This is a genomic window from Desulfosporosinus sp. Sb-LF (assembly GCF_004766055.1).
Classification (GTDB): Bacteria; Bacillota; Desulfitobacteriia; order Desulfitobacteriales; family Desulfitobacteriaceae; genus Desulfosporosinus.
Map to the genome: position 1 here is coordinate 1 of NZ_SPQR01000006.1, position 115343 is coordinate 115343.

Annotated in this window: 117 protein-coding genes, 3 tRNA genes, 1 other RNA gene and 1 other annotated feature; of the genes, 104 read left to right on the top strand and 17 right to left on the bottom strand. The window is 45.2% G+C overall.

What is annotated here, in order from left to right; genetic code table 11:
- Positions 1 to 140: 140 nt before the first annotated feature.
- The 10 genes from E4K68_RS09910 (at position 141) to E4K68_RS09955 (ending at position 10888) form a co-directional block, all read left to right on the top strand.
- Positions 141 to 2147, top strand: coding sequence for a hydantoinase/oxoprolinase family protein (locus E4K68_RS09910; protein WP_135378779.1), 2007 nt, complete (start codon positions 141 to 143; stop codon positions 2145 to 2147).
- Positions 2148 to 2186: 39 nt separating this feature from the next.
- Complete coding sequence (locus tag E4K68_RS09915) at positions 2187 to 2870, top strand: vitamin B12 dependent-methionine synthase activation domain-containing protein (protein ID WP_135378780.1); 684 nt, start codon at positions 2187 to 2189, stop codon at positions 2868 to 2870.
- Positions 2871 to 3197: 327 nt separating this feature from the next.
- Positions 3198 to 3848, top strand: coding sequence for a nicotinate-nucleotide adenylyltransferase (gene nadD, locus E4K68_RS09920; RefSeq protein ID WP_135378781.1), 651 nt, complete (start codon positions 3198 to 3200; stop codon positions 3846 to 3848).
- 100 nt (positions 3849 to 3948) lie between these two features.
- A complete protein-coding gene (locus E4K68_RS09925) occupies positions 3949 to 4200 on the top strand; it encodes an RNA-binding protein (protein ID WP_135378782.1) in 252 nt (83 codons plus the stop codon).
- Positions 4201 to 4955: 755 nt separating this feature from the next.
- On the top strand, positions 4956 to 5537 hold the full coding sequence (gene yqeK, locus E4K68_RS09930; RefSeq protein WP_199241738.1) for a bis(5'-nucleosyl)-tetraphosphatase (symmetrical) YqeK: 582 nt from the start codon (positions 4956 to 4958) through the stop codon (positions 5535 to 5537).
- A complete protein-coding gene (gene rsfS, locus E4K68_RS09935; protein WP_243450325.1) occupies positions 5527 to 5886 on the top strand; it encodes a ribosome silencing factor in 360 nt (119 codons plus the stop codon). The genes yqeK and rsfS overlap by 11 nt, the downstream gene beginning before the upstream one ends.
- A gap of 42 nt (positions 5887 to 5928) precedes the next feature.
- Positions 5929 to 6127, top strand: a binding site (T-box leader).
- 199 nt (positions 6128 to 6326) lie between these two features.
- Positions 6327 to 8831, top strand: a complete 2505-nt coding sequence (leuS, locus tag E4K68_RS09940) for a leucine--tRNA ligase (protein ID WP_135378783.1) — start codon at positions 6327 to 6329, stop codon at positions 8829 to 8831.
- A 204-nt stretch (positions 8832 to 9035) separates the two neighbouring features.
- Positions 9036 to 10361 carry a PhoH family protein gene (locus E4K68_RS09945; RefSeq protein ID WP_135378784.1) on the top strand — a complete coding sequence of 442 codons (1326 nt, stop codon included), beginning with the start codon at positions 9036 to 9038 and terminating at the stop codon, positions 10359 to 10361.
- Between the two features lie 24 nt (positions 10362 to 10385).
- Positions 10386 to 10709: a hypothetical protein gene (locus E4K68_RS09950; protein WP_135378785.1), complete on the top strand. Its 324-nt coding sequence runs from the start codon at positions 10386 to 10388 to the stop codon at positions 10707 to 10709.
- Positions 10706 to 10888 (top strand): hypothetical protein, encoded by a 183-nt coding sequence (locus E4K68_RS09955; RefSeq protein ID WP_135378786.1) that lies wholly within the window; start codon positions 10706 to 10708, stop codon positions 10886 to 10888. Before E4K68_RS09950 ends, E4K68_RS09955 begins: the two co-directional genes overlap by 4 nt.
- Before the next feature lie 180 nt (positions 10889 to 11068).
- Here E4K68_RS09955 and E4K68_RS09960 read toward each other — a convergent pair whose 3' ends face one another.
- Positions 11069 to 11941, bottom strand: coding sequence for a hypothetical protein (locus tag E4K68_RS09960; protein WP_135378787.1), 873 nt, complete (start codon positions 11939 to 11941; stop codon positions 11069 to 11071).
- A 356-nt stretch (positions 11942 to 12297) separates the two neighbouring features.
- On the opposite strand from E4K68_RS09960, the gene E4K68_RS09965 reads away from it, so the two are divergent.
- The 3 genes from E4K68_RS09965 (at position 12298) to holA (ending at position 16726) form a co-directional block, all read left to right on the top strand.
- Positions 12298 to 12942, top strand: coding sequence for a helix-hairpin-helix domain-containing protein (locus E4K68_RS09965; RefSeq protein WP_135378788.1), 645 nt, complete (start codon positions 12298 to 12300; stop codon positions 12940 to 12942).
- Complete coding sequence (locus E4K68_RS09970) at positions 12939 to 15449, top strand: DNA internalization-related competence protein ComEC/Rec2 (protein WP_135378789.1); 2511 nt, start codon at positions 12939 to 12941, stop codon at positions 15447 to 15449. The genes E4K68_RS09965 and E4K68_RS09970 overlap by 4 nt, the downstream gene beginning before the upstream one ends.
- Positions 15450 to 15706: 257 nt before the next feature.
- Positions 15707 to 16726, top strand: a complete 1020-nt coding sequence (gene holA / locus E4K68_RS09975; RefSeq protein WP_135378790.1) for a DNA polymerase III subunit delta — start codon at positions 15707 to 15709, stop codon at positions 16724 to 16726.
- A gap of 256 nt (positions 16727 to 16982) precedes the next feature.
- Here holA and rpsT read toward each other — a convergent pair whose 3' ends face one another.
- Entirely contained in the window at positions 16983 to 17255 is a 273-nt protein-coding gene (gene rpsT / locus E4K68_RS09980) for a 30S ribosomal protein S20 (protein ID WP_135378791.1), read from the bottom strand.
- Between the two features lie 196 nt (positions 17256 to 17451).
- Between rpsT and E4K68_RS09985 the strand changes: the two genes are divergently transcribed.
- Positions 17452 to 17781, top strand: coding sequence for a phage holin family protein (locus E4K68_RS09985; protein ID WP_135378792.1), 330 nt, complete (start codon positions 17452 to 17454; stop codon positions 17779 to 17781).
- A gap of 114 nt (positions 17782 to 17895) precedes the next feature.
- Positions 17896 to 18978 (top strand): stage II sporulation protein P, encoded by a 1083-nt coding sequence (locus E4K68_RS09990; RefSeq protein ID WP_135378793.1) that lies wholly within the window; start codon positions 17896 to 17898, stop codon positions 18976 to 18978.
- Between the two features lie 39 nt (positions 18979 to 19017).
- Here the strand turns inward: E4K68_RS09990 and E4K68_RS20805 are convergent, their stop codons facing one another.
- The gene (locus E4K68_RS20805; RefSeq protein ID WP_206751204.1) at positions 19018 to 19161 is read right to left on the bottom strand and encodes a hypothetical protein; all 144 of its coding nucleotides are present in this window, start codon (positions 19159 to 19161) and stop codon (positions 19018 to 19020) included.
- A gap of 400 nt (positions 19162 to 19561) precedes the next feature.
- Here E4K68_RS20805 and murJ point away from each other — a divergent pair, with 400 nt between their 5' ends.
- The 53 genes from murJ (at position 19562) to E4K68_RS10245 (ending at position 67368) form a co-directional block, all read left to right on the top strand.
- A complete protein-coding gene (murJ, locus tag E4K68_RS09995; protein ID WP_135378794.1) occupies positions 19562 to 21133 on the top strand; it encodes a murein biosynthesis integral membrane protein MurJ in 1572 nt (523 codons plus the stop codon).
- Positions 21134 to 21417: 284 nt separating this feature from the next.
- Positions 21418 to 21861, top strand: coding sequence for a HutP family protein (locus E4K68_RS10000; RefSeq protein ID WP_135378795.1), 444 nt, complete (start codon positions 21418 to 21420; stop codon positions 21859 to 21861).
- 237 nt (positions 21862 to 22098) lie between these two features.
- A complete protein-coding gene (locus tag E4K68_RS10005; RefSeq protein ID WP_135378796.1) occupies positions 22099 to 22302 on the top strand; it encodes a hypothetical protein in 204 nt (67 codons plus the stop codon).
- Complete coding sequence (locus E4K68_RS10010; protein ID WP_135378797.1) at positions 22289 to 22606, top strand: P-II family nitrogen regulator; 318 nt, start codon at positions 22289 to 22291, stop codon at positions 22604 to 22606. The genes E4K68_RS10005 and E4K68_RS10010 overlap by 14 nt, the downstream gene beginning before the upstream one ends.
- Positions 22607 to 22608: 2 nt before the next feature.
- Positions 22609 to 22992, top strand: coding sequence for a P-II family nitrogen regulator (locus E4K68_RS10015; protein ID WP_135378798.1), 384 nt, complete (start codon positions 22609 to 22611; stop codon positions 22990 to 22992).
- Between the two features lie 99 nt (positions 22993 to 23091).
- Positions 23092 to 23919 carry a nitrogenase iron protein gene (gene nifH / locus E4K68_RS10020; protein WP_135378799.1) on the top strand — a complete coding sequence of 276 codons (828 nt, stop codon included), beginning with the start codon at positions 23092 to 23094 and terminating at the stop codon, positions 23917 to 23919.
- A 38-nt stretch (positions 23920 to 23957) separates the two neighbouring features.
- Entirely contained in the window at positions 23958 to 25391 is a 1434-nt protein-coding gene (nifD, locus tag E4K68_RS10025) for a nitrogenase molybdenum-iron protein alpha chain (RefSeq protein WP_199241739.1), read from the top strand.
- 14 nt (positions 25392 to 25405) lie between these two features.
- Positions 25406 to 26833, top strand: coding sequence for a nitrogenase molybdenum-iron protein subunit beta (nifK, locus tag E4K68_RS10030; protein WP_135378801.1), 1428 nt, complete (start codon positions 25406 to 25408; stop codon positions 26831 to 26833).
- A 175-nt stretch (positions 26834 to 27008) separates the two neighbouring features.
- Complete coding sequence (gene nifE, locus E4K68_RS10035) at positions 27009 to 28376, top strand: nitrogenase iron-molybdenum cofactor biosynthesis protein NifE (RefSeq protein WP_135378802.1); 1368 nt, start codon at positions 27009 to 27011, stop codon at positions 28374 to 28376.
- A complete protein-coding gene (gene nifN / locus E4K68_RS10040) occupies positions 28369 to 29682 on the top strand; it encodes a nitrogenase iron-molybdenum cofactor biosynthesis protein NifN (protein ID WP_135378803.1) in 1314 nt (437 codons plus the stop codon). Before nifE ends, nifN begins: the two co-directional genes overlap by 8 nt.
- A gap of 49 nt (positions 29683 to 29731) precedes the next feature.
- Entirely contained in the window at positions 29732 to 30106 is a 375-nt protein-coding gene (locus E4K68_RS10045; RefSeq protein WP_135378804.1) for a NifB/NifX family molybdenum-iron cluster-binding protein, read from the top strand.
- 92 nt (positions 30107 to 30198) lie between these two features.
- Positions 30199 to 30468 (top strand): ferredoxin, encoded by a 270-nt coding sequence (locus tag E4K68_RS10050; RefSeq protein WP_135378805.1) that lies wholly within the window; start codon positions 30199 to 30201, stop codon positions 30466 to 30468.
- Positions 30469 to 30542: 74 nt separating this feature from the next.
- Positions 30543 to 31379, top strand: a complete 837-nt coding sequence (locus tag E4K68_RS10055; protein WP_135378806.1) for a radical SAM protein — start codon at positions 30543 to 30545, stop codon at positions 31377 to 31379.
- A gap of 23 nt (positions 31380 to 31402) precedes the next feature.
- The gene (locus E4K68_RS10060; RefSeq protein ID WP_135378807.1) at positions 31403 to 32518 is read left to right on the top strand and encodes a citramalate synthase; all 1116 of its coding nucleotides are present in this window, start codon (positions 31403 to 31405) and stop codon (positions 32516 to 32518) included.
- Between the two features lie 133 nt (positions 32519 to 32651).
- Positions 32652 to 33098 carry a GNAT family N-acetyltransferase gene (locus E4K68_RS10065; protein ID WP_135379078.1) on the top strand — a complete coding sequence of 149 codons (447 nt, stop codon included), beginning with the start codon at positions 32652 to 32654 and terminating at the stop codon, positions 33096 to 33098.
- Positions 33095 to 33430 (top strand): hypothetical protein, encoded by a 336-nt coding sequence (locus E4K68_RS10070; protein WP_135378808.1) that lies wholly within the window; start codon positions 33095 to 33097, stop codon positions 33428 to 33430. Before E4K68_RS10065 ends, E4K68_RS10070 begins: the two co-directional genes overlap by 4 nt.
- A gap of 118 nt (positions 33431 to 33548) precedes the next feature.
- Positions 33549 to 35354, top strand: coding sequence for a translation elongation factor 4 (gene lepA, locus E4K68_RS10075; protein WP_135378809.1), 1806 nt, complete (start codon positions 33549 to 33551; stop codon positions 35352 to 35354).
- 64 nt (positions 35355 to 35418) lie between these two features.
- A complete protein-coding gene (gene hemW, locus E4K68_RS10080; RefSeq protein ID WP_135378810.1) occupies positions 35419 to 36567 on the top strand; it encodes a radical SAM family heme chaperone HemW in 1149 nt (382 codons plus the stop codon).
- Positions 36568 to 36646: 79 nt separating this feature from the next.
- Positions 36647 to 36916 (top strand): hypothetical protein, encoded by a 270-nt coding sequence (locus E4K68_RS10085; protein ID WP_135378811.1) that lies wholly within the window; start codon positions 36647 to 36649, stop codon positions 36914 to 36916.
- A 100-nt stretch (positions 36917 to 37016) separates the two neighbouring features.
- Positions 37017 to 37436 carry a hypothetical protein gene (locus tag E4K68_RS10090; RefSeq protein ID WP_158291402.1) on the top strand — a complete coding sequence of 140 codons (420 nt, stop codon included), beginning with the start codon at positions 37017 to 37019 and terminating at the stop codon, positions 37434 to 37436.
- Positions 37437 to 37531: 95 nt separating this feature from the next.
- Positions 37532 to 38563, top strand: a complete 1032-nt coding sequence (gene hrcA / locus E4K68_RS10095; protein WP_135378813.1) for a heat-inducible transcriptional repressor HrcA — start codon at positions 37532 to 37534, stop codon at positions 38561 to 38563.
- Positions 38564 to 38719: 156 nt separating this feature from the next.
- Entirely contained in the window at positions 38720 to 39328 is a 609-nt protein-coding gene (gene grpE, locus E4K68_RS10100) for a nucleotide exchange factor GrpE (RefSeq protein ID WP_135378814.1), read from the top strand.
- 19 nt (positions 39329 to 39347) lie between these two features.
- Complete coding sequence (dnaK, locus tag E4K68_RS10105) at positions 39348 to 41183, top strand: molecular chaperone DnaK (RefSeq protein WP_135378815.1); 1836 nt, start codon at positions 39348 to 39350, stop codon at positions 41181 to 41183.
- Positions 41184 to 41681: 498 nt separating this feature from the next.
- Positions 41682 to 42797 (top strand): molecular chaperone DnaJ, encoded by a 1116-nt coding sequence (gene dnaJ, locus E4K68_RS10110; protein ID WP_135378816.1) that lies wholly within the window; start codon positions 41682 to 41684, stop codon positions 42795 to 42797.
- 15 nt (positions 42798 to 42812) lie between these two features.
- Positions 42813 to 43754 (top strand): 50S ribosomal protein L11 methyltransferase, encoded by a 942-nt coding sequence (gene prmA, locus E4K68_RS10115; protein ID WP_135378817.1) that lies wholly within the window; start codon positions 42813 to 42815, stop codon positions 43752 to 43754.
- A complete protein-coding gene (locus tag E4K68_RS10120; RefSeq protein WP_135378818.1) occupies positions 43741 to 44478 on the top strand; it encodes a 16S rRNA (uracil(1498)-N(3))-methyltransferase in 738 nt (245 codons plus the stop codon). Before prmA ends, E4K68_RS10120 begins: the two co-directional genes overlap by 14 nt.
- A 26-nt stretch (positions 44479 to 44504) precedes the next feature.
- Positions 44505 to 44846 carry a hypothetical protein gene (locus E4K68_RS10125; RefSeq protein ID WP_135378819.1) on the top strand — a complete coding sequence of 114 codons (342 nt, stop codon included), beginning with the start codon at positions 44505 to 44507 and terminating at the stop codon, positions 44844 to 44846.
- Positions 44847 to 44932: 86 nt separating this feature from the next.
- Positions 44933 to 45145, top strand: a complete 213-nt coding sequence (locus E4K68_RS10130) for a hypothetical protein (RefSeq protein ID WP_135378820.1) — start codon at positions 44933 to 44935, stop codon at positions 45143 to 45145.
- A 68-nt stretch (positions 45146 to 45213) separates the two neighbouring features.
- Positions 45214 to 46539, top strand: a complete 1326-nt coding sequence (gene mtaB / locus E4K68_RS10135) for a tRNA (N(6)-L-threonylcarbamoyladenosine(37)-C(2))-methylthiotransferase MtaB (protein WP_135378821.1) — start codon at positions 45214 to 45216, stop codon at positions 46537 to 46539.
- A gap of 75 nt (positions 46540 to 46614) precedes the next feature.
- Positions 46615 to 46959, top strand: coding sequence for a histidine triad nucleotide-binding protein (locus tag E4K68_RS10140; RefSeq protein WP_135378822.1), 345 nt, complete (start codon positions 46615 to 46617; stop codon positions 46957 to 46959).
- A 114-nt stretch (positions 46960 to 47073) separates the two neighbouring features.
- Complete coding sequence (gene rpsU, locus E4K68_RS10145) at positions 47074 to 47250, top strand: 30S ribosomal protein S21 (protein WP_106798030.1); 177 nt, start codon at positions 47074 to 47076, stop codon at positions 47248 to 47250.
- A gap of 13 nt (positions 47251 to 47263) precedes the next feature.
- A complete protein-coding gene (locus E4K68_RS10150) occupies positions 47264 to 47716 on the top strand; it encodes a GatB/YqeY domain-containing protein (RefSeq protein ID WP_135378823.1) in 453 nt (150 codons plus the stop codon).
- Positions 47717 to 47875: 159 nt separating this feature from the next.
- Complete coding sequence (locus tag E4K68_RS10155; RefSeq protein ID WP_135378824.1) at positions 47876 to 48157, top strand: YabP/YqfC family sporulation protein; 282 nt, start codon at positions 47876 to 47878, stop codon at positions 48155 to 48157.
- Complete coding sequence (locus E4K68_RS10160) at positions 48157 to 49374, top strand: sporulation protein YqfD (protein ID WP_135378825.1); 1218 nt, start codon at positions 48157 to 48159, stop codon at positions 49372 to 49374. Before E4K68_RS10155 ends, E4K68_RS10160 begins: the two co-directional genes overlap by 1 nt.
- Before the next feature lie 63 nt (positions 49375 to 49437).
- Positions 49438 to 51702 carry an HDIG domain-containing metalloprotein gene (locus E4K68_RS10165; protein ID WP_135378826.1) on the top strand — a complete coding sequence of 755 codons (2265 nt, stop codon included), beginning with the start codon at positions 49438 to 49440 and terminating at the stop codon, positions 51700 to 51702.
- 103 nt (positions 51703 to 51805) lie between these two features.
- Positions 51806 to 52279 (top strand): rRNA maturation RNase YbeY, encoded by a 474-nt coding sequence (gene ybeY, locus E4K68_RS10170; RefSeq protein ID WP_135379079.1) that lies wholly within the window; start codon positions 51806 to 51808, stop codon positions 52277 to 52279.
- A gap of 39 nt (positions 52280 to 52318) precedes the next feature.
- Positions 52319 to 52702, top strand: coding sequence for a diacylglycerol kinase family protein (locus tag E4K68_RS10175; RefSeq protein WP_135378827.1), 384 nt, complete (start codon positions 52319 to 52321; stop codon positions 52700 to 52702).
- 54 nt (positions 52703 to 52756) lie between these two features.
- The gene (locus E4K68_RS10180; RefSeq protein ID WP_135379080.1) at positions 52757 to 53176 is read left to right on the top strand and encodes a cytidine deaminase; all 420 of its coding nucleotides are present in this window, start codon (positions 52757 to 52759) and stop codon (positions 53174 to 53176) included.
- Entirely contained in the window at positions 53173 to 53403 is a 231-nt protein-coding gene (locus tag E4K68_RS10185) for a hypothetical protein (protein WP_135378828.1), read from the top strand. Before E4K68_RS10180 ends, E4K68_RS10185 begins: the two co-directional genes overlap by 4 nt.
- A 49-nt stretch (positions 53404 to 53452) precedes the next feature.
- Complete coding sequence (locus tag E4K68_RS20350; RefSeq protein ID WP_158291403.1) at positions 53453 to 53647, top strand: hypothetical protein; 195 nt, start codon at positions 53453 to 53455, stop codon at positions 53645 to 53647.
- Positions 53617 to 53811, top strand: coding sequence for a hypothetical protein (locus E4K68_RS10190; protein ID WP_206751205.1), 195 nt, complete (start codon positions 53617 to 53619; stop codon positions 53809 to 53811). Before E4K68_RS20350 ends, E4K68_RS10190 begins: the two co-directional genes overlap by 31 nt.
- Before the next feature lie 110 nt (positions 53812 to 53921).
- Positions 53922 to 54830: a GTPase Era gene (gene era, locus E4K68_RS10195; RefSeq protein WP_135379081.1), complete on the top strand. Its 909-nt coding sequence runs from the start codon at positions 53922 to 53924 to the stop codon at positions 54828 to 54830.
- Positions 54831 to 54833: 3 nt separating this feature from the next.
- Positions 54834 to 55472 (top strand): deoxyribose-phosphate aldolase, encoded by a 639-nt coding sequence (gene deoC / locus E4K68_RS10200; RefSeq protein ID WP_199241741.1) that lies wholly within the window; start codon positions 54834 to 54836, stop codon positions 55470 to 55472.
- Positions 55465 to 55590 (top strand): hypothetical protein, encoded by a 126-nt coding sequence (locus tag E4K68_RS21415; protein ID WP_282432979.1) that lies wholly within the window; start codon positions 55465 to 55467, stop codon positions 55588 to 55590. The genes deoC and E4K68_RS21415 overlap by 8 nt, the downstream gene beginning before the upstream one ends.
- A gap of 298 nt (positions 55591 to 55888) precedes the next feature.
- On the top strand, positions 55889 to 56638 hold the full coding sequence (gene recO, locus E4K68_RS10205) for a DNA repair protein RecO (RefSeq protein WP_135378830.1): 750 nt from the start codon (positions 55889 to 55891) through the stop codon (positions 56636 to 56638).
- A gap of 22 nt (positions 56639 to 56660) precedes the next feature.
- Complete coding sequence (locus tag E4K68_RS10210; RefSeq protein WP_348982855.1) at positions 56661 to 57131, top strand: DUF4342 domain-containing protein; 471 nt, start codon at positions 56661 to 56663, stop codon at positions 57129 to 57131.
- Between the two features lie 542 nt (positions 57132 to 57673).
- Positions 57674 to 58564: a glycine--tRNA ligase subunit alpha gene (gene glyQ / locus E4K68_RS10215; protein ID WP_135378832.1), complete on the top strand. Its 891-nt coding sequence runs from the start codon at positions 57674 to 57676 to the stop codon at positions 58562 to 58564.
- A gap of 1 nt (position 58565) precedes the next feature.
- The gene (gene glyS / locus E4K68_RS10220; protein ID WP_135378833.1) at positions 58566 to 60641 is read left to right on the top strand and encodes a glycine--tRNA ligase subunit beta; all 2076 of its coding nucleotides are present in this window, start codon (positions 58566 to 58568) and stop codon (positions 60639 to 60641) included.
- Positions 60642 to 60789: 148 nt separating this feature from the next.
- The gene (locus E4K68_RS10225) at positions 60790 to 61431 is read left to right on the top strand and encodes a helix-turn-helix transcriptional regulator (protein WP_135378834.1); all 642 of its coding nucleotides are present in this window, start codon (positions 60790 to 60792) and stop codon (positions 61429 to 61431) included.
- A gap of 45 nt (positions 61432 to 61476) precedes the next feature.
- Complete coding sequence (locus E4K68_RS10230) at positions 61477 to 62298, top strand: pyruvate, water dikinase regulatory protein (protein WP_135379083.1); 822 nt, start codon at positions 61477 to 61479, stop codon at positions 62296 to 62298.
- Positions 62291 to 64945, top strand: a complete 2655-nt coding sequence (ppdK, locus tag E4K68_RS10235; RefSeq protein ID WP_135378835.1) for a pyruvate, phosphate dikinase — start codon at positions 62291 to 62293, stop codon at positions 64943 to 64945. Before E4K68_RS10230 ends, ppdK begins: the two co-directional genes overlap by 8 nt.
- A gap of 402 nt (positions 64946 to 65347) precedes the next feature.
- The gene (locus tag E4K68_RS10240) at positions 65348 to 66085 is read left to right on the top strand and encodes a LytTR family DNA-binding domain-containing protein (RefSeq protein WP_135378836.1); all 738 of its coding nucleotides are present in this window, start codon (positions 65348 to 65350) and stop codon (positions 66083 to 66085) included.
- Positions 66082 to 67368 carry a GHKL domain-containing protein gene (locus tag E4K68_RS10245; RefSeq protein ID WP_135378837.1) on the top strand — a complete coding sequence of 429 codons (1287 nt, stop codon included), beginning with the start codon at positions 66082 to 66084 and terminating at the stop codon, positions 67366 to 67368. Before E4K68_RS10240 ends, E4K68_RS10245 begins: the two co-directional genes overlap by 4 nt.
- 359 nt (positions 67369 to 67727) lie before the next feature.
- Here E4K68_RS10245 and E4K68_RS21045 read toward each other — a convergent pair whose 3' ends face one another.
- The 5 genes from E4K68_RS21045 to E4K68_RS21060 all read right to left on the bottom strand — a co-directional run bounded on the left by E4K68_RS21045 (position 67728) and on the right by E4K68_RS21060 (position 70217).
- Positions 67728 to 67868 (bottom strand): hypothetical protein, encoded by a 141-nt coding sequence (locus tag E4K68_RS21045; protein ID WP_243450327.1) that lies wholly within the window; start codon positions 67866 to 67868, stop codon positions 67728 to 67730.
- 1241 nt (positions 67869 to 69109) lie between these two features.
- Positions 69110 to 69358 (bottom strand): hypothetical protein, encoded by a 249-nt coding sequence (locus tag E4K68_RS21050; RefSeq protein WP_243450328.1) that lies wholly within the window; start codon positions 69356 to 69358, stop codon positions 69110 to 69112.
- Between the two features lie 159 nt (positions 69359 to 69517).
- Entirely contained in the window at positions 69518 to 69652 is a 135-nt protein-coding gene (locus tag E4K68_RS21420) for a hypothetical protein (protein WP_282432980.1), read from the bottom strand.
- 48 nt (positions 69653 to 69700) lie between these two features.
- Positions 69701 to 69886, bottom strand: a complete 186-nt coding sequence (locus E4K68_RS21055; protein ID WP_243450329.1) for a hypothetical protein — start codon at positions 69884 to 69886, stop codon at positions 69701 to 69703.
- The gene (locus tag E4K68_RS21060; protein WP_243450330.1) at positions 69879 to 70217 is read right to left on the bottom strand and encodes a hypothetical protein; all 339 of its coding nucleotides are present in this window, start codon (positions 70215 to 70217) and stop codon (positions 69879 to 69881) included. Before E4K68_RS21060 ends, E4K68_RS21055 begins: the two co-directional genes overlap by 8 nt.
- Here E4K68_RS21060 and E4K68_RS21065 point away from each other — a divergent pair.
- From E4K68_RS21065 to E4K68_RS10270, 4 genes are all read left to right on the top strand, one after another.
- Positions 70176 to 75833, top strand: a complete 5658-nt coding sequence (locus E4K68_RS21065; protein ID WP_348982858.1) for a cell wall-binding repeat-containing protein — start codon at positions 70176 to 70178, stop codon at positions 75831 to 75833. The genes E4K68_RS21060 and E4K68_RS21065 overlap by 42 nt on opposite strands.
- Positions 75834 to 76298: 465 nt before the next feature.
- On the top strand, positions 76299 to 76706 hold the full coding sequence (locus E4K68_RS10260) for a nucleotidyltransferase domain-containing protein (protein ID WP_135378840.1): 408 nt from the start codon (positions 76299 to 76301) through the stop codon (positions 76704 to 76706).
- Complete coding sequence (locus E4K68_RS10265) at positions 76707 to 77129, top strand: DUF86 domain-containing protein (protein ID WP_135378841.1); 423 nt, start codon at positions 76707 to 76709, stop codon at positions 77127 to 77129.
- A gap of 130 nt (positions 77130 to 77259) precedes the next feature.
- Positions 77260 to 78258, top strand: coding sequence for a deoxyguanosinetriphosphate triphosphohydrolase (locus E4K68_RS10270; protein WP_135378842.1), 999 nt, complete (start codon positions 77260 to 77262; stop codon positions 78256 to 78258).
- Between the two features lie 152 nt (positions 78259 to 78410).
- On the opposite strand, the gene E4K68_RS10275 is transcribed toward E4K68_RS10270, so the two are convergent.
- Positions 78411 to 79025 (bottom strand): GerMN domain-containing protein, encoded by a 615-nt coding sequence (locus E4K68_RS10275; protein WP_135378843.1) that lies wholly within the window; start codon positions 79023 to 79025, stop codon positions 78411 to 78413.
- Positions 79026 to 79415: 390 nt separating this feature from the next.
- Here E4K68_RS10275 and dnaG point away from each other — a divergent pair, with 390 nt between their 5' ends.
- From dnaG to E4K68_RS10300, 5 genes are all read left to right on the top strand, one after another.
- Positions 79416 to 81266: a DNA primase gene (gene dnaG / locus E4K68_RS10280; RefSeq protein WP_135378844.1), complete on the top strand. Its 1851-nt coding sequence runs from the start codon at positions 79416 to 79418 to the stop codon at positions 81264 to 81266.
- 49 nt (positions 81267 to 81315) lie between these two features.
- Positions 81316 to 82440 carry an RNA polymerase sigma factor RpoD gene (gene rpoD / locus E4K68_RS10285; RefSeq protein ID WP_199241742.1) on the top strand — a complete coding sequence of 375 codons (1125 nt, stop codon included), beginning with the start codon at positions 81316 to 81318 and terminating at the stop codon, positions 82438 to 82440.
- Between the two features lie 102 nt (positions 82441 to 82542).
- A tRNA-Asn gene (locus E4K68_RS10290) sits at positions 82543 to 82617 on the top strand.
- A 22-nt stretch (positions 82618 to 82639) separates the two neighbouring features.
- A tRNA-Ile gene (locus E4K68_RS10295) sits at positions 82640 to 82714 on the top strand.
- 115 nt (positions 82715 to 82829) lie between these two features.
- A tRNA-Val gene (locus E4K68_RS10300) sits at positions 82830 to 82904 on the top strand.
- 246 nt (positions 82905 to 83150) lie between these two features.
- Here E4K68_RS10300 and E4K68_RS20810 read toward each other — a convergent pair.
- Positions 83151 to 83360, bottom strand: a complete 210-nt coding sequence (locus tag E4K68_RS20810) for a hypothetical protein (RefSeq protein WP_135378846.1) — start codon at positions 83358 to 83360, stop codon at positions 83151 to 83153.
- Positions 83361 to 83546: 186 nt separating this feature from the next.
- Between E4K68_RS20810 and E4K68_RS10310 the strand changes: the two genes are divergently transcribed.
- Both E4K68_RS10310 and ytaF read left to right on the top strand, forming a co-directional pair.
- Positions 83547 to 84251 (top strand): biosynthetic peptidoglycan transglycosylase, encoded by a 705-nt coding sequence (locus E4K68_RS10310; protein WP_243450332.1) that lies wholly within the window; start codon positions 83547 to 83549, stop codon positions 84249 to 84251.
- A 264-nt stretch (positions 84252 to 84515) separates the two neighbouring features.
- Positions 84516 to 85148, top strand: coding sequence for a sporulation membrane protein YtaF (gene ytaF, locus E4K68_RS10315; protein ID WP_158291405.1), 633 nt, complete (start codon positions 84516 to 84518; stop codon positions 85146 to 85148).
- 197 nt (positions 85149 to 85345) lie between these two features.
- On the opposite strand, the gene E4K68_RS10320 is transcribed toward ytaF, so the two are convergent.
- Complete coding sequence (locus tag E4K68_RS10320; RefSeq protein ID WP_135378849.1) at positions 85346 to 85867, bottom strand: DUF3862 domain-containing protein; 522 nt, start codon at positions 85865 to 85867, stop codon at positions 85346 to 85348.
- Positions 85868 to 86501: 634 nt separating this feature from the next.
- On the opposite strand from E4K68_RS10320, the gene E4K68_RS10325 reads away from it, so the two are divergent.
- The 5 genes from E4K68_RS10325 to rnpB all read left to right on the top strand — a co-directional run bounded on the left by E4K68_RS10325 (position 86502) and on the right by rnpB (position 90113).
- Positions 86502 to 87227 carry a polysaccharide deacetylase family protein gene (locus E4K68_RS10325; RefSeq protein ID WP_135378850.1) on the top strand — a complete coding sequence of 242 codons (726 nt, stop codon included), beginning with the start codon at positions 86502 to 86504 and terminating at the stop codon, positions 87225 to 87227.
- A gap of 317 nt (positions 87228 to 87544) precedes the next feature.
- On the top strand, positions 87545 to 88354 hold the full coding sequence (locus E4K68_RS10330; protein ID WP_135378851.1) for a class I SAM-dependent methyltransferase: 810 nt from the start codon (positions 87545 to 87547) through the stop codon (positions 88352 to 88354).
- Positions 88345 to 89163: a Nif3-like dinuclear metal center hexameric protein gene (locus E4K68_RS10335; protein ID WP_135378852.1), complete on the top strand. Its 819-nt coding sequence runs from the start codon at positions 88345 to 88347 to the stop codon at positions 89161 to 89163. The genes E4K68_RS10330 and E4K68_RS10335 overlap by 10 nt, the downstream gene beginning before the upstream one ends.
- 367 nt (positions 89164 to 89530) lie before the next feature.
- The gene (locus E4K68_RS20355; RefSeq protein ID WP_158291406.1) at positions 89531 to 89689 is read left to right on the top strand and encodes a hypothetical protein; all 159 of its coding nucleotides are present in this window, start codon (positions 89531 to 89533) and stop codon (positions 89687 to 89689) included.
- A 51-nt stretch (positions 89690 to 89740) separates the two neighbouring features.
- An RNA gene (gene rnpB, locus E4K68_RS10340) (RNase P RNA component class A) lies at positions 89741 to 90113 on the top strand.
- A gap of 53 nt (positions 90114 to 90166) precedes the next feature.
- Here rnpB and E4K68_RS21645 read toward each other — a convergent pair.
- Positions 90167 to 90424, bottom strand: coding sequence for a hypothetical protein (locus E4K68_RS21645; protein ID WP_243450333.1), 258 nt, complete (start codon positions 90422 to 90424; stop codon positions 90167 to 90169).
- Positions 90425 to 90767: 343 nt separating this feature from the next.
- Complete coding sequence (locus E4K68_RS10350; RefSeq protein WP_135378853.1) at positions 90768 to 90971, bottom strand: hypothetical protein; 204 nt, start codon at positions 90969 to 90971, stop codon at positions 90768 to 90770.
- Positions 90972 to 91394: 423 nt separating this feature from the next.
- On the opposite strand from E4K68_RS10350, the gene E4K68_RS10355 reads away from it, so the two are divergent.
- The 7 genes from E4K68_RS10355 to E4K68_RS10385 all read left to right on the top strand — a co-directional run bounded on the left by E4K68_RS10355 (position 91395) and on the right by E4K68_RS10385 (position 99579).
- Complete coding sequence (locus E4K68_RS10355; protein ID WP_135378854.1) at positions 91395 to 92720, top strand: AarF/UbiB family protein; 1326 nt, start codon at positions 91395 to 91397, stop codon at positions 92718 to 92720.
- 208 nt (positions 92721 to 92928) lie between these two features.
- Entirely contained in the window at positions 92929 to 93801 is an 873-nt protein-coding gene (locus E4K68_RS10360) for an ABC transporter ATP-binding protein (RefSeq protein WP_135378855.1), read from the top strand.
- 50 nt (positions 93802 to 93851) lie between these two features.
- Positions 93852 to 94658 (top strand): ABC transporter permease subunit, encoded by an 807-nt coding sequence (locus E4K68_RS10365; RefSeq protein WP_135378856.1) that lies wholly within the window; start codon positions 93852 to 93854, stop codon positions 94656 to 94658.
- Between the two features lie 365 nt (positions 94659 to 95023).
- On the top strand, positions 95024 to 95815 hold the full coding sequence (locus E4K68_RS10370; RefSeq protein ID WP_135378857.1) for an epoxyqueuosine reductase: 792 nt from the start codon (positions 95024 to 95026) through the stop codon (positions 95813 to 95815).
- Between the two features lie 912 nt (positions 95816 to 96727).
- Positions 96728 to 98656: a methyl-accepting chemotaxis protein gene (locus tag E4K68_RS10375; protein WP_158291407.1), complete on the top strand. Its 1929-nt coding sequence runs from the start codon at positions 96728 to 96730 to the stop codon at positions 98654 to 98656.
- A gap of 120 nt (positions 98657 to 98776) precedes the next feature.
- Positions 98777 to 99160, top strand: a complete 384-nt coding sequence (locus E4K68_RS10380) for an EamA family transporter (protein ID WP_135378859.1) — start codon at positions 98777 to 98779, stop codon at positions 99158 to 99160.
- Positions 99161 to 99384: 224 nt separating this feature from the next.
- Complete coding sequence (locus E4K68_RS10385; protein ID WP_135378860.1) at positions 99385 to 99579, top strand: hypothetical protein; 195 nt, start codon at positions 99385 to 99387, stop codon at positions 99577 to 99579.
- 91 nt (positions 99580 to 99670) lie between these two features.
- Here E4K68_RS10385 and E4K68_RS10390 read toward each other — a convergent pair whose 3' ends face one another.
- Both E4K68_RS10390 and E4K68_RS10395 read right to left on the bottom strand, forming a co-directional pair.
- Positions 99671 to 100444, bottom strand: a complete 774-nt coding sequence (locus E4K68_RS10390; protein ID WP_135379084.1) for a protein-glutamate O-methyltransferase CheR — start codon at positions 100442 to 100444, stop codon at positions 99671 to 99673.
- Between the two features lie 65 nt (positions 100445 to 100509).
- On the bottom strand, positions 100510 to 100947 hold the full coding sequence (locus E4K68_RS10395; protein ID WP_135378861.1) for a YaaR family protein: 438 nt from the start codon (positions 100945 to 100947) through the stop codon (positions 100510 to 100512).
- A gap of 29 nt (positions 100948 to 100976) precedes the next feature.
- On the opposite strand from E4K68_RS10395, the gene E4K68_RS10400 reads away from it, so the two are divergent.
- Entirely contained in the window at positions 100977 to 102011 is a 1035-nt protein-coding gene (locus E4K68_RS10400) for a M20/M25/M40 family metallo-hydrolase (RefSeq protein ID WP_135378862.1), read from the top strand.
- A gap of 6 nt (positions 102012 to 102017) precedes the next feature.
- Here the strand turns inward: E4K68_RS10400 and E4K68_RS10405 are convergent, their stop codons facing one another.
- Together E4K68_RS10405 and E4K68_RS10410 are read right to left on the bottom strand one after the other, a co-directional pair.
- Entirely contained in the window at positions 102018 to 102899 is an 882-nt protein-coding gene (locus E4K68_RS10405; protein ID WP_135378863.1) for a flagellar motor protein MotB, read from the bottom strand.
- Positions 102896 to 103711 carry a flagellar motor protein gene (locus tag E4K68_RS10410; protein WP_135378864.1) on the bottom strand — a complete coding sequence of 272 codons (816 nt, stop codon included), beginning with the start codon at positions 103709 to 103711 and terminating at the stop codon, positions 102896 to 102898. Before E4K68_RS10410 ends, E4K68_RS10405 begins: the two co-directional genes overlap by 4 nt.
- A gap of 362 nt (positions 103712 to 104073) precedes the next feature.
- Here E4K68_RS10410 and flgM point away from each other — a divergent pair, with 362 nt between their 5' ends.
- The 12 genes from flgM (at position 104074) to E4K68_RS10470 (ending at position 115299) form a co-directional block, all read left to right on the top strand.
- A complete protein-coding gene (flgM, locus tag E4K68_RS10415; RefSeq protein ID WP_135378865.1) occupies positions 104074 to 104346 on the top strand; it encodes a flagellar biosynthesis anti-sigma factor FlgM in 273 nt (90 codons plus the stop codon).
- A gap of 31 nt (positions 104347 to 104377) precedes the next feature.
- Positions 104378 to 104860: a flagellar protein FlgN gene (locus E4K68_RS10420; RefSeq protein WP_135378866.1), complete on the top strand. Its 483-nt coding sequence runs from the start codon at positions 104378 to 104380 to the stop codon at positions 104858 to 104860.
- 4 nt (positions 104861 to 104864) lie between these two features.
- Positions 104865 to 106391 carry a flagellar hook-associated protein FlgK gene (flgK, locus tag E4K68_RS10425; protein WP_135378867.1) on the top strand — a complete coding sequence of 509 codons (1527 nt, stop codon included), beginning with the start codon at positions 104865 to 104867 and terminating at the stop codon, positions 106389 to 106391.
- Between the two features lie 12 nt (positions 106392 to 106403).
- The gene (gene flgL / locus E4K68_RS10430) at positions 106404 to 107303 is read left to right on the top strand and encodes a flagellar hook-associated protein FlgL (RefSeq protein WP_135378868.1); all 900 of its coding nucleotides are present in this window, start codon (positions 106404 to 106406) and stop codon (positions 107301 to 107303) included.
- Between the two features lie 392 nt (positions 107304 to 107695).
- The gene (locus tag E4K68_RS10435; protein WP_158291408.1) at positions 107696 to 108130 is read left to right on the top strand and encodes a flagellar assembly protein FliW; all 435 of its coding nucleotides are present in this window, start codon (positions 107696 to 107698) and stop codon (positions 108128 to 108130) included.
- A complete protein-coding gene (csrA, locus tag E4K68_RS10440) occupies positions 108131 to 108367 on the top strand; it encodes a carbon storage regulator CsrA (RefSeq protein WP_135378870.1) in 237 nt (78 codons plus the stop codon). It begins immediately after the preceding gene.
- 30 nt (positions 108368 to 108397) lie between these two features.
- Entirely contained in the window at positions 108398 to 108946 is a 549-nt protein-coding gene (locus E4K68_RS10445) for a DUF6470 family protein (protein ID WP_135378871.1), read from the top strand.
- A gap of 311 nt (positions 108947 to 109257) precedes the next feature.
- Positions 109258 to 111138, top strand: a complete 1881-nt coding sequence (locus E4K68_RS21430) for a flagellin (protein ID WP_282432981.1) — start codon at positions 109258 to 109260, stop codon at positions 111136 to 111138.
- Between the two features lie 450 nt (positions 111139 to 111588).
- The gene (locus E4K68_RS10455) at positions 111589 to 111786 is read left to right on the top strand and encodes a YjfB family protein (protein ID WP_135378873.1); all 198 of its coding nucleotides are present in this window, start codon (positions 111589 to 111591) and stop codon (positions 111784 to 111786) included.
- Between the two features lie 181 nt (positions 111787 to 111967).
- Entirely contained in the window at positions 111968 to 113890 is a 1923-nt protein-coding gene (locus tag E4K68_RS10460; protein WP_243450334.1) for a histidine kinase, read from the top strand.
- Positions 113887 to 114759, top strand: a complete 873-nt coding sequence (locus E4K68_RS10465; protein ID WP_243450335.1) for a response regulator — start codon at positions 113887 to 113889, stop codon at positions 114757 to 114759. The genes E4K68_RS10460 and E4K68_RS10465 overlap by 4 nt, the downstream gene beginning before the upstream one ends.
- Positions 114760 to 115098: 339 nt before the next feature.
- Positions 115099 to 115299 carry a carbon storage regulator gene (locus E4K68_RS10470; protein ID WP_135378875.1) on the top strand — a complete coding sequence of 67 codons (201 nt, stop codon included), beginning with the start codon at positions 115099 to 115101 and terminating at the stop codon, positions 115297 to 115299.
- The last annotated feature ends 44 nt before the right edge of the window (positions 115300 to 115343 follow it).

Genomic DNA, 115343 nt, shown 5'->3' on the forward strand with positions numbered 1-115343 from the left:
TCTACCGAAGGATATCGCCGGAAAGATCAGAGAAATTGTAGAAAACGCTGTCGGACATATGCCAGGCGAAGACGAGTAACCAAGATTATTGGGCTACCTGCTTTTGCAGGTAGCCACTAGTTATGTAAGGAGGGAGAGAAATGTCACTAGTATTAGGAATCGATACTGGAGGAACATATACTGATGGTGTGGTCGTGGAGCTCAGGAGCAAACAGATATTGAAGAAGGCCAAAGCATTAACTACTCGTGAGGATCTATCGATTGGCATTCGAAATTGCATCTCTAATTTAGACTTTGAAGATTTTAAGAATATCAGTGCGGTTTCACTATCAACCACATTGGCAACCAATGCAATCGTAGAAGGTCGCGGGTGTGAGGTAGGGCTTTTGATGATTGGCTATAAACCCATAGAGTCATTGCCAGTGAAACATTACCACGTTCTGCAAGGTGGACACAATATTAAAGGGTATCCCAACGCAGAACTAGATCTAGAAAAGACCCGCCAAGCTATTTACGAACTTAAAGGAAAAGTAGATGCTATAGCTATTTCGGGATATCTTAGCGTAAGGAATCCAGAACATGAAATTGCTGTCATGGGTATGGTCAATGAAATCCTGGATCTTCCAGTGGTGTGTGCTCACCAGTTAACGACTTCTTTAGGATTCCATGAAAGAACAGTTACGGCAGTCCTCAATGCGCGCTTAATTCCGATTATTACTGACTTAATTGAGTCTGTTAAAAAAGTACTTGATGAAAAAGGAATACAAGCTCCCATCATGGTTGTTAAAGGTGACGGATGTATGATGGGCGAAGCTTTAGCCCGCGAAAAACCAATCGAAACTATTCTCTCGGGTCCCGCTTCCAGTATCATAGGAGGGACTTTTCTTACTAAGACTTCTGAGGCCCTTGTACTCGATATGGGAGGAACTACGACTGATATCGCAATTCTCAAAAACGGAGTGCCCAGGATCAACCAAGAAGGAGCAACAGTCGGTGGCTGGCTTACACGTGTCCAGGCTGCACAAATCTATACGTACGGTCTAGGGGGCGATAGCTATATCCAAATCCACAAAGACGGCGAAATTCAGGTAGGCCCCCAAAGGGTATGGCCTTTGTCCGTGGTTGCGTACCAATATCCTTATTTGGTCGATGAATTGAAGATGAACTTTGAAAAGACCTACGATCTTATGTTTGCCCAAGCAACGGATTGTTTCATGTTCCTAAAACAAGCTACATTTGAAGTGTTAAATGACCTAGAAAAAAGAGTCGTCGAAATTCTTCAAACTGGTCCAAGAAGTTTATATTATCTGACACAAAGAATGAATCTTGATCCTAATCTTCTAAATTTGCAACATCTCGTTAATTTGGGGGTATTAGCCAGAATATCGCTCACACCCACGGACATTCTGCATGCCAAAGGGACTTATAACCAATGGAACCGGGAAGCAGCGGAAATAGGAGTAAAAATCTTAGCAAGTCGGATGAGAAAAAGCCCAGATGAGTTCATTCAACTTACATCAGAAAAGATAATCAATGACCTTTGCATTACCTGCCTTCAGAGCCTTGTGGGCTGCGATGAGCAAAGCATTAGGATAAAAAACACACCCGAAGTTATGTATTTCATAAAAAAGGCCTTATCACCCAAACAAGGTCAAGAGTTTGACTGTTCCTTTAAAATGAATATGCCAATTGTTGGCATCGGGGCTCCGGTTCGGGCTTGGTTGCCAGATGTGGCTGAGAAAATGAATACCTGTTTGATTATTCCGGAGCATGCTGAAGTGGCCAACGCTATTGGGGCTGCCACCGGCAAGATCATGGAAACTGTAAAGGTATTGATTAAGCCTGGCGAAAAAGATGGAACCTATTTGATGCATGCCCCCTGGGAACGCAAGATGTTCGAGAACCTAGGAGATGCAGTAGCCTATGCATTGGACGAAGCGAAGATAAGGGCAGAACTTGCAGCAAGAAAAGCAGGAGCAAAAGAATATGAGTTAGTAGTGAACCATGAGGATAGATATGCGCAAGTCGGTATGATAGAAAACGATATCTATATGGAATCACTCATTGAAATAACCGCCGTAGAACGTCCGGAGTGGGAACGGGAAGAGATAAAAGAGAAATTCTTTTTGGATACTGTGGGATTCTAGTGTTTTTCAAATGACTTTTATAAAGGAAGGAGATGCCTGATGAATAAGGTTGTTCTGGACAATATTCCCTGTGAAATTGATTTTAAAGAGCTTCAAGAAAAGTTACGTATTAATGAAGAAAGTGATTGTTTAGTTGAAATAAAAATGATGGCTGCTGAAGCTCAGTTACTCGCAAGACCTAAAGTAGTCTATAAAAACGCAAAGATTGAAGCGAAAGGAGATAACTTTGTTGTTATCGATGGAATCAAGTTTACCAGTCGTGTTCTACGGGTTAACCTGGAGGAGGCTTTAGAGGTCTTTCCATATGTTGTTACCTGCGGGACTGAGTTGGAAGACTGGTCTAAACAATTTGAGGATGTTTTTACAATCTTTTGTGCTGATACGATTAAGGAAATGGTACTGCGTTTAGCTTTTCAAACGTTTGAAGCACATCTAGATAAAGAGTTTGGATTGGGGCATGCTGTCGAAATGAATCCGGGTTCATTGTCTGATTGGCCAATCAATGAGCAAATACATCTATTTGAACTATTAGGTAATGTAAAAGAGTTAATCGGGGTTCAACTGACTGACAGTTACCTTATGCTTCCGATTAAGAGTATTTCAGGGATTCGTTTTCCAAAAGAAGGTACATTTGAAAACTGCCAATTGTGTCCTCGAGAGAAGTGCCCTAGCAGAAAAGCACTCTTTGATAAGGAATACGCAGAGAGTTATAAAATCCATTAATGGAAATCAAATACTATATCAAAGAAGGTTATGGAGATAGCCGCTTCTTCCGCTATGGAAGGGGCGGCTTAATTTAATCCCGCGTATTATGCGCCAATGCACGGCTAGAAAAAATAGCGACACCCTATTCTTGGGTATACACTGCTGGTATACTATGGCATAATACATATGAACAAATATCATTTTAATATCCAACTTTTTATATAATCTTACGCGTTGTAGTTCTCTTTAGAGATTTTATGAGATTAAGAAAATCCAATAAAAACTATAAGCTATTAAATGATTAACGACGAAGTTGAGTGGCTGTAGACTATGGAGAAGAAAATAATGAATAATGTTTTAGAAGGCAAAATGGGTAGGTTGGGGATTATGGGCGGAACTTTTGACCCAATTCATTACGGGCATCTGGTTGCCGCAGAAATGGCGCGAGTTGAATTTCATCTAGACAAAGTGTTATTTATTCCGACTGGAAATCCGCCCCATAAAATTGGAAGAGACGTCTCAGCTGCAGAGTTACGTTATGAGATGGTTGAGCGCGCTATTCAGGATAATCCTGCTTTTGAGCTATCTGCTCTTGAAATTAAGAGAAACGGGCCTTCCTATACGGTTGATACGTTACGCGTTTTACGCCGCACTTGGCCGGATTATGAACTTTATTTTATCACGGGTTCAGATGCTCTTCTGGAGATCTTTTCCTGGCGCGATGCCGAGGAAGTTCTCACGTTGATTCAATTTATTGGCGCAGCACGTCCGGGGTTTGACGCAAGCGATTTTCTTTTGAAGGTTCAAGAAGACAACCCTGAAACCCAGGGGAGGATTCACTCTTTGGAAGTTCCCGCCTTAGCGATTTCTTCAACAGACATTCGAACAAGAGTCGGACGTGGTGAACCCATTCGTTATCTTTTGCCTGAGCCAGTGCGTCTTTTTATTCAACAACGTGGGCTGTATTCGCAGGAGGAATTGTCTCATCATGATTAATTCTCTGTAATTATCATCAACTAGTTCGCATACTCTGCCTGGATTTGATCATACTAAAAACGATCAGTGAATCAATTCAGGACAAGAGGTGACAGTTCTAATGACAACTACTCTTTATGTTGGAAATCTTCCTTGGAATACTACAGCAGATGAACTTGGTGAATTCTTTGGTGGATATGGTCAGGTTGAAAGCAGTCGGATTATTACCGATCGAGAAACGGGTCGCTCCCGTGGGTTTGGTTTTATCGAAGTCGAAGAAGGGGACGCAGCACGCATTGCACAAGAGCTTAATGGCAAAGATTTCGGTGGACGGCCATTGACGGTGAACGAAGCGAAACCAAAACAAATGTAAAAGCCCTGCGGATTGTTGTACAGGAGATCCTCTGACATGCTTGTGGGGGGTCTCCTGTTCGTTGTAGAGAGGAAGTTTCTTAGCATCCTACGGCGGTATGTGTTCGTTTGGGGTAAGCGCCTTCGGCGATAGTCTCCACCGGAGACTATCGTGATCGCACTCGCTTCATCGCTATTCCCTTGACGATTAATCTAAAACGCAAAACCTATGGTCTGTTCTGCATGCCCGTCGCTCCTTGCCATCCTTGGCACCGCGGCATCAGTCCATCTCGGCATCTTGCCATCCATGGCGATGCTCTAACCTCAAACGTCCTGTTTGAGTCATGGACAAGTCCCGTTGCGTTTCTTAACGATTAATCGTCTGCGCTCATTGACGCGATTCCGCTCACCGTGCTTCACTAAGCTAAGAAACTTCCTCTAGCTTGGGTCGACGGGGCTTGGTTGACGGTTGGGCTGTTTACGTCTTTGACGCAAAAGCACTTTGCGTGCTTTTTAGGTGAATGAAGGGCTTTCCTATTCCGAAAGGATTTAGCTTTTTCAAGAATCGTTTACTAATCTCGAAGGTCTTGTTTGTGTCTTAGCCAAGTGACCCGGGAATTGTATAGAGTGTTCGATTCTCTTCTCTTTACAACGGAATCGATTAATTGATAGAATATAAAGTATAATAAGAGATTAGGGATAGGAGAAGTGGCAAAGATATAGATATGAGACAAAAGGATAAAAAAGATAAGAGATATAAAGAGGAGCGGGAGATACGTGATATTGCAGGTTGATGAGATGATGAATTTAGCGGTTCGTGTTCTTTCGGAGGAACGATTGATACATACGTTGGGTGTTGCTGATTGGGCGGATGAGTTGGCCAGGCATCATGGTTTGGATCCGATTAAAGCGCGTTGTGCTGGATTGGTGCACGATTTGGCAAAGGAAATGCCCATTAAGGATCAGTTAGGGTTGGCACGACGGTGGGATTTACTTTGTTATACTGAAGATGAACAAAATCCGTATGTTTTACATGGTCCTGTTGCGGCTTATTGGTTGGAACATTTTTATGGGCTGGAAGATGCTGACGTTTTAGCGGCGGTTGCGAATCATACGTTGGGGAGACCGGAAATGTCCTTGTTAGAGATGCTTATTTACAGTGCGGATTTAACGGAATCTAATCGTGATTTTCCAAAAGTGGACAATTTGCGTCAATCCTTGTATGATGATTTAGAAAAGGGTACATTAGACTGTGTTAAACACACTTTAATATATTTGAAAGAAGGCAAACGCCCGATTCATCCCTTAACTCAATTAACCTATGATGATTTGCAAAGGAGGATAAATTTTGGAACTTGATCAAAAAATGCTTAAAAATGTGGTTAGTTTTGTCGAGGACAAAAAAGGTGGAGATATTACTTTTTTGGATGTAAGGAGTATTTCGGCAATCACTGATTACTGCTTGATTGTAACTGGGAATTCAACCACTCAGGTTAAAGCAATCACGAACTATTTGGAGGAAAAGTTGCCGGATATCGGTGTACCGGTTGCTCATCTTGAAGGATTACCCGATGCTAAATGGGTTTTGATGGATTGTGGTGGAGACTTAGTCATTCATGTGATGACTCCAGAGCAACGTGAATTTTATCAACTGGAGCGCCTTTGGAAGGATGCCGGAGTTGTCTCATTCGATTCTGTCGAAGTTTAGAAGCAAGCCAGCTAAATTAACGAAACTAACCAAAACAAACACGTAAAAGCAACGATAGGGAGTAGTACTTAGGAATCCTCACTTAGAGAGGCGGCGGAAGGTGCAAGCCGTTGTAGGAGACTTGGGGAACTCACCCTGGAGCTGTGTTCAGGTTGCAATGAACACCGGTGCGAACCGTTAAGATCGTTTGAGCACTTATAAAATTGGGTGGTACCACGGGAGCACGTCTCTCGTCCCTTTAGGGACGGGAGATTTTTTAATGTAAGGAAAGTGTGTGGCATTGCGTTAGCTATGTCCGCTGTATATAGTAGTGATGTAATTTTCTCGGGCTCCATTTATGAAATTCGTTTAGAAAGTCAAGTTTGTGTGAAGTAGTTGACTCTTTAGCATCTGAGGCTTGTTGTTAGCTAAGTTTCTTTATAATTAAGGGGGAAGGGTTTATGCAAGAAAAGTATTCGTTTTCCGAGATCGAACCAAAGTGGCAGAAACATTGGGTTGAAAACAAAGATTATAAGACGGAGGAAAATTCCTCTAAGAAAAAGTATTATGCCTTGGCCATGTTTCCTTATCCTTCGGGAGATTTGCACATGGGTCATGTCCGTAATTACTCGATCGCCGATGTTATCGCTCGCTATAAACGGATGCAAGGATATAATGTCCTTCATCCGATCGGTTGGGATTCGTTTGGCTTACCTGCGGAAAATGCGGCGATCAAGCATCAAACTCCACCGGCAGACTGGACTTGGAAAAATATCGCTAACATGCGGCGTCAACTTAAAGAGATGGGAATTTCTTATGACTGGGATCGGGAGATGGCAACCTGCCATCCTGGCTATTATAAATGGACGCAGTGGTTGTTTTTAGAGTTTTACAAACACGGATTGGTTTATAAGAAGAAGGCTGCGGTGAACTGGTGTCCTTCATGTGCCACGGTACTTGCCAATGAGCAAGTTGTCGATGGAGGGTGCGAACGCTGTAACACCTTAGTGACGAAGAAAAACCTGGAACAGTGGTTCTTCAAAATCACGGATTATGCGGATGTTTTGCTTCAAGATTTGGACAAGCTGACTGGTTGGCCTGAAAAGGTGAAAACCATGCAGCGTAACTGGATTGGTCGTTCTGAAGGGGTGGAGGTACAATTCCCTTTGGATGAACGCCAGGATAAGATTACGGTATACACTACACGGGTTGACACCCTTTACGGGGTGAGTTATGTAGTTTTAGCTCCTGAACATCCGCTCGTTAAAGAGCTTGTGGAAGGCACGGACTACGAGAAGGATGTGCTGGCATTCATTGAGAAGATGAATGGTCTCAATGAAATTGCGCGGACTTCAACGGAGGCAGAAAAAGAAGGGTTATTCATCGGGGCGTATTGCGTTAATCCGATCAATGGACAGAAAGTCCCGATTTGGATTGCTAACTATGTTCTTCTCGAATACGGAACGGGTGCGGTCATGGGCGTACCGGCTCACGACGAACGGGACTTTGAATATGCAACGAAGTATGGTCTAACGATTAAAACCGTTATTATGCCAGCGGGCAGTGCGCCGGAAGATAAAGATCAACCGCTAGAGGCTGCTTTTACAGGAGAAGGGTTCATGGTTAATTCTGATTCCTTTGATGGTCTGGACAATGAAGAGGGCTGGGACCGGATTGCAGATGAAGTGGAGCGCCGAGGCATGGGTGAACGGAAAGTAAATTTCCGTTTGCGTGACTGGCTTATTTCCCGTCAACGTTATTGGGGAGCACCTATTCCGATCGTTTATTGTGAATCTTGTGGAACAGTCCTGGTTCCTGAAGAACAGTTGCCAGTAATGCTCCCTGCGGACGTTGTCTTTAAAGCTGGAGAAAATCCCTTAGCGACCTCTTCTGCCTTCACTGATACAATTTGCCCACAGTGTGGAGGTCCTGCTCGACGTGAGACGGATACGATGGATACGTTTGTTTGTTCCTCGTGGTATTATCTCCGCTATACAGATCCCCGTAACTCGGAGGCAGTTTTTTCTAAATCGGCTGTGGATCAATGGATGAATGTGGATCAATACGTTGGTGGTGTGGAGCATGCAATCCTTCACCTTCTTTACTCGCGCTTCTTTACTAAAGCTTTACGGGATTTTGGATATTTACAAGCTGATGAACCGTTCCAAAACTTGCTTACGCAGGGGATGGTTTGCATGGATGGATCTAAAATGTCCAAATCCAAAGGGAATATTGTCAGCCCAGAGTTGATTATTGGTAAATATGGTGCTGACACGGCACGATTATTCATCCTGTTCGCAGCTCCACCTGAGAGGGACTTGGAGTGGAGTGACCAAGGAGTTGAAGGGTGTTACCGTTTCCTTAATCGCATCTGGCGCTTAGTCGCTCAATATGAGCCCATCATAAAGGAACTCCAAACTCAACCATCCGACTCCAATAATGAAATGAGCGGATGGGGGCACTTGGATGCACCAGGGAAAGCATTACGCCGCCACACCCATTTGGCGATTCAAAGGGTCACAATAGACCTTGGGACGCGCTTAAACTTTAACACGGCGATCAGTACTATTATGGAATGGGTTAACGCTTTGTACCTCTATAAGGAGCAGCCTACGGCGGATGCCGCGGTCGGTCGTGAAGCAGTCGAAGCAATTCTATTACTCCTTGCTCCAATTGCTCCGCATATCACAGAAGAGCTTTGGAGGGAGCTTGGGCACTCAGAGAGCATCCACAAACAACCCTGGCCTGAAGTGGACGAAGCCGCTCTCGTACAAGACGAAGTGACAGTTGTTCTTCAAGTGAACGGAAAAGTTCGTGACCGAATTCAAGTGTCTGCAGAAATCTCAGCAGCCGAGTTGGAAAAAATGGTGCTTTCTCAGCCCAAAGTCAGTGAATGGATTCAGGGAAAGTCGATTGTCAAAGTCATTACGGTTCCGGGTAAACTGGTTAACATAGTTGTCAAGTAAATAGGTATTATAGGAAAAGGGTAAGTTTGCATCGGCGAGCTTACCCTTTTTCATTTGAGGAATGATGAGCTTGTAAGAATGGTTGGCCAGGTTTGGAATATAGTATTAATAGATCTGGTTTGGAAATGGGTCGTCAGGTTGAAGAAAATTAGTAGGATCTGGAATATACTATCAAAAGAGCGGCAGAAAAGGGAGTGTAATATTTTGCAAAAGGTATATGTACTCGATTCCAGTGTATTGCTGCATGACCCTTACGCAATCTTTAATTTTCAGGATAATGATGTTGTTATTCCCTATGTAGTGTTGGAGGAAATTGAAAGTAAGAAACGTCTTTTAGAAAATGTCGGTAGAGCTGCTCGAGAGGCTATCCGGCATCTTGATCGCTTAAGAGAAAAAGGTCAACTCTCTTTGGGCGTCCCCTCCCCAAATGGAGGAAAAATCAGGATCGAGCTCAATCATTACTCAAATGGAGTCTTGCCAGTAAACTCAGACGTGACATTGCCAGACAATCGAATTTTAGCGGTCACTTTGAATTTAGCACAGGAAGAACAGCGCGCCGTTATATTGGTTACCAAAGATATTGCTATGCGTGTTAAAGCGGATGCTTTGGGAATTTTAACAGAAGATTACTATAATGATAAAGTGATTTTGCCCCCGATTTTGGACGAGATCGTAATATTGCCAATGGAGGATGCCGAGGTCGCTACCCTTTATCAAAATAAATCAATACCCTTACAGACACCCATGTCACCGAACCGCTGTACAAAAGCAGTTTTGAGTGATAATAGTGTCCTTCCTCTTATTTCGTCTTCGGATGGGAAAAAATTAATTTATAACATCGGCAAAAGGCTTGCTCCGTGGGATATTAGACCCAAGAATCCGGAGCAGTCATGGGCTTTAGAAATGCTCAACAATCCGGAGATCACGTTGGTCAATTTGATGGGTCCGGCAGGAACCGGGAAGACGTTGCTTGCCTTAGCTAGTGGTTTGGAACAAACAGTTCATGGAGAATTATATATTAGAATGCTTTGTGCGCGACCGATTGTTCCTTTTGGTAAAGATATTGGGTTTCTACCTGGGGAGAAGGATCAGAAGGTTCGCCCGTATATGCAACCGATTTATGATAATCTTGAGTATTTACTTCGTTCTAAGCGAGAGAAAGAGCGCGAGAGAGGTAGCGAATCGATCGTTGACAGTGCCATTGATCTGCTCATCAAAAAGAGGCAACTGGAAATAGAGGTACTCACTTATATTCGGGGTCGCAGTATTCCTAATCAATTCATCATTATTGATGAGGCTCAAAACCTTTCGGCACATGAAGTAAAGACGATTATCACCCGAGCTGGCGAAGGAACGAAGATTGTACTTTGTGGAGATCCTGATCAAATTGATCATCCATATCTGGATAAGGAGAGTAACGGTCTTGCCCATCTAGCCTCGCGGTTAAATGGTCAATCTTTCTATGGTCAGGTACGACTGATTAGCGGGGAGCGAAGCGAACTTGCTACAAGGGCTGCGAGTTTGTTATAGAGGGGACTTGTGTGAGGGACTTGTGTGACACAGCGCTCGGTGCCTACGACGCAGAGCAAACTAACCGTTCAAGCGACCGGCTTTGGGGAGCGGGGTTCCCGCCAAAAGCGCCGTCCTTGGCGCATTGGCGGCAGTGCACGTCCTGTGCACTGCCCCGTGGCTGGGGTCGGTCGCTTGAACGGAAGTTTGCTGGGCTGCTTACGTAAAGACGTCGCGCTAGTGTCACACTGCGTCCTGGGCTTGGGTCGGGAGGACGTGGGGGGACGAAGGACGGACGGGAGATGGACCATTCGGGTGGACGGCACATTTCATGTGCGCCGTCTGGTGCGGGTAGGGGGACTTGTGTGACACAGTGCTCGGTGCTTACGACGCAGAGCAAACTAACCGTTCAAGCTCCAGGCTTGTGGGAGCGGGGTGCCCGCCAGATGAGCCGTCCCTGGCTCACTGGCGGCAGCGCACGTCCTGTGCACTGCCCTGTATCTGGGGTCGAGTCGCTTGAACGGAAGTTTGCTAGGCTGCTTACGTAAAGACGTCGCGCTAGTGTCACACTGCGTCCCGGGCTTGGGGCAGGAGGACGTGGGGGGACGAAGGACGGATGGGAGAGGGACCATTTGGGTGGACGGCACATTTCATGTGCACCGTCTGGTGCGGGTAGGGGGACTTGTGTGACACAGTGCTCGGTGCTTACGACGCAGCAAACTAACCGTTCAAGATCCCGGCTTTGGGGGACGGGGTGCCCGCCAGATGAATAAGTGATCTAAGAAAGCAACTGAAAGATAGATCGAAAGAATAGATGCAGTTGAGAAAATTAAAAACCAATTTGTATTATAAAAGTAAATAATATGAAGCTTATAGGAAAAATAATTAACAACGTAGATTGCTAGAATAATCATGGACTTCAACAGACGTTTCAGTTTTGAAAAATAGATAAATACCATGATAGTTGCTACAAACAAATAATATAATAATGCTAGTACGTAGGGACTTCGTATAGGATCAGGAATGAAATTTCTTGAGTAATTTTGATATCCAGATAGAATAAAACCCCATAATAGGGTAACTACATCCAGAGGAAACAATCCTAAAATTATGTAAAGATAGTACCTAAGTGGTCTAATACCGTTTAAGCTTTTTAAGTAATTCCGTTTCGCCCACCAGAAGAATATAATCAACCCAATAACAGTCATCCATGTTCGGTACCAATTATGAGAATAGATACCTAAAGCCAGAAACAATTCTTCAATCAAACCGTATAATCCAGACAATAGAAAAATCCAATAATACTCCAAATTAAATACGGCAACTAAGAGGGCTGTTGCTGCTACTGTGAACTGTGAGAAAAGGTTTCCAGCAAGAACATCATCGAAAGGTGAGGTAAGAATAATCATGGGGTAGTAATTATAGGCTTTAAATATAATAAGTATCATGGTTTCGAAAAAAAGAACCAACCCTACCAAAGTCAAATAAAAGGCAAAAGCAAGTTTCCGCCTTTTGGCTTTGATAATTGAAACTATTACTTCAATAACGGTTGAAATCCCTAGTAGCACATACCAAATTGTATTAGTCCAGAAAAGGTTCATTTAATACTTCCCTTTACTACAAAATAAAAAACCGGACCCGTCTGTCCGATGGTTATATTTTATCCCATAAGCCGTATTCCATTCACAACAATGTTCTACCTGTAAATTAATATAATCAACAATTAAACGGTACCAGTAAAAGCAAATGGCGCCCTTATTTTGTTTCCGTCTGTGATACTTTGGCGAGGTATCACCTTCATCGAGTCGATGATTTCGAGGTAACCTATTATTAAAACTACTCAATCCGACAGGATAAACGGGATTTCGCAGCAGGAAAAAGAAGGAATAGAGCGAAATCAGACTTAAGATTAGGTGAAACTCATAATTTTCAAGTAGGTTTAAAGGCGGTACTGCGAATGGAACGTAAGTTGCGCTATGTTTGGTGGTTTGTGATCGTGGGTTTTGTGGTTTTTGCCATTTGGAGGCTCTTTCTACCTCATGGTTCCAATGCTTATCTTCAGAAAACAGCTTCAAACCGAGAGATTGTCGTTTACGTAACTGGTGCAGTTGAGAAACCGGGACTGGTTCATTTAAATTCAGATGCACGCTTGGATGATGCCCTAAAGCAGGTATCTCCGTTGCAAGAGGCTAACCTTGAGAGTATGAATCCTGCGGAAAAACTTAAGGATGGACAGAAGGTATCTGTGCCGTACAAGAGCCCCCCTCTTGCTCAAGGGTCTGCGGTTATTGGTAATCCGAATTCGGCGGGTGTTAGTCCTGCTTCACAATCTGTTCCAACTCCTGCAGCCAGCCCAACGACGGCTGCTAATCCTGCATCGGTTGCTGTACCAACACCCAGCGGAGGAAAGATTAACATTAATACTGCTGGCGCGGCTGAGCTGGACAAGCTCTCGGGGGTTGGTCCGGCATTGGCGGAACGGATTCTTCAATATCGAGCAGAACATGGGTTGTTTGCCAGGGCTGAGGACTTGAAAAACGTTTCAGGGATTGGGGACAAAACGTATGAGAAGATGGCTGCACAAGTGACGGTTAGCCCATGAAAGATCCCTGGATAGGACGAGCGGTGGCCCTTCTGGTCGGTGGGCTTTGTGGTGCATATTTACCGGAAGAAGTACGTTTTTTTGTTTTCGGGATTCTGGTCATGCTCGGGGTACGCTTTGTATTTTGGCGACCCCGTGATTTTTTTGGCCGAGTGTTTCGCCCTGAGATTCTTTTGCTTGGAGTAAGCCTCTTGGTTGGCTTTGCATATGGGGCTTTAGCGGAGCGCACATTGCCAGAGCCTCTTATCTTGGACCATGTCGATATTATAGGTCAAATCAAAGACTGGAGTAGTTCTGAGGATAAGCTCGTGGGGGTTCTGCGTGTTGAGCAAGGTGAAGGCGGCGCGACGAAAAGTAGTGGGGATTCTTCTGCTAATTCTGGGCAAGAGCTAAAAGGTCAGACATATCGCCTGACGGTTTATGCTGATAAATTGGGTCAGATACCAGGGGAGTGGAAGCGAGTTCAGCCTGGGGATCGCATTAGTTTTCAAGCGCACTTGGAACGGCCGAAACCTCTTGGCACACCTGGTGCGTTTGATCTGCGGCTTTACGACGGAGTGAGGGGTTTAAGTGGTTCAATAAGCGCACAAGGGGGTGTGGTACTTCTTTCAGCGGGGGAGCCTAGTTTGACCTGGAAAATTCGCCAACAGGTTAGAAATCAGCTTCAGCCCTGGGAGCCGGAAGATACGGGAGTCTTAGAGGGCATTTTCTTCGGAGATTCTAGTCGTATTCCGGAGTTGGTTCAAGAACGCTACAAAGTGACAGGCGTGCTGCACGTCTTTGCAGCTTCGGGATCCAATGTGGCCTTTGTGCTGGGGCTGTCTTGGCTGCTCCTGAGTTTTTTGCCGCAACAACTAAGGATTGGCGGAACAATCTTGATCCTTTTGCTTTATGCGGCACTTTGTGGGGGGAATGCTCCGATTGTCAGAGCGACTATTCTGGGAATCGCTGTTCTGCTTGGGCGTTTGGGGCGGGGAAAAGTGGCTACGCTGCGTTGGCTGTTCTTTGCCGCAGTATTGCTGTTTGCTCAGAATCCCTTAATAATTCAGGACCTTGGATTTCAGCTTTCCTTTGCCGCTACCTGGGGGATTGTTGTACTAACCCCTTGGATTCTTAAGGGAAAGTGGCTTGAACACATCCCAGCTCTTGTTCGTTTTGCTGTTGCTGGTACACTGGCAGCGCAAGTAGCCACCCTTCCCCTTTTGATCTCTGCCTTTCATCGATTATCGTTGATCGGATTTTTTGCGAATGTCTTTATCCTTTTTATCTTAGGTAGTGTGCTGGAAGTGGGGCTCATCGGGGTTTGCCTCTCTTTCTCAGGGGTGTTGTCTGCCCCGCTTTTTCAGGTGAGTTTATGGCTGCTAGGCGGGACGAATGCTATTCTGAAAATGTTGGCTGAATTACCCTACGCCGATGTTTGGGTTATTAACCCGGGGTCCCTCTTCTGGTTAATTTGGTACGGTGGACTTGGAACTGTCCTCTGGGGGCGTAAACGCGTAATTTTTATAGCAAAGGGGAGGTTCCTTCGGCTTAGAAGAGGGTTGAAAACATTCGCCGCGGAGATTATTGAACGATGTCCTTGGGGAATTTGTCGACCATTGCTGTGTTTGAAGGCGAAAATGCCGTTTTGGCTAATAGGCAAAAATGGATTACCGGTTCGCTTTGCCGGTATAATGCTGATTGTTCTCTCCCTGTGGAGTCCTTGGAATTCGCGGAATGATTTAGAAGTGACCATGATCGATGTGGGTCAAGGAGATTCAATCTTAATTCGGACGCCTAAGAACCATGCTATATTGCTTGATGCAGGACCACGTAGCGAACGGTTTGATGCCGGGGAGCGAATTGTTCTTCCTTACTTATTGCGAAGCGGAATTGGACATTTGGATGCAGTACTGATCACCCATGAACATCAGGATCATATCGGGGGAGTCCGGGCAGTAGTGGCTAATATCCCGACAGATTGGGTAGGGGTACCTGCAGTGGGGGACCGATTGAAAAGTGAGGAATGGAAGGTAGGTCTTCCCTTCGAGCTAACTAATCAGGCTGATCGGTTACGAATGCTTCAGTTGGGAGATCGGATCGATCTTGATTCGGGGGCTTGGCTTGATGTGGTAGGTCCACATCAGGTGCTCGAAGGGACGCATTCAGATCAGAATAACAATTCCTTGGTACTAAAGCTTAACTATTTAGGGCAAAGCATTTTGCTGACGGCAGATATGGAGCAAGAAGAAATGACCGACATCGCTGAAACGGGTGTGGATTTAGAGACTAACATTTTTAAAGAGCCGCATCATGGGAGTCGGTTTTCCCTTGTTCGGCCTTGGTTAGATGCTATTCATCCTCAAGCTGTATGGATCTCTGTAGGGAAAAACACGTTTGGCCATCCTTCGTTAGAAGTATTGCAGTATTGGGAAGATCGACACATTCCAGTTTATCGGACAGATGAACACGGAACCCTACGGCTTCTGTTGGGCAAACGCGGAGTGGAAATCATTCCTGGTCGGTAATGTAGATAATGAGGAAATTTCAAGTTTATTTCCAAAAATTATTGTATAGATGTATAAAAAGGAAGAGTTGGGCAACAATAACAAGGAACATCTCTTTTCTCCTCCTCTTTCTTTTGCCCCTTCACGATCTCAGGAACGTGGAGGGCTTTTTTTATGTATTGCTTCCATGGCGTTTGCAAATGGCATCAGGAGGAATAAAATAGCGCTCTGGCTTTTTTGAGGAGTGTCCTTTAAAATGGGTACTGGGGGTGTTTGAGATGCGTGAAATTGAACGAATTAAGGAAAACGTAACAAGGGGGAAAATACCGGCTGTTCATTTGTGGTATGGAGAGGATCGCTTCTTAATTCAAGAGGCATTAAAAGTCCTTAAGTCGTTCTATTTCATGACGGACCCTTCCGGAAGCGGAATCGAAGTTGTTTCCGCAAAGGAGTTGTCTCCAGCAACCATTTTAGAACGGGCCAATACGATGTCCTTCTTTGCGAATCGTCTCCTGATCGTTGAAGAGGTGCCCTATTTTCAGGACGGTCAGGGGGCCGACTTGGAACTATTCTTGGATTATTTCTCCAACCCTAACCCTGCTACCAGTCTCCTTTTCATTGCTGAAAGTGTGCACAGGGGAAGAAAATTTTATAAAGCGCTTGACCGTACTGGAGAGATCGTGGAATTCTGCGCGCCGAAACGATCGCAGGATTGGCTTGCCTGGGTTCAGTCGGAATTAAAGGCACGAGGGAAAACGATGGACGCTCAGGTTATGTCTCAATTTATTGAATGGGCAGGACATCATACCGGCGTTTTAAGCCAGGAATTAGATAAGCTCGTGATTTATTCTCAGGATCGCCAAAAAATAACGGAAGAAGACATTAAAGCCATTACAACCCGTACGATTGAGGCAAGCGTCTTTGATCTTTTGGATGCTGTGGCAGGTCGGTCCTCTTCAAAAGCTTTGCAGACATTACATAAGGTGCTGCGTGAAGAGCATCCTTTGAAGGTTTTGACATTGCTGGTTCGTCAAGTACGGCTTCTTTTGGGTTGTAATGCCTTGCGAAAGCGTGGCGGGAATGTGGCAGAGGCTCCTTCTGCGCTAGGAATTTCACCCTATGAAGCACAAAAAGTCTGGCAACAATCTTTAAAGTTATCATCGGAAAAACTAGCTAAGGCGTTGACCGAGTGCTTGAAGACCGATTTGGCATTAAAGACTAGTGGCGGGGATCCGGGACTTTTGTTGGAGATGATGATTATAAGGTTTTGTGGGGAGGAAGGGGAGTCAGTTTATTAGCCCGTTCGCACACGCTGCATCGCTATTCGCTTGATGCTAAAGCTAAAACACAAAACCTATAGGCTATTCTTGCCGCATGCTATGCCATCCTTGGCACCGCGGCATCAGTCCATCTCGGCATCTTGCCATCCATGGCGATGCTCTAACCGGACGGTTCCGTGGCGCGGGTCTGGGATAGACGATACTGTCTCGTTCATATTTAAAAAAGGCCACAAAAAAAGAAAGCGCATTTTCGCTTTCTTTTTTTGTGGCCTTTTTACCCGACTTGGGCAAAATGCTTGCTGAATCTTCTCGTGAGACGAGATTTCTTGCGAGCTGCTAGGTTCTTATGAATCAAACCCTTGGAGGAGGCTTTATCCAAAGCACGAGTAGCCTTTTTCAAAGCGAGTTCAGCAGCCTCGGAATCCTTGCTGATTGATTCTTCAAAACGGCGTAGAATAGTCCGTAAGTAAGATTTAGCAGAGGCATTCTTAATCGTGCGAGCTTTTTCCAACTCAACCCTTTTGATCGCGGATTTAATGTTTGGCACTAATAGTCACCCCCTTTGGTTAAAATAATCCTTGAATTGTACACAAACTACATTTTAACATCAGGTTTGAAATTTATCAAGGGAATATAGGAAATAAATGATATAAATAAATTTTCCTATTTTGTTTACACTATGTTTGTATCTGAAAAACACTTTAGCAATGAAGTGAGAAATAAAAACGATGGGAGGTCTTTCAATGTTAGGGATGATTGTACGGTTTGTTGTTTCGGCTGTGGTATTACTTTTGGTAAGTTGGATTGTTCCTGGACTTCGGGTGGCTGGTTTTACTGGAGCTTTGATTGCTGCCGTAGTGATTGCTCTATTGGGCTATGCTATTGAAAAGGCGTTCGGAAACAAGATTTCGCGGATGGGACGGGGATCGGTTGGATTTATTACGGCTGCTGTGGTAATTTATTTTAGCCAATTTCTTATCCCAGGCTACATTTCAGTCTCCATTATTGGTGCTTTGTTAGCTTCCCTAGTCATTGGGATTGTGGATAGCTTTGTCCCAACGACACTCCGTTAGTATCTACCTAATCTCTTCGCCCTTTAACACATTTTAAACGAAAAATATCTTTTTTGTTCTACCTAGGACTTGTCCTTCATACTTCTTCTATAAGAGGAAGGGGGGGCAAGTCCTTTGTTACGAGAAGATTTTTATCATCGCCAAAAGAAACGTTTTAGAATTTGGAAATTTAAAGAATGGATAAGGGGATTTCTTCTGGGATGTGCAAGTCTTTTGATTATCATGGGATTGGTCTATGCTCTCAGAAGTGGGAGTTCCCGTCAATTGATCGGTTTTCTGGCGCAACAGTCGTTTCCGTTTGAAGCAATTTTAATGGAAGGAGCTCCGGGCTATTCCCAGCCGGAGCGCGCACGCGTGGATTTGACAAGGCATCAAGGCGCAGCAGTGGGTATGTTTTTATTAACGGGTGTCAATGTTTCTGATCCTCGAACATTTTTTTTAGGCTATTTTTCTCCACCTCCTCAAGGGCCTGTTTGGTTAGGGTGGGCTTACAATCCTAATGACCCAGAGTTTGAGGGTCCCATTCTTGAACCAATTGAGCCTCCAAAGCCAGAGGAGAACACGGCTGTGAATCCCCCAGTAGAACCAGATCCAGGGGCAAAGGGAGTTATTGTGGGGATTTATAATACTCATAACAGTGAAAGCTATGCTGGTGATGGAGGTCCAGAACGACGGCAGGGGGAAAACGGGGATGTCGTGACAGTAGGGGAAACGTTAAAGAAAGCTCTCGAACATAATGGTATCGGTGCAGCTCACTCATTGCAAAAACATGATGTTGTGGATTTCATGAAAGCCTACGGAGAGTCTGTGAAAACGGCGACCCAAATGACCAAGGATTATCCTTCTATGAAGGTTTTGATTGACGTTCATAGAGATGGATTCCCTCCGGGGGTTCCAAAGTCGACGACCACGATAAATGGACAAAAGGTCAGCCAGGTATTGGTTGTCATCGGCAAGAAGAATCCACATTGGCAAAAGAATGAGGCGTTAGCTAAAGAACTTATGGCTATAGCAGAAAAAAAATATCCTGGTCTCTTTTCGCCAAACATCAGTTATGCGGCAGATGCGCGGTATAATCAACATCTTTCTGACGGTGGGTTGTTATTGGAGTTTGGTAGCCAATTAAATACCCTAAGCGAAGCTAATGGCGCGGCGGAGGCTGTGGCAGAGATTTTGGCAGAATGGTTGAAGAAGTGACGCATTGGGGGAGGAAGTGTCTTAGTCCGTTCGCACACGCTACATCGCTATTCGCTTGAAGCCACGGCTAAACCGCAAAACCTCAGGGCTTTTCTGGCCGCATGCTATGCCATCCTTGGCGCATGCGGCACTAGGAACATCCTGTTCCGTCGCATGTGCGCCGCTCCTTGCCATCCTTGGCACCGCGGCATCAGTCCATCCATGGACAAGTCCCGTTGCGTTTTTTGACGCCTAGGCGTCTGCGCTCATTGACGCGATTCCGCTAAAGTGACTCTCTAAGCTAAGAAACTTCCTCGGGCTGGGGTCGACGGGGGGGACGAAGGCTGTTTGCGTCTTTTGACGCAAAGGCGCTGGGAGCCGGGCGATGGGCTGTTTACGTTTTTGAGGAAGTGTCTTAGTAGGATTTTGGGTTGGGCGGGGGTTAGGACGCGAGGGGGTTGGCGGGCTGCTGTTGCGTCTTTGACGCAATGTGCACGGAGGTGTATATGACGATGTTTGCTTTTACTCTCGCTTTTATCGTCTCGCGAAAAATGCTATAATGCGGGAGGTAGATTAGGACGATGGGGAGAAGGGGTTAGCTCAAATGTCATCAACCAACCGCACACTTGTGAAAGCGGCCGGATTTTTAATGGCGGCCCAATTGGCTTCGCGAATTTTAGGGTTTTTGCGTGAATCTCTTATGGCCGGTTTCTTTGGTCAGGGTAGCACGACGGATGCTTATAATACTGCATTTGTTCTTCCGGATTTATTATATTGGTTACTTGTGGGTGGAGTTTTAAGCGCTGCTTTTATTCCTGTCTTTTCTGAATATATTGCGAAGGGAAAAGAGGAGGAGGGCTGGCGCGTTGTCAGCTCGGTTGTGAATTTGATTTTTCTCACGCTTGGTTTGTTGATCTTCGTGGGACTTATTTTTACTCCTCAGTTTCTCCGTTTGATGGTTCCGGGGTTTGTTAAGACTGGCAATATAGGCATGGCGACCTATTTGACTCGAATTCTTTTAATCCAGCCGTTGTTTATGGCCTTAAGTGGCATAACGATGGGCATCCTGAATTCTTATAAGATTTTCTGGCCTTCTGCTTTGGGGACTGTGCTCTATAATGTGTCTGTTATTTTGTTTGGGACGATTTTGGCAAATCCGGCTAAACCCAATAGTATTTCTGGATTTGCTTTTGGGGTCGTTGTTGGAGCGTTTGTTAGCTTTGCAGTACAAATCCCTTCTTTGAGGAAAGTAGGGGTGCGTTACTACCCCATTATTGACTGGCACAATCCCGGTGTTCGCCGAATCGGGGCTCTTGCTGTTCCCATTATCATCAGTTACTCCTTAAATCAAATTCAGGTCGTGGTTAATAATAACTTCGGGTCGTCCTTACTCCCGGGGAGTATCACTGCCGTTTGGTATTCATATCGTCTTTTCCAATTGCCAGTGGGAATTTTCGCTTTAGCTATTGCAGTAGCTACCTTTCCGACGATGACAGAACAAGCGGCTTTAAAACAATGGGATAAACTTCGCCAAACGATATCTCAAGCCGTTCGTATGGTTATTTTTATCACTCTGCCGATTTCGGTCGGTATGATCGTTTTGCGCTATCCTCTTATACGAGTCTTGTTTCAACATGGGCATTTTACTGCCCAAGATACTTTGACCACGGCGATTCCATTGTTGTATTTTGCTCTTGGGATTTCTTCGCAGTCCGTAATTCAGATTCTCCCCCGGGCTTTTTATGCACTTCAGGATACTTGGACTCCGGTTATTCTGGGGGTTATCTCCATGGTCATCAATATTTTGGCGATGGTTTTACTGATTCATCCTCTTGCACATGGTGGGTTGGCTTTTGCCACGACTATCGCTGCTTTTGCGAATATGTTGCTGTTGCTTTATGTGTTGCGTAGACGGTTAGGTCGAATCGATGGTTGGGCTATGTTTTGGACAAGCGTAAAATCTTTAGTTGCGTCACTCCTCATGGCGTTGGTGATTTGGGCGTGGAGTGGATTGCTGACCCCGTTGATCGGTATCCGCACGATGGCTTCGGTGATCATATTGATGACTGGAACAGGAATTGGAGTGGTGGTATTTGCAGGGATGGCAAAACTTTTGAGAATGGAAGAGTTTACACAGACGATGGGTTTAGTGAACCGTAAGATTGGAAAACGTTAGTGATCCCGCCATGGATATTGTCTTAGTAGCTAAAATGTAATGGGAGAGCTTCATATTAGGCAAAATGATGTTTGATTTATGTGAAGGAAAATAATACAGTATTATAACAGATAGGGGCATTTTACATAGTGACAAATTACAAATTGTAATGTAATATAGTCAATAACAGTTAGTTGAGCATTTGGGTGTCAAACATCTGGTTTAGTATTCGGCAACGAAGCCGTCAAGATATCTTTCGATATCTGGCGGCTTTTTCTGTTTTTATTTGAAAGGGAGGGGACGCTTTGCAAGAGCCTAAAACGGTTAGAAAAAGACGACCTTCCTTGGAACGTTCTGCAATACGTCTAGCCTTAACAGAGACAAGGGAAGATGAGGATAAGCTTAAGAAATTCCTTCTCGAAGCTTATGATATGCGAAGTGGCGTGACGGAAATAGGAGGAACCGAAACAAATCTTCAACATACTGGAAAACTAACGAATTCGGTCATGGCAACAGCCTTTAACACTGGTGTCATCCCAAAAGAGGCTCGGAAGATTCACGCATTGATACATGCGACCTTGGAAGCCAGCAACAGTGTTTTCATTCATAACAATAGTAATGCCAGTTATGTTCTGAAGATCGGTTTAACGACAGACACAGAATGGATTGCTGTAGCAATTTATGGACGTTCTTCCCTTCATCCTCTATTAGAACATGCTCGTGTAGGATTGGGATTTATGCATCTTTGATTAGAGCAAGATTAAGAGTGTCAAGTGATTAGTGTTGTTGATTGTTTAGAGTGATAGAGTACCCAGTGGAACAGAATCTTTAAATGCGTACAATTTCATAACCGGGCACCAAATCTATGGATGATTTGGAGCGGAAAAGTGTTTTAGAGAGCCCTTAATTATAAAAAATTAAGGGCTCTCTTTGTCTTTTTCTATAGGACCATTAGACAGTAGGATATCAGCTAATTAAGGGAGGTGATGCGATGGCGTTATATTCAAGCCCTTGTGAAAGTACAACTTTTTGGAGTGTCACTTCTCGCCATCCTTGGCTACAGGGACACTCGGCCTTCACGGCGCTTTGCCATCCTTGGCAGCGCTCTAATCTCAAACGTCCTGTTTGAGTCATGGCCAGCGTATATTGACCCAAAATTAAAGGAGGATGAACCTAATGAAAATGATTAGAGCAATTGTAAGACCTGATAAAACGGAAATCGTCGCTGAGGCCTTAGCACAAGCTGGAATGCCATCGTTGACAAAAATGCATGTCTTTGGTCGAGGTAGAACAAAGGGTATTCGGATCGGTGACGTAGTTTATGATGAATTTCCCAAGACCCTTCTTCTCTTAGTTGTTGAAGACGAAAAGTTGGACGAAGCTATTTCGGTAATTCTCGAAAGTGCCAAAACCGGAACCATGGGGGATGGCAAGGTCTTTGTAACTGAAGTGGAAGAGGCGTACACCGTGAGTAAAGGGACAAAGGGGTTGTAGAAATGAAGGAAATCATGACTTTAATTCGACGCCATAAGGTGCCTGAAACAAAGAAGGCTTTTGAGGACGCGGGTTTTCCGGCTCTAACCATTCAAAGTGTTGAGGGTCGTGGGAAACAGGGTGGCATAGGGGGTTGGGCAGCAGAGATTGACCCGGAATTGAATTCAGTGATGAGTGCAGATCTAGCGGATGATACCAAATTCAATTGGATTCCAAAGCGGTTATTAACGATTGTGGTACAGGATGACCAAGTTAAAGACGTAGTCGACGTGATTATTAAAGCCAATCAGACAGGGCACATGGGAGACGGTAAAATCTTTGTCTGTCCTTTGAAGGAGGTTATTCGCGTTCGCACTGGGGAAGTCGGTCGTGAAGCAGTCGTTTAGAGCGAGATGTGTGAGGATTTTAAGTGAAAAGTTGAAAATTAAGGATTAAGAGTCGCTAGTAAAGAATTTGATTTATTTTGGTTAAGGAGATGTATTGACATGAGACAAATTGCAATATACGGCAAAGGCGGTATCGGAAAATCGACGACAACCCAAAACACGGTCGTCGCCCTAGCTGAAATGGGGAGAAAAGTTACTATTGTTGGCTGCGATCCTAAAGCTGACTCCACGCGCTTGATTCTTCACAGTAAAGCGCAAACGACCGTTATGGACTTAGCTCGTGAACGGGGGACTGTCGAGGATCTAGAGCTGGATGAGGTTTTAGTAGAAGGGTATTTAGGGGTTCGTTGTGCAGAATCTGGGGGTCCAGAACCAGGGGTTGGGTGTGCTGGTCGAGGGGTTATTACGGCTATTAACTTTTTAGAAGAGAATGGGGCGTATACATCAGACACAGATTTTGTCTTTTACGATGTTCTAGGTGACGTGGTTTGCGGTGGATTTGCAATGCCGATTCGTGAAAATAAAGCTAAAGAAATTTATATTGTAACGTCTGGTGAAATGATGGCGATGTATGCAGCCAACAATATTTCAAAAGGAATTTTAAAGTACGCGCAAACTGGGACTGTTCGTTTAGGAGGCTTGATCTGTAATAGCCGTCAAACCGATAAAGAAAACGAATTAATCGAAGCCCTGGCCAAATCCTTAAATACTCAAATGATTCACTTTATGCCTCGGGATAATGAGGTGCAACGCGCTGAAGTTCGCAAAATGACCGTTATTGAATATAACTCAACCCATAAACAAGCCGATGAGTATCGAACCTTGGCCAAAAAAATTGAGAATAATACCATGATGACCATCCCGACGCCGCTTTCCATGGATGCCTTGGAAGATTTAATGATGGAATTCGGGATCTTGGATATGTAATGTCGATTAGCGATTGAGATATGAGGGAGGACAGCGTTATGAGCACAAAGGAGACAATAGATTTCCGAAAACAAGTCGTGGAAGAGGTTTTGGAGATTTATCCGGAAAAGGCCAAAAAGAATCGGAGACAACATATTGCGGTCAAAGATAGTGAGTGTGCAAGTTGCGCAGTCAAATCCAATGCGAAAACAGTCCCTGGTATCATGACCGCACGGGGATGTGCCTACGCAGGGGCTAAAGGGGTTGTTTGGGGTCCGGTTAAGGATATCGTGCATATTTCCCATGGACCGGTCGGATGTGGCTATTATTCTTGGGGTAACCGCCGGAACTTAGCAGAAGGTGAAATCGGCGTTGACAACTTTGTACCTTTTTTATTCACCTCGGACTTCCAGGAAAGCGATATTATCTACGGTGGGGACAAAAAGCTGGAAAAAATCATCCATGAGGTCGTTGATCTTTTTCCAAATGCCAAAGGAGTTTCTGTTCTTTCGGAGTGCCCTGTCGGACTGATTGGAGATGACATTGAAAGTGTCGCTCGCCGCATGAGTGAAGAACTTGAACTTCCAGTTATCCCGGTTCGTTGTGAAGGGTTTAGGGGAATAAGCCAGTCCCTTGGCCATCATATCGCTAATGATGCTATTCGGGATCATCTTTTAGGTAAAGGCCCAGCAAGAGAAATTGGACCGTACGATATCGGAATTATCGGCGATTATAATATTGGTGGAGATGCCTGGGCCAGTAAAAAGATTCTAGAAGAAATGGGCTTGAAAGTTGTAAATATTTGGACGGGAGACTCCACGATGGAAATGCTTCAGAACGGACATCTGGTCAAACTTAATTTGATCCACTGTTTCAGAAGTATGAATTACATTGCTAAACACATGGAAGAAACTTATGGAACCCCCTGGATGGAATTCAACTTCTTCGGACCGACTAAAATTAAGGAGTCAATTCTTAAAATTGCAGCCCAATTTGATGCAAGTATCATGGAAAAAGCACTAAAAGTGATCGAGAAATATGAACCACAGATGCAAAAAGTGATCGAGAAATATCGTCCACGTTTAGATAAAAAAACCGTTATGCTTTATGTAGGAGGCCTTCGCCCGAGGCATATTGTGGGAGCTTATGAAGATTTGGGCATGGAAGTTATCGGAACGGGTTACGAATTTGCTCATAATGAGGATTACGAGAAAACCATTCCTGCATTAAAAGAGGGAACGTTGATTTATGACGATGTGACTGCTTTAGAGCTCGAAGAGTTCGTCAAGAAGCTAAAACCTGATTTAGTGGGATCGGGGATCAAAGAGAAGTATGTCTTTGAGAAAATGGGTCTTCCCTTCCGTCAAATGCATTCTTGGGACTACTCAGGCCCTTATCACGGATACGAAGGATTCCCTATTTTTGCCAAGGATATGGATATGGCCATAAACAGCCCGACCTGGAAATCAATCAAAGCCCCTTGGTCAAAATAAATTGGGCAGAAAGGATGTCTCATATGAAAACTAGTACTAAGGCAACAAAAGATTGGCTCAATACTCTAGAATATCGCGAAAAGAATTTTGCCCGTGAAAAGCTGGTTATCAATCCAGCCAAAGCCTGCCAACCCCTTGGGGCCTTGCTTTGTGCCTTAGGAATTGAAGGAAGTCTCCCGTTTGTTCATGGTTCACAAGGATGTGCCGCCTATTTTCGAAGTACCTTATCCCGCCATTACAGGGAACCTGTTGCAGCAGTATCGGATTCTATGACTGAGGATTCTGCGGTATTTGGAGGACAGTCTAATCTTATCGAAGGTTTAAAAAATGCTAATGCACTTTATAGCCCGAAAGTGATCGCTATGTTTACGAGCTGTATGGCTGAAGTTATTGGGGACGACATCAAGGCTTATTTAGGTAATGCAAAAGAACAAGAGGCGATTCCGAAAGATCTTCCGGTTGCCTTGGCTAACACCCCGAGCTTTAAGGGGTCTCATATAACAGGGTATGACACGATGCTCAAAGGTCTCGTCGAGTGTTTAGCCACGGCTAGACAGGAGGATAAAATTAACGACCGACTTTATGTTGTCCCTGGTTTTGACACTTATACCGCCAATCTTCGTGAATATAAACGACTTCTTAAAGTGATGGATACGCCTTATACCCTTTTACCTGATCAGAGTGATGTACTGGATGCTCCTAATTTGGGCACCTATGAATTATACCCTGGAGGGACATCCATTACAGAAATGAACGATGCTCTGAACGCTGCAAGTTTCTTATGCTTACAGACTTACTCAACTCCGACAACCCGTAAATATCTGGCCAGTAAGGAAGTCCCAGTCGAATCGATTTCCATGCCCATCGGGATCGCGGGCACAGATAAATTCATTGAATCTATTGCCAAATTCACCGGGAAAGATGTACCAGAGGAAATTACCCTTGAGCGGGGACGTTCCATCGATGCCATGACGGATTCCCATCAATATATTCATGGCAAGAAATTTGCACTGTTTGGTGACCCGGATGTTTTGATAGGGCTCGTCTCATTTTTGCTAGAAATGGGAGGAGAACCGGTCCATATCGTTTGCACTAATTCAACCCCGTTGTTTAAGAAAGCCATGGAAAGTTTGTTAGCGTCAAGCCCTTATGGTCAGGGGTCCACACTCTATGCTGGCAAAGATCTTTGGCATCTCAGATCCCTTTTGGTTACGGACCCAGTGGATATGTTAATCGGTGATTCCCATGGTAAGTGGGCTGCACGTGACGCCAATATTCCGCTTGTCAGAGTAGGGTTCCCCATCACGGATCGAGTGAATCTCCATCGTTATCCAATCATTGGGTACTCCGGAGTCATTAATTTAATCACTATGATCGTGAATACGTTTTTGGAGGAGAAAGACAGGACTTCTTCAGACCCATACTTTGAAATGATGCGTTAGGCATATGAAAGAAAATAAAAGTCAAAGATGCCAAGGATATTTTGCGTCAGACAAGGAGGTGTTTTTACCTCATAGCGGGCTATTAGGTGAACATGCCGACGCAGTAAGACACGAAATAGACTGGCATACTGACTTATTATTTTATTGAATGTGCCTCAAGAACGGAGGGGTCTTTGTGTTCACCAATCTTACAAAACTAGATCTTAAAGACAAACAGTGCATGTCAGATGCCGGTTCGCCCAAATTATGCATGAAGGCCCTGCCCGGCGAAGGCGCAGAGCGAAGTTGCGCTTATGACGGGGCACGAGTTGTGCTCATGCCCATTACGGATGTTGCTCACCTTGTTCATGGACCGATTGCCTGTGCTGGAAACTCATGGGATAATCGAGGAGCTCGCTCCTCTGGTTCCCAGCTGTTCCGGCGGGGGCTGACCACAGACATTATGGAAAATGACGTTATTTACGGCGGGGAGAAAAAGCTGAAAGAGTCGATCTTGGAAATCGCTCTTCGACATAATCCTAAAGCAATTTTTGTCTATGCAACCTGTGTCTCTTCTTTAATAGGAGATGACGTCGATAAGATTTGCAAAGAAGCGGAAGTAGAACTAACCATTCCGGTTATAGCCGTTAATTGCCCAGGTTTTTTGGGAGATAAAAATATTGGAAACCGAATTGCGGGGGAAGTCTTATTTGATCGGGTCATAGGGACAGCTGAGGGGCCTAATGAGAAAATACCCCTTTCTATCAACCTCATCGGGGAGTATAACATTGCTGGAGATATTTGGGGTGTTATACCAGACTTGAAAAACTTAGGGATCACACTTCAAACGGCTATTACTGGGGACGCCAAATTTGATGACATACGTTCAGCTCATAAGGCAAGCCTTAATGTGTTGATCTGTTCCAAAAGCCTAACTAATTTAGTCAGGAAAATGGAAATCAGCTATGGTATACCCTTTATGGAAGGTTCGTTTTATGGGATTCACGACACCTCGGAAACGTTGGTCAATATCGCTAAAGCATTGGGTGATCCTGATTTGCTGGAGAGGACTTTAGTCTATGTTCGTAAGAAGGAAGATGAAACGCGAAAGATCATCGCAGGCTATAAAACGTTACTGGAGAATAAGCAGGCCATCTTGTTTACGGGTGGGGTTAAAACTTGGTCTATGGTTTCCACTTTGGCCGAATTAGGGATCAATATCTTAGCCGGAGGAACCCAAAACTCAACACCGGAGGACTTCCAGCGCATGAAAGAACTGATGGATCCCTCAGCCCAGATCATCGAAGATACAAGTTCGGCGGGCTTCCTAAAAATTATTGCAGAGAAAAAACCAGATCTTATCGTCGCTGGAGGAAAAACAAAATATCTTGCGCATAAGACAAGAACACCTTTTTTGGATATCAACCACGGCCGAAAACTACCTTATGCTGGATATCAGGGGATGGTGACATTTGCAGAAACCTTAACGCGTACAGTGCTTAGTCCTGTTTGGGGGCTTTTAAAACAAGAATTTCCCCCGAAGGAGAGTGAACAAGATGACTAATACAAGACATTATGAGGGAAATCCTCAGAAAAATAGCCCTGCTCTAGGCGCGACCTTGGCTTACCTCGGGGTCAATGGACTTCTGGCCTTACTTCATGGTTCTCAGGGGTGTTCCTCATTCATTCGGTTACAGCTTTCAAGGCACTATAAGGAGCCGATTCCCCTTAATTCAACTGCTTTATTAGAAGACTCGGTCATTTTTGGCGGCTGGGAACATCTTAAAAAAGGAATTGCTGTGGCAGCTGACAAATATAAGCCGCAAATTATCGGAGTAATGAGTACGGGTTTAACCGAAACCTTTGGAGATGACATGGTGAGCGCACTGTCTAGCCTACGCTCAGAAAGACCGGATTTAGATGATCTGCCGGTTGTCCTTGCAAGTACGCCAGACTATATCGGGTCTATGCAAGAAGGTTATCAGCGGACGGTAGAGGCTCTAATTACCACGTTGGCAGAACATCCAACTAAGACCTCTGAACAACCCGTCTCAAACTCTGGCGCTTACTCTATCGAAGATCATGATCTGACCATCGCGTTATTGCCTGGTTGTCATTTGACCCCAGGTGATGTAGATGAACTAAAAGAGATCATCAGGCAATTCGGATTTAGGCCCATTACCATTCCCGATCTTTCCATTTCTCTAGATGGGCATGCTGAACTGGAAGCTGCCCCGGTAGTTCAAGGAGGAACGCTACTTGAAGATTTTCGGCGTTTGGCAAACGCTAAGGCCTGCTTATCGTTTGGTCTAAGTATGGAGAAATCGGGTGAAATACTTAAGCGAACGTACGAAATTCCCCATTTTAACTTTCCTTCATTGACGGGGCTCAACGTAACAGATGCGTTTGTTTTAACGCTCGCCAAGATCTCGGGTAAGCCGATACCGGAGAAACTTCTCCGACAAAGAAGCCGATTGTTGGATACACTGGCCGATTATCACGACCAACTTGGTGGTCTGAAGATAGCCATAGCCTTGGAGATGGATCTACTGTATAGTCTGGCCTCATGCTTGGTTGAGGTAGGTTCTGAGATAATGGTCGCTTTAGCGGCATCCCAAGCAGGTATTCACAAACTATCCCTTCCGATCCCAATCGGAGTGGGGGATTTGGAAACACTCGAAGAACGAGCGGGTAAGAGTACGTTAATTATTGCTAATTCCAACGGTCGGCAAGCAGCAGGGTTACTAAAGCTCCCCCATTTAAGAGCGGGGTTGCCAGTCTTTGATCGTGCCGGTTATCCACAAAAATGCTGGATTGGTTATGAAGGTACTCAGCAATTTCTCTTTGATACCTTGAATTCAGTGAGTTAGGGCGATGTAGATATCTAGAGATAGTCTTAAATTGAAGGAGGATTCAGGGATGCTTGTAGCTTTTGCCTGTAGTGACGGATCAACCATCGACTCGCATTTTGCTTCTGCTCCGGCGTTTGAGATGTATAAGTTTGCAGGGGTAAAGCAAGGCATTATCCATACAACGCTTGCCGCGGAAGACCTGGATGAGTCCGTTGATAAAGTCGATGCACTGATAACCATGCTCAAAGAGTGTGCTATCGTCTATTGTACACAGATTGGCGGACCTGCCGCAGCACGTTTAGTTCAAAGTGGAATTCATCCTATGAAAGCACCTGAAGGGACGAAGATCATCGATGAACTTAATAAACTGAATAACTTGCTGCTTTCAAAAAAATTACCCCCTTGGTTAAAAAAGAAACTAGGTGGTATAGAATTTGTTTGAAAAAACCTCGTTTACGAAGAGAAAGGCTAAAACGAGGGATGACCTGAGAAGACGCTTGTAAGTTGAAATTCGTTAGGGAGGAAGGCTGAAACTTGAATAATGAACTAATTTACAAAACCTTTGGAGGTTTGCCTTGGACTCCGCGATATGTTGAAGCAGTCGATAGTGCCCTGTGTCTTGGATGTGGGCGATGTGTAAAATTATGTGGACAACAATGCTTAGGTCTGGAAAGTTTTGAAGATGACGAGGGGACAGAACGGCATATTGCAAAGATTGATAATAAAGCCCTATGCATCGGTTGCCAGGCTTGTGGCAGGATCTGCGTGCGCCGCTGTTATACCTTTAAGGAAAAATCAGCTTAAAGTTGTAGTTGATTGAACGGATAAATGAATATAGCTTATGTTGAATTTTAAGTAAAATAATTGGAGGGGTTAAGATGCATGAACATTGTATGCAAGGAATGATCAATAGTCCAAATCTAAATCTCGGACATCCCTGTTTCTCAACCTCAGGGCATGGTAAAACAGGACGGATACACTTGGCCGTGGCGCCTGGGTGTAACATATCTTGTAATTATTGTGTTCGCAAATTCGATTGTGCCAATGAATCCCGTCCGGGAGTAACGAGTAAAGTGCAAACCTCAGTCGAGGCGCTTGAAACTGTTAAGAAGGCTAAATCATCGTCCATCGGATCAAAACTGACCGTTGTGGGAATTGCGGGTCCTGGAGAACCTTTAGCCAACAGTGCAACGTTTGAAACCTTAAGAGGGGTGAAACAACACTTTCCTGAGATGATCCTGTGTTTAAGTACTAATGGTCTTCTCTTGCCAGAAAAAATCGAGGAATTAGTTGATATCGGGGTGTCTCATGTTACAGTTACCCTTAATACTCTCGATGAGAAAGTGGGTGCCAAAATTTACAGTTACGTTCGTTGGGAAGGAAAAACATTGATCGGTCCTGATGCGGCAAGGATCTTGATCGATCATCAATTAGAAGGGATAAAGTTGGCTTCCAAGGCTGGAATGACGGTAAAAATCAACACGGTGCTTATTCCCGGTGTCAACGACCAGCTTTTATACAGCTTGGGTATGGAAATTAAGAAAAGAGGTGCGCACATTCATAACATAATGCCTTTGATTCCTCAAGGAAAACTCGCTAAGAACATGGCTCCGACTAAAGACGAGTTAATAAGTTCTCGTAGTAGTCTTGGTTTAATTCTTCCTCAAATGCAACATTGTCAACAATGCCGTGCAGATGCCATTGGCTTGCTCTAATGATAGAAAAGGAGTTATTTGACATGGAGCAACGGGTATTATTATGTGATACGACCTTAAGAGATGGTGAGCAAGCTCCTGGTGTAGCCTTCGGACTGATGGAAAAGGAAATGATCGCGAGGGCTTTGGCAGATGCAGGGATCGACGAACTGGAAGTGGGCGTCCCTGCTATGAGTGAAAGTGAAGTCTTAACAATTTCTCAGTTAGTCGCCTTACATTTACCAGTTCGTCTCATTACTTGGAATCGTGCCGTTCTTTCGGATCTCCAGGCTAGTTACCGAACAGGGATCGAGGGAGTCGCCATCTCCATTCCTACCTCGGATCAACAAATTAACCATAAACTGAAAAAAGATCGAACCTGGGTACTTGATCAAATGGGACAATGTATCCTTGATGCTAAGAAAGAAGTAGGCTATATTGTACTCGGCTTGGAAGATGCCAGTAGAGCAGATTTTCGGTTTCTCACTGAGATAATCTTGGAAGCTCAAAAGTTAGGGGTTGATCGAATGCGTTTTGCCGATACTGTCGGAATTCTTGAACCTCTGAAAGTATTTTTTACTCTGCAGGACATAGTGGGTATATCCAATATTCCTTTGGAATTTCATGCTCATAATGATCTGGGAATGGCAACGGCTAATTCTCTTGCTGCTGTTCAAGCCGGTTTTAAAGCCTTAAGTGTCACGGTAGGCGGGATAGGAGAAAGGGCAGGTAATGCTTCGCTCGAAGAGGTGGCAGTTGCGCTGAAATATACTCTTAATAAGACGATGCGACTAGACTTGAAACGTTTAAACTCAATGGGCTTAATGGTAAGCTTAGCAACGGATCGTAAAATACCTCGTGCAAAACCAATCATTGGTGGAGACGTCTTTACCCATACTTCCTCGATTCACATCGATGGAATACAGAAGGACTTCGCGAATTACCAAAGCTATCCACCCGAAAGCGTAGGAAGGCAGCACTCAACCTCCTTTGGTAAATACTCCGGTCGTAAGACCATCTTGCGGCTTTTGAAATCAAGGGGCGTTGAATTTGACCAAGACACGATCGATAAACTTCTAATAAAAATACTCCATCAAACTCATCTGCTCCAAAGGCCTATGAACGAAGAAGATATCCTTAGAATCGTAGTAAACGCATGATCGATCAAAAAAGAAAGCCAAAAACCTTCCTTGGCGTATTAGCTACGAAAGAAGGTTTTTGGCTTTTAGGTTTGAAACTTCAGAATGAATTTGTTAGGGGTGGCAGAACGTGAATGGTCAGAGCTTTAATTACATGATTAGAAGAGCTAACTACTCTGACATTAGCAGTATGACTAGACTGCTTAAAATTTTGTTTTCTATAGAAACCAATTTTAAAGTCGATGAATTAGCTCAACAAAGGGGTTTGGAAATGATGCTATGCGATGACACAAATCGGTGCATAATGGTAGCTGAGTTAAATCAACAAATTGTGGGAATGTGCACGGCACAGCTTTTGGTTTCCACTGCCGAGGGTGGAATAGTTGCATTAGTCGAAGACTTAGTTGTAGAAGACGTCTATAGAGGTCAAGGTTTAGGAAAGAATCTGTTATTGTCCATTGAAGGTTGGGCGATCGCACGAGGCGTAAGGCGTTTGCGGTTACTCGCTGATCGGAACAACACGAAGGCTTTGAATTTCTACAAAACGATGAGTTGGACGGAGACTCGGATGATAGGTTTACGTAGAGGGGGACTTGAGTGACACAGCGCTTGGTACTTACGACGCAGAGCAAACTAACCGTTCAAGCTCCCGGCTTTGGGGAGCGGGGTGCCCGCCAGATGAGCCGTCCTTGGCTCACTGGCGGCAGTGCACGTCCTGTGCACTGCCCCGTATCTGGGGTCGGTCGCTTGAACGGAAGTTTGCTGGGCTGCTTACGTAAAGACGTCGCGCTCTGTCACACTGCGTCCCGGGCTTGGATTGGAGAACGAAGGACGGGCGGGAGATGGACCATTTGGGTGGACGGCACATTTCATGTGCACCGTCTGAGCGCAAGTTCCAATATTTATATGAAAGATAAACTATCAGGGAGATAATTTCACGATTCTTGCGAAATCCACTCTAAATCTGATATAATTACTGATTAGAATGTCATGATTCTCTAAGAAAAAAGAATCAGTTATTTTTTGAATTACAGAAATGAGGGGGAAGACCTTGGCACAGGCTTCGCAACGTATCCGAAATTTTTCTATTATTGCGCATATCGATCATGGTAAATCAACCTTGGCCGACCGGCTAATCGAATATACGGGGGCCTTAAGCAAACGTGAAATGGAAGAGCAAGTGCTTGATTCCATGGATCTGGAGCGTGAGCGTGGGATTACCATTAAACTACAGGCTGTGCGGTTAAATTATAGAGCCAACGATGGAGAGGTTTATGAGCTGAACCTCATTGATACGCCGGGACACGTGGACTTCACTTATGAGGTATCGCGTAGTTTGGCGGCTTGTGAAGGGGCTTTACTTGTTGTCGATGCGGTTCAAGGAATTGAAGCTCAGACATTGGCCAATGTTTATTTAGCGTTGGAAAATAACCTTGAGATCATTTCAGTGATTAATAAAATTGATTTACCAAGTGCAGAGCCGGAGCGCGTCCAACAAGAAATTGAAGATGTGATCGGTTTAGATGCCAGCGAAGCTATTCTTGCTTCGGCTAAGTCGGGAATCGGAATTGAGGAGATTCTCGAAAGGATTGTGACAATGGTCCCTCCTCCACAGGGAGAAGACCAAGCACCGTTGAAGGCGTTGATTTTTGATTCTAAGTTTGATGCTTATAAAGGCGCTATTTCCTACGTGCGAATTGTAGAGGGACGGGTTTCCAAAGGGACAAAGATGAAAATGATGTCCTCTGGAAAGGTCTTCGAAGTGACGGAAGTGGGCGTATTTGCTCCTGCGATGCGCATTGTCGAGGAACTTAAAGCAGGTCAAGTTGGTTTTATCGCTGCTAGTATCAAGAATGTTAAGGATACTCAGGTCGGGGATACGATCACAGATGCAGAAAATCCTGCCATTGAACCTCTTCCAGGGTACAGGAAGTCTACGCCGATGGTGTTTTGTGGACTCTATCCTGTTGAGGCTAGCGATTATAACCGGTTGCGAGATTCTTTGGAAAAGCTTCACCTTAATGATGCAAGTCTAATCTTTGAACCGGAAACCTCCGTTGCTCTAGGCTTTGGTTATCGTTGCGGATTCCTAGGATTACTCCATATGGAGATTATCCAGGAACGCTTGGAACGGGAGTATGACCTGAATCTCATTACCACGGCGCCGAGCGTAATCTATAAAGTTCACACGGTGCGAGGAGAAGTTATAAGCATCGATAATCCTTCAAACCTTCCGCCCGTTGACCAAATCGTGAGTATCGAAGAGCCAGTTGTTAAGGCGACGATTTTGGTTCCAGCGGAATATGTCGGGACGATTATGGAATTAAACCAAGAAAAACGTGGAACGTATTCTAACATGGACTATGTGTCGACGAATCGGGTTAAATTGACGTACGAACTCCCGCTCAGTGAGATTGTCTTTGATTACTTTGATCAATTGAAATCAAGGACCAAAGGGTATGCATCGCTGGACTATGAACTCACTGGTTATAAAGAGACTGATTTGGTCAAAATCGATGTGCTTCTAAATGGAGAAATGGTGGATGCACTTTCCTTCATCATTCATCGAGAAAAGGCCTATAATCGGGGGAAAAAACTTGTAGAGAAACTTCAAGGAATTATTCCAAGGCAAATGTTTGAGATCCCGATTCAATCTGTCATTGGAAATAGAGTTATTGCCCGTGAAACGGTTCGTGCTATGCGGAAAGACGTTTTATCCAAATGCTATGGGGGGGACATTTCCCGGAAACGTAAGCTTCTTGAGAAGCAAAAAGCAGGGAAAAAACGTATGAAACAAGTAGGAAACGTGGAAATTCCTCAAAATGCGTTCATGGCGGTTTTACAGATTGATGATTAGTGTGGCTCACGTATTTTGAATGAGCTATGCTGCCTAAATAATGAGGGAGAGAGTGTGCACAGGTATGCCATCCTTATACGTACACGTCCCATTTTGTTTGCAAAAATGCGAATACTGCGCGTTCTATTCTCATTCACTGATGAATTCTCCTAAGGACCAAGTATGCGTGTATTTAAAGGGCTTAGAAATCGAAGTGGCTAAGCGAAAAAAAGATGCCCCTCAAGGGGTGTCTTCTCTTTTTATCGGCGGGGGGACTCCGACGGTGTTAAAAGAAGCAGAGTTAGAACGTTTGCTGGAGATGATTTTTCGGAACTTTCCTATGAGCCAAGAAGCAGAGAAGACGGTTGAGGGAAATCCAGGAACCCTCACGGATGAAAAGCTCAATATTTTACGGAGCTACGGTATCAATCGTTTTTCACTGGGGGTTCAAGCTTTTGATGACCAATTGTTAAGCGCTGTGGGCCGTGCTCATTCCGCTAGGCAAGCCCGCGAAGCAATTCGGCGATTGAGATCGGCAGGATTCGATAACATTAACCTGGATTTAATGTTTGGACTTCCTGAACAAGATAGTGTGGCTTGGCAGGCGTCTTTAGAGGAAGCATTGTCGTATTCGCCTGAGCACTTGTCTCTCTATGGTTTAATGTTGGAAGAAGGTACACCGCTTTATGAGCGATATAGGGAGGAAACGAAGGAGATAAGGCGGCTTCCTGATGATGATCTACAAGCTGAGATGTACGAATGGGCTGTTGAGCGGTTAAAAAACGCAGGGTATAGGCAGTATGAGACCTCAAATTTCGCTCGCCCTGGCTATGAATGCCAGCACAATTTAGGCTATTGGCGGGGAACAGATTATTTGGGCCTAGGCCCTGGTGGTGTATCTTGCTTAAACAAGGTTCGTTGGAAGAATATCGAAGAGATTAATTGTTACGAAAGTCGTCTTAAGGCTGGAGAAAGCCCTCTCGATGAAGCAGGTCGAGAAGTGTTATCGTTGCGTGAACGCATGGCAGAGCGCATGATTTTAGGCTTGCGCCTTGATGAAGGGGTTCAGCTTTCCTCGTTTTTCAATGATTTTGGAGTAGATCTTAGGGATATTTATAGTGACGTGTTGGAACGATATAAACATCGGAATGTTTTTGTAATTCAGGGGGACTATTTTCGCCTAAATCCGAACTATTCGTTTGTAGCGAATTCTATTTTGCAAGAGTTTGTATAGGGGACTTGTGTGACATAGCGCTCGGTGCTTACGACGCAGAGCAAACTAACCGTTCAAACGTCTGGCTTTGGGGTGCGGGGTGCCCGCCAAAAGCGCCATCCTTGGCGCATTGGCGGCAGTGCACGTCCTTGTGCACTGCCCCGTGTCTGGGGTCGGTCGCTTGAACGGAAGTTTGCTAGGCTGCTTACGTAAAGACGTCGCGCTCTGTCACACTGCGTCCTGGGCTTGGGTCGGGACGTGGGGGGACGAAGGACGGACGGGAGATGGACCATTCGGGTGGACGGCACATTTCATGTGCACCGTCTGCGTGCCGGTCGTGGGGTCGGTCGCTTGGACGGAAGTTTGCTAGGCTGCTTACGTAAAGACGTCGCGCTCTGTCACACTGCGTCCTGGGCTTGGGTCGGGAGGACGTGGGGGGACGAAGGACGGACGGGAGATGGACCATTTGGGTGGACGGCACATTTCATGTGCACCGTCTGCGTGCCGGTCGTGGGGTCGGTCGCTTGGACGGAAGTTTGCTAGGCTGCTTACGTAAAGACGTCGCGCTCTGTCACACTGCGTCCTGGGCTTGGGTCGGGAGGACGTGGGGGGACGAAGGACGGACGGGAGATGGACCATTTGGGTGGACGGCACATTTCATGAGCACCGTCTGCGTGCAAGTCGTGGTGTCAGATCGCTTGGACGGAAGTTTGCTAGGCTGCTTACGTAAAGACGTCGCGCTTTGTCACACTGCGTGCTGGGCTTGGGTCGGGGGGACGCAGGGGACAGACGGAGATGAACCATTCGGGTGGACGGCACATTTTATGTGCATCGTCTGGCGTAATAATTTATCTAAAATGATTCTTGACAAAGGGAATTTTCAGTGGTAATGTGATGTCATAAGTTGTTAGCACTCATCTTAATAGAGTGCTAACAAACAAAAAATCTACATATGGGGAACCCCATAGGAAAGGCGGAAAGCAAGATGCAAATGGATGAACGCAAGCGAAAGATACTTAGGGCGATTGTTCAGGATTATATTGCTACCGCTGAACCAATTGGCTCACGAACGATTGCACGCAAATTTGATCTTGGCGTGTCTCCAGCGACGATTCGTAATGAGATGGCTGATTTGGAAGATTTGGGGTTCATTGAACAACCGCATACGTCTGCGGGGCGAATTCCTTCGGATGCGGGGTATCGTTATTTTGTAGATTGCCTGATGGATCCTCAAACACTCAATGAAGAGGAAAAGGAAATCATTGAGCGGGATAGCACAAGGAGGATTCATGAGATTCAGGAAGTCATTTCACACACCAGTAAATTGTTGTCTGAACTTACCAATTTAACAAGCCTTGTTCTTGGACCGAATAAAGGGAAAAGTACGTTTGGCAAAATGCACTTTTTGCCATATCAACCGGGTCAGGTTATCATGGTAATCGTGAAAGAAAATGGTGCTGTAGAAAACCATATCATAGATGTCGGGGAGAATCTGACGGCTGAAGAACTGCAGCAGGTAGCTGGGATCTTCAACCAGAAGATGCGAGGGTATTCTCTAGATCAGGTTAAGCGTACCATGTTACATGAAATTTACAGTGAACTGTCTCGCCAAAGACACTTGATCGATAATACCTTAGATATTTTAAGTGCGATTTTGGATGACAGCGAAGAAGAGGAACGTATTTATCTGGGCGGGACTCTCAATATGCTCAATCAGCCCGAATTTCGGGATTTAGGTAAGGTTAAAGCCCTTTTTAAAGTGTTTGAAGAAAATGAGCCCTTGAAAAAACTGCTGAGTCCTCATCATGAGGGACTAAATGTTACCATTGGTGGAGAAAATAGGTTGAAGGAATTTCATGATTGTAGTGTGATCTCCGCAACTTATAAAGTGAATGGACTGACTATCGGAGCGGTAGGAGTGCTGGGGCCAACCCGAATGGACTATGGCAAAGTGATTGCTATTGTTGACTTTATGACACGCAGCCTCACGGAAATTCTTACGAAACGCAGGCGGTGACGGATGGAGTGAAATTACTCCGCTCACCACAGCGCCGTCGTTATTTGCGATTAGTTTCGAACGGCCGTGATGGATTGTAAATTACTGATGCGGTGACTGGGCCTTTTGGTCCGTTAAATATAATAGTATAGTTTTTGATATGAGAGGTGATTGTACATGGGGCGAATGAGAGAAGAAACTCTCAAAGACCGAAAGCTGAGTATGGACGAGGAGCGTATGCAGGGCACACAAGAGCTTGAACCTGAGAATTTGGTCCAGGACGAAGAAAGCCTGGATGACAAGGATATGAGCCCTCAAGAGAAAATTCTGACGCTAGAGGCGGAGCTTGCTCAGTCCAGAGCTAAAGCAGAGGAACATTTCGATCGGTTGCAACGTCTGCAGGCAGAATTCGATAACTACCGAAAACGGACGCAGAAGGAAAAAACAGAACTTATAAAATATGCGTCCGAACGCCTTGTAGGAGAGTTGCTTCCCGTTTTGGACAATTTTGAACGGGCGGCCAGTGCGGCTCAAATTAATCCTGATTTTACATCTTTTTCACAAGGTGTGGATATGATTCTTCGCCAAATGCAAAATACGCTTGGCAAAGAAGGCTTAAAGGCGATGGAAGCTGTTGGCCAGCCGTTTGACCCGAACCTTCATGAAGCGGTTCTCCGGGTCGAATCTGAAGAACATCCTGAGAATACCGTCGTGGAAGAACTGCAAAAAGGGTATTATCTCAAAGAAAAAGTTTTACGCCCTAGTATGGTTAAAGTTTCGAACTAGTTAAAGGAGGAAGAAAACAATGGGAAAAATAATTGGTATTGACTTAGGTACAACAAACTCTTGCGTTGCAGTTATGGAAGGCGGAGAAGCAGTTGTCATCCCTAATGCGGAAGGTAACCGGACTACTCCATCTGTTGTAGGTTTCTCAAAATCTGGTGAGCGATTAGTGGGTCAGGTAGCCAAGCGCCAATCTGTTTCAAACCCCGACAAGACCGTTAGTTCCATTAAACGTCATATGGGTTCTGACTTTAAAGTGAAGATTGAAGATAAGACTTATAGCCCACAAGAAATTTCCGCAATGGTTCTCCAAAAGCTTAAAACGGATGCAGAAGCTTATCTTGGGCAATCGGTGACCCAAGCGGTCATTACGGTTCCTGCTTATTTTACAGATGCCCAGCGTCAAGCTACTAAAGATGCAGGAGCCATTTCCGGGCTTGAAGTACTTCGTATTATTAATGAACCAACAGCCGCAGCGCTTGCGTACGGTCTTGACAAAGAGAACGACCAAACCGTCTTAGTGTATGATTTAGGGGGCGGAACCTTTGATGTGTCAGTCCTCGAGTTAAGTCAGGGCATGGTTGAAGTGAAAGCTACGAGTGGGAATAATAATTTAGGTGGCGACGATTTTGACCAACGCTTGATTGACTATATGGTGGCAGAATATAAGAAAAGTCATGGTGCAGATCTTTCTAAAGACCGAGTTGCCCTCCAACGTTTAAAAGAGGCTGCAGAAAAGGCGAAGATCGAGCTTTCTGGTGTAACGAACTCAAACGTCAATCTCCCGTTCATCACCATGACGGAAGAGGGACCTCAACATTTGGATATGAATATTTCTCGGGCTAAGTTCGAAGAAATTATTTCGGATCTCGTGGATTCAACTCTTGGTCCCACACGCCAAGCCCTTGAAGATGCCAAACTTTCCTGGGGTAAAATTGATCAGATTATTTTAGTGGGTGGATCTACCCGTATCCCATCCGTCGTAGAAGCTATTAAGAAATTAAGCGGAAAAGAACCTCACAAAGGGGTCAACCCTGATGAAGTGGTCGCCATGGGTGCGGCTATTCAAGGGGGCGTTCTTAGCGGTGAAGTGAAGGATATGATCTTGCTGGATGTTACCCCACTTTCCTTGGGGATTGAAACCCTTGGTGGAGTATTCACTCGGATTATTGAACGGAATGCTACCATTCCGACCACTAAATCCCAAACGTTCTCAACCGCTGCAGATAATCAAACCTCCGTTGATATTCATGTACTCCAAGGGGAACGTGAAATGGCGAGCTACAACAAGACGCTCGGACGTTTCCAACTCTCAGGTATTCCTCCTGCACCACGTGGTATTCCACAAATCGAAGTGAAATTCGATATTGATGCCAATGGTATTGTTCACGTCTCTGCGAAGGATACCGCTACTGGAAATGAACAAAAAGTGACCATTACTTCCTCTACAGGTCTTTCTAAGGAAGATATCGAGAAAATGAAGCAAGACGCTGAAGTTCATGCTGAAGAAGATAAGAAAAACAGAGAACTGATCGATGCTAAGAACCAAGCTGATTCACTGGCCTATCAAACAGAGAAAACCTTGAAAGAGTTTGAAGGTAAGGGTGATGCTGCAGAAGTTGACAGCATTAAAAAAGCAATGGAAGACTTGAAAGCAGCAGCTGCCGCTGATAACGTCGAAGAGATTAATGCGAAAACTGAGGCACTGAACAAAGTCCTTCATCCATACATCGAAAAAATGTATCAACAACAAGCGGCCCAAGATCCAAATGCAGGGGCACAGCCTGGTGCGGAAGAGCAGTCTAAAAAAGATGATGATGTTGTGGATGCTGAATTCACGGAAGTGAAGAAGGATTAACCCACAGCGCCGTCGCTATCATGCTTGATTACGAGCGAGCGTTGGCAAAACCTCTGGGCTGTTCTGGTCGCATGCAATGCCATCCTTGGCGCATGCGACACTAGGAACATCCTGTTCCGTCGAATGTGAACCGTTGCCACGCTTGCGCTTCGTAATCGAAGCACGATGGACGCGACTCTGCTGAATGGGTTCGCTCCGCAATTAACTCCATCCGGGGCTGGGAACGGCGAGGGTTGGAGGTTGAATTGCTTTGCTCCCAACTTTGGTAAAGCTGAGCTTCGATCATCTGAGGAATGATATGCCTAGAGGGAAATATTGGGGGTGCAAAGGTGCTAAAGCCTTTGTGCCCGCATTTTTTGAGTTTATGGTATAGAGAGATAAAAATCCTTTATAAGGATATTTCCTTGTGCTTGAAGGGGAAGGATCATATAATACTAAAGAACTTAAATACTTTTTACCGTCAGAGCGGATGGTCAAGCAGGAGTGTGGAGGAAAAACATGAAACGCGATAACTATGAGGTGCTCGGGGTCGGGCGGTCAGCTAGCGAACAGGAAATTAAACAAGCTTATAGGAAGTTAGCTCGCCAGTATCACCCTGATGTCAATCCGGGTGATAAGGCTGCGGAGGAAAAATTCAAGGAAGCTGCCGATGCTTATGATGTCCTGAGCGATCCGGAGAAAAGGGCGCGTTATGACCAATTTGGTCATGCTGGAACAGATCCCAACCAAGGTGGTGGATTTGGAGATGCTGGGGGCTTCGGTGATATTTTTGATATGTTTTTTGGCGGTGGTGGCGGGCAACGGCGGGGTGGCCCGCAACGGGGTTCAGATCTGCGCTATGCTATGCCTTTGACCTTTGAAGAGGCAGTATTTGGCGTTGAAAAGGAAATTCAAATTCCGCGGGACGAAACTTGCGTGGATTGTCAGGGTTCTGGTGCAGCACCTGGGACACACCCGACAACGTGTTCACAGTGTCAGGGCAGCGGGCAAGTTAAAGTACTTCAGCGGACGCCTTTTGGTCAAGTTCAAACGGCTCGAACCTGTCCAACCTGTCACGGGGAAGGGCGTACGGTCAGTAGCCCATGCTCGACGTGTCATGGACAAGGAAAAGTTCGCAAGGTCAAAACGATTAAGGTTAGTATTCCACAAGGTTCCGAGGATGGCTTAAACTTGAGGCTCAGCGGAGATGGTGAAGCTGGGGCTAAAGGTGGGCCCTCAGGTGACCTTTATATTGTTTTACAGGTTAAGCCACATAAGTTCTTCGAACGTGATGGAAATGACATTTATTGCGAGATTCCAATCACCTTTATTCATGCTGCCTTGGGTGCAGAGGTCGATGTTCCGACCCTTGACGGGGTGGTTAAGATGAAAATCCCCGAAGGAACACAAACGTCTACGATCTTCAGGCTTAAAGGACATGGCGTGCCGCATCGTCGAGGAAGTGGTCGTGGAGACCAGCATGTTAGGGTTCTTCTGACGACGCCAACCAAGCTAAACGAAAAACAAAAGAAACTCTTGCGTGAATTTGGAGATGAAACCCCGGAACATCAACAAATGGGCAAGAAGTCATTGTTTGAAAAGTTCAAGGAAAACCTTCGCGATGCGATGGGGTAAAAAGGAGACTACGCGATGAATTGGCGTGAAGTGGCGGTAACCGTTTCATCTGAAGGAGAGGAAGCGGTTGCCGACCTTTTTTATCAGTTGGGGTGCCCTGGTGTTAGCGTGGAAGACCCCGAACTCTTGCAGAAGTATGTGGAATCGGGAGCATGGGATTACCATGATTTTGGCGAAGTGGAACTCACAGGAATATCTGTAGTCAAGGGCTATTTCCCAGAACATGAGGAGTTAGCAAGCAAACTTGAGAATCTTGATTTGGGGATCCGAGAACTTGTACAACGTTTTCCAAACTGGGTTGTTCAGGCTAAAGGGGTCTCGCTAAAGGAAGAAGATTGGGCAACCGCGTGGAAGGCTTATTTTAAACCGATTCGTATCGGAAAGAATTTCCTTATTAAACCAACCTGGGAGCAGGCAGAACTTTTACCAGGAGATATTGTTCTGGAACTCGATCCTGGTATGGCGTTTGGTACTGGGACTCATGCTACGACCACGCTGTGTTTGGAAGCGCTGGAAGACATCGTTAAACCGGGACAAACTGTGTTCGATTTGGGGACAGGCTCCGGTATCTTAGCGATTGCAGCCGCAAAACTAGGGGCGAAGGTGGCGGCGGTGGATCTTGATGCGGTTGCAACAAGGGTTGCTCAGGAAAATGTCGACTTGAATCAAGTGAATGATCGAGTAGAGGTTTTGCTTGGGGATTTAGGGACTGTGCTCACGGGACAAGCCGATGTCGTGATTGCCAATATCATTGCAGATATTATTTTAATCCTACTCTCTGATTTGAAACGTATATTACGCCCGGACGGTGAATTTTTAGCCTCGGGCATTATCGAAAATCGAGCTGACGAGGTGGAATTGGGATTAAAGGAAGCTGGGCTTGAAATAATAGAACGTGTTGAAGATTCTGGTTGGATATTATTTCGAGCAAGGTGGGCTAAGCATGAATCGGTTTAAAATTACAGAGCTTGGCAAAGAAGTCTTTTGGTTGCGTGATTCGGAACGTGACCATCTCGTCCGGGTTCTCAGGCTTTCACCTGGAGATTTAATCATTGGTTTTGATAACACCGGGACGGAGTATACCAGTGTTATCCGGAAGATCGAGGACAAAAGCGTAACCTGTCTGATTCTTAGTACGGATCATCCCGATGTGGAGGCCCATACCTCTGTTTACATTGTTGCGGGACTCTCCAAAGGGGAGAAAATGGAATGGGTAATCCAAAAAGGCACCGAACTGGGCATGAAGGGTCTCATCCCATTGCGAGCAAAACGTTCGATCATGCACCTTGAGGGAAGCAAAGCTCAAGAACGGGTCGTTCGTTGGCAAAAAATTGCATCAGAAGCATCGAAACAGTCTCATAGGGTTCAGGAACCCGAAATATTAGCAGTCTGCGATTGGAAAGAACTAGAGAGTCATTTGCCGCAAGGCACCCAGTGGCTTATTCCCTATGAAGAGGAAAAGACTCAGCGTTTAACCACCGTACTTAACACACTAGATTCAGAACGACCTATTGCTATACTTATTGGTCCTGAGGGGGGCTTTGAGTCTGCCGAAGTGGCCTGGGCTCAAGAAAAATTGGGGGCTCAAAGTGTTTCGCTCGGACCGCGAATTCTCCGGACGGAAACGGCTTCCTTGGCAACGCTCACCATGGTTTTGGCCCATTATGGGGATTTAGGCTAGAAGGGACTTGTGTGGCATAGCGCTCAGTGCTTACGACGCAGAGCAAACTAACCGTTCAAGTGACTGGCTTTGGGGAACGGGGTTCCCGCCAGATGGGCCGTCCATGGCCCACTGGCGGCAGCGCACGTCCTGTGCGCTGCCCCGTGTCTGGGGTCGGTCGCTTGAACGGAAGTTTGCTATTCTGCTTACGTAAAGACGTCGCGCTCTGTCACACTGCGTCCCGGGGCCTGGGCCGGGAGGACGGTGGGAACGATGGAGACGGACGGGGGATGGACCGTTTGGGTGGACGGCACATTTCATGTGCACCGTCTGCGTGCAAGTCGTGGGGTCGGTCGCTTGAACGGAAGTTTGCTATTCTGCTTACGTAAAGACGTCGCGCTCTGTCACACTGCGTCCCGGGGCCTGGGCCGAGGGGACGAGGGAACGAAGAACGGGCGGGAGATGGATCGTTTGGGTGGACGGCACATTTCATGTGCACCGTCTGCGTGCAAGTCGTGGGGTCGGTCGCTTGAACGAAAGTTTGCTATTCTGCTTACGTAAAGACGTCGCGCTCTGTTATACTGCGTCCCAGGCTTGGGTCGGGGGACGGTGGGGACAGGGACGGGGATGGACCATTCGGGTGGACGGCACATTTTGTGTGCACCGTCTGCGTGAGGTAGGGGTATGAAGAGTGGACTTTGAAACGTTATTCAAGGATTAAACTCGTTAGTTGTTTTGAAAAAGGGTGGATTTTATATGTCTTGCCAAGTCGAACAAGTCAAAGAACATTTGTCGGTTTGTTTCGTCACTCTTGGTTGTAAAGTAAACCAAACCGAAAGCGAGGCGATGGCCCAGCTATTTCGGGAGGCGGACTATCAGGTGGTCGGTGCTTCAGAGGAAACGGATGTTGTCGTTGTTAATACCTGTACTGTGACGAATACAGGAGATAGTAAATCCCGTCAAGTTATTCGTCGTATGGTGAAGACACATCCGGAGAGTATTGTGGTAGTCATGGGGTGTTATGCGCAAACGGCGCCAGGAGAGGTTCTGGGTATTGAGGGCGTTGATCTGGTTTTGGGAACACAAGATCGGTTGAAGATCTTGGAGTGGATTGAGCGAGTCAAGGAAGAGCAAGATCCTCAGAACGCGGTACATGGAATTAGGGAAGCGAAGGAGTTTGAAGAGCTTCCACAACTTCGTGAAGAACACCGTACTAGAGCGTTTCTAAAGATTCAGGAAGGATGCAATCAATTCTGCACCTATTGTATTATTCCTTATGCTCGAGGTCCGTTGCGGAGTCGCCTCCCTGAGATGGCGATTGCTGAGGCTCGTCGTTTGGTTGAAGCGGGGTATCCGGAAATTGTCCTGACTGGGATTCATACTGGGTTTTATGGACAAGATTTAGAACAAGGTTGGAACTTAGCTCGCCTGGTTCGGGAACTCGTAAAAATTCCCCAGCTTCGCCGATTGCGTTTGAGTTCAATCGAGCCCATGGAATACACTCCTGAGCTGATCGAGAGCATTGTTTCTTCGGATAAGGTCTGTCCTCATTTACATATGCCCTTACAGAGTGGTAGCGATAGGATATTAACTCGCATGCGGCGTCCGTACTCGCTAAGCGAGTATCGTGATTTGCTTGACAGACTGCGTCATCAGATTCCAAACCTTGCAGTCACAACAGATATCATCGCCGGCTTTCCAGGGGAAACGGAAGAGGATCATGCAGCGACTTTAGCTTTTGTGAAGTCCTGCGATTTTTCGGGTATTAATGTTTTTCCATATTCAAAACGGAAGGGAACCCCCGCCGCAGACTATCCTGATCAAGTTTTGAAGAAAGTTAAAGAGCAACGGGTGAAGGATTTATTAGCGGTTGCCCGTGATAGTCAGGATGCGTTTGTTCGTCGTTTTATCGGGAAACCTGTGGAAGTGCTGATCGAATGGATTGATCCTGAGGGAAATGCCATGGGGCATACGCCACATTATCTTCAGGTTCATTTATCGGCTCGTGAGGAAGGACAGGCCTGGGTTTCTAGGCAGTTTGTAACGGTCGTTTTGAAAGAAGAGCATATCAAGGGATTATAAGCGTAAAAAATATTTTTGAATTTAGGAAGTTTAAACACTTCAGTCGAATAAGATAAAGAGGCAAGGAGAATGTAAATGAAGGATTGTATTTTTTGTCAAATTGCTTTGAAAGAGATTCCTAGCGAAATAGCGTACGAAGACGATCAGGTGATTGCATTTAAAGATATTCAACCCTTAGCTCCTGTGCATTTGCTCGTTATTCCCAAGTGCCATTTGTGTAGTATTAATGATGTAACGCCCGAATACGAAGGTCTTATCGGACATACTTTCAGTGTGATCCGTCGGTTGGCTAGTGAGTTCGGAGTGTCGGAATCCGGTTATAGGGTGGTTACGAATACTGGTACCGATGGGGGTCAAATCGTAGGGCATCTCCACTTTCATTTGCTCGGGGGGCAGGCTCTTAATGCCAAGATTGGGTGATTTTTAGGGAGAATGAGTACACGAATGCTGAAGTGAACTTGACGCAACCTACTTCATCCAGTATAATAGTAAAGGTATATTTGTGGATGATCCAGTGGAGGGAGGGATAAGACAATGAGTGAAGTCAAAGTTGGTAAAAACGAATCCCTGGATGCGGCACTCCGCCGGTTCAAGCGTACTTGTCAAAAGGCAGGGGTTAGTGCTGAGGCTCGTAAGCACGAAGCATATGAAAAACCAAGCGTGAAGAAAAAGAAGAAATCTGAAGCTGCACGTAAACGCAAGTTTAAGTAAGGAGTGTCTCGAATTGACCCTGAAGGATCGCCTCGTTGAGGATATGAAGGTTGCCATGAAGGCCAAAGAGGAGGGGAAGGTAAGACTTTCCGTTATCCGAATGGCTAGAGCAGCTATAAAGAATGCTGAGATTGACAAGAAAATTGAATTTAACGATGCTCAAGTCATCGAAGTATTAGCACGCGAACTGAAACTGCGTCGAGATGCGCTTGAAGTTTTTGGGCAAGCGGATCGCCCCGAACAGGTTAAGGCTCTGGAAGAGGAAATGGCTGTTCTAATGGACTACCTTCCTCAACAGCTTTCCGAAGGGGAAATTCGCCAGCTCGTTCAAGAGATCATCGCCACAGTGGGGGCTCAAGGCCCTAAAGACCTCGGTAAAGTCATGGGGGCATTATCCCCTAAGACGAAAGGCCGTGCAGATGGCAAAGTAGTTAATTTGCTTGTACGGGAAATGCTCGGGGCATAATACGCTTACCATGAAAAGGGACTGGGTTGCTAAGGCAGCCCAGTCCCTTTTCATGGTAAGTTTTATTCCTGAAAGAGGAAGAAAAACAATTAGATAACAGGCTTGGACTATTCTTGCTCTTCCCTTCATAAATATCATGTAGAGGGGAGGGGCTTTTTAATGTTCAAGAAATTAAAGAAGAACGTCGGAGATGTTTTGGATTTCCCACCTGATGTGGTGGAAGATGGTCCGAAAATTACGATAACTGGGCGTCAGGAAATTTTGGTTGAAAACTATATTAGCATTTTGGTTTTTTCCGAAGAAGAAATTCGTTTAGAAACCACTCAGGGAGATATCTGTTTTAGGGGAAGGGGACTTGGACTTAAGGTTATTTTATCAACAGAACTACGGATCGAAGGGGAGTTATCATCCTTTTCGTTTGAAGGAGGAGAGATAAAATAATGTTTGAACGATTACGGACGTTTTGGCAAGGACGTATTTTTTTCCTCGCCAGGGGAGATCATTTGCCACAATTTTTAAATCAAGCGTTAAAAGACGGTGTGATTGTGTATCATACTCAAAAATCAGAACGAGGAATGCGTGCGCAGATTAAGTTGGCAGATTTTCGGCGTTTGCGACGGGCTGCGCGCCAAACCCACACACGAGTTCATATTATCGCTAAATATGGTTGGCCTTTTATTGCAATACGTTGGTGGCGTAGAAAGGGACTTTTAGCGGGAATCGCCATGATTGCTTTGACATTAAGCATTTTGTCTCAGCTTGTACTTACGATTTCTGTGTCAGGAAATCGCAATGTTATGACTCCTGAGGTTTTAGAACGAGCAGAAAAACTCGGGCTTAAAACCTTGGCCTATTCGAAACGTTTGGATTTAAATCAGATTGCCAAAGCGCTTCAGGAACAATTGCCGGACGCGGCTTGGATTGGCGTGGAACGAAACGGAACCGCTGTTAGGATCAAGATTTCAGAGAAAATTCGTCCTTCTATACCTAAGGAGGCGGGGAATCTTGTTGCTAGTCATGCTGGACTTGTCAAGGAAATCATGGTCATTCAGGGTACTCCCCAGGTACATGAAGGAGAAATCGTACGAGCGGGGCAGGTCTTGATCACGCAGGCGGCAACACAAGGTCTTACTAGTGCGCCGAATACTTCAAGTCCTGGAACGAATACTCAAAGTGCCAAACCAACTCCTGTGAATTCTGCGGCGAGAGGGTTTGTTCGTGCCAGGGTGTGGTATAGTACGGATAAACAAATCCCTTTGACGGAAGACAAAGTTGAGGAAAGTGGAAAAGTTGCCACAGGATGGGGTATAAAATTCGGTTCACGCGTCATAATGGTAACGACGCAGGATTCTCCGTTTGAGAAGGCTAATAAAGAAGTCGTGAGTCATTCCCTGCCAACCTGGAGGAATTGGAGTTTCCCTGTCGAAGTTATAAGGGTAGACTATAAAGAACTTCATAATGTGCATATCGAACGGTCTGTTGCTGAAGCACGCCAACTTGCTGAACAATCAGCTCGGAATGAAGTCCAGAAGAAAATCACGCCTATGGTTCCGATTGTGGGAGAAAACGTGAAGGTTCTTCCGAACAATCCCGGTGCCGAACGGGTTAGAGTCGAGGTGGAAACATACGAGGATTTGGCGGTGTATGCCAATCCTTAAAGGAATGAAGGATTCTTAAAATTAGTAAACGAGCGAATAGAGGTAAGGTACAGTGAAGTAAGGATGATGGTATTGAAGATCAGAAAGGTCAGAAAGATTTGGGAGGGGCTATCCAGCCGTTTGGATCCGCTTAGACATCACACCAACTGGCTCCGTGCCATTGTTGGGGTGATGTATTTTCTGTTGTTTACAGTGCTATTATCATCAAGCCTATTTGTTGCCAAATTACATTTGGAAGTAGGAGACCCTAGTCCACAACTCATTACAGCGCAGTGGGACAAGGATATTGAGGATACTGAGAAATATACCCAAGACCAGGACGCTGCGGCAAAAGCCGTTCAACCGATGTTTAAGCCTGACGAGGATTATTTGCTCCTGCTCACCAAAGATCTTGGAAAGGCGTTTGCGGCATTTCATGATACAGCGCCGACCACGGCAGAAGAAAGTGCACGAGTCAGTAAACTAAAGCAAACACAACCGTTTTCCGATTTGCCAGAGGGGGTATTTTCCTCATTATTGAAGAGTTCTCCCGATACCCTGAATTTAGCGGAACAGATCGGTAGAGACATTATTTTAAGCAAAGCGCGCAATGCTGATTTAGGAGCTAAATCAGAAGCAGACGTTGCGTTACTTCGTGAAAGAATCACATCAGACCTAAACCAGTCGACGCTACGAGAGGATGTCAAAACATTCCTGAAGGCGTTTGTGGAACAAGAAGTGATCCATCCTACCTTAAAGTTTGATGAACAAACGACGGATAAATTGCGTTCTGCGGCAAGAAGTAGTGTTAAACCGAATGTAATCCGCTACAAGGCCAATCAGAAAATTGTCGGTGCCGGTGAGATAGTTGACGAAAAGATTTATAGGGTATTGGCTGCCTATGGGCTAATTAATAATCGCAACACTTGGAAGGCGGCTTCTGGGATCGCGTTGATGGTCCTCATTGGAATGGGAACTATTATCGCTTATCTGTACCAGAATAAACGGGATATTTTGCGCTCAACCCGTCTTATGGTCCTGATCGGACTGAGCATGAGCTTGGTTTTAGTCATCGGACGCGGGGTGATCGCCTTAAATTTAGGAGGAATTGACTTTAATTCCTTGGCAGGAATGCTTATTCCTGTCGCTTGGGCCACCATGTCGGTAGCTATTTTGGTTGATCTGGGTGTTGCATTATTGATCGCAGTGGTCTTAGCATTTTTTGTAGCGGTATTAGTAGATCCTTCTTTTTCAACCTCATTTGGTCTTCAAACAGGCTTAGTGGCTCTTTTTGGAGGTTTTATTGGGGTTCACAGTGTGTCTCACTTAAGTCAGCGTTCAGACTTGGCGCGTGCTGGACTATTTGTATCTGCGATTAATGTGTTGACGGTAAGCGCAATTGGCTTAACCACAGGAATGCGATTAATGGTTTGGGTTGTAGGTCTGATCCTAGGAATTGTCAACGGAGTAGCGTCTTCGTTTTTAACGGTCGGGGCCTTACATTGGTTTGAGTCGGGATTCCATATTACGTCTTCGGTTCGACTTTTAGAGCTATCTAACCCCAATAGACCGTTATTGAAGCGTTTACTGATGGAGGCACCAGGGACCTACCATCATAGTATTTTAGTAGGTAATCTAGCGGAAGCTGCCGCGGAAGCTGTGCAGGCTGATGCCACGTTAGTAAGGGTTGGGGCTATGTATCATGATATTGGAAAATTGAAACGTCCCTACTTTTTTATTGAAAATCAATTTACCCAAGATAACCCCCATGATAAGATTGCTCCGACCTTAAGCTCACTGATTATCACCTCCCACGTCAAGGATGGGTTGGAGTTGGCGAGGGAAAATAAGCTTCCGCAGCAGATTCAAGATATTATTGCTCAGCACCACGGAGATGGATTAGTTAGCTTCTTTTATCATAAGGCCTTGGAGGAAAATGAAGAAATTCCGGAGGAAGCCTTCCATTATGAAGGGCCTAAACCTCAGACCAAAGAGGCTGCCTTAGTCACTCTGGCTGATAACGTGGAGGCGGCAGTACGGTCAATGAAACAGCCCACGCCAGGGCGCGTTGAGGGATTTGTTCGGAAAATTGTCAAGGATAAGCTTAATGACGGACAGTTAGATCAATGTGACTTGACATTTCAGGACTTAGATAAAATTTCGATGGCCTTTGTTCGTGTTTTGAGCGGGATATTCCACTCCCGCGTTGAATATCCAGAGTTGCCAACTGTACGGGAGAGCGGGAATGTTGTGGCACAGAAGAAACCCATAGAAGATTCTGGTAAAGAGATTGGGGAAGGGACCCAAAAGGAGAAGGAGCCAGAAAACCAGACGACAGAGACTCGATAGATTAGAGTTTGACGCACATATAGGAGACAAGTTCTTGATTTGAAGGGGGGAAAGGGTGGCCTACATTCGTGTTTCGATAGGGATGGGGTTTGCCCGTAAAAACGTGATCTTGGATATTGCCTGGGAAGAAGAGTCTGTTTTACTTGACCATCGTGAGCCGCTTGCCGGTTTATTAAATCGAGCTATTGAGGAAGCCATTCGTCTGTCTGGTGGTCCAGAGGAAGCTGAAGTAAGCCTGATGTTAGTCGATGACCAACGCATTCATGAGCTGAATCGAGAGTATCGAGGAGTGGATCGTCCGACAGATGTGCTTTCGTTTGCCTTGCAAGAAGAAACGGAAGAGGAACCAGATTCTGAGTTTGAAGACGAAATGCTCGGGGATATCGTAATCTCTGCTCAGCGGGCACGGGAGCAAGCTGAGGAATTCGGTCATTCCTTCGAGCGGGAGATTGTTTACCTTGCTGTCCATGGGACACTTCATCTATTAGGGTATGATCATGAAGAAGAACAAGATAAACAAGAGATGCGCAGTAAAGAAGAAGAGGTGATGGCTATACTTAGGTTAGAGAGAGTATAGCCACTAAGGATTCTCGAACGTTACTAAACGGAGGAAAGCATGGGGAGATATCAGAAGCCAGGGTTTTGTCGCAGTTTAAATCAGGCTTGGCGGGGGATGTTATATACCTGGAAAACTCAGGGGCACTTACAGTTTCACGGTATAGCAGGAATTACAGTGTTGTGCTGCGCTTGGTGGAGCGAGGTTTCGAGTTTTGAATGGTTGATTCTTATTTTGGCGATTGGCAGTGTTGTGGGTGCAGAAGTAATGAATACTGCCCTCGAAATTGTGGTAGATATGGTACAACCAAATTTTCATCCTTTGGCGGGTATGGCTAAGGATGTGGCCGCAGGCGCTGTTTTGGTGACTGCGATACAAGCCGTGGTGATTGGCATGATCGTCTTTTTACCACGACTGTTTCGCTTCGCGGGTAAGATCTTTTAGGATAGATAAGGAGTTTTGTGCTTGAATCAGAATCAACCCTCCAAGACGGAAGCAATAGAAGCAGTGCTAGAATTAGAAATCGAGGCAGAGAAGGTGCATGAACTCATGAATCGGGCTCAGGCAGCTTACCGGCAGGCCTATATACCGTACTCACATTACCCAGTAGGAGCTGCGGTGCTTTTTGCATCAGGGGAGATTTATAGCGGATGTAATGTTGAAAATGTGAGCTACGGTTTAACGGTCTGCGCGGAGCGAAATGCAATTTTCCAAGCCGTGGCTCGGGGTGAACGGGAATTGAAAGGAATTGCCATTGCTGTGCCGACAGATGAGTTTCCTTCTCCCTGTGGTGCATGTCGTCAAGTGATCCGCGAGTTTGCAGTGGACTGCCCAGTTATTTTAATTAATGGGCAGGGGCAAACAAAGAAGACTAGCTTGAAGGTGTTATTGCCGGATGCGTTCGTAGGCCTTGTGTGAGGAACTTGTGTCACACAGCGCTCGGTCTTACGACGCAGAGCAAACTAACCGTTCAAGCTCCCGGCTGTGGGGAGCGGGGTTCCCGCCAAAAGCGCCATCCTTGGCGCATTGGCGGCAGTGCACGTCCTGTGCACTGCCCCGTGTTTCGGGTCGGTCGCTTGAACGGAAGTTTGCTGGGCTGCTTACGTAAAGACGTCGTGCTGTGTCACACTGCGTCCTGGGCTTAGGTCGGGAGGACGTGGGGGACGAAGGACGGACGGGAGATGGACCATTTGGGTGGACGGCACATTTCATGTGCGCCGTCTGCGTGCAAGTCGTGGGATCGGTCGCTTGAACAGAAGTTTGCTGGGCTGCTTACGTAAAGACGTCGAGCTGTGTCACACTGCGTCCTTGGCTTGGGTCGGGAGGAACGAAGGACGGACGGGAGATGGACCATTTGGGTGGACGGCACATTTCATGTGCGCCGTCTGAGTACAAGTCGTGGGGTCGGTCGCTTGAACAGAAGTTTGCTGGGCTGCTTACGTAAAGACGTCGCGCTGTGTCACACTGCGTCCTGGGCTTGGGTCGGGAGGAACGAAGGACGGGCGGGAGATGGAACATTTGAGTGGACGGCACATTTCATGTGCACCGTCTGAGTACAAGTCGTAACGTTTGTGATTTGAATAGACATGATAATTTAAGGTTATGGTAAGTAATAAAGTTAAAAATAATTAAAGTATAAAGAGATAGGGAAGTGGCATCACTGTTGGTTTCAACATCAAAAGAATTTCGTTCGGGTTTTGTATCGGTTATAGGAAGGCCGAATGCGGGGAAATCTACTTTACTTAATCATTTATTGGGACAGAAAGTACTTATTATGTCCGATAAGCCTCAGACCACTCGGAATCGCATCCAGTGTATTTTGACGGAGGAACGGGGACAAATTGTCTTTTTGGATACTCCCGGAATCCATAAACCTAAACATAAGTTAGGGGAATACATGGTCGGAGCGGCGAAGGAATCCATTCGTGAGGTTGACGTTATCTTGTACATGGTGGATCTTTCTGCCGAATACGGCCCTGGTGAAGAGTTTATTATTCAAATGCTCAAGCAGACTAAGACCCCTTGTGTCTTGGTTTTGAATAAAGTGGATCTTTTGACTAAAGAGCAGTTGATGCGTAGAGTCCAGGAATTTTCTGCCTTTATGGATTTTAAGGCGATTGTTCCTATATCGGCAAAAACAGGGGAAAATACGGATGAATTATTGAATGTGATTTTTGGCCAGCTTTCTAAGGGTCCTATGTATTATCCGGAAGATGAAGTGACGGATCAGCCGGAGCGGTTTATCATGGCAGAACTTGTGCGTGAAAAAGTGCTTGAGTTGACGCATGATGAAATCCCGCATTCGATTGCGGTTGTCATCGAAGAGGTAGAGGAAAAGAAGACGTTGGTTAAAGTACGTGCTTTGATTGTGGTTGAGCGCGATTCTCAGAAAGGGATTATCATCGGGGCGGGTGGTAAACAACTCAAGGAGATTGGGAGCTTGGCTCGTCGAGATATTGAGGCTTTATTGGGGAGTCCTGTGTTTTTGGAACTTTGGGTAAAGGTCAAGAAAGATTGGCGTAATCGAGTGGATAGTTTGCGTAATTACGGATATGGAAAGGAACGAGGATAAAGTATGATAAATCTTGCAGGGATGACGGATCACACGTTGTTGAAACCACAAGCTACGGAAAAGGATATTGTGGCGCTTTGTCATGAGGCTCAGCAACATAGGTTTGCTACGGTTTGTGTAAACCCGACCTATGTGCAGATGGCGGCAAAGCTTTTACATGGCACGGGGATTGGCATTTCTGCTGTTGTGGGTTTTCCTTTGGGGGCGACGTTCACGGAAGTGAAGGTTCAGGAAGTATTTATGGTTAAAGCTCATGGGGGCAAAGAAGTTGATATGGTGATGAATGTCGGGTGGGCAAAATCCGGTAATTGGGAAGCGGTCGAGCGGGATATTTTTCGTGTAGTCGAAGCTGCTCATTGGGTCGGGCTGCTCATCAAGGTAATCATTGAGACGTGTTTGCTCACGGAAGACGAGAAGAAAATGGCTGCTGAAATTGTCAAACGTTCGGGAGCTGATTATATTAAGACTTCGACTGGCTTTGCTGGAGGTGGAGCCACTGTCCAAGATGTGCGTAACTTAAAAGCCTGGGTCGGGGATGATGTGAAAGTTAAGGCTTCGGGTGGAGTGAGGACTAAGGAGTTTGCACTTGAGCTTGTGGAGGCCGGGGCGGAACGTCTGGGCACAAGCGCGGTCCTTGTATAACACAGCGCTCAGTGCTTACGACGCAGAGCAACTAACCGTTCAAGCGACTGGCTTTGGGGAGCGGGGTTCCCGCCAAAAGCGCCATCCGACGGCCAAGGATGGCCTAGTGTCCCTGTAGCCAAGGATGGCGAGAAGGGACCTTGGCGCATTGGCGGCAGTGCACGTCCTGTGCACTGCCCCGTGTTTGGGTCAGGTCGCTTGAACGGAAGTTTGCTAGGCTACTTACGTAAAGACGTCGCGCTCGTGTTATACTGCGTCCTGGGCTTGGGACGTGGAACGTAATGTGTCGGGTGGACGGCACATTTCATGTGCACCGTCCTGAATTTGGGCTCGATCGTGTTTCCTTCGCTGTTGAACGGGGCAAAGCTAAATGAATAGTCAAATTATAAATTTCATAAAATAGAAAGGGTGAGTGCGTGGCGGTTTACCATGCGGACGCGTTAGTGATACGTAGCCGAGAATTTGGGGAGTCGGATCGGGTGCTCACCCTTTTTTCCCGTGAGATGGGAAAGCTTCAGGCGGTGGCGAAAGGGGTGCGCAAACCTAAAAGTCGCCAGAGGGCTGGGGTTCAGCTGTTTACATATGCGGACTTTTTGATTCATCGTGGGAAAACGTTGGATACGGTGAGCCAGTGTAGTCCTAAGGAAAGCTTCGCGCATCTTTGGAATGATCTTGATCGGTCGTTCTCGGCTACGGGGATTGCTGAGCTTTTAGATATTTCGACAATTCCGGGTCAGCCTAATGGGGAGCTTTTTGCACTTACGTTGACTTGCTTTTTTTTAATGGAACATTTTGATCCTTCTCTTGTTCTTGCTGCTTACGCGTTGCGGTTAATGACGCTGTTGGGATACCAGCCGCGTTTGGGGGTATGTGCGGAGTGTGGGAGAGATGTAAATGGTGATCGTTTGTTTTTTAGTGCTGACGCGGGTGGTACGCTTTGTGGGAATTGTCGGGAAAATTATTCTGGACGATGGGTTCGAGCGGGTAGTCTTGCGTTTATGCGTCAGTTGATACGGGCGGATATTACTAAAATCGATCGTTTACGTTGGAATACTTGGATGAGACAAGAAATTTTGGAGACACTAAGGCTTTATCTGGAGCATAAGTTCGAGCGGCCGCTTAAATCTTGGAGAATGGGAATTTTGACTTCGGATGACTTGGGATGACATATTAACGGAAAGGATGAGGATGAATTTGAGTGAACCGTTATGGACAGAACTTGAAAAGCTGGATGTTTTGCGCGAACGTATGGGTATCGGATATGAAGAGGCTCGCAAGGCTTTGAGTCTCGCTCAGGGCGATGTGGTAAAGGCTTTGGACGATTTAGAGAAGGCGCGAAATGAGAAAGACATGGATTGGAATTTCGCAGATCAAGGTCAGGGAATTTGGAACGGTGTTAAATCTACAGTGACAAATTTGAGCCACACTACGGTCAGTCTCAAACGACATGACAATACGATTGTGAGCCTTTCAGCTCCTTTAGGTTTGGCCCTGGCGTACACAATTTGGCGGAAGCCTGGTTTGCGAATGCTGGCTCTGATGGGTGCGGTGGGGGCGGCTATCAACCACTTTGAGCTTGAAGTATCTTCAAAAGCTGAGTATCCTTATAATGACGATGCTTTTAATTTTGACACGGACAGAGTGGGGAAACCACTTTAAAAGTGATTCTCAACGATAATCTTTCAAAAAATTCTCTACTTGGAATGTCTTAAATCTAACGTATCCCAGTGTATTCTGCGAGGAGAGATTCTAAATTGGCCACTTTGTCCGCAACCTTGGGGCTTCTCGTTTGACACAACATTATCCTCAACATATAATAGTGTGTAAACGAGACGTTTATTTTCAAAGAGTGCGCATTGTGGAATGCGTTAATTCTTACAAATCAATACCTTTATAATGCAATGATGGGAAAGAAGTCTGTGAATCCTCTCTTATAGCGAGTTCGGGTGGGTGGAAGCCGAATGAGAGAAGCGGATGGGGCATCTTTGAGCATAAAAACGAAGGGGACCCTGAGTTAGGGGTCAAACAGGGTGGAACCGCGGGAACAAGTTCTCGTCCCTGTAGCTTAAATGCTACGGGGGCGAGAGCTTTTTTGCTGTTTCAACAAAGTTCTGTTAGAGATAGTAATAGCGCTCTATCTCATAATTTATCTCTCAGTCCAATGAGTAAAACGTCAATAATAAAAACTTAGGAGGCTAACTATGAAGTTTCAAGACATAATCCTTACCCTTAACCAGTTTTGGGGAGAACAAGGGTGTATTATTGCCCAACCTTATGACATGGAAAAAGGGGCTGGAACGATGAACCCAGCGACGTTTTTGCGTGCCCTTGGACCAGAGCCTTGGAATGTGGCTTATGTTGAGCCGTCACGCCGACCAACGGATGGGAGGTATGGGGAAAATCCCAATCGTTTACAGCACTATTTCCAATACCAAGTCATCCTCAAGCCCTCCCCAGACAATGTGCAGGAACTTTACTTGCAAAGTCTGGAGCGTTTAGGCATTAATCCGAAGGAACATGATATCCGTTTTGTGGAAGATAACTGGGAGTCTCCTACGATGGGTGCGTGGGGGCTTGGCTGGGAAGTTTGGTTGGATGGAATGGAAGTGACTCAGTTTACGTATTTTCAACAGTGTGGGGGTATCGACTGCAAACCAGTTTGTGCTGAGATAACGTATGGGCTGGAGCGTCTGACAACGTATATCCAGAACAAAGACAGCGTTTATGACATCGAGTGGGTTGGGGATACCACTTATGGTGATATTTATCTTCAAAACGAAATTGACTACTCGCATTATAATTTTGAAGTGGCTGATATTGAAGCCTTACAGACCTGGTTTGACATGTATGAACGCGAGGCGAAGCGCGTCGTGGAAAAGGGCTTGGTACTTCCAGCCTATGACTATGTTTTAAAGTGCTCTCATACCTTTAACCTTTTGGATGCTCGCGGGGCCATCAGTGTTACAGAACGGACAAACTACATTGCCCGCGTGCGTGTGCTCGCTCGTCTTTGTGCCCAAGCTTATGTGGAGCAGCGGGAGAGATTAGGTTTCCCGTTATTAAAGTCAAATTCTGTGAAAGAGGTGGAGTAAGATGGCGAACGATTTTTTACTTGAACTTGGAACGGAGGAAATCCCCGCTAAATTCTCCCCCAGTACAATGACCCAATTGGAAGAACTAGCTCGTAAACGGTTCGCTGAGCTGCGCTTAACTTATGCAGATGTAACAATCTACGCAACTCCTCGCCGTTTCGCGCTTTTGGTAACGGGGCTCGAGGAGAAGCAAGAGGATTTATTGGAAGAGGTTAAAGGACCGGCTGTAAAAGCCGCCTATGATGCGAATGGGGCCCCAACAAAGGCTGCTCAAGGCTTTGCCAGAGGGCAGGGCGTTGCGGTGGAAGAACTTTTTGTCCAAGAGGTTAATAATGTTCCCTATGTGTTTGCCCGTAAATCGGAGGCTGGGCTTGAGACACTGTCACTTCTCCCTCAGCTGGCGCGGGATCTTATAAGTTCTCTTCACTTTCCCAAACCTATGCGCTGGGGAGACCTGGATTTCCGTTTTGCACGTCCTATTCGCTGGATTGTGGCACTTTACGGGACAGAGGTTGTATCGTTTGAATTTGTCGGGCTTGAGTCTGGACGTATCTCGCGCGGGCATCGCACGCTGACAACGGAACCTGTCGTTTTGAGTCAACCGTCCGACTATCGTGAGGCCCTGCGTAAAGCTTATGTGATCGTTGATCCGGAAGAGCGAAAGAGAGAAATCCAAGCTCAAATTAAACTCCTCGCTGAGAAGGTCGGTGGCGAGGTGCCCGAAGATGAAGAACTCCTGGGCGAAGTCATTCATCTTGTCGAGTATCCGACAGCGTTACTGGGCGAAGTGGCGGACCGCTACATGCACTTGCCAGAGGCAGTCATTACAACTCCCATGAGGGAACATCAACGGTACTTCCCAGTGCGAGGCAAAGATGGAAAACTCTTGCCCTACTTTATTACGGTCCGCAATGGAAATGACTTCGCGATAGACACAGTGAAAGCTGGCAATGAAAAAGTGTTGAAAGCTCGCTTAGAAGACGCTGCTTTTTATTATCGGGAGGACCAAAAGGTTCCCTTGGCAGACCTGGTTGCCAAGTTAGGAAAAATCGTCTATCACGAGAAATTAGGGACGGTTGAACAGAGGGTAGAACGCTTGCGTGGTTTGTCCAGCTTTATGGCAGATAGGTTGGAGTTGGGGAAAACTAAACGAGAAGAAATCGATCGGACGGCCTACTTGGCGAAGGCTGATCTTGTAACCTTGATGGTCAGTGATTTCCCAGAACTGCAAGGGATTATGGGAGCGGACTACGCTAGGGCCAGTGGAGAGAAACCTGAGGTTTGTTATGGAATACTCGAACATTATCAACCCCGCTTTGCAGGGGATGCCTTACCCGTTTCTGAGGCAGGGCGTGTGGTCAGCATTGCCGATAAACTAGATGCAATTGTTGGAGCGTTTAGTATTGGGATTCAGCCCACAGGGTCTCAGGATCCTTATGCACTAAGGCGTCAGGCACAGGGGATCGTTGCTATCCTCTTAGACTCTAAATGGGACCTCTCTTTAACGGACCTCTTACGTGAGTCTTATCGTCATTTCGCCGAGCAGGGAACTTCACCCTTGCCAATCGATGACATCTTGCCTTTGTTGCAGGATTTCTTTCAACAAAGGCTGCGTTTTGTTCTTCAGGAACAAGGTCTGCGCTATGATACGGTTGTTGCCGCCTTAGCTCAGGGAAGCGATCAATTTAATCGTGCGGCGGAGAGGGCTCGAGTACTTTCTGTAAAACGTGAAGAAGAATCCTTCGTGCCTTATGCTCAAGCCTATACTCGTTGCTTTAACTTGACTAAAAAAGAACCTGTGCAAGCCTTAGATCCAGCCTTGTTGGTCGATGCGACAGAAATAGCCCTTTCGGAAGGGATCAAGTTGCGCCAAGAGCGGTTTGATGATGCCCTCGCCAGAGGGAATTACGAGGATGCCTATAAGCTCGCAGGGGAACTTGTAACTCAGATAGAGGCTCTCTTCCAAGCTGTGATGATTATGGTGGAAGATGAGAACTTGAAAAGAACCCGTCTGGCATTACTGAGTCAATGTGTAAAAATGCTCGGGTGCTTGGGAGATTTAAGTGTCTTGGCATAATTCAAACTACAATCCTCGACAATGTTATTGATTAAAATATATGTTCACTATCTAGTAAAGAAATAACGTTATGTGATATAATTGGCCGTGTAAAACTCGATTGGTATGTCACAATTAAGGTGATAGTAACATTAAGAGGTGAAATGGGTTGGAATGGACGGAACGTCAACAGCGTATAGTGGAGATAGTGAAAGCCTCAGGTTCCATCACTGGTGAAAAGATTGCGGCACAGCTGAATTTGACGCGAGCCACTCTCCGCCCGGATTTAACCATTTTGACGATGTCCGGGGTCCTAGAAGCCAGGCCGCGCGTCGGGTATTCTTATCGCGAAAATCTCGCACCTTCCCCGATCATGGAACGTGTACTTCAGCTTCGGGTTTGCGCGTTTAAGTCAATGCCGGTTACCATCCTAGAAAGCGCAAGTATCTACGAAGCAACGGTTGCCATGTTCACGCAAAACGTAGGGAGCCTGACGGTTGTCGGAGCAGAGCGCATTCTTTTGGGGATGATCTCCCGCAAAGATATTATGAAAGCTTCTTTAGGGAAAACTGATCTACAACAAGTTCCCGTGGGTGTAATCATGACTCGCATGCCTAACATCTATATGACGACCCCGGATGAACCCGTGTTTAGTGCGGCCAAAAAGTTAGTACAGCATCAGGTCGACAGTTTGCCGGTAGTAGAGGGGTACATCGATGAGAACGGGGAAGAGTGCTATGAGGTCGTGGGGAGATTTACCAAGACTAATGTCACAAAACTCTTTGTAGAAATATCTGAATCGAGGATGTAGTTGTCCTTGATGGACTTGTATGAATTCGGAGGTGAAGACGTGGACGTGACGACGCAAATGCCTGTAATTTATGTTATTTCAGATGCACTCGGAGAGACGGCTGAGTTTGTTGCCCGGGCGGCGGCGGCACAATTTATTGGCGTGAAGACTCGGATTCGTCGGGTTCCTTACGTACGAGATGAAACTCATCTGGAAGATATTATGGAAGAAGCCTTGGCCGAACAAGCCATTTTGGTTTATACTTTGGTACTTAAGGGGCTTAGAGACACCTTGGAGAAAAAGGCCCTCGAAAAGGGGCTCATAGCCATAGATATTTTGGGTCCGCTGATTGGTTCTCTTAGTGACCAAACTGGTTTGGAGCCAACCCATACGCCGAACATTATCCATCGTCTGGATGAACAGTATTTCCGTAAAGTAGAGGCAATCGAATTTGCCGTTAAATATGATGACGGTAAGGATTCTCGCGGGGTTCTTTATGCCGACGTTGTTCTCATAGGGGTTTCTCGCACATCAAAAACTCCCCTTAGTATGTACTTAGCCCATAAAGGTCTCAAAGCTGCAAATATTCCGTTAGTTCCGGAGGTCAATCCCCCTGAGGAACTATTTAGTATTTCCCCACGGAAAGTAATCGGTTTAACATTAAGGCCTGAATTGCTTAACCAGATCCGTACAGAGCGCTTAAAAACCCTTGGCTTGGGTGCCACTGCGGATTATGCGAACCTGGAGCGAATTATGCGAGAGCTGGAGTATGCTCGAAGTATTATGAAACGTATTGGCTGTCCGATCGTCGACGCTACCGGCAAAGCAGTTGAAGAGACTGCGAGCATTGTGTTAGAAATATTATTTAAGGGGGAGCGAAATGGCTAAGAAGTATGTTTACTTATTCCGGGAAGGAAAGGCTTCCATGCGTGACTTATTGGGGGGAAAAGGGGCAAATTTGGCGGAAATGACCCAAATTGGTTTGCCTGTGCCTCCAGGATTTACGATTACTACTGAAGCGTGCAATGAGTATTATAGCATCGGCGAAAATGTTCCAGAAGGGACTTGGGAACAGGTCTGGCCGGCTTTGACTGAGGTTGAGGCAAGTACGGGTAAACTTTTTGGCGATAAGAAAAATCCATTGCTCGTTTCTGTTCGATCCGGTGCGAAGTTCTCGATGCCCGGTATGATGGACACCGTTCTCAACCTTGGATTAAATGACGATACTGTAGAAGCCTTAGCTGCTAATACGCAAAATGAACGTTTTGCTTGGGATTGTTACCGGCGCTTTATCCAAATGTTTGGAGATGTCGTCTTAGAAGTAGAACATTACGTCTTTGAGCAAATTTTAGAGATCGCTAAGGAGAAGCAAGGGGTCCGCTACGACTCTGAACTCTCCCCTGAGAGCCTCAAATGGATGGTCAGTGAGTACAAGAAAAAGATTCAGCGTCATACCGGTAAACCCTTCCCTATGGATCCGAGAGTCCAATTAGAGCTTGCGGTTTTAGCAGTTTTCCGTTCTTGGAACAATGATCGTGCCAATGTCTATCGTAGAATTAATAATATTCCTCATGACATTGGAACGGCGGTGAACGTGCAGTCCATGGTCTTCGGAAATATGGGTTCTGACTCGGGAACTGGTGTGGCTTTCACTCGTAATCCATCCACTGGCGAAAGTGCCCTCTATGGTGAATATTTGATGAATGCTCAAGGGGAAGACGTGGTTGCTGGGATTCGGACTCCAAATCCCATTGCCACCTTGGCACAGGAAAACTTAGATATTTACAATCAATTTGTCGATATTTCCAAACGTTTAGAGTCCCATTATCGGGATATGCAGGATATTGAGTTTACGATCGAACGTGGCAAGCTCTATATGCTCCAAACTCGAAATGGAAAACGAACCGCTTCGGCGGCCATTCGTGTGGCTGTTGAACTTTTCCATGAAGGCGTCATTACGAAAGAAGAAGCTATCATGCGAATCGAACCGGAACAGTTAGAACACTTATTACATCGCCGCATGGATTCAGATGCTAAGCTTCAAGTACTAGCAAAAGGGCTTCCAGCCTCACCGGGTGCTGCGTCTGGAAGGATTGTCTTTAGTGCAGAAGAAGCGGAACGGTTAGGAGATGCCGGTGAGAAAGTTATTCTAATTCGTACGGAGACCACACCAGATGATATCCGTGGCATCTTGGCTGCTCAAGGAATCTTAACCAGTCGTGGTGGTATGACGAGTCATGCTGCTGTTGTTTCCCGTCATATGGGAAAACCGGCTGTCTGTGGGTGTGATGCCTTAAAGATCGACTATGGTCAGGGTTTGGTGGTCATAGAAGGCGTGGAGTATTCGCAAGGAACTGTTCTCTCCATCGACGGATCCACCGGACGGGTCATTAAAGGCGAAGTGATGATGGTGGACCCAGAACTGAGTGAAGAATTTAAAGAGTTCTTGGGTTGGGCCGATGAAATCGCTCGACTCAAGGTGATGGCCAATGCCGATACACCAACGGAAGCGTCTAATGCTAGGGGTTACGGAGCGGTCGGAATCGGGTTGACTCGGACTGAGCATATGTTTATGGACCCTGCGCGTATTCCGATCGTTCAAGCGATGATCCTTGCGCAAACTCTTGAAGAGCGCGAAGACGCTTTGGCAAAGCTGCTACCCATGCAAGAAGAAGACTTTTATGGCATTTTAAAGGCGATGCAGGGACTCTCTGTGACTATTCGACTCTTGGATCCACCGCTGCACGAGTTTCTGCCCCACTCCGAAGAATTGATTGTGGAGATCACGAAACTCAAAATAACTCAAAAAGACCCTGTGAACCTACATGAAAAAGAGGCGTTGCTACGTAAAGTTCGGGCACTTTCTGAGCTTAATCCGATGCTTGGACATCGCGGTTGCCGCCTAGGCGTTTCCTTTCCTGAAATCACGGTCATGCAAGCACGAGCAATTTTCCAAGCAAGTGCGCGGTTGTTAAAAGAAGGGCTTGATATCCATCCGGAAGTTATGATCCCGTTAACTATGGGAAAAGAAGAATTCATTATGATGCGTAAGCTTGTGGATGATACCGCGCAAGACGTGATGAAAGAACAAGCTATTCAAATAAATTATAAAGTTGGAACGATGATTGAGGTCCCGCGTGCTGCTCTTTTGGCGGACGAGATCGGAAAAGTAGCCGACTTCTTCTCCTTTGGCACGAATGACCTTACTCAGATGACGATGGGCTTGTCTCGAGATGATGCTCAGGGCAAATTCCTCCCAGTCTATCTGGAAAAAAACCTCATGAAAACAGATCCTTTCGTCGTGCTTGATCGCGATGGGGTAGGTAAGCTCATCGGCATAGGGGTAAACCTTGGCCGGAGTACAAATCCGGACCTTCACTTAGGGATCTGTGGTGAGCACGGTGGGGAGCCTAACTCTGTGGAGTTCTGTCACATTGTTGGACTGGATTATGTCTCCTGCTCTCCATTCCGCGTACCTATTGCACGGCTGGCCGCAGCCCAGGCTGTGGTAAAGAATAAAGACCAATCGAAGTAAGGTTTATAGAGCCTGATCAGAAGCAGTAAAGCCTTGTGCATAAAGGGTTTGATGGTTTTAGTGTAGAATAATAGGGTGCTATCTCTTAGTGTTAAGAGTAGCACCCTATTATTATTAAAATATGGTATTATGGAACATAAAAGTAAAAGTGGAGTCCTTTAGCTGGCGATGCATTGGACGAAACAAGTCGTCGGAATTCTTTCCCAAAAGACTTGACATAGGGTGAACTCGAGAGTTTATATTATTAATGAAGGTGCAAATTTTGGGTTATTTTTGCATGTTTAATATTGATAAAATCTTTGTCCAAGCTATTAACATTGTCCGCAACCAGAAAATTCGATTCGTGCCGGCAGTTGGTCATCATAGAGGGATTTTCTGCTGTCAAGAAAAGGAGGTGCAGCTGTGCTTCGCATAGCAGTTTGTGATGACCTGCCGGATCAGCTTGAAGCCATGGCCACATACATAAACGATTTTATCGAACTTAACGCTCATGATGCCGAGGTTCGCCAGTTTGAACATCCTGATGGATTGCTGACGGCTTGCGAAAGGGAGCGGTTCCATATTTACATCCTGGATATTGTAATGCCGATGATTAATGGGATTGAGGCCGGCAGGGAGATTCGCCGGCTGGATCGGGAAGGGCAAATCATCTACGCCACCACCGAGCCGTCCTTTGCGCTGGAAGCCTTTTCTGCCACCCCCATTAACTATCTTCTAAAGCCTGTGGACAAAGAGCGACTTTTTCAAACTCTGGAGCTTGCCATTTCCAAGGTGAATACCGGCGAAGAGAACATCATTACCATCAAAACCAAGGACGGCCTTCGCGTGGTGAAGTTATCCTCCATCATTTTCTGCGAATATGTGAAGCATACCGTTCTCTATACTCTGATGGGAGGAGAGAGGCTGACCACCCGCACCATCCCGGAGAGCTTTGCCGAGCATGTTCGTCCGCTCCTTGCTGATGGGCGTTTTCTTCAGCCCCATAGTTCGTTTGTGTTGAACATGAGCCGGGTAGAAGGGTTTTCAAAGGATGGGTTCGTGATGCGAGGCGGAACGGTAATCCCGATTCCTGCCAAGCAATACCCGGCAGTGAGAGACACCTATATGGACTACCTCCTCTCCAGGGAGGGATGTCCATGAGCACTTTGCTTCCCGATTTTTTACGCGGTACGGTAACTGACATCATGAACATCCTGTTGATGCTCACGCTGCTTCAGCCAAAGTATGGTAAAAAAGTAACAGGTCTTGGGATGGCAGGCATTTTGACCGTCAATTTGCTTGTGAACGGATTCGGTTACCTTACCGGGAACCTCACGTTGCTGGCCAAGCTGGACTTTATTTTATGGATAGTCATTTGCTTTGGGGCACGGCCCTTGTTCCGGGACAGCTTTATGCAGTGGCTGTTTAGCGTCCTCACCGTGTGGAGCCTCAGCCTGTCCGTTATGGTGCTTAGTTTCTCTCTTTCTCGGTTGATGCCCTATCCCATGTATGCGAATACACTGGTGCGGCTGGTTCTGTATGCCGGGATTTTATTCCTGTTGCACCGGTATGTCCGCCCCTTGTATCGGCAAATAGTGGAGTCTTGGCATGTGTTTTTTTACGTGGCGGTAGCTCTTACAGCTACCCTATCCTATTATTTTGTCAGCGGGGAGGATGTCGTCCGCACCCTCACCGAACAGGCGGTGCCGATCCATCTTCTAGTTCTCGTTACAGTGGCGGTCTATGTATCCATCGTCTTTTCCCTTAAAACCCTTTCTCGCGAGTATGCCCTGCGGGAGGAAAACCTGAGGATGCAAAACAATCAGGAGCTGTTGCACGTGTCGGCTTCCGCTATGGCAGATCGAATCAAGCTATTGGATGCGTCCCGTCAGCAAAGCTGTATTGCCGAACATGACCGCCGCCATTTCAACCACACCCTACAAGAGCTGTTGGAGCAGCATAAAACCGAGGACGCCATTGCCTTTCTCAAGCAGCAGGTCGGTGCGGTACCGGCTAAAGTGAGAAATTACTGCGAAAATACGGCGGTTAATGCCGCTGTGTGCTATTATGCGGGGCTAGCGGAGGACAAAGGTATCACCACTGATATGAGTCTGGATATCCCCAACGCCCTGTCGGTGGATTCGCTGGAGCTGGCCATGGTGATTTCCAATCTGATAGAAAATGCTATTCAAGCCTGTGAAGGCGTGGAAAAAGACAGAGAGAGGACGATCCGGTTCATCTGCCGTCAGGTAGGAAGGCTCGCCCTGGAGATCAGCAACCCCTCCGACGGTTCCGCCGCTCTTGACGAAAAGGGACACCCGATCGCTAAGGAGAACGGCCACGGCGCAGGCACCAAAAGCGTGCTTGCCTTTGTCGAGAAATATGATGGGGAGATCCTGTATCAGATCGCCGACGATATTTTCCGGGTGCGTATGCTGGTATAACATACCGGACTTTGTGTTTGTCTATCGCTTTTTAAAATAAAATAGTTTCTTAAGCGCTTTTTGAGCATAAAAACGAGTCTTTTGAGAAAAGAGGCTCGTTTTTTGTTTTCATATGGTACGTTTTCACTGTAAAGCTTAGAGCCAGAAAGGTCGTGAACGGTTATGGCAGAGCCAAGAAACAGAAGGGATAAAGACGCGCCCCTGACTGCACCCAACGCGGAAGGAAACGTCTGGCCCAAGCAACGCTGCCCAGCCTTTGAACCCAGGGAAGGCGCTGCAGCAGGTCTGTGTCAATGCTGGTACTGCCGTTATGCGGACTTTCATTTGGATAAACCCAGGGCGCTGGAGGTGGGCATCTGCTACTGGCCTAAAAAGATCATGAAATGAGGACAGACAGCGACCCGACCATCGAAATCAGCCAAAACCTTAATGCCAAAGGCAGTGCAATCACCATTCCAAGATGCAGAATGAATCGAGAGGAGAGATTGAGCGTGAAACAAAACACAGGTCGTAAATTTTTAACGGTACTATTATCCCTCCTGATGATAGTAAACATGTTCGTCGGCCCGGTGTATGCCAATCAGGAGACAAACAAGGTGTGGGACGGCACACCCCTTACCGCCGATCCGGCGTACGCTTACAGCGGCGGCACCGGTGCGGCTGAAACGGACCCTTACCTGATCGCCAACAGCTACGATCTGGCCATGCTGGCGGCTAACGTCAATGCCGGCGGCAACTACAGCAAAGGGAAATTCTTTAAAATGACGGCGGATATCGTCCTCAACGACACACTCACCGGCAGCCCCAAGAAGTGGACGCCGATCGGAAAAAAATGGTCACTTGATTCCAACACGGCGTTTAAAGGCAGTTTTGACGGTAACGGGTATACTGTCAAGGGTGTATATACCATAATCGACTACTCTTCCGATGACTTAACAGGCTTGTTCGGATTCATCTCGGGCGAAAACGAGTACACCCCGGGCGCCACCGTGAAAAACGTGGGAATCATCGGCAGCTCCATTAGCGGCCGATCCAATGTAGGTGGCATAGTAGGACTCAGCTATAACAACAGCAGTGTGGAAAACTGTTATAATGACAGCCCAGTCACTGGAGGAGCCCTTTATGTCGGTGGCATAGTAGGATACAGCAGACTAAGCTGGGTGAAAAACTGTTACAACACCGGTGACGTTATTGGCAGCACGGGCGTCGGCGGTTTGGTGGGCGGCGGTCTTCAAGGCCGTGTGAAAAACTGTTACAACACCGGTGACGTTATTGGTAGCGGCTTTGACGTCGGCGGCGTGGGGGGCGAGTTTACCGGCGGAAGTGTAGAGAATTGCTACAATACCGGCAATGTTTCAGGCGAAAATTATGTAGGCGGTGTGGTGGGTTTACCCGGACCCCGGGCAACTTATACCACGGTGCAATACAACGTTTCACTGGGGCAGACGGTAACGGTAACCGGCAGCACCACGGACCAGTATTGTGGCCGAATCGTAAGTTCTAATGATTATACTTATTATCCCGAGAACAACGTCTGCTTTAATTATGCCCATAAAGATTTGAAAATTAGCGTAAAAGGCCATGAACACATTGTCACCACAAGCTGGTCAAATGATAGAGATGGGGTAAGTATAGATACACCTCAGGCTTGGGACAAGTGGTTCATGAACGACACCGAGGTATGGAATTTCCCCCAAGGCAATGATCTCAACGCTTGGACAGTCCTCCCAACATTAAAGCCTTATTTGCCAGTCGGACCAGCCGTAAACGGTGTTACAAGGGATGATGCCACAAACACAATGACAGGTATGACAGCAGCCATGGAATTCTCAACGGATGGGATAACCTGGACAGCATATAATGAAACAACACCGAACCTCCCTGATCTGACAGGAACAGTGGCTTTACAGGTAAGAGTGGCAAAAACTGCAACTAATCCTGCCGGAGCACCGACCACCTTCAACTTTACAGTTCCAACTTTATCCAGCATAGCGATTACCACCCCAGCGACTAAAACAGTGTACAAAATCGGAGAGAGTTTAGACATCACCGGTCTGGTCGTAACGGGAACCTACAGTGACAAGAGTACAAAAACAGAAACCATAACCTCCGATAACGTAAGCGGGTTTAATAGTTCATGGGAAGCCACTCAGACACTGACAGTGACAGTCGGTGGCAAGAATGTAAAGTATACAATAGCTGTAGTCAAAGCAGACGGACCAGCCGTAACCGGTGTTACAATGGATGATGCCGCAAACACATTGACAGGTATGACAGAAGCCATGGAATTCTCAACGGATGGGATAACCTGGACAGCATATACAGTATATAATTATAGATGGCCGAACCTCCCTGATCTGACAGGAACAGTGGCTTTACAGGTAAGAGTGGCAAAAACAGCAACCCATGCTGCCGGAGCAGCGACCACCTTCAACTTTACAGCATCAACTTTATCCAGCATAGCGATTACCACCCCAGCGACAAAAACAGCGTACGAAATCGGAGAGAGTTTAGACATCACCGGCCTGGTAGTAACGGGAACCTACAGTGACAAGAGTACAAAAACAGAAACCATAACCTCCGCCAACGTAAGCGGGTTTAATAGTTCGGCGGTGGCGGCCACTCAGACACTGACAGTGACAGTCGGTGGCAAGACAGCAACGTATACAATAGCTGTAGTCAAAGTAGACAACCCCACCGACTGGGACGGCAACCCCCTTACCGCCAATCCCAAGTACACATACAGCGGCGGCACCGGTACGGCTGAAACGGACCCTTACCAGATTGCCAACAGCTACGATCTGGCCATGCTGGCAGCTAACGTCAATGCCGGCGGCAACTACAGCCAAGGAAAGTTCTTCAAACTGACGGCGGATATCGTCCTCAACAATGCCCTCACCGGCAGCCCCAAGGCCTGGACGCCGATCGGAGTATACGCATTAAATGATTCCAGCAGGGCGTTTAAAGGCAGTTTTAACGGGGGCGGGCATACCATCAAGGGCGTGTATATCAGCAACTCCCTTGACAATCAAGGCCTGTTCGGATACATCTCGGGTGCCACCGTGAAAAACGTGGGTGTCATCGACGGCTCCATCAGCGGCAAAATTTATGTCGGTGGCATAGTAGGATGCAGCACCGGCAGCAGTGTGGAAAACTGTTATAATACCAGCCCGGTCGCTGGCATTGGCTATGTCGGCGGCGTCGTGGGCGGAGGTAACACTGGTAATCTTGTGAAAAACTGTTATAACACCGGTGCCGTTACCGGTACTATTACCGATCAGCCTAATGCCGGAACCGGCATCGGCGGCGTGGCGGGCATTTACACCGGCGGAAGTGTAGAGAATTGCTACAATACCGGCAAAGTTTCAGGTGCAAGCCCAGTGGGCGGTGTAGTGGGCATACTCCAGGGCGGCGGCGCGGTGAAAAACGGCGTCTCACTGGGGGAGACGGTAAACGGCACAAGCCCTGTCGGCCGAGTCATAAGCGGTCTAGGCAATGGCGGCACAGTCAGCGCTTCTTATGCCCGTAAAGATATGAAAATAGGCGCCAGCGGCAGTGAAGCCATTGTCACCGGCGGCGCAGCCGACAACCAAAACGGCGCGGATCTGACCGTAAGCGCGGCCACGCCCCAGGCATGGGGCACCTGGTTTAGCGATACCGCAGCCTGGGATATCACTGGCGTAGGGAACCTGGTGGGAGGGGCTAACCTGCCCATCCTGAAAAATTTTAGCGCCGGGCAGAACCCCACCCTACCTGGGTCCATACAAGCCGGTACCTACACCTTAACCGTAAACCTAAATGGTGGTAATAGCGGCATAACAGGAGGAAATTACGCCGCCGGTTCAGTGGTTGCGATCAACGCCGGAACGAAAGCCAGTTACACCTTTAGCGGCTGGACAACCTCAAATGGCGGTACATTTGAAAACGCTACCCTTACAAACACAAACTTTACCATGCCCTCAGAACCGACAACGATTACGGCAACATGGACCTCCGATTCCCCCGTTCGCACGTTCAACATTAGTGACGGCGCTATAAAAGTAGAAAATGGCTCAACAGTGGGTAAGCTCAAAGTGACCTACGAAACCGGTCAAATAGAAGATAACATTGACAGTGGAGATATGTTGAAAATTATCCAGACAACCGCAAGTACAGCAACAACAAACACCATTGTCGTGAATACGTCAGGTGACAAAACCGTCAATATTACCCTAAGTGACGTGAACATTGACGTATCGGCAACAAGTAATAGCTGTGCCTTTGAGATTCAGGATAATTCTGTAGTCAATCTGACCCTGACAGGCAGCAACACACTAAAAAGTGGCGTGGATAAAAATGTAACTGGCAAGAATAAAGCAGGCTTGCAGGTGCAGACAAAGGGAGGAAAAACGGCAACCTTAACCATAGACGGCACAGGAACACTTGATGTCACCGGTGGCGGGCTTGGTGCAGGCATTGGCGGCGGTGAAGGCGGAAGTGCAGGCGTTATCACCATAAATGGCGGAACGATAACAGCCAGAAGTGTAGATGGTGCAGGCATTGGAAGCGGCTATGGTAATAATGATCCAGGTGGCGTTATCACCATAACTGGTGGAACTGTAACAGCCACAGCCACAGGTTGTGGTGCGGGCATTGGCGGTGGCGATTGCAATGTCAATGGTTGCACCATCAACATCACGGGTGGAGTTATTACGGCTACAGGTGGTGATAATGGTGGCGCGGGCATAGGCAGCGGTAGAGAAAGTGGCACAGGCAAAGACAAACCAGGCACGATCACCATCAGTGGTACAGCTAAGGTGACAGCCACTGGTGGTCAAGATGCGGCAGGCATTGGCGGTGGCGTAGGCACCTATGATTTTAATCTTAATAAACTCGTTGGCCTCGGCGCTGGCCCCATCAACATCAGCGGTGGAACAGTAATCGCTAAAGGTGGTATATTTGGAGCAGGTATTGGCGGTGGCAATGCTGGTGCGGGTGGCGAGATTACCATCAGTGGTGGAAATGTCACAGCCACAGGCGGCCCAATTGGTGGTGCAGGAATTGGTGGCGGCAAGGACGGCAAAGGCGGCACCATTAAGATTGACCAAGGAGCAATGGTAATTGCAAGTGCTTATATGTCAATGGACACAAAAAATGCCATAGACGATACGGATGGCCTGATCGAGGCAAGTGCAGGAGGCAAAACTGTTGCCAACATCTTGATGGCAAACTACACTGCCCCTGTTGCCTCTAAAACAACGACCACGGTGAAGAATGGTGCAACTAAAGTCGCTGCATTTGCACCAACCTCGCCGTATCAATCGATCGCTTTTACCGTGCCGGCAGGCAGCTATACGTTGTACAAGGGAGCAATCCCGCAAACTCACAGCGATCCAGAAAAACAGATATTTGAGGTAAGCGCGCTAGGGCTGAATATCTTTAGCAACGTAAAGGACGATAGCAGCCTACCACCTGAACCCCAAACCTACACCGTAAGTGGCACAATCAAGGACACGAACAACAACCCAGTATCTGGTGCAACCGTAACCTTGACGGATTCCAAAGACAGTAGCAAGACGTACACCGGTACAACAGATGCCGATGGCAACTACAGCATACCCAGCGTACCCGACGCAAGCTATACCGTTACCGTAAGCAAAGGCAGCGAAACCCTCGGTAGCGGCAGCGTAACGGTGAAGGGCAGCGATGTATCCGGTGACAGTGGAAATATAACCGTAACGCCACCAACACCGCAAACGACGCCAACCCACACCGTAAGCGGCACAATTAAGGACACGAACAGCAACCCGGTATCCGGTGCAACCGTAACCTTGACGGATCCCAAAGACAGTAGCAAGACGTACACCGGTATAACAGATGCCGATGGCAACTACAGCATACCCAGCGTACCCGACGCAAGCTATACCGTTTCCATAACCAAAGGCAGCGAAACCCTCGGCAGCAGCAGCGTTACGGTGAATGGTAGTAATGTATCCGGTGACAGTGGAAATATAACCGTAACGCCACCGACACCGACACCGCCAACGACTCCAACCTACACCGTAAGCGGCACAATCAAGGACACGAACAGCAACCCGGTATCCGGTGCAACCGTAACCTTGACGGATCCAAAAGACAGTAGCAAGACGTACACAGGTACAACAGACGCCGATGGCAACTACAGCATACCCAGCGTACCAGACGAAAGCTATACAGTTTCCGTAACCAAAGGCAGCGAAACCCTCGGTAGCGGCAGCGTAACGGTGAATGGTAGTAATGTATCCGGTGACAGTGGAAATATAACCGTAACGCCACCAACACCGCAAACGACTCCAACCTACACCATAACCTTTAATTCAAACGGTGGAAGTAATGTTAGGGCCATGATCGAAACTTACGGCACAGCTATAATTCTCCCAACCCCCACAAAAGCAGGCTATAACTTTGTCGGCTGGTATAGGGACAGCAGCTTTGCAACCTCGTATCTTGCCACCACAATGGGCGCGGAAAATATAACCCTTCACGCCAAGTGGGAGCAACTCACCTACGAAGTCAGCGGTAATATCAAGGATGAAGATAACGCCAATGTAGACAGTGCGACAGTAAAGCTGATGGCAGGTAGTCGACAAGTTGCCCAAACAACCACCGACGCTAACGGCGTTTTCAGCATCAGCGGAATTCCAAGCGGGATCTATAACTTGGTAATCAGCAAAGGCACCGACCAAATTATAACCTTAACCATCACAGTTTCAGGTAATACTACAACTGGGTCGGTTACATTGCCAAAGGGTAATAAAAATAGTGTCGTAGAGGTTAAGTCCGGTACTCCAGATATAATTGTGGATAAACTCAACGACTTCTTTGCTAGCAATCAATTTACTCAGGATGATAGCAATGTTATCGACGCCGGCGGAACAGTTGAGATTAGGCTAATCGTTGAGCAAAGGATTGAAAGTGGCGACAATGCCGCTGAAAATGCGCAGAGCATTATAGCTGCAGCAGGAAGCGGAAAAGAAATCGGGATTTTTCTGAATTTAAGCTTAAGCAAAATTATAACACCGACTCCCGGTGGTACAGCAGAACAGCCAATTCCAATAACGGAGCTAGATCATCCATTAATCATTGACATACCCCTTCCTACTGAGCTGCAAGGCAAGAACAATTATGTAGTATATCGTTATCATGGTACAGAGGTTCAAACCATCACTCAAACAAACTCCGATGCTGAGTATATTGAGTTAAGCGCTGATGGTAAGTCTATAACGCTCCACGCGAAAAAATTCTCTACCTATGCTATAGGATACACAGCGGCTTCAACACCAAGCAGAGGCGGTGGTAGTGGTGGAGGCACAGCCGCTGCACTGTCCATTACAACCGACAGCAACACAGGTGGAAAGGTTACCATCAGCAGCGATCAAAAGACCGCTACAATTACACCTGAGGAAGGCTATATAATTTTCGATGTACTGGTGGATGGCAAGAGCGTTGGCGCAATTGCGGCATATACCTTTACAGACAGCGAAAACCACAAAATAAGAGCACTTTTCGCTGAAAAAACAGGCGTAAAAAGACTCGCAGGAGTAAATCGAGTGGACACCGCTTTGGAAATCGCCAAAGCTGCTAACGCCGGTAAAGTAAGCAATGTTATTCTGGCCACAGCCGAAAACTATCCGGATTCTCTGGCAGGAAGCGTCCTAGCCGGCAAGTATAATGCGCCGATCCTGCTCGTAGGAACGGAAGCGGATGATCAACAAAAGGTACTTGATTACGTGCAATCCAATCTTGAAACTACAGGAACAATTTATATTCTAGGCGGCTACGCCGCGGTAAGCCAAGACATCGAGAGTAGAATTAAAGCTCTGGGATTCGGCAATATCATCAGGCTCGGTGGCAAAGACCGCTATGAAACATCAGCCATTATTGCCGCGCACATGGTAAAGGACAATGATGGAACGCCTATCGTCATCACCACCGGTGAAGATTACCCCGATGCCCTATCGATCAGCAGTATAGCCTCCCGCTATCAGTATCCGATCTTGTTGACCGCTAAAAATGAATTAAGCAGCGCCGTTAAACAAAAAATCCAAGATATTAAGCCCAGCAAGATCTATCTGATCGGTCTCGAAGGTTCAATCAACCAATCCGTCGAGGAAGAAATACTGCAAACTACTGCATTAGCCAAAGATAGTATCATCCGAATAGGAGGAGCGGATCGCTTTGAGACATCCCTCGCGATAGCCAGACACTTTAAGCCGACCGGCAACTACGTCTGCATCGCCACCGGCAATAACTTCCCGGACGCCCTATCCGGCAGCCTCTATGCTGCTCGGATGAATGCGCCTATACTCCTTGTGGATGAAACGATCTCAGATCAAATGACGAGCTATTTCAAGGAAGAGGGCATTAAGGGTGCGACAATTTTCGGAGGGGAGGCTGTCGTCGGTAAGAAAATATTTGAGGAACTGACGAATTTAGTTAAACCGTAAAATGCAGTAAGGCCAAAAATAAGCTAAACAATAATACAAAAGCCAGAAAGCGTCACGTGATATGCTCGCCTTATGGTAAACAGTTTACGCTGACAAAGAATTTCTATAGTTTAATCGTGTTGAATTATTAGAAGTGTTCCATAATGCGAAAAAACGTCGATTGGTCTATTTTGATTGCCGCAGCCCAAGCCGCGGTGCAGAACCGATAATATCTGAAGATTTGATGAAGGCAAGAACTGGCTTGTAAAGCTGAGTTCTTGCCTTTTTGAATGTTAAAGACCAAGCCGTTTCAACTGAATACCATGAGGAATGGTACCCGAATGATAAAGAGAGTGGTGATAGGGAGCAAATAGTTGTTTTTATCTATCCCATATTATGGTATAGTTTAAATATCCTGATTCGAGCAAACAAGCATTATCAAAATATTGTTAATCAAGATAAAAGATCTAGAAAATGAGGTTTGGAATGATGGACGAGTTAGTACAGAAATTCATTGCAGTGGTTGTATCCTTCCCAGAGATTGAACTGGCTTACTGGTTTGGATCACGCGCCCAAGGAAAAGGGACACCCCTGAGTGATTGGGATTTTGCTGTAAAATATAATAAGGAAATGACATGGAAAGAACAATTGAATATTCGTTCCTCGTTTGCGGACTGTCTTAAAACAGATGCTGTTGATCTGGTGGACTGGGATTATTCTCCACTATCTTTACGCTACTCTATCGTCCAGGAGGGAATCTTAATCCTTTGCCGTGACGAGAATCTAAGGGTGGAATTGGAAACAAAGACACGTTCTCGCTATTGGGATTTTGAACCCTATTTACGAGAATACCAGGAAGCATTTTTTCGTCGCGTAACGGAAAGGGGATTGTAAATGGTTAATCGCACAAAGGTGGAACGGCAGTTGGAGCTAATCAAAGAATATCTGGATTTCTTACAAGAAATTCGATCGCTCACAGAAGAAGAGTTTGCCGCATCCAAAAGGAATTTTCATAGCGCAGAACGTTGTTTGCAGTTAGCCATTGAATGTTTAATTAATATCGGAAACCATATTATTTCCGATCAAGGTTTGCGCGCTCCAAAGGATTATGCAGATATTTTTAGAATTCTGGCGGAGAACAGTATTTTATTAACAGAGGATGCCTTGACACTCAAACAAATGGTGCAGTTTCGAAACCGGCTCGTTCATGTGTATTGGGATATTGAACCAAAATTTTTATGGCAGATTATTCAGGAGGAGTTAGAAGATATTGAACGGTGTGCGCAGGACTTGGCAAGATTTGCGCAAAACCACTAATCAGGTGGATTTCGTAATGGAAACCGACTCCGATGGGTCGGTTTGATCGTCTCAACCTTTTATTGGAGATAAAATGGGTGAGAACGGAAAAGAAATTGCTGCCTAGGTTCAATCTAGAGGGGGCCAAACAATGAGCGATGTTCATAACATCCGACAAAGGACTGAAAAGGAAGAACAAGAACGCCTATCACCTTATGCGGCAAAAAGTGGGGAAGCGAATCGCGAGCACTGGGAAGAAGAATGTCCGATCCGCACAAAATTTCAACGGGATCGTGATCGAATTCTGCACAGTAAGCCCTTTCGTCGCCTTAAACATAAAACCCAAGTATATATTGCTCCATCGGGAGATCATTACAGAACTCGTATGACCCATAGTTTGGAAGTCTCTCAAATATGTCGTACTATCGCCCGGGGACTACAACTAAATGAAGATCTTATAGAAGCGATAGCGTTAGGCCATGATGTCGGTCACACCCCGTTCGGGCATGTCGGAGAAGAGGCTTTGAGACGGATTATCACCCACTTTGAACATAATGAGCAGTCCATTCGTATTGTAAAAGTTCTTGCTAATGAGGGGCGTGGATTAAACCTGACAGAGCCTGTTCTCGATGGGATATTACATCACACTGGAGACGGAGTTCCCAAGGCGCTAGAGGGGCAGATTGTAAAAACCGGGGATCGAATTGCCTATCTCTGTCATGATTACGACGATGCCTTGCGAGCGGGCTTACTGATCCGAAGTGATTTGCCGGAGACCGTCAGGAGGACGCTTGGAGAGAAACCAAGTGATATGATTACCACAATGGTGGTTGACATGATAGAGGCATCCATCGGGCAATGTCGCATTCAACAGTCGGCAGAGGTCAGAGGTGCAATGCAGGAATTCCGGCAATTTATGTTTGCCAGGGTCTATAATAACCCTAAATTACGTGAAGAACGTCGTAAAGGTCAATACATAATACAGGCTCTTTTCGAATATTACAGTCAGGATATATCGAAACTTCCTGAGAACTTTTTGGTTTGGGCTCATGGAAACGAAGTTCAAGCGGTTGTGGATTATATATCGGGACTAACAGATAATTATGCTATTGATCTATTCGAGCGACTGTTTGTTCCACGGCAAAAGTGATTTAATTGATCTAAAACAATGAAAAAGTGGTTGAGCGACTAGTCTGCTCAACCACTTTTTGTCAATAAGTCATTTATAAAGTATAAGTTTCGGGCAACAGAAGTAAACTAAGGCTAGGGCCAAGTTTTAGCTTCTTTGAGCCTTTTGAAATACTATTTGGGCATTATCAAGCTGGTATTAGGTTTGAGGGGCAGACTTGTGTCTAGATTTCCCAGAATTCCATCTAGTTTTTTCCCCTCCAAGAGAAATTGGACGCTTTGAATGGTTGGTAGGGTCGTCAATGTGTTTACGATACTGTACATAGTCATTAGCTCACCAGATGACCCTCCGTGAAAGTTCTTTTGGAATTCCTTTGAAAGATTAAGGGTTGCAACGCCGTCTGCGCTCACAGACGCGCTAAGAAGCGTTGTCCCCTGAGGAAGGGGTTTTTCCAATCCAGAAGGGGGAGTTAACAGTTCCTTGAACATCGCTTTGATAACTTCCTGATCAGTCACCACGACGGTTCGATTCGTCGCAACTAATCCCGTAGCCTCAGCATTAGGGAAATAAAGTGTCAGTTTCACGGATTGCGGACTAGTGCTCTCAGGGTTATTCACTACAGGAGGGGTTGTTGTCGCAGGGGTTGTGGTTGTGGAATTATCCGAAGGCTTAACAGCTTGAGTTTGGGTTTTGGCCGCATTACAGCCAGTCAGGAAGACTCCTGCAAGTAACATGGTAACAATCACTACGATGAACGTTTTAAAGGTGCGTCGATACTTAAAGTACATAAGGTATTCACCTTCCTCGTAAGGTTCTTTATTTATACTAGATAGAATATTAGTAGGGTCTATGTATCCGTTTTTCATATAAGTGACTTGAGTTTGTTACTTATATACTAACATGGTTTTCAGATGTGGGAAAGGGCTAGTCAGGGATTCTTAGCTTTCATGAAAAGGATAACCCAAAATTTAGTATAAATAATTGTCGAAGAAAGCAGGTATTACCATTGAAAAGGGAGAATTAATAACATTGTACGATGGAATTTCTCCTCTTCCTAAAAACTGATTTGTGGATTAATGGTTTAAAAAGAGGATTTTATGAATTTTCGGCGAAGGATTGTATAAGCCCAGGGTTGACAAACTATATAAACTGTGGCAGGGAATCGAAAGGCGATAAACGTGGACAACAGAAGTCATGAAGAATTTATTCCAGAAGAGGTCATCGAGGAAGTGCGTCAGCGCACGGATATCGTAGAAGTTATATCTGACTATGTGAGCTTGCAGCGTAAGGGGAAAAACTATTTGGGGCTTTGCCCTTTTCATTCAGAAAAGACGCCGAGTTTTACCGTGACCCCTGAGAAACAGATGTTTTATTGTTTTGGGTGCAACGTTGGGGGGAACATGTTTTCCTTTCTTATGAAGCTGGAGAATTGGTCTTTTCTGGAGAGTGTTCAAAATTTAGCATACCGATGCGGCGTGCAACTGCCAGAGAAAGAATTGTCTTCCCGCGAACGTGAAGAAAGTAGACTCCGACGGCGCTCTGAACAAATTCATGAATGGGCGGCAAGCTACTTCAATAACTTACTGCTGATGTTGCCTGAGGGAGAACCAGGACGTCTTTACTTTGAAAAGCGTGGGATGGACCTTGAGACGATAAAAAGCTTTCGTTTGGGTTATGCTCCAGAGCGATGGGACGGATTATTGGTTTATATGCAGGAACGTGGTGTTCAGCCACAAGAATTAGCGGAAGCAGGGTTAGCCTTGGAACGGGGGACGCCGGGGAAAGGGGGACAATATTATGATCGTTTTCGCAACCGTGTCCTCTTTAGTATATTAGACCGTCGCAACCATCCTATTGCGTTTGGCGGCCGAGTTCTGGATGATTCGCTTCCTAAATATCTAAATTCTCCTGAGACTCATTTTTTCAACAAGGGTCATCACCTCTATGGAATGCATCGTGCGCACCAAGGAATCCGTGAACAAGGTTACGCTCTCTTGGTTGAGGGTTATATGGATGTCATTGCGCTTCAAAATGCTGGATTTCCGAATGCCGTTGCCTCCTTAGGGACGGCTTTGACAAGGGATCAGGCAAAGGTTTTGAAACGATATACTCAGCGTGTTGTCCTCCTCTATGATTCCGATGAAGCAGGAATCCAGGCTGCCTTACGAGGGGGAGAAATTCTGCGTGATGCAGGAATGCGCGTGGATATCTTAACCTTAATCGGGTCAAAGGATCCTGATGAGTATTTGAAAACCCACGGTGTGGAAGAGTTTAATAAAGCTCTAAAGCAGGCATTAACCTACGTTGAGTTCAAATATCGGATCCTGGTCCGTGAAGCACCCCCACAAAGCATTCCAGAAAAGGCGGAACTAGTCATTAAACTTGCCCCAGATATCTTGAAAGTTATCAGCCCCGTTGAACGGGAAGGGTATGAGCGCTTTTTGAGTTTGGAACTCGGGCTTACTTTAGAAGCCGTACAACGCGAGATTTCAAGCCAAGAGCAGAATAAATCTAAAAAAGTGCGCGTACAAGAATATTCTCCACTAAAACAGGTTAGTTCTGGGAAAAATAGAGATAATATTATTAATGGCATTATATGTAAGGATAACGCGGAAGAATTATTGCCAGTAGTCTATTTGGGGGTTTATCGAGCAGAGCGCATGCTTCTGCGTATGTTGCTGGAAGATATTTCACATTTGCCTAAAATTAAGGCCAAGCTGGGAGTATCCTTTTGGAGAGTTCCAGAGCATCAAAAAATCTTCAATTATCTCGATCAGGATGGTGGATTGCCCGCGAATAGCGACGAAACGGTTCAGAGCCGGTTGGCTAGCTTACTCCTGGAAGAGTTAGATATATCTCAAACTGAGCGACTTTTAGATGATTGTATTAAGGGGATTCTCTCGACTCAAGCAGATGAACGAGTAGAAGATCTTCAAGCACGCATGGCAACTTTAGAAAAATCCGGTGACATGGCAGGGGCCATGACTCTGTTGAAAGAGATAGGAGAGCGGTTGAAACGTGGCAAATAGTAAGGTAAAAGGCACCCAAAAGAAAAGTCCGAGGGAAGGTGGGGGTCAGATGAGCGATGAACAAAAAATGGAAAGCGTCCAAGCCCTCATTCAGAAAGGCAAAAAGAAGGGATCCTTAACATACCGCGAGATTATGGATGCTCTCCAAGGTGTTGAACTTTCCCCCGATCAAATTGATGATGTATATCAACAACTTGGGCGAATGGGAATAGATGTGGTGCCAGAACCTGAAGATGTAGAGCGGGAAGCCTTGAAAAAGGGCAAGGATGATGACGATCTGGTAGATGAGCCAGACGAAGATGTAGAGGAAGAAGCGGAAGTAGATCTTTCCGTGCCTGAAGGCGTAGGAATTGACGATCCCGTGCGCATGTATCTTAAGGAAATTGGGCGAGTTCCCCTGCTCTCGGCTGAAGAGGAAATTCAACTAGCGATACGTATGGAGGCTGGCGACGAGGAAGCTAAACGACGTTTGGCTGAAGCCAATTTGCGTCTTGTGGTTAGTATTGCGAAACGCTATGTTGGACGAGGTATGCTTTTCTTAGATCTGATTCAGGAAGGAAACCTTGGCCTCATTAAAGCTGTTGAAAAGTTTGACTATATTAAAGGGTTTAAGTTTAGTACGTATGCCACCTGGTGGATCCGTCAAGCGATTACCCGTGCCATTGCAGACCAGGCCCGGACAATCCGGATCCCAGTTCATATGGTAGAAACCATTAACAAGCTCATCCGCGTTTCAAGACAACTCTTGCAGGAACTGGGACGGGAACCGGCACCTGAGGAAATTGCTACAGTTATGGATATTCCGGTCGAACGTGTACGGGAGATCATGAAGATTGCCCAAGAGCCCGTTTCACTAGAAACCCCCATCGGAGAAGAGGAAGACTCCCATCTAGGAGATTTTATCCCAGATGAGGATGCCCCAGCACCGGCAGAGGCTGCTTCGTTCATTCTCTTAAAAGAGCAATTAGAAGAAGTTCTAGAAACATTAACCCCGCGCGAAGAGAAGGTACTTAGGCTGCGCTTTGGCCTTGACGATGGACGAACCCGGACCTTGGAAGAAGTAGGACAGGAATTTGGTGTCACTCGAGAACGGATTCGACAGATTGAAGCCAAGGCATTACGGAAGTTGCGTCATCCGAGTCGGAGTAAGAAGTTAAAGGATTATTTGGAGTAAAAGACGGCAACGTTTGCTACTCTGAAAAATACTAAAAGATAATATCGAAAAAGACTTGACTATAAGCTCAGAATTTCGTATAATAATCCGTGCAAAGGACATTCCTCGATAGCTCAATGGTGGAGCAACCGGCTGTTAACCGGTAGGTTGTAGGTTCGAGTCCTACTCGGGGAGCCAATTTTTTGCATAAGTATAATACGGGCCCATAGCTCAGCGGTAGAGCCCCCCGCTCATAACGGGTTGGTCCTAGGTTCGAATCCCAGTGGGCCCACCACTTCAAATGTCAGTGTTTGATTGCCAAAGGTCAGAAAATAGAAGACCGAAGCTAATTTTTGAGAAGGAACTTAAAAGATGTAGCTATTCCAAAGGGCATATCGAACATCTAATTAGGGCGATTAGCTCAGCGGTAGAGCGCATCCTTCACACGGATGAGGCCACTGGTTCGAGACCAGTATCGCCCACCAAATAAAGTAAGATTTGGCTAATGAAAATGCTGAAAGTCTTGGTACAAACGGATATTGTAAAATTGTGAGACTGAACGACAAAATAGTTAAATATTCACTTATAATTGTAAGTATCCGTAAGTAGTCGGTCAAGATTCGGTCAGGCAGTCATTATGAATAAGCTGATACCTCATTGATTTGTCAATGAGGTATTTTTATATACCTGTGATTATTTTAATAGAAGAACTGTTGTAGATGGGATACTTATTATTGCAACACAAATTGCAGAGGCTCTAGACGGCCCTCTGGGCCTTTTGAGGAGCTAGAGACGGAGGAAGAGGTCACAGTCGCAGAACGTATTTGTTGTGCAATTTTGGGGCATCGAGAATGGATTTGTGTCACACCAGGATTTCCCTTAATCAACTGGCTACCAAAATGAACCGTGCCGTCCGTCATTGTCGATTGAATTTGTGACACGCAAATGGAATTTTCACCTCGGTTTTGTTTAAGGGAACGTTTAAGCGTTAAGAATGTAGATATGCCTGCTGATAACCTGTGATGCGATACAAATGCCTTGCTGTATGATTGACCATTCAATAATATGCATTTAATGAGCTTATCCTTTATCTGACGGAGGAACTCGTGAAGAGATTCATCAAGAATTTGTTTAAATTCCTTATTTATACATCTGTGTTTCTATGTATTGGTTGGTTTGGAGTAAAATATTACTTTACTCATGTCAACAGAATTGCCGATCAGGTGCGTAGTGACGTGCTCACTCATGTACAAACCCATCATAGCCAGTTTCTAACGTACAACGATATACCGGAAATATATCGAGATGCCATAATCTCAACTGAGGATCGCAGTTTTTTCACAAACAGAGGAATAGATTTAAGAGGAACTTTACGTGCAGTGTCTGTGGACATTGGCAGTGGGCAGGCCCGTCAAGGTGGCTCTACAATCACGCAACAGTTGATTCATAACACACTTTTAAGTAATATGTCAAAATCATTGACGTGGAAATTACTTGAGAGTATCTATGCCATAGGGGTGTATGACTCGATGAGTAAGCAAGAAACATTCGCGTTCTACACCAATGTCATTTACTTCGGACATGGGGCTAACGGATTGTACCAAGCGGCAGAGACATACTTTGGAAAACCTCCATCGGAACTGAACGCAGGAGAACTGACAATGCTAGCTGGCCTTCCGAATGCGCCAAGTAACTATGACCCATATCACAACATGAAACTTGCCCGTGAGCGACAACATATTGTCGTACAAAGTATGGTTGATAACGGAGAAATTAGTGAATCTCAGGCGAAGAAGATTATCAGCGAACCTATTGCGGGTAAAATAGAATAAAGAAAAGCTATTAGAAAAACTTAATCTAGATTTCAGTAAATGAGTCTATTTTGCTCTAATGATGTAATAAATCGCAATGCAAGCCAAGGCGTAAAAATTAATGTTAACTACCTTATATATTGTCTTTTATGGGCAAAAATTAAGGCCTCAGCTTGACCGGCTGGGGTCTTTAATGTAATTGAAAAGAATACGTTAACAAATGCCTTTTTCCTTGAATAGTATGGTTCGGAAACTAGGATTTCTATGTTCAAGGGGGAGGCACTAATGCATATAGTTTCGGCACTCTTTTTAGGTCTTGCCGCTAACCTGGATAACCTTGGGGTAGGTATTAGTTATGGAGTTAAAAAAATACGTGTTCCCTTTCTCTCCAATTTCTTCATAGCCTTATTATCGGGTGTAGTTGTAGCCATTTCCGTCTTAACAGGGCATCTTCTTAGTCGATATATTGCGGTAGCAGGTGAGATAGGGGCCTTAATAATTGTCGCCATAGGATTTTGGGTAATAGCACATAAGACATCAACAAGTGATTGTTTACCAGCTGCTATTCCAGTTATGAAGACCTACTCTGTTCCAATCAAGGCGTTGAATTGTGTTGTCCAAATCACTAAAGAACCTTCTGTCGCCGATTTTGACGCTAATGGTTTCATCTCGACCAAAGAAGCCATGGTTTTAGGCTTGACGTTATCGTTTAACTGTATTGCTACTGGGGTTGGGGCTGGACTTACAGGAATGGACCCTCTTTCATCAGGTATTTCAGTCTTTATCTTCAGTATGATTTCAATTAGCGTGGGATACTTGATCGGTTGGAAAACTGCTTCCGACCGATTTGAACAATTCGCCCAAGTGATTTCAGGAGTGGTACTTATTATAATCGGTATTTATGAACTTCTTAACTAGAAGTTGTTATTTTCAACTATGAGTATTAACATAGATTCTTAACGTCTAACCATCCATAGAGGTCTACATACCTTAAAGTAATCATCACAGAAGTTTTTCAAGATGAGAGAGGATATAGCTTCTCAAAAAGTGAACACCCCAATCAAGGGGTGTTTCTGTTTCTAGTAATAGAAAAATAGTGTTTATGTGACACTTTGTTATTGCAAGTTAACCTCCATTTTATTGACTAGTTTATTGTCCTTAAAGGCCAGGAACACTTCTCCAGCGGATGGAGATTTCACGTGACATAAATAGGTTGCGGTATAATCTTTGCTTCCCTTTATACCGCTTTCTGTGACGACTTCACCAGTGCCTCCCAACAAGCCTTTAACTTTTTCATAGGTATCACCGTATTTTAGCTGGTTGTACTTAGCTTTACTAATGGTTAGTGTATTGCTTTTCTCAGTGGCTTTAGCTGATGTTGTTTTACCGGATTCAGATACTTTTTGGCTCGAGGTTAGAGTTTGATTGTTTGTATCTTTAGGAGTAACTGGAACCGATGGAATTGTTTTATCGGCTGAAGAGTTCGTATCTAGTGTGTTAGGTGCAGCAGCCGTAGAAGTCGATTGTTTTGAAAGCCCTGTTGTTAACTTGCTACAGCCGATAAGAGCCATGCTTAAGCCTAGGAGTAGAGTAATTAAAACTAGCCAGTGTTTTTGAACTGATACTTTAGCACGCAATAAAATTCACTCCCCTTATATAATATATCCATATATTACCATATAAGGAACTGCGTACTAGCTTTTCGACAATATCCCTTATACTAATTCTAATTAACAATAGATAAATATAGGAGAGTTTATTTTACGAATAAAATTAAGAAATAGTCAAAACTGATATAGACCGCCGTTCGGCTAGATTAATTTGGGCCCTAAATAGAATACAACGATAAAAAATGATGTATGAAGAGTAAACCTCCTAGTGTAGATTTATAACCTACGTAGGAGGTTTACTCTTTAAAATTTGAAGATAATCTGTTGGAATTATTCTGAATCAAGCGGTTCAGTTAAAATAAGTTATCTATGCACTAACTTGTTTTTGCTTTAAACATTTTAAGTTGTTTTTAAGAAAAAGATGATAAGTTGTAGGGTATACCGCATAGTATAAGTATAGCAATGATGAAGGAGTAGAAAGTTGAACTTTTTCGAAAGTGTTCTGGTCTCTCTTTGAGCTTTGCGAGTGAACAAACTAAGGTCGGCAGCTTAACAACCCTGACTATTGCTGATGTCGCCAAGATTCTAAAATGTTACTATAGAACCATTTGTGACTATCGTAATAAATATTTTTAACCCAACTTGAGGAGAAACGGCGATAATGGATTTGCGTAGATTAATAGTAGAGTTCACTTTTTTGTTAATTGTAGCTTATATAATTATTCCAAATATTGTATTGCGTTGTGGAGGGATCGGTTGTTGGAAAAGGCAAAACGCCTTAGGTGTTGCAATTACGTTTGATGATGGGCCTCACCCGGAATATACCCCTAAAGTTTTAGAAATTCTTGAGCGGTACAAGGTACCGGCGACCTTTTTCGTTGTCGGAGAAAATGCCGCCACTTATCCTGAATTGATTAAGGAAATTCAGGGCCATGGGCATCAACTTGGTATACACTGCCAACAACATATTTGTTCCTGGTTTCTAAATCCATGGGCAACTTGGAGGAAGTGGGACGAAGGTGTTGCCACATTGGAACGGTTAACCGGGCAAAAGGTGGAATGGATTCGTCCACCTTGGGGGGTCTTTAACATGGCACTTTGGCTATGGTTGAAATACCGTAAAAAGAAAGTGGTTCTCTGGAATGTAGAGGGTTACGACTGGCTCGCTCAACGAAGTCCAGAGCAAATCACAAAACGGGTTTTGAAAAAAACAACAGTAGGCTCCATAGTATTGTTACACGATGCCGGGGGTCAGCCAGGAGCACCGGCAAATACCATTTGTGCTCTAGAAAGCATTTGCCGAAGGGTTGCAGTCGAGAAAAAGTTGCCTTTTGTTAGCCTGGATTTGCCATTGAAGAATTCACAAAGCAACAAATGGACAACCTAATGATAAAGCCGTATAATAAAGTTGTTGTTCAGCCTCCAAAAAGGGGCGTAAAATTCAGAAAAACACAATTTCATTCAACTAATTAAATAAAGCGGTTTAAAAGTCGGTCACATTAACTAAAAACTGCACCACAAGGGTTCTAGGGTGGGTGATACACCTTCGAGACCAGTATCGCCCACCAAATAATGCAAACAATGGACTGTGGCAAAATAAGCCGTAGTCCATTTTGTGTTTTCGGCAGATAGACCTATCCTGAGCACTAGTTTTTTGGCCATAATAAAGTATAGGGTTAGATCATTATATATGAGGTGAAACCTATGAAAGTATCAATAACACTCGGACCACGCTTGCAGACAGTCGCAGCATTTGTTCCAGAGGGTGCCAAGCTGGGGGACATAGGGACTGACCATGCGTACCTGCCCATAGTCCTCTATGAGACCCAGCGGATATCAAAAGCGGTCGCAGTAGATGTTCATGAAGGACCGTATCAATCCGCTTTGAATGCCGTAAAAAGTCGAGATTTAGCCGCGGTGATTGATGTGCGATTTGGTGATGGCTTGATCCCGCTCGAACGCGGTGAAGTCGATGTCTTGACACTCGCCGGGATGGGAGGAAAAACCATGCTGGATATCCTTTCTTCTCGACCGGACGTCCTGGAGAACGTGACAGATCTCATTCTTCAACCGCAAGGCGCGGAGGGGGCTGTACGTTTGGCGTTACTAGAGAATGGGTGGCGCCTTAAGGCAGAGCGGTTAGTCGAAGAAGAGGACCGTATCTATGTCGTCATGGCTTTTTCGAGGAACGAAGGATGGGATAAAGTCGAACTGGTGAAGAAAGTGCAAGCTTGGAAACAGCGCTTACAGCTTCTCTTAGAGAAAGAGAGCATGATGACGGGGATCCTAGCATCTGAGTTTCCAAGCTTAGTTTATAGGCTTGTGTGGCATTTTGGGCCTCTTGTCTTGGAAGAGCGAACAGACCTCTTGCGAGCCCATCTGAACGAATACAGTGGCATGCTATCAAGGCGTCTTGAGCAGATGAAAAAGTCTCATAGTCCAGAGATAGAGGCCAAACTTAGAGAGGTCCGCGATGAGTTGGTCTTTGTGGAGGGTTTAAGAATATGGCAGTGACAGTTGGCTTAGTGGCCCAAATCATAGAACAGATAGCACCAAAATCATGGGCTGAGGATTGGGATAATGTCGGGTTGCTCGTCGGAAGCGGATCCGCCCCTATAGAACGCATTCTCCTTGCTTTAGATGGAACGTTAGAAGTGGTTGAAGAAGCCAAAGCTTTTGGAGCACAGCTCATTGTGGCACATCACCCTATCATCTTTCGCCCGCTAAAAAACTTGAGAGCGGATAATGCTGCAGCCCAAGTCCCGCTTCGACTTCTGCAGCATGGGATTGGATATTACGCTGCCCACACGAATTTAGATCAGTCCATCGTTTCTTCAAGCCAAGCCCTTGGCGAGGTCTTAGGACTGAAAAAAATGAAGACTTTTGAGGAAGGAGTCGAGCCACGTGGGTATGGGGTAAGCGGGTATCTAGAGCATCCTGAAAAGCTAGGAATTCTTTGGAAGAGCTTTTTGAGCAAACTACGCTCGTCAGATATTTATGCCCAGCCCTATGACCTAGCGGGTGTTCGACTTGCTGGAGAGTTAGAGAGAGTAGTACGTAAAGTGGTGATTGTCAATGGGAGTGGAAGCCGTTTTGTATCGAAGGCGTTGTTCAAAGGTGCAGACCTACTAATTACAGGGGATGTTGACCATCATACAGTCCTCGACGCACTTGAGGGAGGGATGGCTGTGGGCGATCTCGGACACTTTCTTACCGAGGCACCCATGCTTAAAGCAATGTATCATTACTTATCCACTGAGAAATCCCTACAGGGAATTGAAATTCGCGTGAGTTCGATCAATCGTTCGCCTTGGCAACTATGAATATTTGAAAATCCCGTATCAATTCAAGGATAATACATAACTTTGTATGCGTATTATCCTTGAATTAAGGGTTGGCAAACTTATCCCTTAAGCTATTGGTCTCATGGATCAAAGACATTAAACTCGTTATTTCTCCTTGATAGTTCAATTTTGTTTAATAAATTAGTATAATCGAGAAAAGTTTCTTTGTGAAAGTGGGCATTAGTGCTTGACAATATAATGTCGAATATTGTACTATAAATATGCGAAGAATAGTCAAAAAATTGAGTGTTTAAGAAGATTCTAATTCTCAAGCGTATTCTTTAGGTGTTTCGTTTCGTCTTAGACCTTAGTTAGGAATAAAGTTGAAGAGAGGAGAGTGATTAACATGATGATAAGCCGAACGGAAACTTTACGCATTGAGCGTGAAAAGGTTTTAACAAACTTAGCGGAAAATAATGGAAGCCGCGTAAAGTGGTTAACTGCGTTGATGGACATTGATGATGAAATGGAACAAATGGCAGAAAAAGAGATAAAAGCTAATTAACCAATACTCTCCATTTGACCAAAGTGCTTTTTTCTAGTAAGATAATCAAGCGAAGCCAACTAGATGATCGCGGGGGTAAGGACCGAAAGGTCGCCTCTGAGGAAAGTCCGAGCTCCATAGGGCAAGGTGCTGGGTAACGCCCAGTGGGGGAAACCCCAAGGAAAGTGCAACAGAGAGATACCGCCTAATACTCCGCTTGAGTGTTAGGTAAGGGTGGAAAGGCGAGGTAAGAGCTCACCGGCAGTCAGGTGACTGACTGGCCATGTAAACCCCACCTGGAGCAAGACTGAATAGGGGAACTTTGAACGGCCCGTTTTTGTTCCCGGGTAAGGTCGCTAGAGGCCGTCGGTAACGGCGGTTCGAGATAGATGATCATCACCTCCATACGGAGGAACAGAACTCGGCTTATAGGTTGACTTCGCATTATTTTCTGGGTTATAGGAAACTAGGGTTGTATAATAATGCAGCCCTAGTTTTTTAAGTCACCTGTATATTATCTAGGCCATTCATGTTGATTCGCCGCAGAAAGGGCAACCGTTGAGGTTGTCCTTTCTTATCTTTTGGGTTTAAACCTCTAGTGCTATTTCTGAGCGATTGAGCATAGTTCAAAGCACTCAGTTCCTCCGGACTCAGTTCAATGTCTAAAACCCCTCTAACCGGAGGTTGAGATTCTTTATCCTGGGCAAAATCGGTAAACACAACGCTTCCCGTTAAATCGGGCATTCCATTCCCCATATATGGCTGGACTCCTGTAAGTGCAGTTCCTCCAAACTTATTGGGTCGGGAGTCTTTATGAAAATAACTAGTTAGAGGCTGAAGACGCCGCACTGAAGTTTTTACTGTGTCGTTGCAATAAGCAATTGTTTTCTCATCTAAAGTCGGATTTCTAATAGCACCAAATTAAGGTTGGGGAATCTGATGAAAACAATGCTTTATTTCGATAATTATGGAGGCGATAATATGCCACACAATAGAGGGAGGATCATGTTTAGGAGTGAGAGCTTTTCTTAGTTTTGAGTTTGGGGTAGATAAAACATGAGCGGGGGTAAACCCCGCTCTTTTTCGATCAGCGTACTTTTTAAAAAGGCATACGAGGTGTGAACTGCATACGGTTTGCTAGATCGGCAGGAGAGTTGATTCCCTTTTTAGCTAGGAAACGTTGCATCCCCAGGGGCATGTTTTGGGCTGGGTTAAGAAAATTCGCGTTTTCTTCTGCTCCAGGAACGAAACCTTCTGCAGGGGCTCCGTTTGGATTTAAGAAACGATTTCTTCCAAATAACATAGTTTTGCCACTCCTCCCCTATCTTACTAATACTTTCCATAATACACAATATTCGAATGTTACGATAATGGAACAAAATGGAATAGGTTATTAGGGTTTGGTTCAACAAGGAGGATGGGGGAAGTTTCCCGGTGAAAAAACGGATGAAGAGGTAACGAAGATCGTTGAAATGGTCCTTCATGGGAGTCAGCGGATGGAGAGCTGATCAAACATTACATAGGTATCAACAAATTTATAAGGGATCTACTTTAGAGAAAAAAAGAAATAACTAAAATATGAAAATACCCCCTATGCACTTTGCATTGTTTGTAAAGTGCTGGGGGGTATTGTTGATCTTTAGTGGACCCGATACAGTCGTTGTCACGTCACCCTCGAATTTCCATAAGAATATAATAGTCCTATAAGAAACGGAGAGCATTCAGTATGTTTGAAATACCTTCGAGACATTTTTTCCGTTACTACGAAATCCTTTCCGTGCTCATCCGACATGGCTTGGGTTATATGCTGTTCTCTGGGAATCTTAGGTCAATGCAGGAGGAAAACTTAGTACTTGTTGGAGTGCATCTAAGAAATGCCTGCGCGGAACTTGGTCCAGCTTTTGTAAAAGTAGGACAATTAGCGAGTACACGATCGGATCTTCTTCCACAACCCATTGTTCAAGAATTAGCGAAGCTCCAAGACCGGGTTCAGCCACTTTCCTTTGAGGTAGTGCGCCGAGTGGCTGAAGAATCCTTACAGTCTCGCCTAGAGTCAGCCTATCATGAATTTGATCCTGTCCCTCTGGCGGCAGCGTCGATTGGGCAAGTCCATCAGGCTGTTCTGCACAATGGAGAAAGAGTGGCCGTGAAAGTGCAGCGTCCACACCTTCGTGAGACTGTTCAAACTGATTTGGAAATATTTGAGATCTTTGTCGATCAAATTGAACAGAGAACGCAGTGGGGAAGACGCTATCCTCTTCGCATACTGCTTGAGGAGTTTTCCAATACGATTAAGGGAGAACTGGATTTTGTAAATGAGGGGCGAAATGCCGAGAAACTAGCCAAAGTGTGCATAAGGGATCCCTATATTCTAATACCGAAGATTTACTGGGAATTTACGCAGCCCTCAGTGTTAACTATGGAGTATATTTCAGGGATTCCGTTACATCAAATTATAGGTTCTCAAGAGACCTCTTATGATGTTCATCGGATCGCCGATCGCTTAAGCAAAGTACTTCTCCAACAAATCCTTCTGGGGGACTGTTTTCACGGCGATCCTCATCCTGGCAATATTTTGATTTTACCTGAGGAAAAAATTGCCTTGCTTGATTTCGGGATAACAGGACATCTAACCCGTACCATGAGGGGTCAGATTTTGTCACTAATGTCAGCACTGATCCGAGGAAATAATGCTTTGATTTTGGAGACGATTTCGCAAATGGGAATTGTATCTGAGCAGGTTGACAAGCTGGCCTTCAAAACGGATATTTCTGCCTTACGTCATAAACATTTAAAAGGACCCTCGAAGAAACCGAAACTTACCATGGGTGAATCTATTCAGGACTTTTTTAATATCATCTTTCGCCATGGAATTTATATTCCTTCTGAATTCATCCTCGTAGGTAAATCCTTGATAACCCTTGAGGGAATTCTTAATGAGTTGGATCCTACTTTAAGCCTGGTTGAACAAGCCAAGTTCTATAGCCGAAGGCTTATCTGTTGGAAGTTTGATCTGATGAATTTATGGGAAAGAATTTTGGGAACGAGGTAGACTGACACGACTGTCTTACCAATATAATACAGTAGCATAAAGATAAGGAAAAATATAGAATCCTGTTTTTTACAGGGCTTATTTTATGGGTGGTGAACCTCCATGGATGTGTTTGAATTCACCGATACTTTAGGGACGTATGATTGCTGTCTTCTCAATAACAATATCCACTATTTTAGCAGCGATAAGCGTGAAAGGCAGGGAGGAAATGATCGAGGTTAAAGAACTGACTAAAGTTTACCGCGAAGGGCGTGGAATTTGGAACATTAGCTTTCAGATCGAGCCCGGAACAGCGTTCGGATTTCTCGGTCCGAATGGAGCAGGGAAGACTACGACCATCCGTCTTTTAATGGGATTTTTAAAGCCGGATTCGGGACTCATAACGATCAATGGACATGATTGTTGGCAAGAAAAGACGGAGGTGAAGAAGATCGTCAGTTACCTTCCGGGTGAACTTCACTTCATTGAAAACTTAACAGGGACTGAGTTTTTAGACTTAATCGCGGGAATGCATGGCGATTATCCTCGCATAAAGAAGAATCAAGATTATTTTGTGAGTGCCCTCGACTTAGACTTAAGAATACTCATTCGGAAGATGTCCAAAGGGACGAAGCAGAAGTTGGGGATAATTTCGGCCTTAATGTTGGATGCCATGGTGCTCGTCCTTGATGAACCGTCATCAGGACTGGATCCCTTAATGCAAAAAGTGTTGGTCGATTTAATCCTAGAGGAAAAGAAAAAGGGGAAAACTTTATTTATGTCTTCCCACCAATTCGCGGAGATTGAACGCACGTGTGAGCAGGTTGGCATTATTCGAGAAGGGAAACTTCTAGCGGTTCAAAGTATTTCTCAGCTTAGAGAAGCTGAATATCAGACGTTCGAAATTGAAGTTGAAAGTGAGGATGCCGAGCTTCTAAAGCAGAGTCAGTTAAATTTTACCCCAATTCAGGGAGGACGTTTCGTCATCCGTGTAGCGGGTGAACTGGATAATCTATGGCTTGCTCTCGCTCAAGTTCGGGTCAAACGCTTTAGGCAACGTTCTCTGGAGTTAGAAGAAGCTTTTATGGATTTTTACCGGTAGTCGTTGTGTTTGACAGAGAGCCTTAGTTGCAAACTTAAGGTGGGGTGAATATGAATAGGGCATTGTTCCGGGCGATGTTTAAACAGTATCGAAAGAAAGTAGTTGCCATTTCGGTAGGAATTGTTCTTTATGAAGGACTCTTAACCTGGGTTTACCCTGTGATTGCAGAAAATCCGGGGGTTACGGAGATCGCAGAGTCCATCCCATGTGCGGTAAAGAGCGTGTTTGGGGTCCCTGAAAATGGTCGGACCGACACCTTTGAAGCCTTCATATCGGGCCAGTTTTTTGCGAGGATCTGGGTAATGATCATGGCATTATATGGAATACAAACAGCGAATTCCTTACTTGCCAAAATGGTGGATGATGGCTCCTTAGCCTTTCTTTTGTCCACGCCGGTATCTCGAGGTGAGATTCTTTCAACTCAAACTGGAGTTTTGCTTAGCACAAACGCTATCCTAGTCGCTGCTACGATTGTCGGATTATATTTTGGCACCTTTTGTTCAGGGATTGAAATCGAACATGGTCGTTATATAGACTTAGGCCTCTTAGGACTTTCCTTTTTCTCGCTGATCGAAATTTATAGTCTATTTTTCTCGGCTTGGTTTGTCGAGGAAGAACGGGCTTTAACTTATGCGGCGGGGTTAACGCTGCTCTTTTACGGTCTGGATGTCGCTGGAGGACTCAGTGATAAATTATTTTGGTTAAAAAACCTTTCTCTCTTCCAATGGTTTCAGCCGCAAGAGGTACTAGAGGGAACAACAGACCCTGTATGGCCCATTATAGGGTTTAGTGTTGCTTCAGCGGTTCTTTGGTTCTTGACAAAAAAGGTATTTGATACAAAGGATCTAGCAATCTAAAGGAATCTGCTCTTATAGATAACTTTTAGCTTATAAGTTGAATATTAAAAGGCCTCAAAAGTGTAAACTTTCCGGGGCCTTTAAAGTGTCCATATCAACTTATCTTTTGACGTTTCTCACGGTACTCTACTCGTATATCTTGAGTCACGACGATGTTGAGAATATTGTTTTTGAGCATCTCGAAGCCCTTTACAAAAGTGGATTACTCAAAACGGATAGTCTCGATAAGAGCCTTGAGGAGAGACGGCAATCTTTTTAATTTTATGTTAAGTGTACTCTCTCCAATATTGGCATGGTATTTGCATAATTAAATTATAGAGGTCAAATTAGTGTAAACCGAAAAATTAAGATGATGGAGATGAATTATGAATAACAGGGAAATAGTTCATAGCATCAAAGATTATGTGCGAAATTATCAGGAGATAAACAAAACCGAATCTAACTGGCGTGAACCAATTATAGGTTTTGCAAAGGCTAGTGATCCATTATTCCTTAAACTTAAAGAAATAGTCAGTCCAACCCATGCAACACCTAGTGAGTTATTAGATGATGCAAAATCTGTAATAGTGTATTTCATCCCTTTTGAGACTGGAATTATTTTAAGTAATATTGATGAAGAAGAAAGTTCCAGGGAGTGGGATATCGCATATATTGAGACGAATAATCTCATTTCGGGATTAACTCAAGATATGCATGATAAAATATTGCAAGCAGGATATAGGGCAACAAACATACCACCAACCTACAATTACGATCAAGAAAAGTTGATTAGTGATTGGTCACATAGGAGCGTGGCTTATATTTCTGGTATCGGAACATTCGGTATGAATAATATGCTAATAACCGAGAGTGGATGTTGTGGCAGACTTGGAAGCATAGTAACAAGTCTTGAACTTGAGCCATCTGAAAGAAAGGAAGTTGAAAATTGTTTATATAAGTTTAATAAAAGTTGTATGAAATGTGCAGATAGATGTGTAAACAATGCTTTCATTAAAACAAATGAAAATTACACCTTCGATAGACACAACTGTAATGAACAGATATATGATAAAATAATTCCCGTTTATCCCAATGGACTTGGGGATACGTGTGGAAAGTGTATGTGCAAGGTTCCATGTTCTTTTACGAATCCTACCAAAAATCTAATAGAGAAATAAGGTCAATAACCAGGAAAGATGATTGATGGGAAGCAGTCGTCTTGCTAGTGCGACAGATAAATGTAGTCGACAAATAGTTGATATGGCAAAAACATTGTCTGAATTACGTGTCCGGTAAATGAGTAAGAAAGTCTTATATTTACTGACATAGTTAAACTCAGCTAAATCCCATCGTCATTTCTGCCGAGATTAAAAGGTTAGAAGGGGGGGTATTTACCTGTGCGGGTGTGTGACGGAAAGCTTTCATGTGGAGCAGAGCAAAAGGTGGGATAATATCAAAACCTTACCTAATGCTATTGTTTATCGGATACAAGCGTGTTTTTGGGTTAAATAGCAAGGAAATTTGTTAATTGTTAGAGATCAATAAACTGATAACAAAAATCTATTTTCGGAAAGGCGTTACTTTGTTCGGGGAATTAGAAAATACACCTTAAATTCAGTCCCACATGAGCTACTCTCTATTGCCTATGTTGCTAATACTATTTGTTTGTTTTGCGTGGAGGTATCTGCCTGTAGAAGAGGGAGCCTTTCGCCTCTCCATACTCCAGAAACAGTTCAAACGCTTGATGTAACTCCCTCTGATAAAAAGGTTATTGGAGGTTTTATTATGGAAAGGGAACTGCATACCGATGTATATTTATACACTTCTATGCAAGCGAGAATTGTTCTTTCCATAACCCAGCAAACCCCAAGGCCAGAGCGTGTTATAATTCAGTTTACAGGTTGGTTCCGCATTATATTCTGTGCCCGTTTCTGCCGGTCGAGTGCATATTGAGAGTATTGAGTGGAACCATATAAAGTATATAGAGCTAGAAAAAGGGATGTAATTTGTAAAAATATTTGATATAGTATGATAGCATGGGAGGAAGCTTTCTGTGGCGAAAATGGAATGAAAAGAGGGTGGTATTAGTAATGTCAGTAAAAGTTAGAATTCTAGCGATCCTTATCGCATTCGCCTTAGTCCCAGTGCTAGTTGGCGGAGGAATTAACTACTGGACAGTTTATAATGACTTGTCGAAAACAGAACGCGAGCAGGCGATGTTTGCTACGCAGGCATCGGCCAATACTATGACTATATTAGGTCAACAGATGGAGCAAGCGGCAAAAACCTATGGCTTTTGGGATGATTCACATTCTGCTATTCAAGCTAAAGATACTGCTTGGATTGTTGATAATATAAATGTTGCCGCCGATGATTTCGGTATTGACTTTGGAATTACAATGGACGGGACCGGAACCGTTTTAAATTCGTTTGGAAAAGAGACATACACAGGTGATTTGCGACAACAGCCGTTACTAAAAAGAGCCATCGCAGGGGAAAAGATATTATCGGGAGTCTATCAGGCCCAAAAGGGATTGGCCTTTGTGGGTGTAGCTCAAGTGCTAGGAACTAAGGGAACGGGCGTAAAAGCTGGATATCTTGTATTCGGTAAATACCTAACAACAGACCAAATTGAAACTGTTAAAAAGATGACTGGGTCAGACCTATCTGTGTTACCAAAAGCAGGTCAAGCATTAGTTACAAATAAGCAATTTACAAGTAACGGAATCAACGGTTCAGTCGTGCATAGTGTTGGAAACGGTGTATCTTACTTAACAAGTTATACTCCCTTAAAAGATATAAATAATGAGGAAATAGGTCAACTCGCAATTACAATCACAGCAAACGCCAGTATGGAGGCTAGGAATGACTTATTAAAAGTTTTCTTAGTGATTGTTATTGTCAGTATTTTATTGGCAATTGTTATTGGACTTATAGCTGCTAATGTACTTATTAAACCGATTGTTATCACGTCCGGACTCTTAAAGGAGGTGACGGCAGGAGACTTTAGTCACGAACATAAAATTGAGTCAAAAGGCGAAATAGGAGAAATGTTAAATGCCTATAACGGCATGGTCGGTGGCCTACGGGTTTATGTCCAGGGGACAAACGATAGTGCCGAAGAATTAGCCAACTCAACCAACATGTTTTCGGTCAATATCGACTTCCTGGCCAATGCAAGTGAAGAAATAACAAGGGGTGTTCAAGAAGTCGCTAGTATGGTACAAAATGTCCAGACGAATACGAAGATGACCGTGGATTCAGTCAAGAGGATGACTGAAAGTATCCGAGAAATATCCGGCAATTCTTTGGGTGTTTACGAACTAGCGAATCAAACCGCTCAGCTTGCTGAATCCGGTGTTACGGAAATAGAATCTGCTGTAAGCCAAATGAACACTATTCTAGGCCAATCTAAGACAATGGAGAATGAAGTAGTTCACCTTGATGAGAACTCACAGAAAGTCGGACAAATAACTGAAGTAATAACAGCCATCGCATCACAGACCAATTTATTAGCCTTGAATGCAGCCATTGAAGCAGCAAGAGCTGGTGAGAATGGTCGAGGGTTTTCGGTCGTTGCTGATGAAGTAAGGAAACTCGCTGAAGGTGCTACTAGGGCGGCAAATGAAATAAAATCAATTGTCTTTGAAATCCAGAAGGGGACAGAGAATGTTACGAATTCCATCTTAAATGAGGCTCGCTCGATTGCCGAGGGAGCAGAGCTTGTAAGAAATGCTGGACAGTCATTTGCAGAAATTCAGCAAGCAGCGCTGCATGTTACGGACAAGGCTATGGATATTACGACAGAAACCAAGCAATTAGCAAGTGATAGTGATGATGCTGTCAATATCATTATGAAAGCAGAAGAAAACGCAGTGCAAGTAGCCAATAGTGCTCAAAGCATTGCCGCAGCAACCCAGGAACAATCGGCATCTGTTCAAGAAGTAGCCGGTACAATTGGGAGTCTGAATACGATGGCGCAGAGACTAAAAGACCTAAGTAGTAAATTTAAAATCTAAGAGTCTAGTCATAACACGTTTCGTCCGTATAAAACCATGTCATTTTGTTAATGACTAAAGCGTTAGCTGCTAAAGATCGGTCGAATGTTAAGAACTTGAGTTTTGAGGAGTTCTGATTCTATGAATCTTATATCCGAAGTGCGTCCTTTAGCCGTCGCTTTGTTTTCTATAGTATTAGGTGCCACCGGACAGTTTTTATTTCGCCTAGGAATGTTACAGTATGGTAAAGTAACGGTCACGGGAATTTGGCGACAACTCGGATCGATCCTTTTGACCCCAGCAATATTTTTCGGTTTCGCATGCTTTGGGGTCAGCTCTATTCTCTGGCTTGTTGTTATATCTCGTTGGGAGCTTAGCTTTGCGTATCCACTCGTTGCATTGGGGTATGTGCTGGCGATTCTTTATGGTACTTTGCTACTCCACGAAACGATCACGATTCCTAAAATCCTTGGAAGTTTACTGATTCTAGCGGGGATTAGTGTTCTAGGATTCTGGGGAACTTAAAAGAATTCTTTAAGGATGAGCAATTAAATAAAACAAATATGTTTTTTCTTATAAGAGAGTTGCAAGGGCTCAATGAATAAGATATGATGAATTAAGGGAAGTTATCTAAGTAGCTACCCCGGCGGTATTTACACATTTTAAGCACAACTAAATAAGCGTTTCCAAGTGGGACACCCATTATCTTTTTGGAGTCATAAGAGACAAGAAAAAGGGGCGTGTGTTGGATGCAATTAAAAGACTTCGGGCGAGGCGCGCGGATTGAATTATCCAAAATGGCCAAACAACTCGGAATGAGGTTTATCGGTTTTAATCCAAATGCACAACAAGTATCGTTGGAGTTTCAAGGAAAAGGGGTTACGTATCCCTTAGAGGAATTTGTTCAACAGTATGAAAGTGTTCGTCCCACGGCGCTGACGTAAACTGCATAAGGCATAGGGCTTGATTTGAAGTTAAGGGGGCTCTCACTCATTAATAAAGTAATGAGTGAGAGCCCCTACATGGTTAATAAGCTTATAGCTTTTGATAGAAGAATGAGGATACAGGCTTAAGTCCTAAATTATTCATCCCGAAGAGGTGTTCCGTGCTTCCGGTAAAGAGAATTCCGCCAGGACGTAAGGCATCCGTAAACTTCTTGTAGAGCATTTCCTTGGCTTCATCCGTGAAATAAATCACGACATTACGGCAAGCTATAAAATCATAGCCAGGTTGGAAACGATCTGTGAGCAAATTCTGGCGCTGGAACGTGACTAGCCGTTTGACAGGATCCTTGATTTGATACCCGCTGTCAGATGGGGTAAAATACTTCTGCAGGAATTCTGGCGGAGTGCTCGCGAAATCATTTTGTTTATAGAGGCCGTCTTTTGCTTGCTGAAGTACATTGACATCAATATCCGTACCGAGAACGGTAAACTTGGTACTTGTGAAATATTCCATCATCGTTATGGCTAAGGAGTAAGGCTCTTGGCCGCTCGAACATCCAGCACTCCAGAGCTTTAATGGATTTTTTGCCTTCAGGAGCAGGGGGATAACCGTTTCTCGCAGTGTTTTCCATTGATTAGCATCTCGAAAGAATTGAGATACGTTAATTGTCAAATGTTTGAAGAAGGCGTCATATAAGACTGGGTCAACATCGAGGGCTTTTATAAATAGTGGATAGGTTTGATGCCCATGGGAGCTCATGAAGCTAAGTATTCGCCGTTGCATTTGGTTTTGTTTATAAAATTTAAGATCGAGCCCACTTTTAGGGTGAAAGGCTTTAACAAACTCTTCGTAGGTGTTGGGCATTGCTGCGTAGGACAAGGGTCTCACACCTCTTTTCTGGAAATTTATAAATCCGTCTTGACATAGTTTTACGCGAAAAGGTCGACGATTAATCCTCGGATCTCATCAATCTTGGTTAAGACTTCCAGGGGTTTGGCCTGCTGATCGAGAAGTTGTTTTCCTAGCTCATCGAGCGATTGATCGATTTTTGCGATGCGCGCCATGACTTTGGGCCGCCCTTGTGCATCCCAAGACGATTCTTCCTGCATTTCTCGGCTTTGGCCGAAGGTCGAACGAAGGAAGGATTTAACCATATCACGGAAATCTTTAAGATCACGGATCGAGAGAGAATGAGCTAACTTCTTCCCTTGGGTTTCAAGGCGGTCGAGAAAGGCTCGAAGTTCAAGCCGCTGAATTTTTTGGGTCTTCGATAAGACACCGCTGAAATCATTGCTTCGCTCTAGGGAATTTGAAGAATCGAGATTGGAAGTCGGGGTTTGATGTGGAGCATCAATGCGTATAGCCATAGTCATTCTCCTCTTAGAAAGGATTTGAAATGCAGACTCGTAGAGTATTTCTGAAGACATTACTGGGTCTCGGGGCCATCATCTTACCTTGGAGTTTGTTGCCGACCCGTTTTGGAGAGTCTATGAAGGAGTGGCTAGGACATCCACCCGTTGAATTATTGCTGCCCCCTCCGATCAAAACGACTAATCCGATCAATGTCCAAAGTCTGAACCGCACAGCAATCGATGATATCCTCACCTTGACCGCCCCTGAAATGCAAGGACGCAAAGCGGGATCTGTAGGGGAAGCGAAAGCAGCAGAGTATCTTGCCTCGCAATTAAGCATGCTGGGGTTAAAGCCAATGGGGGACACGGGAACAGAATTTACACATGCGTTTACGTTTCCACCGGTGATTGAAGGCAGAGTCAACGGTCGATTGACCTTTAGACCTGGAGAAAACACAGACTTGAGAACTCCGAGTGTCAATCTTTTAGGCGGGCTGATGGGCGAAAAACTGCAGGAGATCATTCTGCTATCCGCCCATTATGACCATCTGGGAATTTTCGAGGGTAAGGTTTACCCCGGGGCCAACGATAACGCTTCTGGCGTCGGATGCGTACTTGATGTCATGCGGCGAATCCTCCGGGAAGGAAAAAGCCCCAAGCGCACGATTGTTATTGCTTTCTGGAGTGCGGAAGAGATGGGATTCGTAGGGTCTGAGGCGTTTGTCCGATCTTCACCGTTTCCCCTTCAACAGATTAAAGCGGTACTCAACGCCGATACAGTAGGAAATGGGATGATAGGGAATTTTGCACTTTGGGCGGATGGGGAAAATACGGCACTAAAGGCTATCAGCCAAGCAGCCGCTGAATGTGGGGCTAGTGCTCTATTAGTTTCAAAAGCAGGGCATAACAGCGACTCGGTCAGTTTTGCTGCGGCGAACATACCTGCGATTACGTTCATGTCGCATGACTGGCTCACTAAAAACCATACTCCTGACGACACTATTGCCTTAATAAAGCCTGAACAAATAACCTTGGCAGCGGAGATACTATACCGGGCGGTCCACACTCTTGCCTTCTAGTTGTTTCTAGGGTTTGATGGTTGCGGGCACTACTGTGTCAGAGACGGGAGCTTGTTTTGCTGGCTCAGTCAGGTCGTATTTAGTGCGGAGAATGATCAGGTCAATTCGGCGGTTTTTACCGCGCCCTGCATCTGTATCATTCGTAGCAATCGGCCGATATTCTCCGTAGCCCGTGGCTGAGAGACGGTCCGGGATAATACCGTCATGCTGTAATATCTGTACGACATTGGTCGAACGAACCACGGAGAGCACCCAATTGCTTGGGAATTGGGCAGTGTGGATGGGAAGATTGTCCGTATGTCCTTCGACCTTGATTTGGTTAGGCGCTTGTGCAAGGACTGTCGAAATCTTTTCCAGAATTTCGCGGGCTCGGGTAGTAATATCAGCAGAACCGCTTTCAAAGAGCAAGGTCTCTTGGATGCTAACCACGAGGCCACGTTCCTCAATGGAAGTGACTAAGGTTGTCTGAATTCCATTATCCGCTGCGAATTTATCCAGCTTGACTTTAATCGAGTTAATGGACGTGCTTTCTGCATCAGCATTTCCCTGACCGACATTTTTGTTATTGGGGCTTGAGGCTGGATCCGTATAGGTCGTATTGTTGGGATCTGTCCCCTTCCCAGGAACGGTAGCTTTCGCGGAAGGAGTTCCTGTCTGAAAGAGAGAAGGCCCAGCAGGACTGGATGATATTTCCATTTTAGAAGGTGTCCCCCCACCGAGGGCTTTGTTTAAAGACTCAGCCACGGCTTGGAACTTTTGAGCATCGACCTTACTCATAGAATAAAGAACGACAAAGAAAATCATGAGCAGGGTAATTAGGTCAGAATAGGTGAGAAGCCAGCGTTCGCCATTTTCCTTTTCGGCTTCATGTTCACGCTTTCTACTCATCGGCTATCACCCATGGCGGCAGCACCCGGTGCACCTGAACCTTCTGCGATCGTTTCCTCAGAGGGGAGTAGCGTCCCAACGTGAGTTTTTAATTTTTCTTTCAGAATAGAGGGATTTTCGCCCGCCTGAATCGAGAGAATTCCGTCTAAAACCATTTCCATGGCTGACACTTCTGCTTTGTCTTTCATTTTTAGTTTGCTGGCAATAGGAAGCCAGAGAAGGTTTGCGGAGGCGACCCCATAGAGGGTGGCAATAAAAGCGGCAGCGATAGAATGGGAGAGTGCTTCAGCATCTGAAAGATTACCTAGCACCATGACAAGGCCCATAACGGTTCCGATAATTCCCAGGGTCGGTCCAAATCCACCGGCTGCTTCGAAGACGGCGATCCCGACCTTATGGCGTTTCTCCAGAACCGCAATATTCGATTCTAGGATCTCTCGTGTGATTTCCGGATCCGTTCCATCAATAACAAGCTGCATGCCTTGGCGCGTAAAACGATCAGTGACAGATTCGAGTTCTTGTTCAAGACTGAGTAATCCTTCACGCCGTGCTTTCTCAGCAAACCGCACTAAGGTCGTGTAAGCTTCAAGAGTCCCAAAGGATTGTGTCGTAAAGGCCATCTTTATCCACTGTGGGAATTTCTTGAGATCAGCGAGTGGAAAGCTAGTAACAACCGCCCCGATGGTCCCCCCAAATACAATGATGGCCGCAGATAATCCGCCAAGTGAAGCTGGACTTCCCCCTTCTAAAATAAATCCGGTCAGTAGGGCGCCGAATCCTGTGATAATCCCAATTACAGTTGATAAATCCATGTTGTAGTTGCCGGGCCCCGTTCCATTGAGGGCTTGCGACGTACCTCCCTTGCTTAATTAATTAATAATGTTACTGAGATTCGGCTATTTATGAGGGAAGAGAAGTATCTAAGTGAAACTTTGAATAAATTTAGTTTCGTACTAGAAATTTGGACTAAGCATAACCAGTCCTATTTGTTCTATCGTCATATTTCAGCTTAAACTTTAGTTCGTAGTCCAAACATATTATACAGGAAAAGCTGAGAAGGGGCTAGAATTCTTATCCCCCCCGAAAAATGTTCACAATGAACAAAATTCCTCTTCAGTTTTATAGGAACATCTACGATATAGTGAGTAAGAATAAGATTGTTGGAGTGAACGATATGAAAGTAGAAGGACCATCACTGCCTCCCGTCGGGGGCGTTAAAGCGACCAGTCGCATCAATCAAATCTCTAAAAAGACGATGCCTTCCGAAGGTGATAATGTGGCCGTCTCGGATAAAGCACAAGTTTATCAAGCCTTAATTCAGAAGGCTAAAGAGCTTCCCTCCATTCGTGAGGATCGCGTACGAGCCCTCTCTGAGCAGATTGAACGTGGGGAGTTTAAAGTGAACGGACAAAAAATTGCCGAAACTATAGTTTCTCCGGAGTTCTGAGTGAGATTCCATACGTGAGGGGGAAATTCTTGTGCCTGAAGTACTTCGGAACTTGAACGACAATTTAAAACAGCAAGTGGCACTTTATGAGGAATTAAACGTCCTAGAAATAGAAAAACAGAAGGCCTTAATCGCAAACAATCTTCAAGGAATTGAGGAGATCACTGCCCAGGAAGAACAACTCTTATTAGGTGCTAATCACCTGGAAAAGGAACGAATGTTATGGGCTGAACACATAGGGCGAGACCTGGGAAAGGCTTCGGAAGACCTCACATTGGTAGAACTAGCGGAGCATTTCCCGGTTTTAGAGGAAGTTCGCCTTGATCTTGATAAAGTAGTTAGCCGTTTACAAGAGGTTCATGACATTAATGCCCAGCTTCTGCAGCAGGCTATGAAAATTGTTGAGTTTACCGTAGGGATGCTAACCCACCAAGAAAAAAATACCTACGCGCATCCACACCGCAGAGAGAATGAACGAAACGAAAAGCTCCACCTTTTGGATCGGAGGATTTAAAGATATGAATTCGACTTTTTTTGGATTGGAATTATCGCGAAGAGCGCTGGAATCACAGCAAGTCGCTTTAAATATTACCGGGCACAATATTGCCAATGCCAATACCCAAGGGTATACAAGACAAATTGCAAATTTGACGGCCACGACGCCAGATTCTATTCCAGCAATGGGGCGGAATCTTAGTTTAGGTTCAGGGGTGACACTGGATACGATCACTCGGGCGAGGGACGCGTTTGTGGATCGGCAGTTTCGGTCGGAGACGTCAAAGCAACAATACTGGGGCTCGAAACAGGATAGCCTTACGAAGGTTGAAAGCATCCTAAATGAACCTTCAGACAACAGTTTGAGTAGTGACATGAATCAGTTCTGGACTGCTTGGAGTGACCTTTCAAAGGATCCTGAGAATGCGGGGGCACGCTCAGTCGTCAGTGAACGTGCTCAAGAGTTAACGGATAGTTTTCACAATATTGCCCAACAGGTCAGCGATTTAAAGGAAAATGTGGATGCATCAATTAAGGTGCAAATTACTCAAATAAATAGCTATGGTCAGCAAATTAAAGATCTGAATGACCAAATCAAGCGGGCCGAAGTCGCTGGAGATAGCCCTAACGATTTGCGGGATCAACGGGACTCCTTAGTGGATGATCTTTCAAAGATTGTCAGTGTCAGAGTCGTCGAAACCAAGGACACGACGTTTGCGGACCGAAATGTGAATAGTTACAAGGTGATTATCGGGAACGAAAATTCAACGAGTAATAATGTATTGGTGGATGACAGTACTCTTAACTCTTTAGATACCAATCCCACTACGGATTTAAATGGCCTATCTGGAATCGCATGGAGTGATAGTACACCCGTTGACTTAGGTACAAAACTTGGGACACTGTCAGCAGACCTCGAAACGCGTAATAACGATATTCCCGATTTTGAAGCGCAAGTTGATGCACTAGCACAAGGAATCGCCGACGCGGTTAATGCACTTCATCGGACAGGTCAGGGGTTAACAATAGGATCGGGTGGGATTGATTTTTTTACAGATGGAACGTATTCTACTTCGACTCCATCGGCCCTCCCGGGAGTAACAGCTGCAACAATTACCCTCAACTCTGCAATCGAGACCGATGTCAATAAAATTGCTACAGGAACCACCCCGATAGATGGTACGACAACGGTTACAGCAGGAGATGGGTCGATTGCTCAAGCTATTTCCTCATTATCGAGCGGCTGGAATGCTCTAAAGAGTCTAAGTGGTTTTACTAATACTATTTCGGCTTCCTCACTTTCGGATTTTTACGCTGCGAATGTCGCTCAATTGGGCGTAAAAGTGCAGCAGGCTGACAGAATGAAAGCAGGAGAAGATGTCTTGGTTACAAATGTAACAAACCAACGGGAGTCTTTGTCTGGTGTATCACTGGATGAGGAAATGACCAATCTTGTCAAGTTTCAGAAAAGCTATTCTGCAGCTGCTCGGATGGTCACCATGATGGACGATATGTTAAGTACGATCATGAATATGGGGATAACAAAATAGGAGTGAACATCAATGCGGATAACGAATAACATGTTGAGCCAAAGCCTGTTGCGCAATCTAGAATCGGCTCAGGGAAGAATGGATCAGATGCAAAATCAGCTGTCTTCCGGGCATCGGATAAGCCGTCCCTCAGACGATCCCGCGGGGATTCAAAATGCAATGCGCTTGAAAAGCAATATTTCCTCCGTTGAGCAGTGGAAGAGCAATGCAGATGCGGCGTTGCAGTTTATGAATACGACGGACAGCACCATGGGGGATATGACGTCAATGCTGCAACGTGTCAGGGAGCTTGCAGTACAAGGAGCTAATGGGACTTTAGCTACTGCCGACCGAGGCGCTATAGCGGATGAAGTAGATCAAATCTCTACCCAACTTAAGATGATGGCGAACACGCAAGTTGGGTCGAAATATATGTTCTCGGGTACGGCAACGGATAAGGAACTCATACTTTCAGATGGAAGTGCTTCTCAGGCTAACGGGCAAGATATCAAGTTTGAAGTCGGAAATAATTTAAGTATCCCTGTTTCAGTCAACGGTCAAACTTTGTTTGGATTAACTTCTACTAATACTCCTACTCCCACCGGAATGCTGAGTACACTCAATACTTTGAGCTCAGACTTGAGGAGCAACGATTCAACAGGTGTCAGTAATTTATTGGGCGATATTGACACAACTATTAATAACGTTGTCGATCAGCGCGCAGGCCTGGGAGCGCGCATCAACCGAATGACTGCAATACAGGGTCAGTTGGATTCTACATCAACTAATATGCAAGATAACCTTTCCAGTATTCAAGATGTGGATATGGCGAAGACGATTACGGATTTTACGAGCCAGCAAAATGTTTATAAAGCAGCATTATCTGTTGGTGCCAAGATTATTGAGCCGTCCTTGGTGGATTTTATGAGGTAGAGGATGTTTTGTTAACACGCGTTCAGCCAGATCTCGCAGGCCAAACTAGAACTTAGACTCGGTTGGGGGTGAGGGTACCCGCCAAATTCGCCATCCGACGGCCATGGATGGCCTAGTGTCGCCGGAGCCAAGGACGGCGGGAGGCGACCTTGGCTCAGTTGGCGGCTTCGCACATCGTGTGCTCAGCCCTTAGTATGGGGGCCTCGTCTTCGTTGAGTTTGGCAAGCTGCTCATTCTAAGGCTTCTCTTTGTGTTAAGCAAAACATCTGGGCATTTGTGGGAAGAGTTTTATGATCTAGGAATGTTTTGTTAGCCTCGGCTAGCCATATCATTTGCAGACTGAACTTGAACTTAGGCTTGGTTGGACGAACTAGTATAAGGAGTTGAGTATATTGCCTAATGAACCACGAATATTTCACTTTCCCCAAGGGATTCCGGGATTTGAGACGCACCACGACTTTAGATTTTTTCCTGAAGAAGATGCTATGCTCGCTCAGTTGATCTCTGTCCAAGAAGAGAAAATTGGATTTATTCTCATGCGCCCTGAAGCCTACTTTCCTGAGTATTTGAAGGGGCTGGATGTTGATGAAGAAAGTATCAAGGTTCTAAACGTTCATGCGGATATGCCAGTGGACGTATGGGTGATTCTGACCCTACATCGTCAAGATATGGCCAAGACGACGGCGAATTTACGTGCTCCGATTCTCTTTAACACCGTAGATAGGATTGGAATGCAGGTGATCTTCAATGACGATCGATATCCGTCAAGGCAACCAATATTTACAGAAGAAAACCAAAAGCCCCGACAGGAAGGGGTTGCGGGATAAATGTTGGTTCTAGCACGTAAACTTAATGAAAAAATCAGGCTTGGAGAAGACATTGAAATTACGATTGTCGCTATTTCTGGGGATACCGTACGTATCGGGATTGATGCTCCGCGTGATCTCAAGATTTTGCGAAATGAAATCTATGAAGAAATCCAAAGACAGAATCGTGAAGCAGTGGCAGGAGAAGAACATGGACAATCGCTTCAACTTTTGAAAGAGTTAGGAATGTTTCGTTAAAACTCGGTCAGCATAAGGGAGGGTGCTTCCATGCTTCGAATTAATATTTCTACGCAATCCACACGTCTGGAATATACCACTCGAAATGCCCAGTCAAATCTGAAAACTACTCGGCCTTCGCTGCAAATGGAGACGACACCGGCAACGTTAGAAATTAGCCAACCGCGTGGGGAGTTGACAATTGATATGACGCCCTGTCGTTACTCAATTGGTTTGAAGAATAACGCCGATTTCGCCCGGGATAATGCTGCACTCGGAAAACAAACTGCCATGGACGCCATTGCTAGAATTGCTCAAGAAGGCTATCAATTGGCTCACATTGAGAGCAATTCCAATGCGATAGCTGACATAGCCGCTGATTCCACCCGTTCTGAACTACTGGGCGTTACTTGGGCACATATCGATGCACCTGACATTCATTATCAAGCTAATCCGGTTCAATTCAACCCCGTCGCCGGAAAAGTAAACTTTACCGTACAACCCGGCACCGTCCAAGGGGATTATCAGCCCGGGAGTGTCGATATTCGGGTCAGTCAATACCCCAGTATTGAAATATCAGTAATGGATGTCAAGGTTTGAATTTCCCAATAATTTATTGGAGTCGGATAAGCTGAGGGCTAAAAAAGAGGTAAGGTGCTAAAGTTGCATCTTACCTCTTTTTAGTTCGGGAAGAATATTTGAGCTAAATATTTTCTCTCTTCAGTCAAAAAATTTCCCCAAAGGCCTTAAGTTTTCACTCCAACCTCTCGATATATAAGTAACATGTCAAAAAGCTCTGCTTTCTTCCAACCGGCCGGAGGGAGAAACATGGCTGGAGGGCATGAAGAAATCGGGCAAGGACGCCTGATGTAATATCAAGGAGGATTCTATTTATGATTATCAATACTAATATGGCTTCACTCAACACCGTTCGGCAGTTGGGTATCAATGAAAAGGCTACTCAAGGTGCTTTGGCAAAATTGTCCTCAGGTCTTCGCATCAATAGCGCAGCTGATGATGCCGCAGGTCTCGCTATTTCTGAAAAAATGCGCGGTCAGATCAGTGGTTTGAACAAAGCTGTTAGCAATGCTCAAGATGGTATCTCCATGGTATCCACTGCTGAAGGTTCACTGAGTGAAACCACTAGCATTCTCCAACGTATGCGTGAGTTGGCTGTTCAGGCTGGTAATGATACTAATACGGCTAATGATCGTACCGCTATGCAGACGGAAGTGAATCAGCTGACCTCTGAAATTAATCGTATCGGAAACAGCACCGAATTTAACACTCAGAAGCTCTTGGATGGCGGACAATCTGCAAAAGGTATCAGTGCAGGTACTTCTGGAACAACAGGAACTGCAGCGCAAGGGGGTAAACTTCTAGGGATTAATGCAACAGATTTCACTACAGATCCTGGGACTTTAAATTTTGCTACCGATGGGGACAACTTGGAAATTGATGTAGTGGATGCCGCTGGAGCAAGTGGGACTTTCATCATAAATGGTGATCAGTTTGCAACTTTATGGAATCAGACGGATGCTGCTAAAGCTGGCGGTAACGCCACAACCGCTATGAAAAATCAGGCTCTAGGGTCGGTATTAGGTAGTATTGCCTCCACAGGTAATTTCACGATGAATGATGGCACTTCTAGGAAAGTCACCTTAGGTGAAGTCGCAGATGTCAACATTTCTAGCAGTGGAATTCTTTCCTTACAGTCAAAGGTTGGCGCTGGAGATATTACAATCGCGGCTGATGGTTCAGGTGGTGCGACAACTGATTCGTTTGGTACCCTATTAGGGTTTGGTGCTGTAGATACAGCTGGTAGTGATATTACAGCTGCAGGAACTACCGCAATAGAGGCCACTCTATATGGTAATAAGGTGCTCAATGCTACCGCTGGTGCCGACACATTAGAGGCTGCTGATTGGAGAGGTCAGACCTTTTCAGTAAACTATAATGGAAGAGATGCAAATATTACTTTAGGGGCCGAGTTTGGTACTGATCCCACGTTGAAAACAGTAACTTCTGATGATTTAGTAACTGAATTAAATAAACAATTAGATTCAGTATTTGGTTCAGGTGCGGTAACAGCATCTATAACTACTAACCCGAATAATGTTAATGATGTAAACAATTACTTCCAATTCACAACTGATTCAACAGTAATGACTTCTGGTGGGGTAGCTAACGGTGATATTGTTCAAGAAACTACACCGAAATTCAGCATCAGTGGTAGTCATCTGGATCAAATACTAGGTTCAGTGGCAGCAGATTCGTCAGCAGTTGGAGGCAACTTTAATGCTACATTCCAGATTGGTGCCAATACTGGCCAAACGATGACTGTTAATATCAAAGATATGCGTTCACAAGCTTTAGGCATTTCGGGAACTGTTGCGGGCGGTACTGATACGGCATTAAACGGAGCAAAAGCATCGTTCGGAAAAATTCTATCAGCTTCCAATGGTTCTGACAACAATAATGTTGAGTACACGCTTGACCTGTCTACCGCCGCTAAAGCAACTGCGGCGATCAGTATTATTGATGATGCTATCACCAAAGTATCCGCTGAGCGTTCAAATCTGGGTGCGGTTCAAAATCGTTTGGAACACACCATCAACAACTTGGGAACTTCTTCACAAAATGTTACCACTGCTGAGGCCAACATCCGCGATGTAGATATGGCCAAAGAAATGACTAACTTCCAAAAGAACAACATTCTCCAACAGGCTGCTCAAGCTATGCTTGCTCAAGCTAACCAACAAGGCCAAGGCGTTCTACAATTACTGAGATAATTGGCTTAGGGTCCTAGATTTTAAACGTATAGCCAATCGTTACCACTCGAGAGCCAGAGAATTATTTCTCTGGCTCTTCTCGAAATTAAAAGGATGTGTGGTTTCTTGAGACGACTAGGAGTTAGGCATCGCAAAGGAGCCAGATGTGACCGATGAAGACTACTTGAACCAAAAATTGAAATGGGTGAAATACCGACTTGAAAAGTTAGACCAAATGAAGCCGAACTGTTTGAAATGAGACAACTGGTTGAAAGCGCCAGAGACAACAAGCTAAGCAGCAAGCAAATCAAGGTGATGAATACCTAACTGCGCAGATGCCAACAAGAAGTTAGCGAAATGGATGAACAAAAACAAAACCTTTTGGCTAGACGTCTAGTAATTCTCAGTGGGATTGATCCACTCTAAGACTAGACACCATATTGGTAAATCCAACGTAAGGGGTGATCTACAATGGATATAGCAGCCATGTCAGTCGTGCTTAGTCAGAGCAAAGTACAGCAACAGGCGGGTATATCGGTCATGAAAATGGCGATGGGCATTGAAGCGACTAAAGGTGATTCAATAGCGTCTCTAGTAAGTGGAACAACCAAGGCCATGGAATCGTCTGTTCAACCAAATTTAGGAGCGAATCTTGATATACAAGCATAGGGAGCAGCCACTAGTTTAGAAAATACCTGGCTAGTGGCTTTGTTAATCTTGAGAGCCAGGTATGGATAAAGTCGCGTGTTGACAAGCACTTTGCTTCCTTGACTGTTATTACAAAGGAGTCGGTAGATTCTACCTGCTGGATGGGAGTATTATTATGAAAGAGGATAATTGAAACCGAGGTGTGAAGAAAGGCATGAAAAACGCTGGATCGAATTGGAGAATAATATTCATCATATTATTTGTTGCTTCGATGCTTTTTGCCATTGGCATGATGTATACATCGGGCTCAGGAATTGTTGATAACGGCAATGTAGATTTGTCGAACGTTGATTTTAACCAAAATAAGTTAGTGGCATTAGATGGTCAATGGGAATTCTATTGGGATAGATTATTGATGCCGGGAGATTTCAATGCAAAGCAACCGCCACAAATGGATTCGCTCATAAAAGTGCCAGGTACTTGGGATGATAGAGGAGCAGGAACCAAGGTTTATCCACATCGTGGGGTTGCCACCTATCGTTTGCGCCTAAACTATCCATCGACTCTTAAAGACCCTGCTCTTCGCATTCAAAATGTTACCAATGCCTATAAGCTCTATGCCAATGGACAGCTTATGGCGGAAGTCGGAAAGGTATCGACCAAACCTTCTGATTTCAAAGACGGCGAGAAATTGCTTATTCTAGATTTGCCAAAGGATACGCAAGAGCTTGAGTTGATTTTTCAGGTGGCCAATCTGGATTATGCCAGGGGAGGACTTCGCCAAGGCCCAGTATTCGGATCAAAACAAGTATTAGAACGACAAAAAATGACACTCTTAGCGCTACAGCTATTCTTTATTGGCAGTGTTTTTATAGTTAGTATTTATTATTTATTACTCTTTCTTTTGCAAACAAAAAATAAGACAGCCTTGCTTTTTAGCATGCTTTGTTTTATCACAGCCTTGCGTTCCTTGATATGGGGCGAAACACCGCTCATGATCTTCTTCCCTAATGTGTCATACGACGTCAAAATGTATATTAATTATTTGACAGGTTATAATTTGATGCCAATTATGATCTTGTTTGTCCTTAGTATTTATCCTTTGGAATACACAAAAACGACATTGGGTTTAGTCTTGTTGCCTACACTATTTTTTGATGGAATGCTGCTAACACCCCCTGGGTTGATGTCGTCATTTACTAATTATTTATACGTACTGATTCTGCTGCAAATGATTTACATCATGGGCGTCCAAATAAAAGCAGTGCTCCGTAAAAGAGACAATGCGATAATAATGTTTGTAGCCATCTGCGTCTTTGTTTTAGCTAGCATTGAAGATATACTTCATTATAAAGGAATTGGCGGTATTAATTTATCCTATATGATTTTATATGGAAATTTTGCCGTTATTATAGCGATGTCTTTTGTTCAAGCCAGACAACAGGCCAATACCTATAAAAAGCTTATTATGTACAATGAGAACTTAGTTGAGGCAGACACACTCAAGGACAAAATAATGGCAACAGAAATGTCATTTTTACAAGCACAGATTAAGCCGCATTTTCTATACAATGCCTTGAATGCCATTGCCAATGTATGCGAAAAGGATGGGGCAAAAGCTGGCAAGCTAATAATAGATTTAGCAATCTATTTAAGAGGAAGTCTGGAATTTAATCACATGGATAAAATGGTGACGTTAGAAAAAGAGCTGGAATTTATCAACACTTATTTCAACATTGAACAAGCACGCTTTGGTCAAAAGATACAGCTCCTTAAAGAAATTGAAATACCTTTAGACGATCAAATACCTGTTCTAATCCTCCAACCCTTAGTGGAGAATGCAGTTCGACATGGTATATCAAAAAAACAAGGCGGAGGAAGGGTTCGCATAAGGCTGATGCAGCTAGAAGAAGGCATAGGCATTGAGGTTGAAGATGATGGTATTGGAATTGAAGGGGAAAAGCTTACTCGCCTCTTGAGTGAAGAAAGAAAAGATCAAGGCGTTGGTCTCCTTAATATCCACCATCGACTCCTTAGATTATATGGCAGAGGTCTCGATATCAGCAGTGAGGTGGGACGAGGCACCTGCGTGATACTGGTGATACCGGAAGGGAGAAAGCCATGATGATACGGATTGCGGCAGTCGACGATGAGATGCATGTGTTGGAACGATTTGAAAGAATGGTGCTGGGAATTAAGGAACTTGAGCTATGCGGTCTGTTTGAAACAGCGGAACAGTTATTATCCTATCTAAAAGAGCATCCGCTGGATGCCGTTTTCTTAGATATTGAAATGCCAGATGTTAATGGCCTTCAGCTATCCGAGCAGATATTAGACCTTAATGAAACGATCGATATTATTTTCGTGACCGCCTTTAACCAATATGCGGTGGAGGCTTTTGAATTACAGGCGATGGATTATATTATGAAGCCCTTGACAGAAGAAAGACTGGGGAAAACAGTCAAGCGATTATTGAAAAACAAGAGTACAGTCGGGCGACCTAGGAAACCGTTTATTCAATGCTTTGGCGACTTTGAAGTGTTCCTGAATGGAGATGCTCTGGTCTGGAAAAACTCCAAGGCAAAGGAAGTATTGGCTTTCTTGATACATAAAAATGGCGTGCCAGTAAATTGGGAAAAGATAGCGGATGCAGTTTGGCCAGACTATAATTCTGAAAAAGCCCAAACAAACTTTCATGCAACCACCTATTTGCTGCGTAAACGATTGGCAGATGCAGGCATCTCTCAGATACTGGAAAGCGGCCGTGGGAATTATAGAGTCGTGACAGACCAAGTTAAATGTGAACTCTATCAGCTGAATGAGCTGATCAAGGGCTATCAGATAAAAAGAGAGGAAGATTTTCGTTTGCTTGAACGGTTAAAGCAAAGGGGATATATGGAAGCGAGTGGGTATGCTTGGGCACATTCAAGAGCTGCGGAACTTGATGAAATGTGTAAAATGATAATAAAAAATTTGAAAAAGATATATAAATGAGTTTTTTAAATTTGTTCTATATTATAGAACAAATTATTCCAAAACCGTGATATATAAGGTTTTACATTGAGTGCCCAATAAGAGTGATTAATCTTATTGGGCACTTCCCATTTAGGGTTCATTTAGGGTGAGTGGTTTATGATCGGACTAACACAGTAAATGGAAGGTGAGTGAGGTTATGGATGGAAGTTTATCGATGATTCCAGTGCAGAAATCTATTTTTAACTCAAAAAATGTTAGGATACCACTGCCTGGAATCTGCATTAAATTTTAAACATCTTTAAAAAAGTCCTTAAGTTTTGCGACGATATTACGATATATAGAATAGGAGGAACAATCGTGCTAGTGTTAGGAAGAAAACCTGGCGAATATGTGATGATTGGTGACGACATCATGGTCAAAGTTGTCAGAAGTGACACAGGTAATTTAAGACTCGCAATTGATGCCCCTGAAACCACAACAATTACACGTGGAGAATTATATCAAAATCAAAATAACTCTCTCACGATGAATACGCACCAAAGCCATATCAATGGCTAATAGCATACGTAATTAAATAACATTGCATGGACGAGCAAATAAGC

Bases quoted from the DNA above. Each gene is read 5' to 3' on its own strand.
- E4K68_RS10335 (WP_135378852.1), top strand. From the start codon at position 88,345: ATGGCAGTGACAGTTGGCTTAGTGGCCCAAATCATAGAACAGATAGCA.
- E4K68_RS10465 (WP_243450335.1), top strand. From the start codon at position 113,887: ATGATGATACGGATTGCGGCAGTCGACGATGAGATGCATGTGTTGGAA.
- flgM (WP_135378865.1), top strand. From the start codon at position 104,074: ATGAAAGTAGAAGGACCATCACTGCCTCCCGTCGGGGGCGTTAAAGCG.
- mtaB (WP_135378821.1), top strand. From the start codon at position 45,214: ATGTCTTGCCAAGTCGAACAAGTCAAAGAACATTTGTCGGTTTGTTTC.
- E4K68_RS10175 (WP_135378827.1), top strand. From the start codon at position 52,319: ATGGGGAGATATCAGAAGCCAGGGTTTTGTCGCAGTTTAAATCAGGCT.
- E4K68_RS10380 (WP_135378859.1), top strand. From the start codon at position 98,777: ATGAATCTTATATCCGAAGTGCGTCCTTTAGCCGTCGCTTTGTTTTCT.
- nifH (WP_135378799.1), top strand. From the start codon at position 23,092: ATGAGACAAATTGCAATATACGGCAAAGGCGGTATCGGAAAATCGACG.
- dnaJ (WP_135378816.1), top strand. From the start codon at position 41,682: ATGAAACGCGATAACTATGAGGTGCTCGGGGTCGGGCGGTCAGCTAGC.
- hemW (WP_135378810.1), top strand. From the start codon at position 35,419: ATGCCATCCTTATACGTACACGTCCCATTTTGTTTGCAAAAATGCGAA.
- hrcA (WP_135378813.1), top strand. From the start codon at position 37,532: ATGCAAATGGATGAACGCAAGCGAAAGATACTTAGGGCGATTGTTCAG.
- E4K68_RS10385 (WP_135378860.1), top strand. From the start codon at position 99,385: ATGCAATTAAAAGACTTCGGGCGAGGCGCGCGGATTGAATTATCCAAA.
- E4K68_RS09925 (WP_135378782.1), top strand. From the start codon at position 3,949: ATGACAACTACTCTTTATGTTGGAAATCTTCCTTGGAATACTACAGCA.
- E4K68_RS09965 (WP_135378788.1), top strand. From the start codon at position 12,298: ATGGAACGTAAGTTGCGCTATGTTTGGTGGTTTGTGATCGTGGGTTTT.
- E4K68_RS10270 (WP_135378842.1), top strand. From the start codon at position 77,260: ATGAGCGATGTTCATAACATCCGACAAAGGACTGAAAAGGAAGAACAA.
- nifK (WP_135378801.1), top strand. From the start codon at position 25,406: ATGTCTCATATGAAAACTAGTACTAAGGCAACAAAAGATTGGCTCAAT.
- E4K68_RS10375 (WP_158291407.1), top strand. From the start codon at position 96,728: ATGTCAGTAAAAGTTAGAATTCTAGCGATCCTTATCGCATTCGCCTTA.
- E4K68_RS09910 (WP_135378779.1), top strand. From the start codon at position 141: ATGTCACTAGTATTAGGAATCGATACTGGAGGAACATATACTGATGGT.
- E4K68_RS09970 (WP_135378789.1), top strand. From the start codon at position 12,939: ATGAAAGATCCCTGGATAGGACGAGCGGTGGCCCTTCTGGTCGGTGGG.
- E4K68_RS10245 (WP_135378837.1), top strand. From the start codon at position 66,082: ATGAGCACTTTGCTTCCCGATTTTTTACGCGGTACGGTAACTGACATC.
- E4K68_RS10165 (WP_135378826.1), top strand. From the start codon at position 49,438: ATGATGGTATTGAAGATCAGAAAGGTCAGAAAGATTTGGGAGGGGCTA.
- E4K68_RS10210 (WP_348982855.1), top strand. From the start codon at position 56,661: ATGAATTTGAGTGAACCGTTATGGACAGAACTTGAAAAGCTGGATGTT.
- E4K68_RS10395 (WP_135378861.1), bottom strand. From the start codon at position 100,947: ATGGCTATACGCATTGATGCTCCACATCAAACCCCGACTTCCAATCTC.
- murJ (WP_135378794.1), top strand. From the start codon at position 19,562: ATGTCATCAACCAACCGCACACTTGTGAAAGCGGCCGGATTTTTAATG.
- E4K68_RS10365 (WP_135378856.1), top strand. From the start codon at position 93,852: ATGAATAGGGCATTGTTCCGGGCGATGTTTAAACAGTATCGAAAGAAA.
- E4K68_RS10400 (WP_135378862.1), top strand. From the start codon at position 100,977: ATGCAGACTCGTAGAGTATTTCTGAAGACATTACTGGGTCTCGGGGCC.
- E4K68_RS10325 (WP_135378850.1), top strand. From the start codon at position 86,502: ATGGATTTGCGTAGATTAATAGTAGAGTTCACTTTTTTGTTAATTGTA.
- csrA (WP_135378870.1), top strand. From the start codon at position 108,131: ATGTTGGTTCTAGCACGTAAACTTAATGAAAAAATCAGGCTTGGAGAA.
- E4K68_RS21050 (WP_243450328.1), bottom strand. From the start codon at position 69,358: ATGCTGGATAAAGTTGGAACTGTAAAGTTGAAGGTGGTCGGTGCTCCG.
- E4K68_RS10410 (WP_135378864.1), bottom strand. From the start codon at position 103,711: ATGGATTTATCAACTGTAATTGGGATTATCACAGGATTCGGCGCCCTA.
- glyS (WP_135378833.1), top strand. From the start codon at position 58,566: ATGGCGAACGATTTTTTACTTGAACTTGGAACGGAGGAAATCCCCGCT.
- E4K68_RS10120 (WP_135378818.1), top strand. From the start codon at position 43,741: ATGAATCGGTTTAAAATTACAGAGCTTGGCAAAGAAGTCTTTTGGTTG.
- E4K68_RS09960 (WP_135378787.1), bottom strand. From the start codon at position 11,941: ATGAACCTTTTCTGGACTAATACAATTTGGTATGTGCTACTAGGGATT.
- flgL (WP_135378868.1), top strand. From the start codon at position 106,404: ATGCGGATAACGAATAACATGTTGAGCCAAAGCCTGTTGCGCAATCTA.
- E4K68_RS10355 (WP_135378854.1), top strand. From the start codon at position 91,395: ATGTTTGAAATACCTTCGAGACATTTTTTCCGTTACTACGAAATCCTT.
- E4K68_RS09985 (WP_135378792.1), top strand. From the start codon at position 17,452: ATGTTAGGGATGATTGTACGGTTTGTTGTTTCGGCTGTGGTATTACTT.
- E4K68_RS10405 (WP_135378863.1), bottom strand. From the start codon at position 102,899: ATGAGTAGAAAGCGTGAACATGAAGCCGAAAAGGAAAATGGCGAACGC.
- E4K68_RS10005 (WP_135378796.1), top strand. From the start codon at position 22,099: ATGCGATGGCGTTATATTCAAGCCCTTGTGAAAGTACAACTTTTTGGA.
- E4K68_RS10140 (WP_135378822.1), top strand. From the start codon at position 46,615: ATGAAGGATTGTATTTTTTGTCAAATTGCTTTGAAAGAGATTCCTAGC.
- dnaK (WP_135378815.1), top strand. From the start codon at position 39,348: ATGGGAAAAATAATTGGTATTGACTTAGGTACAACAAACTCTTGCGTT.
- E4K68_RS10390 (WP_135379084.1), bottom strand. From the start codon at position 100,444: ATGCCCAACACCTACGAAGAGTTTGTTAAAGCCTTTCACCCTAAAAGT.
- grpE (WP_135378814.1), top strand. From the start codon at position 38,720: ATGGGGCGAATGAGAGAAGAAACTCTCAAAGACCGAAAGCTGAGTATG.
- flgK (WP_135378867.1), top strand. From the start codon at position 104,865: ATGAATTCGACTTTTTTTGGATTGGAATTATCGCGAAGAGCGCTGGAA.
- nifN (WP_135378803.1), top strand. From the start codon at position 28,369: ATGACTAATACAAGACATTATGAGGGAAATCCTCAGAAAAATAGCCCT.
- ytaF (WP_158291405.1), top strand. From the start codon at position 84,516: ATGCATATAGTTTCGGCACTCTTTTTAGGTCTTGCCGCTAACCTGGAT.
- deoC (WP_199241741.1), top strand. From the start codon at position 54,834: ATGATAAATCTTGCAGGGATGACGGATCACACGTTGTTGAAACCACAA.
- leuS (WP_135378783.1), top strand. From the start codon at position 6,327: ATGCAAGAAAAGTATTCGTTTTCCGAGATCGAACCAAAGTGGCAGAAA.
- E4K68_RS10455 (WP_135378873.1), top strand. From the start codon at position 111,589: ATGGATATAGCAGCCATGTCAGTCGTGCTTAGTCAGAGCAAAGTACAG.
- E4K68_RS21420 (WP_282432980.1), bottom strand. From the start codon at position 69,652: ATGGCTTCTGTCATACCTGTCAATGTGTTTGCGGCATCATCCATTGTA.
- E4K68_RS10330 (WP_135378851.1), top strand. From the start codon at position 87,545: ATGAAAGTATCAATAACACTCGGACCACGCTTGCAGACAGTCGCAGCA.
- E4K68_RS20355 (WP_158291406.1), top strand. From the start codon at position 89,531: ATGATGATAAGCCGAACGGAAACTTTACGCATTGAGCGTGAAAAGGTT.
- E4K68_RS21430 (WP_282432981.1), top strand. From the start codon at position 109,258: ATGGCTTCACTCAACACCGTTCGGCAGTTGGGTATCAATGAAAAGGCT.
- E4K68_RS10155 (WP_135378824.1), top strand. From the start codon at position 47,876: ATGTTCAAGAAATTAAAGAAGAACGTCGGAGATGTTTTGGATTTCCCA.
- holA (WP_135378790.1), top strand. From the start codon at position 15,707: ATGCGTGAAATTGAACGAATTAAGGAAAACGTAACAAGGGGGAAAATA.
- ppdK (WP_135378835.1), top strand. From the start codon at position 62,291: ATGGCTAAGAAGTATGTTTACTTATTCCGGGAAGGAAAGGCTTCCATG.
- E4K68_RS10160 (WP_135378825.1), top strand. From the start codon at position 48,157: ATGTTTGAACGATTACGGACGTTTTGGCAAGGACGTATTTTTTTCCTC.
- E4K68_RS10370 (WP_135378857.1), top strand. From the start codon at position 95,024: ATGAATAACAGGGAAATAGTTCATAGCATCAAAGATTATGTGCGAAAT.
- E4K68_RS10045 (WP_135378804.1), top strand. From the start codon at position 29,732: ATGCTTGTAGCTTTTGCCTGTAGTGACGGATCAACCATCGACTCGCAT.
- E4K68_RS10275 (WP_135378843.1), bottom strand. From the start codon at position 79,025: ATGTACTTTAAGTATCGACGCACCTTTAAAACGTTCATCGTAGTGATT.
- rpoD (WP_199241742.1), top strand. From the start codon at position 81,316: ATGAGCGATGAACAAAAAATGGAAAGCGTCCAAGCCCTCATTCAGAAA.
- E4K68_RS10360 (WP_135378855.1), top strand. From the start codon at position 92,929: ATGATCGAGGTTAAAGAACTGACTAAAGTTTACCGCGAAGGGCGTGGA.
- E4K68_RS10055 (WP_135378806.1), top strand. From the start codon at position 30,543: ATGCATGAACATTGTATGCAAGGAATGATCAATAGTCCAAATCTAAAT.
- E4K68_RS10015 (WP_135378798.1), top strand. From the start codon at position 22,609: ATGAAGGAAATCATGACTTTAATTCGACGCCATAAGGTGCCTGAAACA.
- prmA (WP_135378817.1), top strand. From the start codon at position 42,813: ATGAATTGGCGTGAAGTGGCGGTAACCGTTTCATCTGAAGGAGAGGAA.
- E4K68_RS10265 (WP_135378841.1), top strand. From the start codon at position 76,707: ATGGTTAATCGCACAAAGGTGGAACGGCAGTTGGAGCTAATCAAAGAA.
- rpsU (WP_106798030.1), top strand. From the start codon at position 47,074: ATGAGTGAAGTCAAAGTTGGTAAAAACGAATCCCTGGATGCGGCACTC.
- glyQ (WP_135378832.1), top strand. From the start codon at position 57,674: ATGAAGTTTCAAGACATAATCCTTACCCTTAACCAGTTTTGGGGAGAA.
- E4K68_RS10350 (WP_135378853.1), bottom strand. From the start codon at position 90,971: ATGTTATTTGGAAGAAATCGTTTCTTAAATCCAAACGGAGCCCCTGCA.
- E4K68_RS10065 (WP_135379078.1), top strand. From the start codon at position 32,652: ATGATTAGAAGAGCTAACTACTCTGACATTAGCAGTATGACTAGACTG.
- E4K68_RS21645 (WP_243450333.1), bottom strand. From the start codon at position 90,424: ATGGGGAATGGAATGCCCGATTTAACGGGAAGCGTTGTGTTTACCGAT.
- E4K68_RS10445 (WP_135378871.1), top strand. From the start codon at position 108,398: ATGCTTCGAATTAATATTTCTACGCAATCCACACGTCTGGAATATACC.
- nifD (WP_199241739.1), top strand. From the start codon at position 23,958: ATGAGCACAAAGGAGACAATAGATTTCCGAAAACAAGTCGTGGAAGAG.
- E4K68_RS10060 (WP_135378807.1), top strand. From the start codon at position 31,403: ATGGAGCAACGGGTATTATTATGTGATACGACCTTAAGAGATGGTGAG.
- E4K68_RS21065 (WP_348982858.1), top strand. From the start codon at position 70,176: ATGCTGGCAGCTAACGTCAATGCCGGCGGCAACTACAGCCAAGGAAAG.
- nadD (WP_135378781.1), top strand. From the start codon at position 3,198: ATGAATAATGTTTTAGAAGGCAAAATGGGTAGGTTGGGGATTATGGGC.
- E4K68_RS09915 (WP_135378780.1), top strand. From the start codon at position 2,187: ATGAATAAGGTTGTTCTGGACAATATTCCCTGTGAAATTGATTTTAAA.
- E4K68_RS21055 (WP_243450329.1), bottom strand. From the start codon at position 69,886: ATGTCTAAACTCTCTCCGATTTCGTACGCTGTTTTTGTCGCTGGGGTG.
- E4K68_RS10260 (WP_135378840.1), top strand. From the start codon at position 76,299: ATGATGGACGAGTTAGTACAGAAATTCATTGCAGTGGTTGTATCCTTC.
- E4K68_RS10010 (WP_135378797.1), top strand. From the start codon at position 22,289: ATGAAAATGATTAGAGCAATTGTAAGACCTGATAAAACGGAAATCGTC.